We start from the raw sequence: 115,343 nt of genomic DNA, 5'->3' as shown, positions 1-115,343 counted from the left end.
GACGCGACGAAGAGCAGGCCGCCGCCGGTGAGGCGGAACCGGCCGGTGTCGCGGTGCCGGATCGAGATGTCGCCGTCGGCGGTCCAGCTGACGAGCGGGTGCAGGCCCGCGAGACCCTCGGCCCACCCGTACGCGGCGACGCGGCCGGCCCGCTGCACGACGTCGCGCTCCAGCACCGCCCGCAGCCGCGGCCAGTCCGGCTCGACCAGCACGTTCCAGGCGGCCTGGAGGGCGTCCGCGAGCCGGTCGACGACGTCGTCACCGTCCAGGATCCGCCGGGCGTACGCCGGGGGAGCGCCATGACCGCGCAGGTTGCGCTCGAGCTCCGCCCGGGCCCGGTCCAGCGGCGTCGCGCGGATCCCGGCCAGCTCGTCGGCGAACGAGCGCCGCGGCCCGGACGGCGGCGGGTGCAGGAAGTCGGCGTTGTCGTCCCTGCGGAACAGGCTGATCAGCGCGCCGACGGCGGGCTCGGCGCGGCGCAGGTCGGCCAGCCGCGGGCGCATCCGCCGGACCCAGTCGCCCAGCACCCCGGTCGGGCTGTGCCCGGTGAGGGTGCGGACGGCGCCCTCGGCCTCGAACAGCGGCGAGATGGCGTACCGGCAGGCGGCCACGTCCGCGGGCGAGACCTGGATCAGCATGTTTCGCTCACCAGCGAAACTTTAGACGCGGACGGGCGCGGCGGCCATGGTGGACGCGTGACCGCCGAACCCCGCGCCACCTACCGCGAAGTCCTCGCCGTCGCCGAGTTCCGGGTGCTGCTCGGCACGTTCGCGCTGCTGCTGATCAGCGAGAGCGTCAAGATGCTCGCCCTGTCCGTGCTCGTCTACGTCGGCACCGGCTCGGCGCTGCTGGCCGCGCTCGCCTACGCGGCAGGGCTCCTGCCGCAGGCGCTCGGCGGCGCCCTGCTGCTCTCGCTGGCCGACCGCTGGCGGCCGCGGCGGCTGCTGGTGTCGTACGACCTGCTGCGCCTGGCCGTCACCGCGGTGCTCGCGCTGACCGTCCTGCCCCCGGCGGGCGCGATGCTGCTGGTCTTTCTCACCGGCGGGCTGGCGCCGGTGGCGCAGGCGGCCCGGACCGCGCTGCTCGCCGACGTGCTGACCGGCGACGCGTACGTGCTGGGCCGCTCGCTGTTCACCGTGACCTCCGGCGCGATGCAGGTGGTCGGCGCGGCGGTCGGCGGGCTGCTGCTGGTGACCGCCGGGCCGGCGGGCGCGCTGTGGCTGTCCGCGGCGGCCTGTGGCGTCTCCGCGATCGTGGTCCGCTTCGGGATGGCGGGCCGGCCCGCCCGGTCGGCCGCGGAGGCGGGCGCGGTCCGGCAGACCTGGCGGGTCAACGGCCGGCTGCTGCGGGACGCGCCGATGCGCCGGCTGCTGCTGGCGCAGTGGCTGCCCGGCGCGCTGATGGTCGGCGCCGAGGGCGTGGTGGTGCCCTACACCGCGCAGTCCGGCCGGCCGGGCGCCGCCGGGGTGCTGCTGGCGGCGGCCGCGTTCGGCATGCTGGCCGGGCAGCTTCTGGTGGCCCGCCTGGCGGCGCCCGCGCTGCGGGAGCGACTGACCCCGTGGCTGGCGCTGCTGCTCGGCGTGCCGCTGGCGGCGTTCCTGTTGCGGCCCGGCCCGGTCGCGGCGGCGGTGATCCTGGCGCTGGCGGCGGCGGGCTTCTCATACCACCTCGGCCTCGCCCGGCGTTTTCTCGAGGCGGCGCCGGAACGGTGGCGGGGGCAGACGTTCGGGCTCGCGAGCACCGGCACGATGGTGCTGCAGGGCCTCGCGATGGCCGGGGCCGGCGCGCTGGCCGAGCTCGTCGCGCCGCGGGTGGTGATGGCACTGGCCGGAGTCGCCTCCGTGCTGGCGACCCTCGCGCTGTGGGGCACCCTACGACCCTCCCCGTCCATGCATGATCAGAGGCAGGCCGTCGGCGGGGGCCGGTAGCGAGGTGAAGCGCCACGGCGCCTCGTACGACGGCGGCAGCTCCCAGTCGAATCGCCGCAGCATGGCGTCCAGCGTCGTCTTGACCTTCAGCAGGCCGAACCGCATGCCGACGCACTTGTGCTGCCCGGCGCCGAACGGCGCCCACGCCAGGCGGTGTACGCGGTCCTCCGCCCGTTCGGGCGAGAAGCGTTCCGGGTCGAACCGGTGCGGCTCGGGCCAGAGCTCCGGCAGGAGCTGGTTCACCCCGGTGCAGACCGACACCAGCTGCCCGGCCGGGATGAACCGGCCCTCGATCTCGGTGTCGCGGACCGCGCGGCGCATGAGGATCGGCGACGGCGAGACCAGCCGGATGCTCTCCTTGATGATCATCTCGAGGGTGTCGAGGCGGTCCAGCCCGGCGAGGTCCGGCGCCGCGCCGGCGGCCGACTCGGCCCGGGCCCGGTCCTGCCACTCGGGGTGCTTGCCGAGGAAGTAGACGGCCGCGATGGTCGCCGCCGTGGTGGTGTCGTGCGAGGCGATGAGCGTGAAGATCATGTGGTCGACGAGCTGCCGGGTAGCCAGCCGGTCGCCGGCGACCCGGCTCATCACCGAGAGGAAGTCGGCGCCGTCGCGGGCGCGCGCCGCCGGCACCGCCCGGGTCAGCAGGCCGGTCAGCCGGCGCCGGGCCCGGCGCGCCCGGTGCCAGGCGGTGCCGGGTACCGGCAGGCGCAGCAGGGCGGTCTCCGCGCGGATGCAGGCCTCGACCGCGCGCATGACCGGCCGCCCGGCCGGGTCGTACGGCAGGCCGAGGAACGCGCGGGTGGTCATCCGGCCGGACAGCTCCCGGATCGCCGGTACCGCCTGCATCGGTCTCCCGGCGGGCCAGCGGTCCAGCCCGGCGGCGGCGTCCCGCGACATCGCCCGCAGGTAGCCGGCGAGCGCGTCGTCGCCGTACGCCTCCTGCAGCAGCCGGCGGTCGGCGAGGTGCCCGGCGCCGTCCATCGCGAGCAGGCCGCCGTCGAACCAGGGCCCGATGACGTCCGGCCAGCCGACGGCGAAGGCCTTGTCCCGGTTGGCGAGCACGGCCTGCACGGCGTCGGGCCCGGCGACCGCGACGATCCGGCGGCCGAAGACCTGCCACCACGACACCGGCCCGTGCCGGCGCAGCAGCTCGACCTGGAACGCCGGCCCGTACCGGACGGTGTGCACGCCGAGGCCGATCACCGGCAGCCCGCGATCGCCGCGGACGCCCGCCAGCCCGCTGCCGGGCGGGGGCGCCGCCAGCTCGCCCTCGCGCCGTGGCAGCCGGGCGAGCACCGCGTCGAGCCAGTGCCCGGTGCCGACCTCGACCAGCCGCGCGTTCTCCCGCCCGGCCACGTCCATCACTGCGGTCACCCGAACCGACCTCCGTCCCTGACGTGTGGTGTGCGCACGCTACGGCGCCCCGGTTACGTGCCGGCGCCGCGCGTAACCGAGCGCCGACCCGGGGTTCCTACGGTTCCGCAATGGAGCGAGCACAGGGGACGTACGAGACGAACATCGACCCGATCGCCGTCGTCGGCATCGGGTGCCGGTATCCGCGGACCATCTCCTCTCCCGGCGAGCTGTGGGACTTCGTCTCCCGCGGCGACAGCGCCGCGGCGCCCGGCTTCCCCGCCGACCGGGGCTGGGATCTGTCGTCGCTGACCAGCGCCGAGCCCGAGGCGCCCGGCTCGACCTACGTGCGCGGCGGATCGTTCGTCGAGGGCGTCGCCGACTTCGACTCGGCGTTCTTCGGCATCAGCCCGCGCGAGGCCCTCGCCATGGACCCGCAGCAGCGGATCCTGCTGCAGGTCTCCTGGGAGGCGCTGGAGCGCGCCGGCATCGATCCCACCACGCTCGCCGGCACCCGGGCCGGCGTCTACTTCGGCGTCGTCGCGCAGGAGTACGGCCCCCGGGTGTTCACCGGCGACCTCGAACACGCCGGGCACCTCACCACGGGCACCACCCCGAGCGTCGCGTCCGGCCGGGTGGCGTACGCCCTCGGCCTGGAGGGTCCGGCGGTCACCGTCGACACGGCCTGCTCGTCCTCGCTCGCCGCGATCCACCTGGCGATCCGCGCGCTGCGGGCCGGCGAGTGCTCGGTGGCGCTCGCCGGCGGCGCCAACGTGGTCTGCGCGCCGAGCATCTTCGTCGGCTTCGGCCACCTCGGCGCGCTCGCGCCCGACGGGCTGAGCAAGCCCTTCTCCGCGCAGGCCGACGGGTTCGGCGTGTCGGAGGGCGCCGGGGTGCTCGTCCTCGAACGGCTCTCCGCGGCCCGCCGCAACGGCCACCAGGTGCTGGCGGTGCTGCGCGGCAGCGCGATCGGGCAGGACGGCGCCTCCGACGGGCTCTCCGCGCCGAGCGAGGACGGCCAGCGGCGGGTGATCCGCGACGCGCTGGCCGACGCGGGGCTGTCGCCGGCCGACGTCGACGTCGTCGAGGCGCACGGCACCGGCACCCGGGTCGGCGACCCGATCGAGGCGCGGGCCCTGCTGGCCACCTACGGAGCGGCCCGGTCCGCCGACCGCCCACTGCTGGTCGGCTCGGTCAAGTCGAACATCGGCCACCCGCAGGCGGCCGCCGGCGTCGCCGGGGTCATCAAGATGGTGGAGGCGATCCGCCACGCCGAGGTGCCCGGCACCCGGCACCTGTCCGCGGTCACCGACGCCGTCGACTGGTCCGCCGGCACCGTGCGGGTGGTGGCCGAGCCGACGTCGTGGCCGGCGCCGGAGGAACACGAGACGCCCCGGCGCGCGGCGGTGTCCTCGTTCGGCATCAGCGGCACGAACGCGCACGTCATCGTGGAGCAGGCGCCCCCGGTCGAGCCGGAGCCGGAGCTTGAGCCCGTGGCCGGCCCGGCGGTCGTGCCCCTGGTTCTTTCCGCCCGGACGCCGACGGCGCTGCGGGCGCAGGCCGCGCACCTGCGCGAGCACCTCGACGCGCGGCCCGGGCTGCGCCTCGCCGACGTCGCGTACACGCTGGCAACCGCCCGGGCCGGCCTGCCGCACCGCGCGGTCGTCGTGGCGGGCGACCGGGCCGAGGCGCTGGACGGCCTGCGCGCGGTCGCTGAGGACGAGCCGCACGCCGCCGCCGTCACCGGTCGGGCCGGCGCGGACGGCGTCGTCCTCGTCTTCCCCGGGCAGGGCACACAGTGGACGGACATGGCGGTCGGGCTGCTCGACGCCGATCCCGTGTTCGCGGCCGAGATCAAGGCGTGCGACCGCGCCTTCGCCGAACACGTCGACTGGTCGCTGCTCGACGTGCTGCGGTCCCGGCCCGGCGCGCCGGGACTGGACCGGGTGGACGTCGTGCAGCCGGCCCTGTTCGCGGTCATGGTCTCGCTCGCGCGGTGCTGGCAGGCGCTGGGCTTCCGGCCCGCCGCGGTGATCGGGCACTCGCAGGGCGAGATCGCCGCCGCGTACGTCGCCGGCGCCCTCACCCTGGCCGACGCGGCGAAGGTCGTCACCCTGCGCAGCCGGGCCATCGTGGCCATCGCCGGCACCGGCGGGATGGCGTCGGTCGCGCTCGGCGCCGACGAGGTCGCCGCCCGGCTGAGCCGGTGGGAGGGCCGGCTCGGCATCGCCACGATCAACGGGCCCCGCGCCGTGGTGGTCTCCGGCGACGGCGCCGCGATCGACGAGTTCGTGCGGGACTGCGCGGACGACGACGTCCGGGTACGCCGGATCGCGGTCGACTACGCCTCGCACTCCGCGCACGTCGAACGGCTCGACGACGAGCTGCACCGCCTGCTCGCCGGCATCCGGCCGACGGGCACCGACGTCGAGTTCGTCTCCACCGTGACCGGCGAGGCGATCGAGGGCACCGAGCTCGACGCCGGCTACTGGTACCGCAACCTGCGCCGGACGGTGGACTTCGAGGCGGCGGTCAAGGCCGCGTACGGGCGGGGGCATCGGCTCTTCGTCGAGGTCAGCCCGCACCCCGTGCTGGGCGGGGGCATCGAGGACTCGCTGGCGGCGGCCGGCGACGACCCGGCCGTGGTCACCGGCACCCTGCGCCGCGACGACGGCGGCCCGCGCCGGCTGCTGACCTCGGTCGCCGAGGCGCACGTGGCGGGCCCGCCGATGGCGCTGGGCGGCTACCTGCGCGAGGCGCGGCCAAGGCTGGTCGAGCTGCCGACGTACGCGTTCGAGGGCCGAAGGTTCTGGATGGCGCCGGAGCCGGACGGGCCGCGGCGGCCCGGCCCGCGGTCGGTCGAGCACCCGCTGCTCGACGCCGTCCACGACCACCCCGAGCACGAGGAGCTGCAGTTCTCCGGCCGGCTGTCCCTGGAGACACACCCCTGGCTGGCCGACCACGCGGTCGACGGGGCGGTGCTGCTGCCCGGCGCCGCCATGGTCGAGCTCGGCCTGTTCGCCGGCCGGCAGGTCGGCTGCCCCGCCGTCACCGAGCTCGTCCTGCACGAGCCGTTGGTGATCACCGAGCGCGGCGCCGTCCTCGTCCAGGTGGTGGTGTCGGGCTCGGCGGAGGAACGCGCGGTGCGGATCTACTCCCGCGCCGAGTCGGACCGGCCGCTCGACGGGCAGCCCGCCTGGACCCGGCACGCCGAGGGCACCCTCGGCGCGGCGCCCGCGGAGGCAGCCGCCGCGGCGCCGCAGTGGCCGCCGGCCGGCGCCGAGCCGGTCGACGTCTCGGACGGCTACGACCGGCTCGCGGCGGACGGCTACGCCTACGGGCCCGCCTTCCGCGGGCTGCGCGCGGTCTGGCGCCGCGGCGCCGACGTCTACGCCGAGGTCGCGCTGCCGGACGGCGTCGACGGCGACGCCTTCGACCTGCACCCGGCGCTGCTGGACGCCGCGCTACACGCGCTCGGGTACGCCGAGCCGGACGAGCCCGGCGGCACCGCCGGGCAGGTGCGGCTGCCGTTCGCCTGGGAGGGCGTGCGCCTGGACGCCGCCCGCGCCACCGTCCTGCGCGGGCACATCGCCGCGACCGGCCCCGGCACCTTCCGGCTCGACCTCACCGACGCCGACGGGGAGCCGGTCTGCGCCGTCTCGTCGCTGACCCTGCGCCCGATCACCCGGGAGCGGCTGCGCGCCGCCGCGGGCACCGGCGCCGACGGCATGCTGTTCGGTCTCGACTGGACCCCGGTCGCCGCGCCGGCGGCGGGCACCGGCCCGGACTGGCGCGAGTGGCCGGAGGTGTCCGAGTCGGGCGCCGCCGGCGTGGTGGTGCTGCGCTGCGCCGACCGCGTCGCGGCCGTCTGCGGCTCGCCCGGCTGCGACCTGCCGCTGCGGGCGCGCCAAATCGTCGACGACGCCCTGCACGCCGCGCAGCGGGTGCTGACCGACCCGCGCTTCGACGGCGCCACGCTGGTCGTGCTCACCCGGCGCGCGGTCTCCACCGGCGCCGGCGAGGACGTCGAGAACCTGTGCCAGGCGCCGGTCTGGGGGCTGCTGCGCAGCGCGCAGACCGAGAACCCCGGCCGGATCGTCCTGGTCGACGTCGACGACTGGGCGAACTGGCCGGACGTGGTGCCCGCCGCCGTCTCGGCCGGCGAGGCCCAGCTGGCGTTCCGCCGCGGCGCCGCGCTGACCCCCCGCGTCGTGCGCCGCGACGCCGCGGCCGTCGCCGGCACCGACCCGCTGCCGGACGGCGACTGGCGCCTGCGCACCCTCGGCGGCGGCACCCTCGACGCGGCCAACCTGGCGGTCACGCCCTGGCCCGAGGCGGGTCGGCCCCTAGCGCCCGGCGAGGTACGGGTCGCGGTCCGCGCCGTCGGCCTCAACTTCCGCGACGTCATGATCGGATTCGGCCTCTACCCGGACCCGGACGTCGACCTCGGCAACGAGTGCGCCGGCGTGGTCGAGGAGGTCGCGGACGACGTACGGGCGCTGCGGCCGGGCGACCGGGTGATGGGCATGTGCTACGGGATCGGCCCGCGGGTGGCCCGGGACCACCGGTTCTTCGCCCCGGTGCCGGCCGGATGGTCGTTCGCGCAGGCGGCGGCCACCCCGGCGGTGTTCCTGACCGCGTACCACGCGCTGCGGGTGATGGCCGGGCTCTCCGGCGGGCAGCGGGTGCTGGTGCACGCCGGCACCGGCGGGGTCGGCCTGGCCGCGATCCAGCTCGCCCGGCACCTCGGCGCCGAGGTCTTCGCCACCGCCCATCCCGCCAAGCAGGGCCTGCTGCGCGAGCTGGGCCTCGACGCCGACCACGTGGCGAGCTCGCGCACCGCCGACTTCCGGGACGCGTTCCTGCGCGCGACGGACGGCGCCGGCGTCGACGTCGTGCTCAACTCGCTCGCGGGCGAGCTGGTCGACGCGTCGCTGGACCTGCTGCCGCGCGGCGGCCACTTCATCGAGCTGGGCAAGACCGACCCGCGCGATCCACAGGAGATCGCCGGGCGGCACCCCGGCGTGCGCTACGAGCACTTCGACCTCACCCGGGTCGGCCCGGCCGAGACCGCCGGCCTGCTCGCCGAGCTGTGCGCCCTGTTCGACAGCGGCGACCTGCGGCCGCTGCCCGTCTCGGTACGCGACCTGCGGCAGGCGCCGGAGGCGCTGGGCGTCCTGAGCCGGGCCCGGCACACCGGCAAGCTCGCGCTCACCGTGCCGGCCCCGCCGGACCCGGACGGCACCTGGCTCCTAACCGGCGGCACCGGCGTGCTCGGCGCCATGCTCGCCCGCCACCTGGTCGCCGAGCGCGGCGTGCGGCACCTGCTGCTGCTCAGCCGGGGCGGGCCGGGCGCCGACGGCGCCGCCGAGCTCGGCGACGACCTGCGCGCGGCGGGCGCCGAGGTGCGGATCGTGGCCTGCGACGCGGCCGACCCGGCGCAGCTCGCCGCGGCCCTGGCGCGGGTGCCGCGCGAGCACCCGCTCACCGCGGTCGTGCACGCCGCCGGGGTACTGGACGACGGCCTGTTCGCGACGATGACGCCGGCGCACGTCGACCGGGTGCTGCGGCCCAAGCTCGACGCGGCCTGGGCCCTGCACCGGGCGACCCGCCACCTCGACCTGTCGGCGTTCGTGCTGTTCTCCTCCGCGGCCGGGATCCTCGGCACCGGCGGCCAGGCCAACTACGCCGCCGCCAACACCTTCCTCGACGCGCTGGCCGAACACCGCCGCCAGCGCGGGCTCGCCGCCGTCTCGCTGGCGTGGGGCCTGTGGGAGACCGAGACCGGCATGACCGGCCACCTCGGCGAGCAGGACCGGGCCCGGCTGCGCCGCACCGGCTTCTCGCCCCTGTCGCAGGCCGACGGGCTGATGCTGTTCGACGCCGCGCTGCGCGGCGGCGAATCGACGCTGATCCCGGCCCGGTTGGACCTCTCCGGCGGCGCGGCCGGGCGGCCGGCGATCCTCGGCGGGTCCGCCCGCCCGGGGCTGCGCGCCGCGAGCCGGGGGAGTGGCGGATCGCCGGCCGCGCCGGGCGGCGACGACCTGGCCGCCATGCCGGTGGCCGAGCGCCGCGCCGCGCTGCTCGCGCTGGTCCGCGGGGTGGCCGCCACGGTGCTGGGGCACGACGACGCCGACGCGATCGACCCCGCGACGGGCTTCAAGGACCTGGGCTTCGACTCGCTCGGTGCGGTGGAATTCCGCAACCGGGTGAGGAAGGCGACCGGGCTGTCGCTGTCCAGCACCGCCGTCTTCGACCACGCGACCCCGGCCGCGCTGACCGACCACCTCGTCGGCGTCGCCGGTCCCACCGACGAGCCGGAGCCGGCAGCAGGGCCGGACCCGGAGCCGGCGGTACCGCTGAGCCGGTACCAGCGGGACATCGTCACCACCGGACTGACCTATCCCGACCTGCCGCTCTCCCAGCCCAGCGGCTACGTGCGGCTGCGCGGCGCGCCCGACGTCGACCAACTGCGGGAGTCCGTCCGGCACGCCGCGATGCGGCACGACGCGATGCGGCTGCGCATCGACGTCGACGGCGACGAGATGCGCCAGCGGGTGCTGCCCGCGTACCCGGAGGTCGAGGTCGTGTCGTTCCTCGGCGAGCCCGACCCGCGGGCGGCCTGCCAGGAATGGATCGGCCGGGCCACCGGCGAGGCCGTCGCGCTGGACGGGCCGCTGGTGCGGACCACGATCCTGATCGACGACGCCGGCTCGCTGATCCTGTACTGCCGCATCCACCACGCCGTCGCCGACGCGTGGGGGATCAACCTGATGCTCCGCGAGGTCTGCGGGCACTACCGGACCGGCGAGGCGGCCGGTACGCCCGCGCCGAGCTGCCTCGACGTGGCCGCCGAGGACCACCGGTACCGGGCCTCGCCACAGTGGCGACAGGACCGGGACGCGCTCGTCGAGGCGGTCGGTGACTTGACGCCGGCGCTGTTCAGGCGCGCCGCGGCGGTCCGCGACCACCGCCGGCACCGGCGGTCGGCGCACCTGCCGGCCCGGGTCGCCGACCGGGCCCGGGACACCGGGCGGTCGGTCTTCGCGGTCACCGCCGCCGCGCTCGCCGCCTACCTGCGCCGGGTGCACCGCGACGGCGACATCGTCCTGGGCGTTCCGCTGCTGAACCGCCGGACGCCGGAGGAGCTGGCGACGATGTCGGACGTCACCAACATCCTTCCGCTGCACGTGCGCGTCGACGAGCGGGGCACCCTGCTGGATCTCGCCGACCGGATCCGGGCGGACGTCTGGGACCTCACCGCCCGGCAGCGCTTCGCGCTGGGCGACCTGCTCGCCGCCCTGCGCGAAGCGGGCCGGCGGGCGCCGGGCCTGTTCGACGTCACCTACTCACACATCTCCGTGCCCGACGACGGGTTCGACGACGCCGAGCTGACCGTGCTGGCCTCCGGCTACGCGCTGGACGCGGTCAACATCGTGGTCCGCGAGCACGAGGCCGACGGATCGCTGGACGTCGACGTCTTCTACGCCGACGACGTCTTCGACGAGGACTTCTCCATCGAGGCGGCGCTGCGGCAGGTCCTGCGGCTGCTGGACAAGGGACTGCGGGGGACTCCGCTGGGCGAGCTGGACCTGCTGGGCGACGCCGAGACGGACCGCATAGCCGGCTTCGAGCGCCCGCACCACGCGACGCTGGACGAGACCGTGACCCTGGACCGATTGGTGTCCGAGCAGGCCGCCCGGGTGCCGGACCGGAACGCCGTCGTCGGCACGGAGGTCACCCTGACCTACGCCCAGTTCGCCGAGCGCGTCGCCCGCCTCGCCGGCCACCTGCGCGGCCTCGGCCTGCGCCCCGAGGAGTGCGTGCCGGTGATCATGGATCGGTCCCCGGAGTTCGTGATCGCGGTGCACGCCGTGCAGGCCGCCGGCGGCGCCTACGTCCCGGTCGACCCGCGGCACCCGCGGCAGCGCGTGCGCACCATGCTGACCGGCTGCGGTGCCCGGCTGGCCGTCGGCGGCGCCGGCCTGGAGAGCCTGCTGGACGAGCTGGGCATCAGGGCGGTGCAGGCTGACCCCCCGCCGGGCGCCGATTCGGAAGCCCCAGCGATCCGACCGGGCGATCTGGCCTACGTCATCTACACCTCCGGCTCGACCGGCACGCCGAAGGGCGTGATGATCGAGCACCGGTCGGTCGTCAACCGGCTCGGCTGGATGCAGCGCCGCTACCCGCTCGGCGCGGACGACGTGGTGCTGCACAAGACCCCGGCGACGTTCGACGTCTCGGTGTGGGAGCTCATGTGGTGGGCGCACACCGGCGCGTCCGTCGCGGTCGCGCCGCAGGGCGCGGAGCGCGACCCGCGCGAGCTCACCGCCGCGATCGAACGCCACGCCGTCACGGTCGTCCACTTCGTGCCGTCGATGCTCGGCCCGTTCCTCGACCACTTCGCGGACGACCCCGAGGCCGCCGGCCGGGTGCGCACGCTGCGCCGGGTCTTCTGCAGCGGCGAGGCGCTCACCCCGGCGCTGGCCCGCCGGTTCCGCGAGACCCTCGCCGAGGTGGACCTCGTCAACCTGTACGGCCCGACCGAGGCCACCGTCGACGTCTCGTCCTACGACGTCCCGCGCACCGGCGAGATCACCCGGGTGCCGATCGGCACGCCGATCGACAACCTGGCGCTGATGGTGCTGGACTCCGCCGGCCGGCGCTGCCCGGTCGGCGTGCCCGGCGAGCTGAACATCGCCGGCGCCGGCGTCGGCCGCGGCTACCTGGGCGAGCCGGCCCGCACCGCGGAGGCGTTCGTCGCCGACGACTCGATACCGGAGCGGCGCCGCTACCGCACCGGCGACCTGGCCCGCTGGCTCGCCGACGGCACCGTCGAGTACCTGGGCCGGCTCGACGACCAGGTGAAGATCCGCGGCAACCGGGTCGCCCTCGGCGAGGTCGAGCACGCGCTGGCCGGCTGCCCGGGCGTCGCCTCGGCGGCGGTCGTCGACGCTGAAGGAAGCTCCGGCACCCGGCTGGTCGCCTACGTCGTCGGCGAGGCGGACCGGTCGTCGCTCGCCACCGACCTCGCCGAGCGGCTGCCGTCGTACATGATCCCGGCGGACTTCGTCCGGCTGGACCGGCTGCCGCTGACCCGCAGCGGAAAGCTGGACCGCCGGGCGCTGCCGGCGCCCGAACACGACGGCGGCCGGGAGCCGGGCACCGACGCGGAGCGCGAGCTGGCCGCGGTCTGGCGCGACGTGCTCGGCTCGGACGGCTTCGGCGTGCACGACGACTTCTTCACCGTCGGCGGCGACTCGATCCTGGCGCTGCGGATGCGTACCGAGGCGGAGCGGCGCGGCCTGCCCTTCGACCTGGACCGCTTCTACGCCCGGCCGACCATCGCCGGGCTGGCCCGCCTGGCCGAGGACGCCGGCGGCCGGTCGGCGGTGCCGGCGGTGGCCGCGCCGTTCGAGCTGGTGCCGCTGATCGACCGGGCCGGCCTCGGTGCCGCCGAGGACGCGTTCCCGGCGACCCAGCTGCAGCTCGGCATGCTGTTCCACAGCCTGCAACGGGCCGACTCGCCGCTGTACAAGGACGTCTTCCGGTACCGGCTCCGGATGCCCTGGGATCCGGCCGCGTTCCGCCGTGCGCACGACCGGCTGGTGCGCCGCCAGCCCGCGCTGCGGTCCACCTTCGACCTCACCGGCGCGTCCACCCCGCTGCAGATCGTCCTGCCCGAGGTGCCGGACACCTTGCGGATCGACGGCGAGGGCGACGTGGCGGCGTACCTGAGGGAGAAGAGCCGGGCCGCGTACCCGCTGACGGGCGAGGCGCTGCACGGCATGCGGGTGTTCGTCCGCGAGGACGGCGTCGACCTGGTCGTCCACTTCCACCACGCGATCCTCGACGGCTGGAGCGTGGCCACCCTGATCAGCGAACTCCTGCGGGACTACCTGGCCGGGCTCGGCGCCGAGCTGCCGGAGGCCGAGCCGCTGCCGGACGCGACGCTGCTGCTCGCCGAGCACGTCCGGGCGGAGCGCGCGTCCCGCGAGGACCGCGCGGCGCGCGAGTTCTGGGCGCGGGAGGTGGACGGCGTCCGGCCGACGACGATCGAACCGGCCCGGGCGCACACCGGGGACGACGGCGCGGCGGGCCAGGCGACGCTGCCGCTGCCGCGGTGGCTGGACCGGTGCGTCCGGCAGGCCGCCCGCCGGCGCGGCGTGCCGGTGAAGTCGCTGCTGCTGGCGGCGCACTGCCTCACGCTGCGGGCGATGTCCGGATCGGACGACGTCGTCACCGGCTGCGTCACACACGCCCGCCCCGAGCGCGCCGGCTCCGAGCGCTGCGCCGGGCTGTTCCTCAACACCGTTCCGGTACGGCTCGACGCGCAAGAGCGCACCTGGGGCGAGGCGGCCGATCGGGTCGCCGCCTGGGAGCGCGAGTCGTTCCCGCACCGCCGGTACCCGGTCAGCGCCCTGGTCGCCGAGCACGGCGGCCCGGTCTTCGAGACCGCGTTCAACTTCGTCGACTACCACGTCTTCGACGAGGTGATCGGCCGGGTGGAGCTGGCCGACGTCGAGGTGCGCGAGGAGACCAACTTCGCGCTGCTGACCACGGCGCTGGTCGACCCGCGCGACGGCGGGATCTCGCTGCGGATCAGCGCGGACGAGGCCGGGCCGACCGCCGGGCAGTGCGCGCGGTTCGGCTGGAACCTGGTCCGGATCCTCGCCGAGCTGGTCCGGCGGCCGGACGACGAGATCGACCTGGGCGTGCTGCGCGACCGCGACGTCGCGGAGCTGGCCGCCGAGGTGGCCGCCCGGCATCCGGCGCGGGACGCGGTCGTGCACGACGCGCAGCGGTGGGACTACCGCCGGCTGTCCGCCGCCGCGGACAACGTGGCGCAGCGGCTGCTGGGCCGGGGCATGCCGCCGGGCTCCCGGGTCGCGGTCCGGATGCGGCGGTCGCCCGAGCTGGTGGCGGTGGTGCTCGGCGTGCTGCGGGCCGGCGCCGCCGTGGTCCCGCTCGACCCCACCTACCCGAGCGCCCGGATCCGCTCGATGGTCGAGATCGCGGAGCCGTACCTGGTGGTCACCGACCCGGACGCGGGCGAGCTGCTCGCCGAGCCCGACCCGGAGCAGGCGGTCCCGCTGCCCCGGATCGGCGCCGAGGACATCGCCTACGTGCTGTTCACGTCCGGATCCACCGGCGAGCCGAAGGGCGTCGCCATGCCGCACCGGGCGCTGACGAACCTGATCGAGTGGCAGCACCGCCGCCCGACCGGCGGCGCCGGCCGGCACACGCTGCAGTTCGCGCCGCTCAGCTTCGACGTGGCCTTCCAGGAGATCTTCTCCACCCTGTGCGCCGCCGGCACGCTGCACGTCATCGACGCCGACGTGCACGCGGACCTGGGCGCGGTGCTCCGGGCCGTCGACGAGCGGGGGATCAACCGGATCTTCCTGCCGTACGTCGCCCTGCAGGCGATGGCCGAGGTGGCCGCCGCGACCGGCACCTACCCGGCCTCGCTGCGCGCGATCGTCTCCTCCGGCGAGCAGCTGCGGATCACCCCCGAGATCCGCGCGCTCTGCGCCGCGCATCCCGGCACGGTGCTGGAGAACCAGTACGGGCCGACCGAGACCCACGTGGTGCTGGCGCAGCAGCTGCCCGCGGACCCGGCGGACCACCCGCCGCTGCCGCCGGTCGGCCACCCGATCCTGCGGACCGCCGTCGAGCTGCTCGACCAGGAGCTGGAGCCGGTGCTGCCGGGCGTGCCCGGCGAGATCTACGTCAGCGGGGCCTGCGTCGCGCGTGGCTACCACGGCCGGCCGGCGCTGACCGCCGAGCGGTTCGTCGCCGGGCCGGACGGCTCGGTGCGCTACCGCACCGGCGACATCGGCGTCGCCCTGCCCGGCGGCGAGATCGTCTGCCTCGGGCGGGCCGACGGCCAGGTCAAGGTGCGCGGCTTCCGGGTCGAGTGCGCCGAGATCGAGCTGGCCGTCCTCGCGCTGGCCGCCGAGGGCATCGAGCAGGTGGCGGTGGTGCCGCGCGAGCTGGGCGGTGCCGACGCGGTCCTGCACGCGTTCCTGGCCGGCGACCCCGACAAGATCGAGATCGATACGGTACGCCGTGAGCTCGGCGAGGTGCTCCCGCCGCACCTGGTGCCCGCGCGCTTCCGCTGGGTCGAGGCGATGCCGCTGACCCCGAGCGGAAAACGCGACGACGCCGCGCTGCGGGCGCTCGGCTCCACACCCGACGACGCGCCGGAGCCGACCGGCGACGACCTGCAGGACGAGATCGCCGCGCTGCTGGCGGAGTTCGCCGGCGTCGACGACCTGGCCGCCGGCACCAGCTTCTTCGACGCCGGGGGCACCTCGATCGGCGCCACCCGGGTCTCGATGACCATCGCCCGGCGGTGGGGCGTCGAGCTGCCGCTGCAGACGTTCCTCGCGGCGCCGACCGCCCGGCAGCTCGCCGGCCTGGTCCGCTCGCACGACGGCCGCCGCGGCTTCGATCCGGTCGTCACCCTGCGCGAGCCCGCCGACCCGGACCGGCCGCCGCTGTTCCTGGTACACCCGATCGGCGGCAACGTGCTGTGCTACCGCGAACTGGCCGCGCGCCTGCCCGGCGACCGGGCCGTGTACGGCCTGCAAGCGGCGGGCGCGGAGCCGGGCACCGAGCCGCTGGAGTCGATGGAGGCCCTCGCAGGCTCGTACCTTGCGGCGATACGACGGGTATGCCCGAGCGGGCCGTTGCACCTCGCCGGCTGGTCGTTCGGCGGCTACGTCGCCGTGGAGATGGCCCGGCGGCTCGACGACGCCGACGTCGCCTCGCTCACGCTGCTCGACACCGTCGCGCTCGACGACGGCCACCGGCCCGTCCTGGACGAAAGCCGGCTCATCTCGCTGTTCTTCCGCGAGCTGCTCTGGTCCTCGGGCGCCTCCGACGACAGTCTCGACCTGGCCGCGACCGAGCCCGGCGAGCTGTTCGACGCGGTCTTCCGCCGGACCGTCGAGCTCGGCATCCTGCCGGCGGACGGCTCGCCGCGGCTGCTGCGCCGGCTGTACCGGGTCTTCCGGGCGAACTACCAGGCGACGGTGGACTACCGCGTCACCGCGGTGCACCCGGGCCTGGTCGTCCTGCAGGCGTCCGACCCGCTTCCGCCCGGACTGGCCGCCGCGCACCGCACGGCGGGCGGCATGTTCGACGGCCCCGCCAACGGCTGGGAACAACGGGCCGGTCATCCGGTCGAGACCGTGCGGGTACCCGGCAACCACCTGTCGATGATGGACCCGCCGCAGGCCGCCGCCGTGGCCGCCGAGCTCGGCGGCGCGCTCGCCCGCGCCGAGGCCGGGCGCCGCGCCGGGCTGGGGGTGGCGTCATGACCGCACCCGCCGAGGAGGTCCGCCGCCCGCTGGGCGCGATGGAGCGCTGGTACTGGATCTGCGATCAGATCTCGCCGCTCAACGTCGTCGCCCGGGTGCGGCTGGCCGGCCGGTGCCCCCGCGCGGACCTGGCGCGGGCGGCGGCCGGGCTGGCCCTGGAGCACCCGCTGCTGCGGGTCGCCATCGCCGCCGAGCCCGACGGCACCCGGCCGCGCTTCGTCGCCGCGCCCGGCGGCATCCCGGTCCGGTCCGTGCGGTCCGGGCAGTACTGCGCCGGCCGCTGGGAACGCGAGGTCGGCGACGTCGAGCTGGTGACCTCGGTCGACTGGCGCACCGGCCCGCTGGCTCGGATCGTCGAGGTCGCGCACGACGACGGGCACGACCTGATCCTCACCGTGTCGCACGTGATCGCCGACGGCACCACCGCCCTGGAACTGCTGCGGCGGCTGGTGGAGCTCGCCGCGGATCCCGCCGCGGCGCCGCGGCCGCGCGGCGCGCTGCCGCCGGTCGAGGCGCTCCTGCCCGGCCGCGTCAACGGGGTGCCGCGCCCGGTACGGATCCTCGCCGCGCTGCTCGCCGACCGGATCGCCAGGGCACAGGCCCGGCCGCGCCGGCTCGCGCCGGCGGTGGCGGTCGCGCCCGCGCGGCGGCGCACCCGGCTGATCCGGCGGGAGCTGTCCGCCGACCGGGTGGCCGAGCTGGCCGCCAGGTGCCGCCTAGAGGGCGTGACGGTGCACAGCGCGATGTCCGCGGCGATGGCGATCGCGGTGGCCGCCCTGTGCCCGCCGAACCCGCGCAGCGTGTGCGTCGGCGCCCCGGTGGACTTCCGCACCGAGCTGACGCACCCGGTCGGGCGCCGCGACGCCGGCGCCTACGTGGCGACCGTGCCGTCGTACGTCCGGGTGGGGCACCCCGGCGGCGGCCTGTGGGCCGCGGCCCGTAGCGCACACCGGGACCTGCGCCGGCGCCGCCGCCTGCGGGAACACCTCGCGCTGGTCTCGCTGCTGCGGCTGATGTCGCCGCGGTCGGCCGCCGCGAGCGCGCGTGCGGTCGGCTTCGTCGACCGGGCCGGCCCCGGCAACGTCTGCCTGTCGAACCTGGGCCGCCTCGACTTCCCCGACCGGATCGGCCCCTGGCGGCTCTCCGGCGCCCAGTTCATCGCGGGCGTCTCGATCAGCGGGTACCTGGTCGCGGCCGTGAACACCAGCCACGGCGCCCTGCACTGGAACTTCACCCACATCGACGGCGCGGTGCCCGGCGCCGCCGCCGAGCAGATCGCGGACCGGGCGGTCTCGGTCCTGCTGTCGGGCCTGACGAGAGGTTGATCATGATTAACGACCGAGGCGCGATCGTCGTCACCGGAGCGTCCTCCGGGCTGGGCGCGGCGACCGCGCTCCACCTGGCCGAGGCCGGCTTCACCGTGTACGCCGGCGTGCGCTCCGCGGACGGCGCGGACCGGGTCGCCGCCCTGAGCCCGTCCATCCGCCCGCTGACCCTCGACGTCACGTCGGCCGGCTCGGTGCGCGCGGCCGGCGACCTGGTCCGCGAACAGACCGCCGGCGCCGGCCTGCACGGCCTGGTGAACAACGCCGGGATCTGCGTGTCGGCGCCGCTGGAGTGCGTGCCGCTCGACGATCTGCGCGCCGAGCTGGAGGTGAACCTGATCGGCGCGGTCGCGGTGACGCAGGAGTTCCTGCCGCTGCTGCGCTCGCGACCGGCCACCGCGCCGACGGCGGCGCCGGCCGGCCGGATCGTCAACATCAGCTCGGGCATCGGCCGGGTCGCCGCGCCGTTCCTCGGCGCGTACGCCGCCTCGCAGTTCGCCAAGGAGGGCGTGTCGGACGCGCTGCGCCGGGAGCTGCCGCCGGGCTCGGTCAGCGTCTCGGTCGTCGAACCGGGCGCGATCATGACGCCGATCTGGTCCAAGATGTCGGCGGCCGCGCGGCGGGTGCTCGACGACAGCGCCGAGGAGGTCGCCGCCGAATACCGCGCCGGGTTCGAGGACTTCGTCGCCCGCAACGAGGAACGGGCGCGGCGCAGCCGGACCCGGCCCGTCGCCGTGGCGCGCGCCATCGGGCACGCGATGACCGCCCGGCGGCCCCGGACCCGCTACCGGGTCGGCGCCGACTCGTGGACGGCCGCCCTCGCGGCCCGCCTGCTGCCGGACCGGGTCCTCGACTCGATGATCCGCCGGCAGCTCGCCGGCGGCGCCGCCCCGGCGCGCCGCCGGGACAGCGAGGTGGCCCGGTGAGGGCCGTGGTGGCCGGCGCCGGGGTCGGCGGCCTGACCACCGCGATCGCGCTGCGCCGGCGGGGCATCGACGTCGAGCTGCTGGAGGCCGCGCCGGCGAGCCGGACGTCCGGCGGCGGGCTCGGCCTGGCCAGCAACGCCACCAAGGTGCTGCGGGCGCTCGGCATCGACCTGCCGGCACTCGGCGTCGGGCGGGTCTGCGGGCGGTTCGACCTGCGCACCACGGCCGGCCGGCCGCTCCGGGCGATACCGATCCGCTCGATCGCCGAGGAGCTGGGCTCCCCGGTGGTCAACGTGCGCCGCCGCGACCTGGTGTCCGTGCTGCGCGACGCGCTGGCCGGCACGCCGGTCCGGCACGGCGCCGAGGTCGTCCGGTACGACCGGGACGGCGCGGGGGTCGCGGTCACCTGCGCGGACGGCCGCGTCGTCGCCGCCGACGTGCTGATCGGCGCGGACGGCATCGGATCGACGGTACGGGCGCAGCTGACCGGCCCGGAGCCGGTCAACGACTACGGGTACGTCTGCTGGATCGCGACCACCGGTTTCGAGCACCCCCGCCTGCCGCCCGGCGGCGCCGCGCACTACTGGGGCAAAGGGCAGCGCTTCGGCCTGATCGACATCGGCGGCGGCGACGCGTACTGGTGGGGCACCAGGAACGTCGCGGCGCGCGACACCCGCCCGCGGGCCGGCCTGCGCGGCGAGGTGCTGCGGGCCTTCGACGGCTGGGCGCCCGAGGTGCTCGAGGCCGTGGCGGGCACCGCCGAGGAGGACATCGTCGCCGTGCCGGCGCAGGACCGGACGTTCCTCGACTCCTGGGGCGACGGGCCGGTGACCCTGGTCGGCGACGCCGCCCATCCGATGCTGACCAGCCTGAGCCAGGGGGCCGGATCGGCGATCGAGGACGCGCACACCCTGGCGCACCACCTCGCCGAGGCCGGCGACCCGGCGGCCGGGCTGCGCGGCTACGAGCGCGCCCGCCGGGACCGCACCCGGTGGCTGGTCTCGGCCTCGCGGCGGCTGAGCCGCATCGAGCAGCTCGCCAACCCGGCCGTCGCCGGCCTGCGCGACCTCCTGCTGAGACACCTGCCGATGTCCGTCGTCCGGCGCCAGAACCTGGCGCCGATGAGATTCGACCCACCCGAGTGACCGAGGAGGCCACCGATGACCAGCACCGTGACCAGGCAAGCCGAAAACCGCGAGCAGGCGACCGGGCAGCTGCCCGTCGTGTGGGACATGCGCACCGGGGTGCGTGCCTGGCGTACGCCGAGCAAGCCGCCGCCGGGCGCCAACGATCCCACCAACTTCCCGACCAAGGAGCACCCGCGCCCGGTGCTGCTGCTGCACGCGTTCATGTCCAACCAGTCGTTCAACTTCCAGGCCGGCGCGCCGTTCCTGCGCAACCACGGGTTCTGCGTGTTCACCATGAACTGGGGCAAGCCGAAGTGGGCGGGGCGCTTCGAGGTGCCGTTCCAGGGCAACGCCGACCTCGCCGGCAGCGCCCGGCAGCTGCAGGCCGAGGTCGAGCGGATCAAGAAGGTGACCGGCGTCGACAAGATCGACCTGGTCGGCCACTCCGGCGGCGGGGGACTGCTGATGCAGTACTACCTCAACGTCCTGGAGGGATACCACCACATCGACAAGGCGGTCTCGATCGCGCCGTCCAACCACGGCGTCTCGGTGAGCACCATGACGTACGTGCAGCGCAACGCCTTCCCGCGCTCCTACCACCTGCTGGCCCGCAAGCTCTTCCCGCTGGCCGACCAGGGCGCCGTCGACTCCGAGATGATCGAGAAGATCTACGGGCAGGGCGACACCCGGCCGGGACCGCAGTACACGGTGATCATGACCGAGCACGATCAGATCGTCACGCCGTACACCAAGGCCTTCCTGGACGGTCCGAACGTCACCAACATCCTGCTGCAGGACGGCTGCCCGGAGGACCTCTGCGAGCACGCCGGCATCATCTACAACGAGCGCGCCTGGCTGCACGCCCTCAACGCCCTGGACCCGGCGAACGCCAAGCCGGTGCCCCGCTTCCGGGTCGACCCGTACTTCCCGGGCTGGAAGTGAGCGCCATGAGCGCCCGTACCTCGGCCCGCGACCGCCTGCACACCTGGCGGCCCGACATCCGGCACGCCGAGCCGCGGCCCGGCGAGGCGCTGCCGCCCGGGCCGCGCGCACCCCGCGCGTGGCAGTCCCTGCGGGTCTGGGCCACCCGCAACACCTACTTCCCGGCGCTGCGGCGCCGCCACGGCGACACGTTCAGCGTGCACGCCGCGCCGGTCGGCCGGATCGTGGTCCTGACCGCGCCGAGCGACGTGCGCGCGGTCACCATGGGCGGCCCGGCCACCTGCCCGGTCGGCGAGGGCAACGCGCTCTTCGAGCCGCTGCTCGGCCGGCGCAGCGTGCTCGGCCTCGACGGCGCCGAGCACACCGCCGAGCGCCGGCGGATGATGCCGGCCCTGCACGGCGAGCGCCTCGCCGGCGTGGTCTCGCTGATGCGGGGCCTCGCCGAGGAGGAGGTCGCGAGCTGGCCGGTCGACCGGGACTTCCCGCTGGTCGACCGGATGCGCGACCTCACCCTCAAGGTGATCATCCGGGTCGTCCTCGGCGTCGAGGAGCGCGACCGCGCGGACCGGCTGGTCGCCGCCCTGCGCCGGGTCGTCGACATCGGCACGCTCGACCTGTTCATGTGGAAGTGGCCGTGGCTCACCCGGATCGGGCCCTGGCGCCGGGCCGTGCGCGACCTCGACCGCGCCGACGACCTGCTGTTCGCCGAGATCGCCCGGCGCCGCCGGGACCCGGACCGGCGCACGCGCCCGGACGTGCTGTCCATGCTGCTGGACGGCGAGCCGGACGACGACCTGGTGCGCTCCGAGGTGGTCACCCTGCTCACCGGCGGCCACGAGACGACGGCCGTGGCCACCGCCTGGATGTTCGAGCGGCTGCTGCGCCACCCCGCCGCCCTCGCCCGGGTCCGGGCCGGGCTGGACCGCGACGACGACGAGTTCCGGGCCGCGGTGATCAAGGAGACGCTGCGGCTGCGGCAGGTCAGCTACAACGTCGGCCGGCGGATCGCCGAGCCGGTCGAGGCCGGCGGGTACCGGCTGCCGGCCGGGACGTTCGTGTGGCCGTCGCTGGCGGCGATACACACCCACCACGGGACCTGGGGTGCCGACGCCGAGCGGTTCCGGCCGGAGCGCTGGCTGGAGCCGGACCCGCCGACACGGGCCTACCTGCCGTTCGGCGGCGGCGCGCACCGCTGCCTGGGCGCGATGTTCGCGCTCACCGAGATGGACGTCATCCTGCGCACCGTGCTTCGCGCCGTCGACCTGCGGCCGGTCGGCGCGCGGGACGAGCGCGGGGTCATGCGCAACATCATCATGGTGCCGAGCCGGGGCGCCCGGGTCCGGGTCGCCTGGCGAATGGAGTCGTCATGAGCGTCTTCGACCGGCCGGACGCGGCCTTCACCGTTCTGGTCAACGACGACGGGCGGCACTCGCTCTGGCCCGCCGGGCTGCGGGTGCCCTCGGGCTGGCGGGTCGTGCACGGCGAGGACAACCGCGAGTCCTGCCTCGCCTACGTCGAACAGCACTGGCGCGATCGGACGTAACCGCCCCTGAACCACCGGCGCCTAACGTCGCCGCAGATCACGACGCGAGTGGAGGTCGAGACCGACATGACCGAGGCGTATGAGCAGACCAGCACCCGCCGGGCACCGGCCTCGGCCGCGCAGGGGCGGCTCTGGCTGTTGAGCCAGCTCGAGGACGAGCGCAGCGCGTACAACGTCCTGCTGCCGCTGCGCTTCGTCGGCGACCTCGACGTCGCCGCGCTGCGCGGGGCGCTGTCCGGCCTCGTCGAGCGGCACGAGATCCTGCGCACCCGGTACGTGGCGCAGGACGGCGAGCCGGTGCAGGTGATCGAGCCGCCGGCCCCGGTCGAGCTCGCCGAGACCGACCTGTCCACGATGGACGAGAACGACCAGGACGACGCCCTCGACGCCGCGTTCGACGACGCCGAGACGCGCCCGTTCGACCTCGGCACCGGCCCGGTAGTGCGCGCCGCGCTGCTCCGGCTGGCCGCCGACCGGCACGTCCTGCTGCTGAGCGTGCACCACATCGCCATCGACGCCGGCTCGACGCCGGTGCTCTACCGCGACCTCGCCGCGGGCTACCGCGCGCACCTGTCCGGCACCACGGACGGCCTGCCCCCGCTCGCGTTCCAGTACGCCGATCACGCCGTACGGGAGCGGGCCGCGATGACCGGCGAGCTGACCGGCCGGCGGCTGTCGTACTGGCGTGAGCGGCTGCGCGACCTGCCGGAGCTGGACCTGCCGACGGACCGCCCGGCCGGCCGGATGCCGACCGGCGAGGGCGGCTTCGTCCGCTCGCCGGTCGAACCGGATCTGATCCGCCGGCTCGGTGAGCTCGCGGGTTCCTGCGGCGGCACCCTGTTCGACGCCGTCGTGGCCGGCACCGCCCTGCTGATGCAGCGCTACAGCGGCCAGGACGACGTGCCGCTCGGCACCGTCTGGTCGGCCCGCGACACCGAAGGCCTGGCCGACCTGATCGGCTTCTTCCCCAACACCGTCGTGCTGCGCACCGACGTGTCCGGCGAGCCGTCCTTCCGCGAGCTGCTGCGCCGGACCGTTGCCGCGAACCGCGCCGACCTGGCCAACGCCGACCTGCCGTTCGACGCGCTGGTGCAGGAGCTCGCGCCGGCCCGGACGCCGGGCCGCACCCCGTTCTTCCGGGTGTACGTGAACATCGACGAGGCCGCCGTCGTCCTGCCCGAGTTCGCCGGCCTGACCGCGGAGGCGATCCCGCCGGACTTCTCCACCGCCCGCTTCGAGCTCGGCTTCGTGCTGCGCCCGGGCGCGGCGGAGCCGGAGGTGGACAGCGTCTTCAGCACCGAGCTGTTCGACCCCGGCACCGTCGAGCGGATGCTCGCCCACCTGGTGCGGCTCTGGCAGGAGGCGCTCGCCGCGCCGGACCGGCCGGTGAGCGAGCTGACCATGCTCACCGACGCCGAGCTGACCGACGCGGTGTGGACCTGGAACGACACCGGCGCAGACACCGGCGCCGAGGTTTGCCTGCACCGGCTCTTCGAGGACCAGGTGGACGCCGGACCCGACCGCGCCGCCCTGGTCAGCGGCGACACCACCCTCAGCTACGGCGAGCTGGACCGGCGGGCGAACCGGCTGGCGCACCGGCTCCGCGACGCCGGCGTCGCCGTCGGCGACCTGGTCGGCGTCTGCCTGCACCGCGGCATCGACCAGCCGGTCGCGGTCCTGGCGGTGCTCAAGGCCGGCGGGGCGTTCGTGCCGCTCGACCCGGACTACCCGGCGGAACGGCTCGAGTTCATGTGCCGCGACGCCGGCCTGTGGGGCGTGCTCACCGAGCCGACCCTCGCCGGCCGGGTCGGCGACACGTGGACCGTCGACGTCACCGAGCCGGACCCGGACCGCTCCGACCAACGCCCCGGCGTCGACGTCGGCCCCGACGACCTGGCCTACGTCATCTACACCTCCGGATCGACCGGCACGCCCAAGGGCATCGGCCTGCGGCACGCCGGCGCGGTCAACAACTTCACCGACTTCAACACCCGGTTCGCGCTCGGCACCGGCGACGCGCTGCTCGCGGTCTCCTCGCCGAGTTTCGACATGTCGGTCTACGACCTGCTCGGCACCGTCGGCTGCGGCGGCACCGTGGTACTGCCGACCCAGGACGAGCTGCGTGACCCCGGCGCCTGGACCCGGCTGATCCGCGCGCACGGCGTGAGCGTCTGGCACTCCGCGCCGGCCCTGCTCGACCTGCTGCTCGAGCACGCCGAGCGGCACCGGATCGAGCTGCCGAGCCTGCGGCTGGCCCTGCTCGGCGGCGACTGGATCCCGGTCGCACAGCCCGACCGGCTGCGCGCCGTCGCGCCGGACGTCCGGTTCGTCGCCCTCGGCGGCGCCACCGAGGCGTCCATGGACTCGATCATCTTCGAGGTGACCGAGGTCGACGAGGGCTGGGCCAGCATCCCGTACGGGCGGCCGATGGCCAACCAGCGCGCCTACATCTTGGACCGCTTCGACAACCCGCAGCCGGCCGGCGTGCCGGGCGAGCTGAACCTGGCCGGCGCCGGGCTGGCCCGCGGCTACCTCGGCCGCCCGGAGCTGACCGCCGAGAAGTTCGTCGAGCGGACCCTGCCCGGCGGCCGGACCGAGCGGCTGTACCGCACCGGTGACCTGGCCCGCTACCGCCGCGACGGGGTGATCGAGCTGCTCGGCCGGCTGGACTTCCAGGTGAAGATCCACGGCATGCGGATCGAGGCCGGCGAGATCGAGGCCGTGCTGCGCGGGCATCCGGGCGTCGCCGACGCCGTCGTCGTGGCGCACGGCGAGCCGGGCCACGCCACCCTGGCCGGCTACGTCCGCACCACGGGCGAACCGGCCGACGGCGCGGCCCTGCGCGACTGGCTCGGCGAGCGGCTGCCCCGGCACATGGTCCCGGCGGTCATCGAGACCGTCGAGGAGTTCCCCACCACCCCCAACGGCAAGGTGGACCGCAAGGCGCTCGCCGCCCGCGACCTCGAGCGGGCCGGCGGCGGCGAGGCGCCCCGCGACGACCTGGAACGGCGGATCGCGGCGGCCTGGAGCGAGGTGCTGTCCCTGCCCGAGGTGTCCATCGACGACAGCTTCTTCCAGCTCGGCGGCGACTCGTTCGCGGCGGTACGCGCCATGGTCGCCCTCGACAACCCGGTGCCGGTGGTGGAGCTGTTCAAGTACCCGACCATCCGAGGGCTGGCGGAGCGGCTCCGCGCCGCCGGCACGGGGGAGCGCGAGCTGCTGCACGAGCTGACCCCGGCCGGCCGGGCGGCGGCGGCCACCGTCGTCTGCCTGCCGTACGGCGGCGGCAACGCGATCGCGTACCGGCCGCTGGCCGAGGCGCTGCCGGAGCGGTTCCGGCTGCTCGCGCTCAACCAGCCGGGCTACGACCCCGGCGGCGACCCGGCCGACTTCCAGCCCTTCGACCGCATCGTCGACGACGCCGCCGACGAGGTGGTGCGCCGGGTCGACGGCCCGGTCATCGTGTACGGCCACTGCGCCGGCACCTACATGGCGGCGGCCCTGGCCCGGCTCCTCGAGGAGCGCGGCGCCGACGTGCGGGGCCTCTACCTGGCCGCGGCGCTGCCGTCCGACGACCCCGACGGCGCACTCGCCGCCGAGCGCGTCACCTCCGACGAGGAGTGGGCCGGCTACCTCACCACCATCGGCGGCTTCGACGGCGCGCTGGGCTGGTCGACGGTCGAGCACATGATGACCGTCGGCCGGCACGACCACGTCGGCGCGATGACCTTCCTGCGCCGCGCGGACGCCGGCCCGCCGACGTCCGTGCGGGCGCGCACCGTCGGATTCTTCGGCGACGCCGACCCGGCGACCGAGCACTTCGCGCAGCGCTACGCCGACTGGGGGCGCCTCGTCGGCGACCTCGACCTGGCCGTGGTGCCGGGCGGCGGACATTACTTCGTCCGGGACCGGGCGGACGTCGTGGCCGCGCGAATCGATCGAGACCATCCCGCCGAGGAGGCGACAGCATGAGCATCACCGATCCGATGGGCGAACTGCTCACCACCGGCGCCAACGAGCTCGCCAGCGCCGACCCGCGGCTGCACCGGGTGCTCGTACACGAGCAGGAACGCCAGGCCGCGACCCTGTCCCTGGTCGCCTCGTGCAGCCCGGTCGACCCGTCGGTGCTGGTCAGCCAGGCGTCCGCCGCGGTCAACGTGACCGCCGAGGGCTACCCGGGCCGGCGGTACCACGCCGGCTGCGAGGTCATCGACGGCATCGAGCAGCTCGCCATCGACCGGGCCAAGGCGGCGTTCGGTGCCCGGTACGCCAACGTGCAGCCGCACTCGGCGACCACCGCCAACTACGCGGTGCTCTCCAGCCTGCTGGAGCCCGGCGACACCCTGCTCGGCATGGAGCTGGAGTCCGGCGGCCACCTGACGCACGGCAGCCCCGCCGCGTACGCCGGCCGCTACTTCACCGCGATCGGGTACGGCCTGGACGACGCCGGCCTCATCGACTACGACGAGGTGGCCGCCCTGGCCCGCGAGCACCGGCCCAAGATGATCGTCTGCGGCGCGACCGCGTACCCGCGGCTCATCGACTTCGCCCGGTTCCGGCGCATCGCCGACTCGGTCGGCGCGTACCTGCTGGCGGACATCTCGCACACCGCCGGCCTGGTCATCACCGGCCGGCACCCCAGCCCGATCGACCACGCACACCTCACCACCACCTGCACCCACAAGCAGCTGTACGGCCCGCGTGGCGGCCTGATCCTGTCCGGCCGGGACGCGGACTCGCCGGCGCCGCGCGGCAAGGGCACGCTCGCCCAGTTCGTGCAGCGCACCATCTTCCCGTACTTCCAGGGCGCGCCCGTGCTCAACGCGATCGCGGCCAAGGCCCGGGCGCTGGACATCGCCGCGGGGCCGGAGTTCGACGACACCGTCGGCCGGATCGTGGCGACCGCCCGGTCCATGGCGGACACCCTGGCCGAGCTCGGCCACGACGTGGTCTCCGGCGGCACCGACAACCACATCGTCCTGGTCGACCTGTCCCGCTGGGGCATGACCGGGCTGGTGGCGGAGCAGGCGCTCGAGGAGTGCCACATCGTGGTGAACAAGAACCGGGTGCCGCGCGACACCACCCCGGCCCTGGTCACCGCGGGCCTGCGGATCGGCACCAACAGCATCGCCCGGCGCGGCATGGGCGACGAGGCCGCGGCCGAGTGCGCCGAGCTCGTCGACCTGGTCCTGGCCTCCGTGCAGCCGCTCGGCGACCGGGAGTACCGCCTGCCCGGCGCCGTGCGTGACCTGGCCCGCGAGCGGGTGGCGCGGCTGTGCCGGGAGCACCCGCTGCCGGGCTACCCCATGGACCGCGTCGCGGTCACCGCCTGAGACTGGAGAAGCAGATGAACGGCAGGATGAGGTTCGTCGCCGTCAACGGCTCGGAGCGGGCCGACGGCAACACCAGCGAGCTGCTGGCGCACGCCGCCGACGTGCTGGACGCGCGCGGCGTCGACCTGGACGTGATCAACCTGGCGGAGTACCGGCTGACCGGCTGCGGGCCGTGCGGCGACTGCAACGCCCGCACCGAGCCCTGCGTGCTGGCCGGCGACGACCTGCCGGCGCTCGTCGACCGGATGAGCCTCGCCGACGGGGTCATCCTGGCCGCGCCGGTGCACGGCTTCGGGCTCTGCACCACCATGCAGGCGTTCATCGAACGGGCCGGCGTCGGCTACCTGCGCTTCCAGCGGCCGCTGACCAACAAGGTCGGCGGGGTCATCGTCGTCGGCCGCCGCTACAGCCACACCGAGGTCTACCACCAGCTCGTCGACAACGTGCTGCTCAACCGCATGGTCATGGTCGGCGCCGGCTTCCCGGCCATCCTGTACGGCAACCACCGCGGCGAGGCCGTCCGCGACGAGGAGGGCGTGGAGATGATGGACCGGATGCTGGTCCGGATGGCCGCCATGGCCCGGGTCCTCGCCGAGCACCGCGAGCTCACCGGCCGCGACGTGCTGGCGGCCGACCAGGACAACGAGCGCGACGACCGCTGGTTCGCCCGCCGCTACGAGACCGCGGGGCAGTCGTGACCCGGACCGCCGTCGAGTCGGCGTGGATATCCTGCGCCGGCCGGCGGCCGGCCGCGACGGTCCGCCTGTTCTGCTTCCCGTACGCCGGCGGCGGCGCGACCGCCTTCCAGCCCTGGTCGACGCGGCTGCCCGCGAACGTCGAGGTGTGGCCGGTGTGCCTACCCGGGCGCGAGCAGCGCCTCTTCGAGCCGGCGTACACCAGCCTCGACGACCTGGTCGAGCGGCTGCGGGACGCGCTGGCGGGCCCGATCGCCGGCTCGGGAGTCCCGGTCGCGTTCTTCGGGCACAGCCTGGGCGCGCTGCTCGCCTTCGAGCTGGCCCGCGCGCTGCGCGACAACGGCGACACCCAGCCGTCCACGCTGGTGCTGTCCGGCCGGGCCGCGCCGCACGTGACGCCCGCCGGGCGCGGCCTGTCGGGCCTGCCCGACGACGAGTTCGTCGCCGCGGTGCAGCGGTTCGGGGCGACCCCGGCGGCCGCGCTGGACGATCCCGAACTGCGCGAGCTGTGCCTGCCGATGCTGCGGGCCGACTTCACCATGGCCGAGACCTACACGTACCGGCCCGGCCCGGCACTGGACCTCCCGCTGACCACCTGGTCCGGCCGCCAGGACCGCGGCGCCACCCCCGACCTGGTCGAGAAGTGGGCCGGCTACACGACCGGCCCGGTCCGGCACCACACCTTCCCGGGCGGCCATTTCTTCCTGCACGCCGACGGCTCGGTCTTCGACGCCCTGCCCGAGGACCTGGTCCGGGACCGCTGAACCGCGCGCGTCCAGCCACCCGGCGCGGCGCCACGACGTATGTTGGGAGGCTGCCTGACCGCGCGGTTACCAGGAGGGCGTGCCATGGCCTATCAGGACGCTACGAGGCCGACGATGACCACCCTGCTGGACACCGACGATCTCGAGACCGCGCACCGCATGCTCTCCCTGATCTACGGCGTCCGGCGCCTGGCGCCCGCCGATGCCCGGTCGTCGCTGCGGGTCCGGCAGGACGACCTGGGTTCGTTCCAGTTGCACCACGTCACCTGGGGGATGAACGCCGAGGTCACCGGCGATTCCATGGGTTGCTACTACTTCGGACACATGATCGACGGCGCCGTCACCTACCAGGTCGGCGGCGACACCATCACCTTCAGCGCCGGCGAGACCTTCCTGTGCGCGTACCCCGACCAGCCGATCCAGGTCGGTAGCGAGGGCATGGACGGCCATTACGTGGCTCTCGACGGTGCGCTGCTCGCCCAGGTCGCCTCGACCGCGCCCAGGGTCGCGGAGCCCGTCCGCTTCACCGCACGTTATCCGGTCACCGGATCCGGCGCCGCGGCCTGGCGCGACACCTGCGCATACGTCCGCGACACGTTCGTTCCCGAGCCGGTGGCGACCTCGCCCCTGCTGCTCGGCGGTGCCGCCCGGTTCCTCGCCGCGATCGCGCTGGCCACGTTCCCCAACAACGCCCTGCGCGACCCCACCATCGAGGACCGCCGCGACGCGCACCCCCGCTCGCTGCGCCGTGCCGTCGCGTTCATCGAGGACAACGCGCACCGCGACATCGGGCCCGCCGACATCGCCGTCGCCGCCGACGTCACGATCCGCACCCTCCAGCTCGCCTTCCGCCGCCACCTCGACATCACCCCCATGGCCTACCTGCGCCGGGTCCGCCTGTCCCACGCGCATCAGGACCTGCTGGCCGCCGACCCGGTCACCGACACCGTGACCGCCGTCGCCGGACGCTGGGGCTTTCCCAGCCACAGCCGCTTCACCGCCGACTACCGCGCCGTCTACGGCACCACCCCCTCCCACACGTTGCGACGCGGGTGAACGGATGAGCTGACGGCCGCGGCTCAGGCCAGGAACTCCTCGACGAGGGCGTGGAAGGCGGCGGGGCTGTCGATCTCCACGTGGTGCCCGGCGGCCGGCAGCACCGCCACCGCCGCCGAGGGCAGGCCCGCGGTCAGGGTCCGCATCCGCGCGCCGGTCAGCAGCGCGCCGGGCACCGCCGGGTCGGCGCCGATCGCCAGGGTGTCCGCGCCGACCCGGGACAGCAGCGCACCCCAGTCCACCTCGCCCTGCTCGCCCTCGATCATGGCCCGGAACACGCCGTCGTCGGTCTCGGCCAGCGCCCGCGCGATCATCCGCCGCCACGCCTTCGTGCGGGCCGGCGTAGCCGCCAGCTCGCGCAGGATCTCGTCGACCGGGCGCCGGCGCAGCTCCCGGAACCGGGCCATGTCCGCGCGTACGGCCGGCCAGTCGCCGCTCAGCAGCACCGGCGGTTCGGCCGCCACCAGCCGCCGGATCCGGGCCGGGCCGGGCCGGGCGGCGGCCGCGTGCAGGGCGACGGCCGCGCCGAGCGAGTGGCCCAGCACGTCGACGACGGTGCCCAGCCGGGGCAGCACGGCCCGGACGTCGGCCGCGTAGTCGGCGAACCGGTACCCGCCGTGCGGGCGCTCGCTGTCGCCGTGCCCGCGCAGGTCCAGGCAGTAGACGGTGCGGCCGGCCGAGAGCCGCTCGGCGCTGGCGGCGAACGTGCGCCAGGACTCCCAGATGCCGTGCAGGACCAGCAGCGGCGGCGGACCGGGCGGGCCCGGCCAGCGGGCGGCGTGCAGGCGCACGCCCGCGCCGGGCAGGTCGAGGTGGTGCGGCTGACAAACCATTCCGGGATGCTGCGCCGCCGGGGTCCGCGGCCGGTTACGTAACCGGCGTCGAACCGCCGGTTCCTAGCGTGGCCGGATCTGAGCGCTGCGGCGTGGAGAGAGGAGCTACCGTGACGTCTTCGCTGCCCATCGGCAATGCGATACCCAGTGGATCCGGCGCCGGTGGACCCGAGAGCACGGACCGGGTCCGCCAGGCGTGGCTCAGCTATCTCGCCGGTGCGCCGGTCACGGTCGAGCTGCCGCTCGACCGCCTCCGCCCGGTCGAGCGCGAGCAGTGCGCCGCCCGGGTGCCGGTGCCGGTGCCGCCGGGCGTGCGGGCGGCGCTCGCCGACCTGGACACCGACGAGTCGACCGGCTGGCTGGCCGCGTTCACCGCGCTGCTGGTCCGCTACACCGGCGACACCGAGCTGGTGATCGGCGTGCCCGCCGGCGACGCACAGCTCGCGTCGGCCCGCCGCATCGTCGCACCGTCCGGCGTCACCTTCCGGGACCTGCTGAACCGGGTCGAGGCCGCCGAGGCGGCGGCGAACCGGCTGCCCCCGTTGCCGCTGTCCGAGGCGGGCGAGCTGACCCGGCCGGACGAACTGCCCGGCACGGTGGCCCCGTTCGCGATCGGATTCGTCCGCGACGACGATCCCGGCGTCGCGGCCGCCTGGTCCGGCGCGGACCTCACCCTGGCGGTGGACGCCGAGGGCGCGCGCCTTTATTACGACGCCGGGCTGTTCGTCAACCGCACCGCTGCCCGTCTCGCCCGGCACCTCGCGACCCTGCTGGGCGACCTGGTCGCGCACCCGGACCGGCCGGTGACCCGGGCCCGGCTGCTCGGCGACGACGAGCGGCGCCGGCTGCTCGTCGACTTCAACGACACCGCGGTGTCCTTCGCCGACGAGCGGCCGTGGGCGGCGCGCATCGCCGACCTGGCCCGGCGCCGGCCGTCCGCGCCGGCCGTCCGCGACCGCGGCAGCCGGCTCACCTTCGCCCAGCTCGACGCCGCCGCCAACCGGCTCGCGCACCAGCTCCGCGACCGCGGGCTGCCGGACGCCGGGCGGGTCGCCCTCTACCTCGACCGCAGCGCCGCCGCGGTGGTGGCCACCCTCGCCGTACACCGGGCCGGCGCCGCCGTCGTGCTGTTCGATCCCGCGCAGCCGGCGGCCCGTACCGCGATGATGGCGGCCGAGACCGGCCCGGACGCCGTGGTGACCACCGCCGCGCGGCTCGCCGACCTGCCGGACGCTCTCGCCGAGCGGGCGGTCTGCCTGGACCGTGACGCCGCGGCCGTCGACGCCCGGCCGGCGACCGCGCCGGAGGTCTCCGCGCCGCGGGCCGGCGACGTCAGCCAGATCGCGTACACCTCGGGCTCGACGCACGAGCCCAAGCCGGTGCTGCAGCGCCACTGCACCCTGGACAACCTGGCCGACTGGACCGCCCGGGCGTACGGGGTGAGCGCCGACGACCGGGCCAGCTGGATCTCCGCGCCCGGCTACGGCATCGGCATGCTCGAGTGGATGCCGTTCCTCGCCTGCGGCGCCGAGATCAACATCGCCGACGGGCGTACCGCCGCGACGGCGAACCGGCTCCGCGACTGGCTGGTGGCCCGGGGCGTCACCCACGCGCTGGTGCTCAACCACGTCGCGGAGCGCCTGGCCGGGATGTTCTGGCCGGAGCGCTCGGCGCTACGGATCCTGGTCGCGGTCGGCGAGCCGATGCGGCACTGGCCCGCGCCGTCGCTGCCGTTCGAGGTGGTCGCCTGCTACGGCGCCACCGAGGTCGGCGCCGTGACCAGCAGCTACGACCTGGTCGGCGGCGTGCGCTGCACGTCGCGGTCGGTGCCCGAGGACGAGCGGGCCGTGCGCGTGCCGACGGTCGGCCGGCCGATCGCCAACCTGCGGGTGTACCTGCTGGACCAGCACCGCAACCCGGTGCCGATCGGGGTGCCCGGCGAGCTGTACGTGGCCGGCGCCGGGCTGGCCGCCGGCTACCTGGACCGCCCGGAGCTGGCCGCCGAGGCCTTCGTGCCGAACCCGCTGCCGGAGGAGCCCGAGCCGGTGCTGTACCGCAGCGGCGACCTCGCCCGCTACCGCGCCGACGGCACGATCGAGGTCGTCGGCCGGGCGGACAGCGTGGTGCGGATCCGCGGACACCAGGTCGCGCTCCGCGACGTCGAGGCGGCCGTGGTCGCCGACGCCGCGGTCCGGGAGACCGCCGTGCTGGCGCACACCGACGACGACGGCGCGGTCCGCCTCGTCGCGTACGTGGTGCCGGCCGACGAGGCCGCCTTCTCCAGCCGGACCCTGCGGCAGAGCCTGGCCAACCAGCTGCCGTCACACCTGCTGCCCAGCGCCGTGGTCCGGCTGCCCGGCCTGCCCTGGCTGCCCAACGGCAAGCTGGACCGCCGGGCCCTGCCGGAGCCGCCGGCGCCGGTGACCGGCGTGCCGCACGTGGCGCCCCGCAACCCGGTCGAGCGGGAGCTCGCCGACCTGTGCGCCGAGGTGCTCGGGGTGGACGAGATCGGCGTAGACGACGACCTGACCGGCTCGGCCGTGCGGGACGCGCTGCGCGCCCTGGTCGCCAGCCGGTACGAGCTGGAGCTCGACGACGCACAGGTCACCTCGATCGGCGGCGTCGCGGCCCTGGTGGAGGCGGCGCGCACGGACGACGGCGAACCCTTCGGTGCGCTGCCGCCGATCGAGCACCACCCCGAGGCGCGCTTCGAGCCGTTCCCGCTCACCGACACCCAGCAGGCGTACTGGATCGGCCGTAGCGACGCGGTCGAGCTGGGCAGCGTCGGCTGCCACGGCTATTGGGAGTGGGAGAGCTCCGGCCTCGACGTGGACCGGTTCCGCGCCGCCTGGTCGCGGGTGCTGGACAGGCACGACATGCTGCGCGCGGTGATCAACGCGGACGGGACCCAGCGGATCCTGAGCGACCTGCCCGAATACGAGATCCCGCTGCTCGATCTGCGCGAGCATGACGCGGCAGAGGACGAGGCAGCGAAGGTCCGTGACCACCTGTCGCATCACGTGACGCCGGCCGACACCTGGCCGCTGTGGGACGTGCGGCTGACCCTGCTGCCCGGCGGCCGGACGAGGATCCACCTGAGCCTGGATCTGCTGATCATCGACGCCTGGAGCTACTTCCAGATCCTGGTGCCGGACCTGATCACGTTCTACGAGGACCCGCAGGCCGAGCCGGCGCCCCTCGGGCTCTCCTTCCGCGACTACGTGCTGGCCGCCGACGTGGCCCTGGAACAGTCCGAGGAGTACCGGCGGTCGCGCCGGTACTGGATGGGCCGGCTCGACGAAGGGCTGCCGAACGCGCCGGAGTTGCCCCGAGCCACCGGCGAGCTCGGCGACGTCCGGTTCACCCGCCGGGAGCACCGGCTGGAGCCGGCCGCCTGGAGCCGGCTCAAGGAGCGGGCGCAGGCCGCCGGTGCCACGCCGTCCGGCGTGGTGGTCGCCGCGTTCGCCGAGGTGCTGCGCGCGTGGAGCGGCAACGACCGGTTCACGGTGAACTTCCCGCTGTTCAACCGGCTGCCGCTGCACGAGGACGTGGACGCGCTGATCGGTGACTTCACCACCACCTCGCTGCTGGCGGTCGAGAAGGTCGACGGCACGTTCGCCGAGCGCGCCCGCGCCATTCAGGAGCGGCTCTTCGAGGACCTGGAGCACCGCCACTTCGGCGGCGTGCGGGTGATGCGCGAGCTGGCCCGCCGCGGCGGGGGCCACGGCGGCGCCGCGTTCCCGGTGGTCGTCACCAGCCTGCTGGGGCAGCCGCCGCGGCGCTTCACCACCGCGCTCGGCGAGGCGATCCACACCAGCACCCAGACGCCGCAGGTGACGCTGGACTTCCAGGTCTCCGAGGTGGACGGCGCGCTGCACTTCAGCTGGGACAGCATCGACGAGGTGTTTCCGGCCGGGATGCTCGCGGACATGTTCGACGCGTACCGCGGGCTGCTCGACGGCCTGGTGACGGACGCGGCGAGCTGGCGCAGCGAGCGCTTCCCGCTGGTGCCGCGGGCGCAGCTGCGGGTCCGCGAGGAGGTCAACCGCACCGACGCGCGGCTGCCGGAGCTGTTGCTGCACACGCCGGTCGCCGAGCACGCCGCGGCGCGGCCCGACGCGGTCGCGGTGGTCAGCGGTGACGTCCGCCTGACCTACCGGGAGCTGGACCGGCGGGTGAACCAGGTCGGCCGGCGGCTGCGCGCCGAGGGCGCGCGCCCGGACACGTTGGTGGCGATCGTGCTGGAGAAGGGCTGGGAACAGCTCGTCGCCGCGCACGGCATCCTCGCCTCCGGCGCCGCCTACCTGCCCATCGCCGCCGACGTGCCGCCCGAACGCCTGCGCTACCTGCTCGAACACGGCCAGGTCGACACCGCACTGACCAGCGCGGCGCTGGATGCCGGGCTGGAGTGGCCGGACACCGTGCGGCGGCTGCTGGTCGACGGCGACTTCGACGACGTCGACCCGGCGCCGCTGGAGCCGGCGCAGGAGGTCAGCGACCTGGCGTACGTCATCTACACCTCCGGCTCGACCGGCCGCCCGAAGGGCGTGATGGTCGATCACCGGGGCGCGGCGAACACCATCCTGGACATGAACCGGCGGCTGAGCATCGGCCCGGGCGATTCCTGCCTGGCCGTCTCCGGCCTGCACTTCGACCTATCCGTGTACGACACGTTCGGCATGATCGCCGCCGGGGGAACGGTGGTGATACCGCCGAGCACGGCCAACCCGGAGCCCGGGCGGTGGGCCGAGCTGGTCCGCGCCGAGAAGGTCACGTTCTGGAACTCGGTGCCGGCGCTGCTGGAGATGCTCGTCGCGCACGGCGAGCCCCTCGCGTCGCTGCGCGCGGTCGTGCTGGCCGGTGACTGGATCCCGGTGACCCTGCCGGACCGGCTCCGGGCGCTGGCACCCGACGTCGCGGTGATCGGCTCCGGCGGCCCGACGGAGAGCTGCGTCTGGTCGGTGGTCTATCCGATCGGCGACGTGGACCCGGCCTGGCAGAGCATCCCGTACGGGCGGCCGATGACCAACCAGCGTTACCACATCCTCGACGCCCGGCGTGAGCACCGGCCGGTGTGGGTGCCCGGTGAGATCTACATCGAGAGCCCGGTCGGGCTGGCCCGCGGCTACTGGCGCGACGAGGAGCGCACCGCCGCCCAGTTCGTCCGCAACCCGGCCACCGGTGTGCGGATGTACGCCTCCGGCGACCTGGGGCGCTACCTGCCCGACGGCACGATCGAGATCCTGGGGCGCACCGACTTCCAGGTGAAGATCCAGGGGCATCGCATCGAGCTCGGTGAGATCGAGGCGGTCCTGGCCGAGCACCCGTCGGTGGACCGGGCCGTCGCGGTGGCCACCGATCAGGCGCGCCGGTTGATCGCCTACGTGACCGGCGCCGATCCCTCCCCGGACGAGCTGACCGCGTTCCTGGCCGATCGGCTGCCGCGTTACATGATGCCGGGCTCGATCGGCGTGCTCGACGCGCTGCCGCTGACCGGCAACGGCAAGGTGGACCGGCTCGCGCTCGCCGCGCTGGCCGGTGGGCGCGACGACAGCCGCGACTACGTCGCGCCGGACGGTCCGGTGCAGGAACTGATCGCCGCGATGTGGGCCGAGCTGATCGGGCTCGACCGGGTCGGCGGGCGCGACAACTTCTTCGAGCTGGGCGGCAACTCGGTCATCGCGACCCAGCTGGTGTCCCGGGTGCGGGAGATGTTCGGCGTCGACCTGCCGCTCAAGGCGGTCTTCACCGGACCGACCGTCGCCGAGGTCGCCGAGGCGCTGGTCGCCGACCCCGACCGCGCCGCGACGGTCGACGCTGTCGCCGACTACCTCGCCGGGCTCGACGACGGCGACATCGACGCACTGACCGAGTGAGGAGCACACCATGCCGATCATCGGAATCGATCACGTCATGCTCGCCACCGGCGACCTCGACGCCGCCCGCGCCGCACTGCAGGCCCGCCTCGGCCGCCCGGTCCGGCCCGGCAGCCGCCACCCCGGCTGGGGCACGGCCAACGCCGTGCTGCGGTTCGCGGACACCTACCTGGAGCTGATCACGGTCTTCGACCGGGAGACGGCCCGGTCCCGCCCGGCCGGGCGGCGGCTGTCCGACGTGATCGAGGCCGGCGGCGGCTGGGCGGCGCCGGTGCTCGCCGTCACCGATCTCGACGGCACCTGCCGCGCCCTGCGCGAGCGGGGCATCGAGCTCGCGGCGCCGGTCGCCGGCGAGTCGGTGCGCCCGGACGGGCGCCGCCGGCGCTGGCGGATCGGCGCGCACGGCGAGGAGTTCCGCACCGGCCGGCTGCCGTCCATGATCGAGTACCTGGATCCGTGGCCGGAGGAGGAGCCGGACCCGGACGAGCTGACCCGCAACGGCATCCTGGGCCTGGCCGGCGTCGAGATCGCGGTGCCGGACCTGCCGGCCCGCACCGCCGAGTACGCCGCCCTGCTCGACACGCCGCCGCTGACCGGCGACCGCAGCGCCGCCTGGACGCTGCCCGACGGCCGCCGCCTGCGCCTGGTTACGCCCGGCCGGTGCGGCGACCCGGTCGACGTCCACCTGGGACGGTACGGACCGGGGCTGTTCCAGGTGGACCTCGCCGTCGAGGAGCCCGAGCGCTGGCGGCCCGCGCTGGCCGCCTGCGGGCCCCCGCCGGACGGCGACGACCTCGTTCTCGACCCGGCCCGCACGGCCGGTGCCCGGCTGCGCCTGGTCGACGCGGCCCGTCCGACAGCACACGCAGCAGGAGGTGCCCGATCGTGACCACTTACACCGCGCCGACCGCCAGCACGCCGAGGTCCCGGTTCCGGACCGTCGCCACCACCGTGGCCGGCAACTTCATCGAGTACTTCGACTGGCTCATCTTCGGGCTGTACGCGCCGATCCTGGCGCAGCACTTCTTCCCCGGCGGCAGCGCGCTCACCGCGGTGCTCGGGGTCTTCTCGGCGTACGCCGCCGGCATGTTCTTCCGGCCGCTCGGCGGCATCCTGGCCGGCCGGCTCGCCGACCGCCGGGGCCGGCGGGTGGCGCTGCTGCTGTCCATCTCGCTGATGGGCGGCGGCAGCCTGGTCATCGGGCTGCTCCCGGCGTACGCGAGCATCGGCGTCGCGGCGCCGGTCCTGCTGTTCCTGGCCCGCGCCGCGCAGGGCCTGTCCGCCGGCGGCGAGTGGCCGGCCGCCGTGTCGTACCTGATGGAGCTGGCGCCGCGGAGCAGGCGCTGCCTGTATGGCAGCTACTTCGCGGTCAGCTCGGCCGCCGGCGGGCTGGCGGCCGCCATGCTGGGGCTCGGCCTCGGCGCGTTCTTCGGCGCGGGCGCCATGGCGCAGTGGGCGTGGCGGGTCCCGTTCCTGGTCGGCGCGGCCCTGTCCGGTGTCCTGCTGCTGCTGCGCCGGCAGCTCGCCGAGAGCGAGCCGTTCGCCCGGGCCCGTCGCACCCGGCCCCGCGGCGGCCTGCGCCGCCTGCTGCGCGAGCACCCGCGGGCGGTCGTGGTCGCCGCGCTGTTCGTGGCCGGCCTGACGATCAACACCACCACCTGGACGACGGTGGCGCCGGCGCTGGCGCAGACCGGGCTGCACGCCGACCCGGCGGTCGTCTACGCGGCGGTCAGCGCGTCGATCGGCCTGGCGATGCTGGTCCAGATCCCGTTCGGGCTGCTCGCCGACCGGGTCGGCGTGCTGCCGATGCTCACCGTGAGCCTGCTCGGCTTCGCGGTGGCCGGCCCGATCGCGCTGGCCGCGATGAAGCCCAGCCTCGGGAGCCTGGTGCTGAGCATGGGCACCGGCCTGGTGCTGATGGCGTGCCTGACCTCGGTCATGCCCAAGCTGATGGCCGCGCTCTTCCCGGTCGAGCTGCGCGCCAGCGGCCTCGGCCTGCCGCACGGGATCGCCAACTCGCTGGCCGGCGGCCTGACCCCGTTCATCGCCACCTACCTCGCCGGGCACGGCCGCTTCGGCTGGTACCTGGGGCTGCTCGTCGTCGCGGCCGCGCTGGCGTGGGTGGCGGGCTGGATCGCGGTGCGCAGAATGTCCGATGAATCCGCCGACCCGGTCGCCGACCCGGCCCCGCGGGGCGAACCGCTGGTCGCCGTCGGCCATCGCTGATCGCACCGACCCGAAGGGGCCGCCGCGGACCGGAATGGTCCCGGCGGCCCTTTCGCGAGCCGTACCTCGCCGCGGTGAACCACCGCGATCCCGCCGCGTGCCCGGCTCGGCGGCACTCGGCCTGCCAGCAGGTTCACGGGACGGCTTTGCGCCTGAGCGCGACACGCCCGTGACATTCGGTGCTCCGGGCACTGGCGTCGGGACGCCGAACGCCCTAACCTCACCGTACTCGCGAGTAACAAATTTCGGGGCGCATTGAACTACCGGGCCGCGTTTCCCGTTGTCATGGTCAACTTCAACCGGGGAGTCAATACATGATCATCGGCGTGGCGCGCGACCCGCAACCGGGTGAACGCCGGGTGGCGGCGACACCCGCCAACGTGGCGGCGTTGGTCAAGCTCGGCTACGGCGTCGTGGTGGAATCCGGCGCCGGCGCCGGGTCGTCGTTCTCCGACGAGGCGTACGCCGACTCCGGCGCGACGATCGGCGACCCGCTGACCGCCGACATCCTCTTCGCGATCAACCCGCCGCCGCCGGAGCTGCGCGACCGGCTGCCCGCCGGCGTCACGCTGATCGGCATGCTGAACCCGCGGCTCGACCCGGACCTGGTCGAGGACCTCGCCCGCCGGCCGATCACCGCGCTGTCGATGGACGCCGTGCCGCGGATCTCCCGGGCGCAGTCGCTGGACGTGCTCTCCTCGATGGCCAACATCGCCGGCTACCGCGCGGTCGTCGAGGCGGCACACGCGTTCGGCCGCTTCTTCACCGGCCAGGTGACCGCGGCGGGCAAGGTGCCGCCGGCCAAGGTGCTGGTCGCCGGCGCGGGCGTCGCGGGCCTCGCGGCGATCGGCGCCGCCGGCAGCCTCGGCGCGATCGTGCGGGCGACCGACCCGCGCCCCGAGGTCGCCGACCAGGTCAGGTCCCTCGGCGGTGAGTACCTGTCGATCGAGTCCGCCGACGTCGAGGTCTCCTCGACCGGCTACGCCAAGCAGATGTCCGACGACTACAACGAGCGCGCCGCCCGGCTCTACGCCCAGCAGGCCACCGACGTCGACATCATCATCACCACCGCGCTCATCCCCGGCCGGCCGGCACCGACCCTGATCACCGCGGCGATGGTGGCCACCATGAAGCCGGGCAGCGTGATCGTCGACATGGCGGCCGCGAACGGCGGAAACGTCGAGGGCGCCGTCGCCGGCGAGGTGGTGACCACCGCGAACGGCGTGACCATCATCGGATACACCGACCTGCCCGGGCGCCTGCCCGCGCAGGCCTCCCAGCTGTACGGCACCAACCTGGTGAACCTGATGAAGCTGATGACGCCGAGCTCGGACGGCGAGCTCGTCCTCGACTTCGACGACGTCGTCCAGCGCTCGATCACCGTGGTCCGCGACGGCGAGCTGACCTGGCCGCCGCCCCCGGTGTCGGTGTCGGCGGCGCCCGCCGTCGCGCCGGCCGTCGTGGTGGCCAAGCCGGCCCCGAAGCCCCCGGCATCGCCGCGCCGCCGGATGGCGGTGGTCGGCGCCGTCGCGGCCGGGCTGTTCCTGCTCGCGGCGCTGTCGCCGGCCGCCATGCGCGGGCACCTCACGGTCTTCGCCCTGGCGATCGTCATCGGCTACTACGTCATCGGCCATGTGCACCACGCCCTGCACACCCCGCTGATGTCGGTGACCAACGCGATCTCCGGGATCATCGTCGTCGGCGCGCTGCTCCAGATCGGGCACGGCGACGGCCTCGTCACCGGGCTGTCCTTCGTCGCGATCCTGCTGGCCGGCATCAACGTCTTCGGTGGCTTCGCGGTGACCCGCCGCATGCTCGCCATGTTCTCCAGGAGCTGAACTGATGACCATCGAATCCGCGGCGCAGGCCGCGTACCTCGTCGCGGCGCTGCTCTTCATCCTGGCGCTGGCCGGACTGTCGAAGCACGAGACCGCCAAGGCCGGCAACACGTTCGGCATCGCCGGCATGACCGTCGCGCTGGGCGCCACCGTCGCGCTGGCGGTCGCCGGCGAGATGAGCGCGACCGGCCTGATCCTGCTCGCCGTGGCGACCCTGATCGGCGCCGCGATCGGCCTGTACCGGGCCCGCCGCGTCGAGATGACCGGAATGCCGGAGCTGATCGCCCTGCTGCACAGCTTCGTCGGCCTCGCCGCGGTCCTGGTCGGCTGGAACGGCTACCTGCACGTCGAGGGCGCGGGCGGCGCGGAGGCCGAGCTGCTGCGCGGCCAGGACATGCTGGGCATCCACAGCGCCGAGGTGGTCATCGGCGTCTTCATCGGCGCGGTCACCTTCACCGGCTCGATCGTCGCCTACCTCAAGCTCTCCGCCCGGATCCGGTCCAGCCCGCTGACCCTGCCCGGCAAGAACCTGCTCAACCTCGGCGCGCTCGCCGCGTTCGCCGTGCTGACCGCCTGGTTCGTGGTCTCACCCAACCTGTGGCTGCTGGTCGCCGCCACCCTGATCGCCCTGCTGCTCGGCTGGCACCTGGTCGCCTCCATCGGCGGCGGCGACATGCCGGTCGTGGTGTCGATGCTCAACAGCTACTCCGGCTGGGCCGCGGCGGCCGCCGGCTTCCTGCTCGAGAACGACCTGCTCATCGTCACCGGCGCGCTCGTCGGCTCGTCCGGCGCCTACCTGTCGTACATCATGTGCAAGGCGATGAACCGCTCCTTCATCTCGGTGATCGCCGGCGGCTTCGGCATCGAGGCCGGCCCCGCCGACGACAAGGACTACGGCGACCACCGCGAAATCACCCCCGAGCGGGTCGCCGAGCTGCTCACCGCGGCCGACTCGGTGATCATCACCCCCGGGTACGGCATGGCGGTCGCACAGGCGCAGCACGGCGTCGCCGAGCTCACCGCCGTGCTCCGCCAGCGAGGCGTCAACGTCCGCTTCGGCATCCACCCGGTGGCGGGCCGGCTGCCCGGCCACATGAACGTGCTGCTCGCCGAGGCCCGGGTGCCGTACGACGTGGTCCTGGAGATGGACGAGGTCAACGACGACTTCGCGGAGACGTCGGTGGTGCTGGTGATCGGCGCCAACGACACGGTCAACCCCGCGGCGACCGACGACCCCGGCAGCCCCATCGCCGGCATGCCGGTCCTCACCGTGTGGGAGGCCGAGAACGTCATCGTCTTCAAGCGCTCGATGGCCTCCGGCTACGCCGGCGTGCAGAACCCGCTGTTCTTCCGCGAGAACTGCTCGATGCTCTTCGGCGACGCCAAGGAGCGGGTGGAGAACATCCTCCGCGAGGTCAGCGCCGGCGCCCGGGTCTGACCCGGAATCCTCGGAGTGCGCGTGCCGGTCGGGATTCTCCGACCGGTACCCTGCGGTACGGCGGCCGTTCGGACTTTTCAGGTGATCGCGGGCGCCGGTACATTGACCTGATGGTCGAGTCGGCTGCCCCGGTCTGGCTTCCGTTCCGCACGATCAGCACCCTTGTGCGGTCGGACCTGAGACCTCCGGAGGGCCTGCACGTCGTACGCGATGCCGACGAATGGACCCGACAGTGGGCGGGATCGCCCTCTGGAGATCGATTCGGGCCGCCGGTGCCGGCAGTGGACTGGCAGACCGAGATGTGCGTTGTCGCGGCGCTCGGGGCGTGTTCGAACACCGGATATTCCGTCCTGATCGATGCGATCCAGGTCTTCAACCGACACATGAGGGCCATGGCGTGGGAGATCCGGCCCGGCGGCAAATGCGTGACGTTGTGTGCCATCACCTATCCGATCCATGCTGTGGCGGTACCTGCCCACGCCGGTACGGCTGAGCTGGTCAAGCGCATCGCCTACGAGGACTGTGAAGCGGCCGAGTCTTGATCGCGCTGTCTCCTGATGCCCGGATCATCCGGCGAGCTGCTGCACCGACGGTTGTCGATCCGGACGGCTCGACCGCTGACCCGCTTGCCGGGTCCGGCGATGGTGCGGCTCGATCCGCAGGCTATGCCGGACCGGGCCACTCGTCGGAGAGCAGGGCGTAGCCGACGCAGTCGAGCCACTCGCCGGATCGGTGCAGGGAATCCCGGACGGTGTAGAACTCGCGGCGCATCCCGACGCGTTCCATGAGTCGCCACGATGCCTCGTTGGCGGCGAAGCAGGTGGCTGTCACGCGGTGCAGTCCGAGATCCTCGAAGCAGAGCCGGAGCAGCTCCCGGACAGCCTCGGTGGCGTATCCGTGGCCGGCGTGCTCCGGGTGCAGCACCCAGCCCAGCTCCGCTTGCACGCCGCGGGCGCGTTCGGCGATCTCCGCCTGGGCCCAGGCGTCCTCGATCCTCAGCATGAGATCGCCGATGATCGTGCCGCTGTGCTCGATCACGAGGGTCCTGGCCAGACTCTCGGGGGTCCGGAACCAGGTTCGGTGCTCGTCCAGGGTGGCGGAGGCGCGGGTGGTCCAACGGCTCACGTCCTCGCGGCGGCGGAAACGCCAGGTGGCGTCGGCGTCGTCCGTGGTTGCCGGCCGCAACGTCAGCCGGTCGGTGTGCAGTGGCCAGGTCAGCACGGCGAGTCCGGTGCTCATGGTCATGCCCGCGACCCACGGACGGCGTACCGGTGGAGCGTGACGCCCTGGTCGAAGCGCGCCTGCTCGAGCAGGTCCAGTTCCAGCGGCTCGTCGTGGCCGTCGAACAGCGGCCGGCCGGCGCCGAGGATGACGGGGTGGGTGAAGAGCAGCAGTTCATCCAGCAGCCCGGCCCGGAGCAGCGCGGTAGCCAGCGTGGCACCCCCGACGCCGATGTCGCCCTCGGCCTGCGCGCGCAGGTCGGCGAGCGCGGGGACGGCGTCGTCGGCGGTGATGACCCGCGTGTTGTGCTCGGCGCCGGTGCGGGTTCGCGACACCAGCACCTTCGGCATCGAGGTCCAGATCTGTCCGTACTCGCGAAGGAACTCGGGCAACGAGGCGTCGTCACGCGCGCTCGGCCAGAATCCCTCCATCGTCTCGTAGATCGTGCGTCCCTGGACCATGAGCGACAGCGCTCGCGCCCGCGAGTTGAACTCGTGGTGCAGGGACTCGCCGATGCGCATCCACGATCCGCCGCCCTGCTCGTCCTCGGCGTGCTCGATCCTCAGGTCGAGGGACACGTTCATCCAGTACACGAACCGGCCTGGCATCGGCCCTCCAAGTGATAGCCACCCTAAATGGAGTGATAGTAATCTGCAATCACTTGCGAGGAGGGCTGTCGATGGGTCCCGCGCCACGCTCGGGCTGCCCGATCAATCAGGCGGTCGAGGTCCTGGGCGACCCGTGGGCGATGCTCGTGCTGCGCGACATCATGTTCGGCGACCGGCGTCACTTCCGCGGACTGCTCGCCGGCAGCGAGGAAGGCATCGCCCCGAACATCCTCAGCAGCCGCCTGCGGCGGCTCTCGGATGCGGGTCTGCTCACCCGGCAGGAAGCCCGGCGTGGGCAACGGGCGGCCTACTCGCTCACGGAGGCCGGCATCCAGACGTTGCCGATCATGGTGGCGCTCGGCTCGTGGGGCCTCGCCCACCGCGGCGGCGAACGTCGCCTGCGGGTTCGTGCCGAGTTGCTCCGCGACGGCGGCCCGGGACTACTCGCTCGCTTCATGGACGACCTGCGCCACCTGCACCTCGGCGCCCGTCGGCCGGATCCGCACGCTCCGCGCGCGGCCGACGAGCTCCGCTCGGCCTACGAGGCCGCATTGCGCGAGTGAGCGTGCCGGCAATCTCCACCCCGGCCCGGCGATGCGGCCTAGGGTTTGGAAGGGCACCCCATCAACAGCGAGCGGGCGGAAGGTGAGCCTGATGACGGCCGGACAGCGGGACACCGGGCTTCGCCGGATCGGCGAGACCATCGAGCGTTCTGGCGTTCACCTGGAGTTCGTGCCCCAGCCGAATCCTTTGGAGACGTGCTGGTACACGATCGGTCTGACCGGCCACGATCACCCTGAACTGATCTTGTTCGGGCTACCGCCGGACATTTCGCGACCCGCACTGCGTACCGTTGCCGGCGACGTCATCGCAGGCCGGCGGACGTGCGTCGCGGGACGACACGCAGACGACGTTCTCGAGGGACACCAGGTCCTGTTCGTTGCGGTGACCGAGCCGGAACGCCATCTGCCCGTTGCCGCGCAGTTCTATGCCGGCTCTGCTGCTGTAGCGGCGCTGCAGATCGTGTGGCCGGACCGGTACCAGCGTTGGCCCTGGCAGCCCGGCACGCGCGTCGACGACATGCCGGTTCTGGGCCGGCATGTCTCATCCCGCTGACGTAGCCTCACCCCAGGAGGCCCGCGCTGTACGCAGTGCGGTCTCGGCCGGCTCCCGGCTCCCGACCAGGTAGCGGCCCCATCGGGGGCACCGTCAGCCCCGGCACCCCGCCGTCCAGCATGGCCGGCTTCCCGATCACGTGTAGCGGCTACTCTGCGGCCATGGACAGCTATGACGTCCGCTTCGGACATCGGTCCACTCTGTTCGGTCTGGTCGGCGTCCTGACCTTCATGGTGCCGATCGCGCTGTCGTTGCGCGATCCCGAGGCGAACCGAACCGGCTTGATCATCGCGTCGGTCTTCGAGCTTGGTGCGATCTACCTGTTCGTCTTCTACCTGTGTCGCGCCATCCGCCGGGAACGGGCCCTGGTGATCGACGACAACGGCGTGTTCCTCGGCCGTGACAGCGAACGCCGTCCCGCCGAACTCCGGTCGTGGACAATGATCGACGCGGTCGTCCACTTCGACGCCTGGGGCCCCGACGACGAGACCTACCGCTACATCGGCGTCGTTCACGGCAGTGAGATCGTCGCGTTCCGTCGCATCGACGGCTGGAAACTGAACAAGGACAAGGCATCCCGGGCGGTCGCGAGCTTCGGCGGTGGCCGTCCGTTCCGGTCCCTGCCGTACCGCCCGGACCCGGTGACCGCGCCGCCACTGCGAATCACCTCGTGACGACCACCTTGCCTGAGCCACGGCGGGACGGCAGGGTGCCGGGAGTGATCCCCGCAGAACTCGGCGCGTTGTCCCCGGCGGAGCAGTTACTGTGGGACGCCTTTCCGCGTGGCGCGGAGGTGGTGCTGAGCGCGGATGCTCCTCGCACGGTGCGCGCCACGGTGATCCGGTCCCTGCTCCTCGGCGCTCGTGAGGCCGAGCCGGGCCACCGCGCGGCGCTGTGCCTGCGTGGCGCCGAGGTTGCCGGCTGCCTCGACCTTTACCAGGCCGAGATCGAGCCTGCGATCGACCTCATCGGCTGCACGTTCGATGCGGTGCCGCAGCTGTCGTTCGCCCGTCTCCGCGGCGTCTCCTTCGAGGGCAGCACACTGCCGGGTCTCGACGCGTTCGCGGCCGTCGTCCAGGGCACCCTCAGCTTCGTGAAAAGCACCTTCACGGGCGCCCTCGTGGTCTACGGCCTGAACGTCAGTGGAGACCTGGACCTCGACTGGGCACGGCTGGCCGCCGACCGCCGACCGGAGGAGCTCTTCGGCGACCGGGCCGCCGCGGTGTTCGGCGATGGGGTCCAAGTGGGCCGGCATCTGTACCTGCAGGGCGCGACCGCCACCGGCAACGTTGAACTGGCCGGTATGCGCGTCCGGGGCACGGTGTACGGCCACCAAGGGCTGCGGGTGGAAGGAGAGTTGCGGCTGCGCGGTGCCGAGGTGGCTGGAGAAGTCGACCTGACCGACGCGGTCCTGCTGAACCCCGGTGGCGTGGCCCTCGGCGCATGGGGCCTGCGGGCCGGGCAGTTGTCGCTGCTGCCTGAACGCACCGACGGTGCGGTAGACCTGCGGCACGCCCGGGTCGAGGTGCTTCGTGACGACCCGGACCGCTGGCCGGCTCAGCTACAGCTGGACGGGGCCACGTACACCGCGCTGGAACCGGCCGGCGCTGTCCGGGATCGGCTGCGTTGGCTGGACCTGGATCCGGAGGGATACCGGCCGCAGCCGTACGAGCACCTTGCCAGGCACCTTCGGCAGACCGGGCACGAGGTCGACGCGCGCACCGTACTGCTGGTCAAGCAGCGACGCCGCCGACGGCAACTGTCCCCGGCCGGCGCGGCATGGGGCCTGCTGCAGGACGGGCTGGTCGGATACGGCTATCGCCCGGCATGGGCAGCGCTGTGGCTGCTCGCGCTGACCGTGCTCGGCACCACCGTATTCACCCTGTATCCGCCGGCGGGTGTGGCCGGCGGCACGGCCTTCAACCCGCTCGTCTACACCGTGGACCTGCTCATCCCGATCGTGAACCTCGGTCAGGAACGCGCGTTCGGCATCACCGGGCGGGCGCAGTGGCTGGCGTACGTCCTGACGGCGATGGGCTGGATCCTCTTCACCGCGGTGGCGGGAGCCCTGACGCGCAACTTCAACCGCCCCTAGGTCCGTGCGCCCGGCGACGGACTCGCGGCAAAGTGGTAACGGTGTTCTTGCGCGCCGATCCGACGCAGGTCAACGCTCCTCGCCGGTCGCCGAGGACGTGTCCTGGACCGGCCAGGGTCGCCGACGCGGGCCTCGAGCCGGGCCATCGCGGACAGAAGGTGAGCGCGATTGCCGGCCGATTTCATCCACGCCGGCAAGGTTTCAATCATGGACATCGAGCAGCCCCCGTGCGGACCACGCTCGCGCAGTTCAGCCGCCGCATACTGGGCCAGCAGGGCGAGATGTTCGCGGTTGTACACCCACAACCGGTGTCCGCGAACCGTCGCGGTAAGCCACAACGGCTGCTGGAAGAACGGGTCGACGGCCGTACCCCACCATGACGAACCGCTCCGTGGTGACCACGTCCCCGTGCGCCCGCACTCACGGCACACCAGCCGTCGCGGCCGAGTCGTCGACGGCTGGTCGTCGCCCGGATCCGCGATCACGCGGGCGTGGGCCGAGCATCGCGGACACACCACGTCGATGGGGTGCGCAGCCAGGGTGTACAGCGAATAGGCCGACGTCGGATCGCGGAACCGAACCGCCTGGGCACCCATGTGAGGGACGCTACCCCGCGCGCCCCTCGCAGACGCGACCTTTTCCGGGCGCCTGTCTATCGAAGCTGGTCCGAGGTTCGGCGCTGGGAAGAGCGGCTCAGCAGATCCAGCAGTAGAGGGAGCCGCCGGTCTTCGCCGCCCTCGACGACAGGGCGGCCAGCTCGCCGAGGATCTCCTCCGCCAGCTCCTCGTCGATGGTCTCGCCCTCCTCGGCCCGCAGCGCGATCCAGCGCCCGGCGGCCGCGGCGAGTGCGTGCGCGTCCGCGCCGGCAAGTGCGCCGGTGAGCGCGGGCGGGACGAGCAGCACCAGCGGCTCGTCGTCGCCGCTCACCACGTCCGCTCCGCCGGAGTCGATGAGCTCCTCGAGGTCGCGGCCCGTCAGGACGCTCTCCCACTCCTCGAGCGTCGAGATGACGTCGAAGTTGCCGTACACGGCCGGCTCGAGGTCGGCGCCGGGCCCGTCGACCGCGAGGGCCGCCGCCGCGGCGTCGTCGGGGGCGACGAAGAACTTGATGATTGAGCTCACGCGGACATGATGTCGCGACGGCGGACAAGCCGGTGGCCGGGGGCGGATCCGCCCCCGGCCACCGGCCTTCGACAAGACCTTCGGTCAGGTCCGGTTGCGGCGGCCGACCAGTTCCGAGTCGGTCACCCTGCCGTTGCGGGACTCCTCGTTCACCTCCGTACCGACCTCCGGGGTGCTCGGCGCCGGCGGTGCGGCGGGCGCCTCGGCCCGTACGCCGCGCAGCAGCAGCATCGAGGCCACCGAGCCGACCGCCAGCGCGATCGCCGCGATCATGAAGGCGAACGTGTATCCGCTGGTGACGGCGGCCGCATCCGCGGCGCCGGCCGCCTGCTCGTTCTGCTGGTAGCTGAGCGCCAGGGCCACGAACACGGTCAGGCCGAGCGCGCCGCCCAGCTGCAGCACCGTGGTGACGATGCCGGAGCCCAGGCCGGCGTCGGCCTCGGAGACGTCGTGCACCGCGGCGTTCTGCATGGCCGGGTTGGTCATGCCGAAGCCGAGCGCGGTCACGATCATCGCCGGCAGCAGCTCGGTCAGGTACGAGCCGTCGACGCTGAGCCGGGTGAACAGGGCCACGCCGACGGCCGAGACCGCCAGGCCGGACGCGAGCGCGATCCGCGGGCCGTACCTGGTCATGAGCTGGGTCGACAGGAACAGGCCGGGCATGAACGCCACGCAGAACGGCAGCCAGGCCAGGCCGCTCATCAGCGGCGAGTAGCCCAGGACGTTCTGGCCGTAGAGCACGACCATGAAGAACACCGCGGCCGAGCTGGCGGCGATGAACACCGTCGCGACGTTGGCGGTGGCGCGGACGCGGTTGGCGAAGAAGCGCAGCGGCACCAGCGGCTGGGCGACCCGGGACTCGACGATCACGAACGCGATCAGGGCCACCGCGCCGATGCCGAGCGGCACCAGCACCTGGGCCGAGTCGAGCGGGTTGCGCGCCGCGGCCAGGATGGCGTTCAGGATCGCGATCAGACCGCCGGTGACGAGCACCGCGCCGGGCAGGTCGAGGCGCCGCCGGCCGGTGGCCGGGGCCTTGTTCTCGTCGGCGTACTTCGGCAGCATCAGCATCGGGATGAGCGCCAGCGGGATGTTGATCAGGAAGACCCAGCGCCAGCTGACCAGGTCGGTCAGCACGCCGGAGAGCAGCACGCCGGCCGCGGAGCCCAGGCCGGCCAGGCCGCCCCAGATGCCGAACGCCTTGGCCCGCTCTTTCGGGTCGGTGAACAGCAGCGCCACCATCGACATGGCGGCGGGTGCCGCGAGCGCCTCGGCGACGCCCTGCAGCGAACGGCCGGCGAGCAGCACTCCGCCGTTCTGCGCCAGCCCGGCGGTGATCGAGGCGACGGCGAACAGCCCGGCGCCGAGGCAGAACACCCGGCGGCGGCCGTACATGTCGGCGAGGCGGCCGCCGACCAGCAGCAGGCCGCCGGCGGTGATCAGGTAGGCGCTGACCACCCAGGTCAGGGTCGCGTCCGCCAGACCGAGGTCCTTCTGGATCGACGGCAGTGCGACGTTGACGATGGTCGCGTCGAGGAAAATGATGAACTGCACGAGCGCGAGCAGACCGAGTGCTCGCCAACGCCGAGGATCGGCCCTTTCGGTTACCTTTTGGGGCTTCGTGGTAGCCATTCCTGCCCCTCCTTCCGGGGTTTGTGAGCCAGGGATTCCGATGTGGTTTCGGCTTTTCCAATCTCCCTTTCAGTCAATCCGCACCGGCGTCACGGGTCCAACAACGGTGCGACCCGTTTGACAACGGATGGTTGTCGGCCAAAATGGCGTGATGGACGACGTCGACCTCGACCTGGCCCTGGTGCGGGCGTTCGTGGTGACGGCCGAGGAGCTGCATTTCGGCCGGGCCAGCCAGCGGCTCGGCGTCTCGCAGCAGGCCCTGTCCAAGCGCATCGCCCGGCTGGAGGAGACGCTCGACGCGTCGCTCTTCGAGCGCTCCACGCGTACCACCGGGCTCACCGAGTCCGGCCGGCGCTTCCTCGGGCCCGCCGGTGAGCTGCTCGCGGCCGGCGACGCCGCCGTGGCCAGCGTGCGACGGCAGGGCACGCCGCTGCGGATCGATGTGCTGCACGACCGGTTGGGTCCGGTGCACCTCATCACCACCCTGACCGAAGGCAATCCGGGTCTGCGTCTCGAGCTCAGTGCCCGGCGGGGTCTGAACCTGGCACTGCCGGCGCTGCGGCGCTCCGAAATCGACGCCGTATTCGGCCGGGTGTCGCAATTGGTACCCGCGACCGGGCTGGACCACACCTTGGTGCGGCTCGAACCTCTGGTGGCGATCGTCGCCGCGGATCATCCGCTGGCCCGGCACGACGCGGTGAGCCCGGCCGCGCTGCGCGATTTCGGCGTCTGGGTGCCCAATCCCGGCAGCGCCGTGGAGTGGGCCGGGTTCGTGCAGCGTTTCGCCGACGAATTCGGCATTCCGCTCACCTTCGAACAGGTGGACAACGTCAGCGCCGACCAGGTGCTGCGCCGGGGCAGGGCGCGCGGCCAGGTGTTCCTGTCCGCCGCCGACGTGGCCAACCCCGAGGCCGCCGACCTGCGGGCGGTGGCGCTTGCCGAGCCCCGGCCGGTGTATCCGTGGTCGCTGCTGTGGCGCGGCAGCGACCGGCGGCGGCTGCTGCACGACTTCATCGCGCTGCTCGACGACCTCGGCACCCTGGAGGGCTGGCGCGCCTACCCCCTGTCGGAGTGCTGGCTGCCCGAAGAGGACCGTGCCGCGCTCAGTTAGACCGCGTCGCTCTCCCGTAGCCGCGCCCAGCACGTCATCACGTTGGTCACCGCGAAGTAGAGGCCGAGAGCCGGGAGCAGGGCGAAGGGAATTTCGGTCTGGTGCGTCACCGGCATGGCGAGGACAAGAGCGATGAACGTCAGGAACCACAAGGACTGCGCCCAGCCGGGTGTGTTGCGCAGTATCCAGGGGAACATCTTCAGATCGCCGAAGAAGCCGTCGCGTCGGGCGACGAAGTAGTAGCAGAAGAGGGACAGCGGGACGCCCAGCACCAGACTCACGGGGACGGGGACTCCGGTCAGCCAGCCGATCACCAACTCGAACGGTGCGCAGAGGGCCAGGACCACTCCCGTACGGATTCCCCAGCGGGCTCTGCGCCGCATCGGCATGGCGCCAAGGGTAAGTCCCCTGGTCAAAGGCGCCTATCGCGACCACCCCCGCGAACGCCGCGGCGCCGGGGCGCTGTCGTGGCTCAGCAGGCGGGCCTTGGCCGCCATCCGCCGGCGGGTCGCCCCGGGCGGCCGCACCGCCGAACGGCGCTCGTCCGGCCGCCCGGCGAGCTGCTCCAGCACGTGCCGGAGGTCCTCGATCAGGGACTCGGCGGTGGCGTCGTCGAACAGCTCCGCGTTGTACTCCAGCCGCCCGGTCAGCGCGTCGGGTCCATGCTCGACGGTCAGCTCCAGGTCGAGCCGCACGGTCCCGTTGGGGCACCCGTCGATCCGCATCGTGGTGTCCGGGCCGAGCTCGGCCCGGTCGCTGCCCGGCGGCAGGTTGCCGAGGTTGAACAGGACGTCGAAGAGTGGGTTGCGGCTGGCGTCGCGGTCCGGCTGCATCGCCTCGGCCAGCTTGCCGAACGGCACGTCCTGCCCGGACACCGCCGCCAGCATCGCCTCGTTCGCCCGTACGGCGACCTCGGCCAGGGTCGGGTCGCCGGCGAGGTCGACCCGCAGCGGCAGCGTGTTGGAGCAGGGCCCGACGACGCCGTCGAGCTCCGGTCGCCCGCGCCCGGCCAGCGGCACGCCGATCACGCCGGCGTCGCCGCCCGCGTGCGCGGCCAGGGTGAGCGCGTACGCGCCGAGCAGCACCCCGAACGGGGTGACGCCGGCGGACTCGGCGGCGGCGGTCACGGCCCGCGCGGCCGGGGCGCCCAGGTCGAAGCGGCGCATGCCGCCGCGGAAGGTCTGCCGGTCCGGCCGGGGCCGGTCGGTGGGCAGCTCCCGCGGCGCCGGCCCGGCGAGCCGGTCGCGCCAGCCGGAGACCAGGTCCCGCAGCAGGTCGCCGTCGACCCGCGCCCGCTGCCAGCTCGCGACGTCCAGGTACTGCAGCCGCACGGGCGGCAGGTCCGCCGGCCGGCCGGCGCGCCGGGCGCGGTACGCCGCGGCCAGCTCGGTGCCGATGATCCCGAACGACCAGCCGTCGACCAGCGTGTGGTGCGCGATCCAGGCCAGCACGTGCCGGTCGTCGCGGACCCGCAGCAGCGCGAGCCGCAGCGGCGGTCCGGCGGACAGGTCGAAGACGGTCCGGGACAGCTCCGCGACGAGTTCCGCGGCCGCCGCGTCCGGATCGTCGGCCGCGCTCACGTCGGTCGGCGGCACCTCCGGCACCAGGTCGGTCACCTCCTGGCCCAGCCGGCCGTCGGACACCACCAGCCGGGTGCGCAGCACGTCGTGGCGCCCGGCGACGTCGGCGACCGCGCCGCGCAGCGCGTCCGCGTCGAGCGGGCCGTCCAGCCGGAGGGCGAACGAGACGTTGTAGGCCGGCACGCCGTCGGCGAGCCGGCTGACGAACCAGAGCTGCTCCTGCACGAACGAGGCCGGGCCCCGACCGTCCGGGCACGAGCCGGGTGCCAGCCGTGGCTCGTCGGCGACGGCGGTGCCGGTCGCGGCGGTGCGGGCCTTGGCCAGGAATCGGCCGCGTTCTTCGGCGGACATCGAGGCCAGCCGGGCCGTCAGGGTCTTCACGTCAACCTCCTCGCGGCGGGATGGGCCACCGTAGGCCGGCGCGGTTACGCCGCGGTCCCGGGTCGTGGACGTAACCGGCGGTCAACCGGCGCCGCTTACGGTCGCGAGCGTTCGGTGGCACTGACGACACCCGGGAGCGACGACGATGACGACGACCGCGGCCAACAGCCTCTGGCTGGAGGAGTACCTGCCCTTCTTCGACCGTTACCAGACCGCCGAGCTGACCGCCGAGGACTGGAGCCAGTGGCGGCGCGGCCGGCTGCGTACCACGCTCCGGCACGTGCGGGACCGCTCGCCGTTCTACGGCCGGCACCTGGCGGGGATCGACGTGGACTCGATCACGCCGGACACCCTCGACCGGCTGCCCTTCACCACCAAGGACGACCTGCGCCGGGAGATGTTCGACGCGCTCAGCGGCGGCCCGGCGCAGGCGCTGATGTACTACGAGACGACCGGGACGACCGGCGCCTCGACGCCGTGCCCGCGCGACGCCAAGGACGTGAAGACCAGCAACATCCACGTCGAGTGGGCCTGGCGGCGGATGTTCGAGCACTACTTCGGCGCGCGCCGCCCGGTGGTCGGGCTGATGGGCCCGTCGGAGCTGTACGCGTTCGGCGACACGTTCGGCGACGTCGCGCAGCGGCTGGACGCCTGCCACGTCAAGATCTGGCCCGAGTCGCCGCGGGTCGGCTTCCGCAAGGCGCTGCGGCTGCTGCGTGAGCTGGAGGTCGAGGTCGTCGTCGCGGCGCCGGCCCTGTGCCTGAACCTGGCCAAGGCGGCGCTGCAGAACGGCCTCGACCCGGCGCGGGACTTCTCCGTCAAGCTGTTCTGCACGCTGGGGGAGATCTGCACCCCGGCGTTCGGCGAGAACGTCAGGTCCATCTGGGGCGCCGACGTGCGCCCGGCCCTGTACGGCTCGCAGGAGGCGCTGTCCATCGGCACCGGCTGCACCCACGACCGGCTGCACATCTCGCAGCCGAACTACCTGGTGGAGGTCCTCGACCCGGACACCTCGGCGAGCCTCGGCGGCTACGGCACAGGCGAGCTGTGCCTGACCATGCTGATCGACGGGATCAAGCCGCTGATCCGCTACCGCACCGGCGACCTGGTCATCGTCTCGCCCAACGCGTGCGGCTGCGGCGGCCCCGGCGACGTGGTCGAGGTGCTGGGCCGGGTCGCCGACCGGGTGCGCATCGGGGCGAACGGCTACCGGCCGGCGCAGATCGAGTCGAGCGTGCTCGGCGGGCTGACCGGCTGCCTCGGCTACCAGGTCGTCATCGACGCCGACGCGGACGGCGGTGACCGGCTGACCGTCCACCTCGACCTGCGCACCCCGGACGGCGAGGAGGCCGCCCGGCTGGGCGCCGAGACCGCCGCCCGGCTGAGCGAGCACTTCGGGGTGCCGGCCCGGGTCGACGTCACCACCGAGCTCGACCCGATCACCAACACCGGGGCGTTCGTGAGCTGGAAGGCCGCCCGGATCCGGGACAACCGGGTGACCGGCGATGCCGACGCCGAGGCCGCCCGGGCGGTCGCCACCGCGCACCGGGTCACCACCTGACCACCGAGGAGCGACCGATGACCATCACATCCCCGCGGCCGTCCGCCGCGATCCGGGTGACCACCGAGCGGCACGTGGTGCCGGCCGGCGACCCGCTCGCCGTCTACCTGGCCCTGCGCGAACGGTACGGCCCCGATCAGGTTTACCTGCTCGAGTCGCCGGCGGGGCCGGCCGACGACTGCCGGCACGCCTACGTCGGCTTCGGCGAGCTGCTGTCGGTCTCGGTCGAGGGCGGGGACGTCACGGTCGAGGGGATACCGGCCCTGCGTGACGCGGCCCGCGAGCGGACAGCCCGTGCCGAGGGCCTCGAGGAGATCCTCCGGGCGGTGCATCAGCTCGTCGACGGGCCGCGGGAGACCGACCGGTTCTCCTTCGGCTTCCTGGCCTTTCTCGGGTACGACGCGGCGCGGCACTTCGAGCGGCTGCCGTACCTGATCGAGTCCGGTGACCCGCTGCCCGACGCCTGCCTGGTTCTGCACCGCGGGCTGGTCCGCTTCGACCTGCGCGGCGGCGGTACCGAGCTGCTGCTGCACCGCGGCGACGGCTGGCCCGACGACCCCGCGGACGAGCTGAGGACGCTGCTCGCCGGCACGGCCGGCCGCGGCGTACCGGCGCCCCGGGCGCTGCCGCCGCCGCGCGCGGTGAGCGACGACATCGACCGGCCCGACTACCACGACACCGTCGACCGCTGCCTCGAACACATCGCGGCCGGCGACATCTACCAGGTGCAGATCGGTCACCAGGTCACCATCGACACCGCCGCCGACCCGGTCGAGGTGTACCGCCGGCTGCGCGAGCGCAATCCCTCGCCGTACATGTCGATGGCCCCGCTGGTCGGCCGGACGCTGATCAGTGCCAGCCCGGAGCTCTTCGTGCGGGTCGAGGGCGGCACGGCCACGATGCGGCCGATCGCCGGCACCGCGCCGCGCGCGGCCGGCGGCGCGGGCGACGAGGAGATCGGGGAGCGGCTGCGCTCGGACCCGAAGGAGATCGCCGAGCACATCATGCTGGTCGACCTCTGCCGCAACGACATCGGCCGGATCTGCGAGCCGGACACGCTGCGGGTCACCGACACGATGTCGGTCGAGGCGTACTCGCACGTGCTGCACCTGGTGTCCTCGGTGGAGGGTGCGGTCCGCGCGGGGCTGGACAGCTACGCCGTGCTGGCCGCGCTGTTCCCGGCGGGGACGATGACCGGGGCGCCGAAGATCCGGGCGATGGAGATCATCGAGTCGATGGAGCAGAGCCGCCGCGGCCTGTACGCGGGCGCGTTCGGCGTCATCGGGCTCGGCGGCTACGTCGACCTCGCCCTGTGCATCCGCAGCCTGGTGCACGACGGCGGCCGTTACACCGCGCGGGCCTCGGCCGGCGTGGTCGCCGACTCCCGGGCCGACCGGGAGTGGCGCGAGACCCTGGCCAAGCTCAGCGCCACCTACTGGGCGGTCACCGGAGAGGAACTGCTGTGAAGAAGGTCCTGCTGGTCGACGCGTTCGACAGCTTCGTGCACATCATCCGCCAGTACCTGCTGAGCATCGGCGTGGACACCGAGGTGGTCCGCTCGGATGAGCTCGGCGTCGCCGACGTCCCGGCCACCGGCGCCGACGCGATCCTGCTCGGCCCGGGACCCGGGCACCCGGACACCTCCGGCCACGTCGAGCTGGTCCGGGCGTACGCCGACCGGCTGCCGATCCTCGGGGTCTGCCTCGGGCACCAGGCCATCGGGCGCGCGTTCGGCGCCCAGGTGGCCCGCGCGTCGCACCTGATGCACGGCAAGACCAGCGAGGTGAGCCACGACGGGCACGGCGTCTTCGCCGGCGTGCCCGACGGCTTCCGGGTCACCCGGTACCACTCCCTGATCGTCGACGGCGACAGCCTCGCCGGCACCGGCCTGCGGTGCAGCGCCGTCGCCGCCGACGACGGCTACGTGATGGCGCTGCGCCACGAGACCCTGCCGGTCGAGTCGGTGCAGTTCCATCCCGAGAGCGTCCGCACCGAGCACGGGATGCGGCTGCTCAGCAACTTCGTGAGCGGCGTGCCGGCCGCGGCCTGAGCCGGGCCGGCCGTCACTGATCGGCCAGCCGCAGCACGCCGTTGTCGCGGCGCGCCCGGTGGCCGGTCCACAGCATCGTCCCGCCGCCGGCCCGGTCGAACGGGTCGGGGCGCAGCCACCGGGCGGCGCGGGTCGGCCCGTCGCCGAACCCGCCGCCCAGCCAGGCTGCGGCCAGGTACAGCTCGCCCTCCGGCACCGGGTGCAGCTCGTCGTCGAGCACGTACCACCGGCCGCGGTGCGGGTCCGCGTCGCCCGCGCCCGGCGGCGCGGCCACGGCGTGACCGTCGAACCGGACCGGGTCGCCGTGCAGCAGCTGCCCCCAGATGACCAGCTCGTCGCAGTCCGGGCCGGGCACCGCGCACTCCGGCGGCCCGCCCGCGGGCAGCGGCCCGCCCGCGGCGCGCGTCGCGGCCGCGGCCACGACCAGGCGGCCGTGGTCGAAGACCAGGCCGCCGCCGGGCGCCGGGCCCGGCACCACGTACGCCGGGTCGCCGGGCAGCACCGCCCGGGCCGGTGCCCGGCCGCCCGCCCGGTCGCGCCGCCGCCAGACCAGCACCGGCAGCCCGTGGCGCCGGGCCGGGCCGGCCAGCTCCGGCTCCGCGATGATCAGCCGCAGGCCCGGCCGGGCCTGCGGCGAGTCGTCCCGCATCGGCAGGTACGCCGCGCCGGCCTTGAGCACCGCCAGCCGCGCGACCACGGCGTCGGCGCCGGGGCGCAGCCGCAGCCCGACCAGCTCACCGCGGCGCACGCCGTGCTCCGCGACGGTACGGGCCAGCGCGTCGGCGCGCAGTTCTAGGCCGCCGTAGGTGAGCGGGCGCCCGGCGCCCAGCACCGCGGGACGGTGCGGCGCGAACCCGGCGACCAGGCCGAGCCGCCCGGTGACCGTCCGGCCGCCGGCGCCCGGGTGGCCGCCGGGCGGCGCCGCCGGTCGCGGCCCGTGCTGGCGGGTCAGCTCGGTGATCTGCGCCAGGCAGCGCAGCCGGCTGCCGACGAAGTAGGTGTCGGTCCAGCCGGGCGGGATCCGGCGGGTGAACGGCCACAGGCCGTAGCGGCGTTCCGCGTTGACGACGATCCGCAGGTACTGCGGTGCTGCCGGTGCCATCGGCGTACCTCCTCCCGATCGCGTCCGCGCAAGGTAACGACGGCGGGTTCGGCCCGGGTTACCCGGCACCGGCGCACCGTAACCCGTGCCTAACCACCCGTCCGTAGCGTCCGCCGGGACTACATCGGTGTACCCGAAAGGAGACGGCTGTGTCCGACACCGCTGCTTGGGAACGACACCTGCAGGACCTGCCCCGGCTGGTCGGCCTGCCCGTCGACCGGCGCGAGGCGGGGCCGGACGGCGGGCCGGAGGCTCGCGAGATACCCGGGGGCCCGTACTCCGCCGCCGAGCTCGTCGCCGGCCTGGCCGCGCTGCTGCACCGCTACAGCGGCGAGTCGCCGCTGCTGGTCGGCGTGGACGACGAGGCGGCGCCGGGACGGCTGACCGTGCCGCGGCTGGCCGTCGACGCCGCCCGGCCGTTCGCCGAGCTGCGCGACGCGGTGCCGGACCTGACCGACGCCGCCGGGCAGCTCGGCGCCGTGACGCCGGAGCGGCTGCGGGAGCTGCACGGCCTCGACGCCGGCCCGCAGCGGCCGTGCCACGCCGCCGTGGTCACCGGCGGGCGTACCGACCTCGGCACCGTCGCCGCCGAGCTGACCGCCGTCGCGGACCGCGACGGACGCTGGTCCCTGGTCGCCGACGCCACCATCCCGGGCGCCGACGTCGAGCGGATCGCCGGTCACCTCGCCCGGCTGCTGGCCGCCGGCGCCGCGCCCGGCGCGCCGTCGCTGGCCCGGCTGTCCCTGCTCGACGGCGAGGAGGAGGCCCGCATCCTGCACGGCTGGAACGACACCGCCCGCGACGTGCCGGACGAGCAGTTCCCGGCGGCCATCGCCCGGATCGCGGCCGAGGCGCCCGACCGGGTCGCCGTCGTGTCCGGCTCCCGGTCCCTGACCTACGGGCGGCTCGACCAGGACGCCAACCGGCTGGCGCAGCACCTCGCCGGCCTCGGCGTCGGCCGCGGCGACCGGGTCGGCGTGTTCTTCGAGCGCAGCCCGGAGAGCCTGCTGTCGCAGCTCGCCGTGTTCCGGCTGGCGGCGACCGCGGTGCTGCTCGACCCGGAGTACCCGGGGGAGCGGCTGGAGTTCATGATCGAGGACTCGGCCGCGGCCGCGGTGCTGACCCGCGAGGGCCTGTCCGGGCGGCTCGGCACCCCGCCGTGCCCGGTCGTCGCCGTCGACGGCGACGCCTGGCGCGACGCGCCGGCCGTCGACCCCGGCGCCGAGGTGTACGACGAGGAGGTCTGCCACGTCGCGTACACGTCGGGCTCGACCGGAAAGCCCAAGGCGGTGCAGCTGCGGCACGGCCCGCTGCGCAACACCGCCTACGTCCTGCGGGAGCAGTGCGGCCTGACCGCCGGGGTCCGGGGCACCTGGCTGTGCTCGCCCGGCTTCGGCCTGGTGCAGGTGGACTGCTTCCCGATCCTGCTGGCCGGCGGCACCGTGCACATTCCCGAGCCGTCGGTCGCCGCCTCGCCCGAGCAGCTGCGCGACTGGCTCGTCGAGCAGAAGATCAGCCAGTCCCTGGTGCTGACCGCGATGGCCGAGCGGCTCTGGACGCTGCCGTGGCCGGACGGCACCGAGCTGCGCTGCATGCGGATCGCCGGCGAGCGGGTGCGCACCTGGCCCGGCCCGCGGCTGCCGTTCCACGTCCTCAACGTGTACGGCTCGGCCGAGGCGACCGTCGTGGCCACCTGCGACCTCACCGAGCTGGGCGCCGGCGCCGGCGGGCGGATGCCGCCGATCGGCCGGCCGGTGGCCAACGTGCGCACCTACGTGCTGGACGCCAACCGCCAGCCGGTGCCGCCGGGCGTGCTCGGCGAGCTGTACATCTCCGGCGCGAGCCTGTCCCGCGGCTACCTCAACCGGCCGGACGCGAACGACGAGAAGTTCCTGGCCAACGACGTGCCCGGCGACCCGTACCCGGTGCTGTACCGCAGCGGCGACGTCGCCCGGTACTGGTCGGACGGCACTGTCGAGATCATCGGCCGGACCGACAACGAGGTGAAGATCCGCGGTTACCGGGTGCACCTGGGCGAGGTGGAGGGCGCGCTCGCCGAGCAGCCCGGCGTGCGGCAGTGCGCCGTGCTGGCCCGCGAGGACGTGCCCGGCGAGCGGCGGCTGGTGGCCTACCTCGAGCCGGACCCCGCCGCGCCGCCGCGGGTCGCCGCCGTGCAGGCCGCCCTGCGCGAGCGGCTGCCCGGATACATGGTGCCGTCCGCGTTCGTGGTCGGCGACCTGCGGACCACGCCGAACGGAAAGATCGACCGGGCCGCGCTGCCGCCGCCGCCGCGGACCCGCCCCGACCTGTTCACCGAGTACCGCGCGCCGGCCACCGACGCCGAGCGCGACGTCGCCCGGATCTGGGCCGACACCCTCGAACTGGACGAGGTCGGCGTCGACGACGACTTCTTCGAGCTCGGCGGCGACTCGCTGCGGGTGATGCGGATGCTCGCCGGCCTGCGCACCGAGCTCGGTGTCAACCTGCGGATGTCCCAACTGGTCCGCACGCCGACGGTCGCGGCGCTGGTCGGCCTGCTGCCCGGCGCCGCGCCGGCCGCGCGGCCGGAGCCGCGGCACGACCCGCAGGCCCGGTACGAGCCGTTCGCGGTGACCGCCGGCCCGGGTGTCCGGTACGCCGAGTGGCACCAGGAGTGGCTCGACCCGGATCGGCTGGTGCAGGCGTGGCAGCGGCTGGTCGCGCAGCAGGACGCCCTGCGGCTGACCTTCGACGACGCCGGCGGCCAGCGGGTCGTGCCCGAGCCGGACGCGCCGCCCGGCGAGCCGTCCGTGCTCGACCTGAGCGACCTCGACGACGCGGCCGTCGCCGAGCGCCTCGACGCGATCCGCGCCGAGCTGCTGGCCACCCGCTTCGACGGCGCCGGCCCGCCGTACCGGCTGCGGCTCACCCTGCTGCCGGACGAGGTGCTGGCCGTGCACCTGGCGATGGACGCGCGCGCCGGCGACGACCGCGGCCTCGACGAGGTGCTGCCGCGCCTGCTCGCCGACCGCTACGAGGACCTGGACGCACCGGCGCCGGAGCTGACCGTGCGGGACGTGCTGACCGCGGCCGGCCGGGCGCCCGCCACGGCGCCGCCGGCCGGCGACCCGCCGCCGACCGCCGATCACCACGACCGGCTCGACGCCCGGGTGTGGCCGGCCCTGCTGGAGGCCGCCGGTACGCGCGACGTCGATCCGCTGTGGCTGGTCACGGTGCTCGCCGCCGACGCCTGCGGATCGGGTACCCGGGTCCTGGTTCCCCTCGGCGAGGTGCCCGACGCCGCGCACGACGTGCTCGGCGCGCTCGACGAGGACCGGCTGGTCGCGGTTCCGGAGGCCGGCGGCTCGAGCCCGGCCGACCGCGCCGCCGAGCTGCGTGACGCGGCCGCCCGCGGTGACACCCCGGGCGACGGCGGCCCGGTGCTCGCGGTCCGCGTCGTGAGCGAGCACGACCCGGAGCGGGAGGGCTGGGACGCGCCGGTGTTCCGGGCCAACGCCCTGCCCGGCGTCGCCCTCGACCTGACCCTGCGCCCGGGCGGCGACGCCCCGCGCCTGACCTGGACCTATCAGCCCGGGGTCCTGAGCCGCGAGCGCGTCGCCGGCATCGACGCCGCGTTCTGTGCCGGGCTCGGAGCCGACGCCCGCGCCGGTGTGTGAGTAACGCCGTACATCACCGTGCCGACCGGTGCGGACCACCCGAGATCAGCGAGGTGAACACCCGATGACCGTGCTAGTCGTATTGACGGACAGCTCAACTCGGACCGAGCAGCAGCAGGCCGCCGCCCTGACCCAGCGCGCCTGCGGCGAGGTGCGGGTGCACTCGCCGAGCCTGCTCTCGACCACCGGCGATATGGCCGTCGTCGACCGGGCGGTCGGCCACCTGCCGCAGGTACGGCACGTCGCGCGGGTGCAGGGCGACTACCCGCGGGCCTCGGTGCAGTCCCGGATGGGCCGGCCGAGCACCGTGGCGCTGGGCCAGGCCGCGTTCGGCCCGGGCCAGTTCACGGTCGTCGCCGGGCCCTGCTCGGTGGAGAACCACGACCAGCTGATGGAGGTGGGCCGCGCCGTCAAGGACGCCGGCGGGCACGCCCTGCGCGGCGGCGCGTTCAAGCCGCGCAGCTCGCCGTACGCCTTCCAGGGCCTCGGCCGCCGCGGCCTGGACCTGCTCGCGGAGGCCCGCCGGGAGACCGGCCTGCCGGTCGTCACCGAGGTGCTCGACGTGCGCGACCTGCCCGCGATGCTGCCCTGCGTCGACATGGTCCAGGTCGGCGCCCGCAACATGCAGAACTTCGCCCTGCTGCGCGAGCTCGGCACGCTGCGGATCCCGGTCCTGCTCAAGCGCGGGCTGGCGGCCAGCATCGACGAGACGCTGATGGCAGCCGAGTACATCCTGGACGGTGGGAACACCGACGTGGTGCTCTGCGAGCGCGGCATCCGCACCTTCGAGACCGGGTACCGGTTCACCCTCGACATCGGCGCGGTGCCGGTGTTCAAGGAGCGCAGCCACCTGCCGATCATCGTCGACCCGAGCCATGCGGCGGGCGAGACCGCGCGGGTCATCCCGCTCGCGCTCGCGGCCGCGGCGTGCGGCGCCGACGGGATCATCGTGGAGACGCACTGCGACCCCGCCGCCGCGCTGTGCGACGGCAAGCAGGCGCTGCCGACCAGCCGGCTGCCCGAGCTGATCGACGGCGTGGTGAACGTCGCGCGGGCCGCCGGGCGTACCGCCGGGCCGACGATGTCCGAGCGCAACGACCGGCACCGGGAGCTGGTGCTGACCGGCGACCCGGCCGGAACGGTCGCCTCGGCCCGCGTGCGCTGGCGCTGACCGCGACGGCGGTCAGCGCAGCCGGTCGTCCTCGGACAGCAGCTTCGCGCCGACCGCCTTGCGGATCGCGTCGACCCGCGACACGGCCTGGAGCTTGGCGTACACGTTGGTCAGGTGCCGCTTCACGGTGCTCTCGGTGATGCCGAGCCGGGCCGCTACCTGCCCGTTGCTGAAGGCCTTGGCGACCAGGCGCAGCACCTCGAGCTCGCGGGCGGTCAGCGGCGCCTGGGCCGGCTCCATCCGCTCGCGGGAGCCGTCCAGCCGGTCCATGGTGTCGCGGGACACCGAGAGCAGCACGTTGTCACGGCCGCGGTTGACCGAGTGCACGGCCGCGATCAGCTCCTCGCCGGCGATGGTCTTGACCAGGAACGCGTTGGCGCCGCGCTCCAGCAGGTCGTGCACGATCGCGGGGTTCTCGTGCATGGTCACGACGATCACGCGGGTCCTCGACCGGCTGCGGGCCAGCCGGTCGATCACCGCCGCCGCGCCCGGGCCCGGCATCTCCACGTCGAGCAGCAGCACGTCCGGCCGCAGGTCGGCGACCAGGGCCAGCGCGTCGCCGGAATTGCCGGCCTCGCCCACCACCGAGCAGTCGGGATCGGTCTCCAGCAGCTCGCGCAGGCCCTCGCGGAACAGCGTGTGGTCGTCGGCGAGCACCACCCGGACCGTCCGCCGGGCGCCGCCCGGCCGGTCCATCACGGTCCGCTGCCCGGCAGCGACACGTGCACCCGGACCGTGGTGCCGCCGCTCGGATTGTCCGAGATGGACATCGTGCCGCCGATCAGCTCGACGCGCTCGCGCATCGACAGCATGCCGCCGCGGTGGAAGACCTCGGGCCGGCGGTCGAAGCCCCGGCCGTGGTCGGCGACGTCCGCGACGACGGCCGACTCGCTGACCGACAGCGCCACCGCCAGCCGGTCGGTGCCCGAGTGCAGCAGCGCGTTGCGCACCGCCTCCTGGAGCACGACGTAGACCTCCTCGGCGATCACCCCCGGCAGGCCCGAGCTGTCGCCCCGCGCGGTGTACTCGACCACGACGCCGGGCGGCACGTTGGCGTCGAGATAGCCGCGCAGGGCCTGGTCCAGGCCCTGCGGCCCGACCGACAGGCGCAGCTCGTCGGAGAGTCCGCGGGTGATCGCGATGGCGTCGCGCAGCGACTGGTCGACCCGGCTCAGCTGGCCGGCGGCGCGCTCGCTGTCACCCTCCAGGGCCCGCTCCTGGTAGATCCGGTGCAGGTCGAAGTGCTGGAGCCCGACGCCGATCGCGTGCGCGACCCGGTCGTGCAGGTCCCGGGCGATGCGGCGGCGCTCCTCGAGGTGTGAGGTGTACACCTGCTCCAGCAGAAAGCCCACGTAGGACAGCGAGCCGACGGTCACCCGGACCATGATCGCGCGGTGCAGCGTGATCGCGACGTCCCCCTCGGCGCTGGGCGAGGCCACGGCCGGGCCGGTGAAGTGCGCCAGCAGCGGCGGCAGCGCGGCCTCGAACAGCGCGGTCGCCGCCCGCAGGGAGTGCAGCGGGTGCACGCCGTGCTCGGCGCGGTCGGTGCCGACGTCCAGGGAGACGGCCAACGATTTCGCCCCGACATCGGCGGTGCCGCTGTTTCGATAACGGGCTACATCTTCGATCACCGCTTCGGCCTGGAGCAGCGCCTGGCTTAACGCATGCGAATCGGCGTGAATGGGATTTTCGGTGGCTTCCAGCCGGGCCTCATAGGCGGCCAGGATTTCGGCACGGAGAGCAGGTGGAACGCCATGCTCCGATGCGTCGACCCTCGCCCCGGCCTCGACCACAACACCTCTCAGCGTGCCCCCCGTAAGGCGAGCGCTAATCCGACCCCTGACTGGTAGTTTCCGTCAGCACTCAAGCCGATGCAAACCTGAGAAGTACCGAAATGTGGGCGATGTACTGGGTCGCCATGAAAATTCGGTAGGGCCAGCGACGGCGGAAAGCGTCGTCCCGCCCGGCCGGCGCGCACACCACCCACGCCAGGACCACGGCGCCGAGCAGGACCAGCCAGGAGGCCAGGCGCACGGTCGGCGGCGAGTCGGCGGCCAGCACCACGAAGCCGCCCGCGACGGCCCCCGCGACCAGCGCCATCACCCGGCGGGCGCGCCGCTCACCGAGCAGGATCGGCAGCGTACGGCGCCCGGCCAGGCGATCGCCCGGCACGTCCGACAGGTCCTTGGTCACGCCGCCGACCGCCATCCACAACGCCATCATCAGCGGAAACACCAGGAGGTGTCGCTCCGGCCGCCCGCCCGCGGACACGACGCCGGCCGCGTAGGTCAGCAGGCCGGCCAGCACGACGGCCACCACGGCCTGCACGGTCACCCGCTTCAACGGCGCCGGACCCATCGAGTACGCCCAGCCGAGCAGCAGCTGCCCGGAGCCGAGCAGAGCCAGCAGCGGCGAGACCGCCGCGGCGAGCGCCATCCCGGCGACGGCCAGGCCGCCGGCGATCCACCACGCCGTGGCCGGGCTCAGGTCTCCCCGGGCGATCGGGCGGGTGGAGCCGTTGGCGCGGTCCTCCACAATGTCGCCGATTCCGTTGACCAGATATATCGCCCAGGTCAGCAGGAACCAGGCCGCGGCGCCGGCGAGGATGGCCGGTCCCGGCGCGGCGCCGCTGAGCAGGGCCAGCGCGGCCGCGGTCGCGAAGCGCAGCACGAAGATCACCTGAACCTGCGGCCGGGCCTCGCGCAGCGAAAGCCACAACGCCCGGCCGACGCCCCGGAAAGCCGCCGCTGGTTCCTCCGGCATGATGCATTCCCTTCGTCGTAGCGGCGCCTGCTCCGAAAGTCGTAGTCGCAGTGCTACCTGCGTCCGCAGGAGTACCCACTTCGGGGCGCGCTACTTGTCCACGCGAAATCGGGCTTCCTACCGTGAGCGGCAAGACCTCCGTCGCATCCGAAACAGTCTTGACGAATACGGAAGGACGGCCGATGAACGGCAACACCACCGCCCTCATGGTTGTACGAAGCCTCGGTGATTTCTCGGTGACGATTGCCGGCACGCCAGTGGAATCCTGGCGTGCCGGAAAGGCCCGTAATCTCTTTCAATTCCTTTTGTTCAACCGGGGTCAGGTGGTGCCCCGGGACCGCCTCTACGAGGTGCTGTGGCCGGACGGCGACGGCGACCGTTCCACCTCGCTCAAGGTCGCGGCGCACGCCCTGCGCCGGATCCTCGGCAGCGACGACGTCAGCATCTCCTACCAGGACGTCGGCTACCTGCTGCGCTGCGACGGCGTCTGGGTCGACATCGAGCAGTTCGAGGCGGCCATCGAGGCGGCCCGCGCGGCCGAGCGCGACGGCGATCCCGGCGGCGCCCTCGCCGCGCACCACCGGGCTATCACCCTCTACCGGGGCGACTTCCTGGACGGCGAGGCCGCGCAGTGGGCCGACGAGCAGCGCCAGTGGGCCCGCTCGATGGTCCTCGGCTCGCTCAACCACCTGCGCGCCGACGCGATGCGCCGCAGCGACCCCGGCGCCGTGATCACCTGGTGCCGCCGGATCCTCTCGATCGACCCGTTCCTCGAGGAGGCGTACCAGAACCTCTTCGTGGTGCACGGCATGCTCGGCGAGCTGGGTCAGGTGCGCAACTGGCACGACCTCTGCGCGCAGCGGCTGCGGGACGGGCTCGATGTCGCGCCGTCGCACCGTACCCAGAAGATCTTCGAACTGGCGCTCTCCGGCCGGCTGCTCGGCACCGAGCCGGCGCCGGCCGAGCCGCCTTCGCTGCAGCCGGTCTCCCTCACCGCGTAACCGCCGGGGAACCGCGGCGCCGCACAGTCGGCACCACACCGACGACAGCTGGGAGGTACGGCATGAGCGAGCGCACGCGGCCGGAACGGGACGGCGGACGGCGGCAGGTCGTGCTGATCGCCGAGGAACTGGCCGCCGAGGCGCGGCACGCGCTGGCCGACGACTTCGAGGTACGCCAGGTGACCGGCACCGACCGCGCCGCGCTGCTCGCCGCGCTGCCGGACGCGGACGCGATCATCGTCCGCAGCGCGACCCGGGTCGACGCCGAGGCCCTGGACGCCGGTCGCCGGCTGTCCGTGGTCGCCCGCGCCGGCGTCGGCGTCGACAACATCGACGTCGAGGCGGCGACCGGCCGCGGCGTGCTGGTCGTCAACGCGCCGACCGCCAACGTCGTGTCCGCCGCCGAGCAGGCGGTCGCGCTGCTGCTGGCCGTGGCCCGGCACACCGTCAACGCCGGCACCGCCCTGCGCGAGGGGCGCTGGGAACGGTCCCGGTTCACCGGCGTGGAGATCGCCGGCAAGACCGTCGGCGTCATCGGGCTGGGCCGGGTCGGCGTGCTGTTCGCGCAGCGGATGGCCGCCTTCGGCGCCCGGGTGATCGCGCACGACCCGTACGCCACCGCGGAGCGCGCGGCCCGGGTCGGCGTCAGCCTGGTCCCGCTGGACCGGCTCCTGGCCGGCAGCGACTTCATCTCGCTGCACGTACCCCGGACGCCGTCGACGACGGGCCTGATCGGCGCGGCCGAGCTGGCCCGGGTGAAGCCCGGCGTGCGCATCGTCAACACCGCCCGGGGCGGCCTCATCGACGAGGACGCGCTGGCCGCCGCCATCGCCGCCGGCCGGGTGGCCGGGGCCGGCATCGACGTGTTCGCCACCGAACCGTGCACCGACTCGCCGCTGCTCGCTCTCGACGCCGTCGTCGCCACACCGCACCTGGGCGCCGCGACCGCGGAGGCGCAGGCCAAGGCCGGTGTCATGGTCGCCGAGAATGTGCGCCTCGCGCTGCGGGGCGACCCCGTCGCCGACGCCGTCAACCGCCCGACTGTCCCCTCGATGAGTCGACTGGGCTGATATGTCCGATACGCCGTGGGTTTCCTTGCCCGGTGTTTGAGGACGGCCTGAGGTTGTCTTGAGGTAGCGGCCCGATCTGGTCGGGCATGAACGCGACCTTGCAGCTCCGCCCCACCGCCGGCACCGACAACCTCGCCATCCTCTGGGAGCAGGCGACCGCCGACGTCGAGCTGACCGTGGTGGTCCCGTTCTACAACCCCGGCATGGCGCTGCGCAGCACGGTCGAGCGGCTGGTCGCCTGCCTGACCGAGGCCCGGGTCGCCTACGAGGTGATCGCGGTCTCCGACGGCTCGACCGACGGCTCGGCGCAGACCCTGGGCGGCCTGGCCGGCGTCCGGGTCATCGACATCCCGATCAACCAGGGCAAGGGCGCCGCGCTGCACCGCGGCTTCGCCGCCGCCCGCGGCGCCTGGATCGGCTTCGTCGACGCCGACGGCGACATCGACCCGCAGCACCTGGTCGAGTACCTGAACGTGGCCCGCACCGGCGGCCACGCCGTGGTCTACGCCGACAAGCGGCACGTCGCCTCGGTCAGCGGCGCCTCCGGCTTCCGCAAGCTGGTCTCGATCAGCTACTCGACGCTGGTCACCGGCCTGTTCGGCCTCGACGTCCGCGACACCCAGACCGGCTGCAAGATCGTTCGCCGGGACGTGCTGGCGACCGTGCTGCCCCGGCTGCGGGAGCGCCGCTTCGCCTTCGACCTGGAGCTGTTCGTCGCGGCCGGCGCCGCCGGCATCGACGACCTGAAGGCGCTGCCGGTCCGGCTCGAGGAGCGGGTCGCCGGCTCCACGGTCACCACCAAGAGCATCGTGCGCACCATCCGCGACACGTTCGTCATCTACAGCCGCCACCGCGACAACCACTACCGCCCCGCCGCCCCGGCCCGCCACCGCGCCTACGCGGCCTGAGGCGTCACTTCCGGGACGTGAGGTAGGCGAGCCAGTCGCCGTGGGCGGTGATGTCGGTGGCCCCCTCGACGGCGGCGGTCTCGCAGAGGAAGCCGGTGACGGAGGTGCCGTCGGTGAGTCGTACCTTGCCGAGGACCATGGGTTCCGGCAGGGCGGCGAGGAACGGTCCGAGCGCGGCCGGGGGAAGCTCCCACACCTCGCCCTCGATGCTCGCGCCGCCGGCGGCAACCCGGACGAGTCCCGGCTTCGGCGGGTGGGTGGGCAGGGCGTGCAGGCGGTACTCCGGTGCGGTGCGGACCCGGCCGGCGTACCGGGCGCCGACGGTGGTGAGCTGCGAGTTGAGCGGCTGGCTGGTCAGGTGCGCACCGACGACGAGCAGCCGTAGACCCGCGGCGGCCGGTGCCGGCACGGGTGAACCGGTCAGCAGCGCGGCGACGCCGGCGGCGACCGCGTCGGCGAAACCGCGGGCGATCACCTGGACGCCGAAGGGTCCGTCGCCGGTCTCGCCGGCGGGGACGGCGACGGCGGCGAGGTCGAAGAGGTTGCAGAAGTTGGTGTACGTGCCGACGAGCGCGTTGACGCCGACCGGATCCGCGGTGACCTCCGCGATCGTGGGGTGGATCGGGGCGGTGGGCAGCAGCAGCGCGTCCGCGTCGCCCCACTCGGCCATCGCCTCGGCACGCAGCCGTTCCAGGCGCTCGGTGTCGGCGACGAGCACGTGTGCGGGGATGTCCCGGGCCGCGGAGATGATCGCCCCGACGGTCGGGTCCACGCCGTCGGGGTGCTCGTCGATGAAGGCGCCGACGGCGGCGTAGCGTTCGGCGACGAAGCCGCCGCCGTAGAGCAGTTTCGCGGCGGCGAGGAACGGTGCGAGCCGGATCGGCCGCAGCCGCGCGCCACCGGTCTCCAGGATCTTGGCCGCCTGCTCGAAGGCGTCGCGCCACTCCTCGGACAGGCCGGTGAGCTCGCCGCGGTCCGGAACCGCGACCACCGGCTGAGGCGGAGCGGCAAGGGGCGCGTCCACCGGCCACGCCGCATCGCTCATGATCGTGATCGCTTGTTGTGCCGCGCCGAGGGTGCGGGCGAGGACGGTGACGCAGTCGAAGCTGCGGCAGGCGGGCACGACCCCCTCGGTGGGCACCAGGCCACGGGTCGGCTTGATCCCGACGATGCCTTGGAAGGCGGCCGGCACCCGCCCGGAGCCCGCGGTGTCGGTGCCGAGTGCCAGGTCCGCGATGCCCAGCGCTACGACCACGGCCGACCCGGAGCTGGACCCGCCGGAGACCCGCTGCGGATCGCGGGCGTCGCGCACCGCGCCGTACGGGCTGCGGGTCCCGACGAGCCCGGTCGCGAACTGGTCCAGGTTGGTCTTGCCGAGCACGATCGCGCCCGCGTCGACGAGCCGCTGGACCGCCGGGGCGCTGCGGGACGGACGGTAGGCGTACCCCGGGCATCCTGCCGTTGTGGCAAGCCCGGCCACGTCGATGTTGTCCTTGACCGCCAGGAGCGATCCGGACAGTGGCAGCGTTTCGCCCGCCGCCAGGCGGGTTTCCAGGGCCGCCGCCTCGGCCAGCACGTCCTGTTCGTCGCGCAGGGTGATCCACGCTTCGGGTCGCTCGCCGAGGGCGAGCCGGGCGTAGGCGTCGCGGACGCGGTCCTGCGGGGTCATGCGGTGGTCCTTCCGGCGAGTACGAGCAGTGGGCTGCCCGGCGCCACCTGGCTGCCGGGCTTGACCAGGACGACGGCGACCTCGCCGTCCTGCGGGGCGGTGACCACGCTCTCCAGCTTCATCGCCTCCAGCGCGAGCAGCGGCTGACCGGCGGTCACCCGGTCGCCGGGGCGCACGTCGATGCGCCACACGCTGGACACGAACGGCGCCTCGATCAGCACGCCGCCGTCGGGAACGGTCACCTCGCCGGCGGGCGGCGGTGCCTCGGGCTCGGGCCGCGGGTCGAACTCGCCGGCGGCGGCCCACGCCTGTCGTTCCTGTCCGAAGGCGGCGGCCTGCGTCGCCCGGAAGTCCGCGATGGAGGCGGCGTTCGCGGCGAGGAAGTCCTCGTGGTCGGCGAGCCGGAAGGTGCCGTCGTCGATGCGCAGCCGGTGCCGCCCGGCCGCGATGTCGGCGCGCAGGTCGAGCAGTTCCTCGGCGCCGACCGGGTACCAGGAGATCCGGTCGAAGTGGCGCAGCAGCCACGGGTCGCCGGGCTCGCGCCGCCACCGGTTCCACACCTGCACGGTGCGGCCGACGAACTGGTAACCGCCGGGCCCTTCCATGCCGTAGACGCACAGGTAGGCGCCGCCGATGCCGACCGCGTTCTCCGGCGTCCAGGTGCGGGCCGGGTTGTATTTCGTGGTGACGAGGCGGTGCCGCGGGTCGAGTGGGGTGGCGACCGGGGCGCCGAGGTAGACGTCGCCGAGGCCGAGGACGAGGTAGCTGGCGTCGTAGACGGTGCGGTAGACGTCGTCGACGCTGTCGAGTCCGTTGACCCGGCGGATGAACTCGATGTTCCACGGGCACCACGGGGCGTCGTCGCGGACGCCGGCCATGTAGCGGGCGATCGCCTCCCGGGTGGCCGGGTCGTCCCAGGACAGCGGCAGGTGCACCGTCCGGCTGGGCACCGCGAGTTCGCGGATGGCGGGCAGTTCGTCCTCGATCTCGCGGACCAGGCCGAGCAGCCGGCGTACGGGCAGACGGCCGGGGTCGACGTGAATCTGGAGCGACCGGATGCCGGGGGTGAGGTCGACGACGCCCGGCAGGCCCTCGGCGCGGAGCCGGTCCATCAGAGCGTGTCCGCGCATCCGTAGGCCGAGGTCGAGGGTCATCGGCCCGTACTCGACGAGCAGGTTGTCGTCGCCGGAGCGGCGGTAGGTGACCGCCGGTGCGGTGTCGGTGGGCTCGCGGCGGGCGAGAACGCCGTCGTCGCCGGTGGTCAGCGGCGTCACCGGGGCGAGTGGCCGGGTACGCAGTTTCAGCGCGGTGTCGTCGCAGACGGGTACGAACCGGACGGTGTCGCCGGGGCTGAGCTGGCCGAGTTTCCAGCGTTCGGCGGTGATCACGGTGGCCGGGCAGACGAATCCGCCGAGGCTGGGGCCGTCGGGTCCGAGCAGGATGGGCACGTCGCCGGTGAAGTCGACGGCGCCGACCGAGTACGGGGTGTCGTGGATGTTCGACGGGTGCAGCCCGGCCTCGCCGCCGTCGGTGCGCGCCCAGCGGGGTTTGGGGCCGACCAGGCGCACGCCGGTGCGGGCGGAGTTGAAGTGGACCTGCCACTCGGCGGCGTAAAAGGTGTCGATGTCCTCGCGGAGGAAGAACTCGGGGGCGGCGTGCGGTCCCTCGGTGACGGCGATCCGCCAGTCCCGCCGGATGGCCGGGCGCTGGTCGAGAGGCACCGGGCCGGCGACCGGTCCGGTGGGTTCGCGGTGGCGCAGGACGTCGCCGACGCGCAGGGTGCGCCCGCCGTGACCGCCGAACTGGCCGAGGGTGAAGGTGGCGGCGCTGCCCAGGTAGGGGGGCACGTCGAGACCGCCGGCGAACAGGATGTAGCTGCGCAGCCCGCCGTCGGTGGCCTTCCCGACGTCCAGCACGCCGCCGGCCGGGACGGGTACCGGCGTCCAGCGGGGGACGCGCACGCCGTCGACGGTGACCGGCGCGGCGGCGCCGGTGACGCAGACCGTGGCCGCCGCGGTGAAGCGCAGGGCCGGACCGTCGACGGTGCATTCCAGGCCGGGAGCGCCTTCGGGGTTGCCGAGGGCGCGGTTGCCGAGGCGGAAGGAGAGGTCGTCCATCGGTCCGGACGGCGGGACACCGACCTCCCAGAGGCCGGTACGGCCGGGCCAGTCCTGCACCGCGGTCAGCGTGCCGGGTCGTTCGACCACGATGCGCGGCTCGACGTCGTGCACGTCGGCGAGGGTGGCGGTGCAGTGCCGGGCGGCCAGCACGGCCTCGTCGGCGGCCGCGGCGCGCAGCAGGCCGAGGTTGGTCTCGATGCCGTCCACGCGGGTGGCCGCGAGGGCGGTGCGGAGCTTCGCGTACGCCGCGTCGCGGGTGGCGCCAGTGACGATGACCTTGGCGAGCATCGGGTCGTACGAGGTGGACACTTCGGTGCCGGCCTCCACCCAGCCGTCGACGCGCGCGTCGTCCGGGAACCGCACGCCGGTGATCAGGCCGGCGCTGGGGCGGTGCCCCTGGGTCGGGTCCTCGGCGTAGACGCGGGCCTCGACGGCCGTACCGGCCGCCCTGCGAGGGGTGTCGAGGACGGTGTCGTCGCCCTGGGCCAGGCGCAGCATCCACTCGACGAGGTCGACGCCCCAGGTCTCCTCGGTGACCGGGTGCTCGACCTGCAGGCGGGCGTTCACCTCGAGGAACGAGGCCTGTTCACGTTCGGCGTCGTAGACGAACTCGACAGTGCCCGCCGAGCGGTAGTTCACGGACGCGCACAGCGCCGTCGCCGAGGTGTGCAGTTGCTCGCGGACCGCATCGGGCAGACCCGGCGCGGGCGCTTCCTCGATCACCTTCTGGTTGCGGCGCTGCAGGCTGCAGTCGCGATCGCCGAGCGCGACCACGCGGCCTGCGCCGTCGCCGAAGACCTGCACCTCGACGTGGCGGGCTCGCTGCACGAAGCGTTCGAGGAAGACGCCGCCGCTGCCGAAGCTGGCCACGGCCATCCGTTCGACCCGGTCGTACGCCGCGGTCAGTTCGGCGGAACTGTGGCAGGCCTGCATGCCGATGCCGCCGCCCCCGCCGGTGGCCTTGACCATGACGGGGTAGCCGATGCGCTCCGCGGCGTCGAGGGCCTCGTCGAGGCCGGAGAGCAGGCCGGTTCCGTCGATCATCGGCACTCCGGCGGCCTGGGCCAGGCTCCGGGCGGTGTGCTTGGCGCCGAACGCGGTGAGTTGCGGCGGGGTGGGACCGACGAACGCGAGCCCGGCCTGTTCGACGGCGGTGGCGAACCCGGCGTCCTCGGAGAGGAAGCCGTAGCCGGGGTGCACGGCGCCGGCACCGGTGGACAGCGCGGCGTCGAGCACCCGGTCGACGAGCAGATAGCTGTCGCGGGCCGGGGCGGGGCCGAGGCGTACGGCCAGGTCGGCCATCCGCACGTGCGGCGCGGCCCGGTCCGGGTCGGAGAAGACCGCGACGGTCTTGAGGCCCATCCGCTCGGCGGTACGGATGATCCGGCAGGCGATCTCGCCGCGGTTGGCGACGAGCAGGGTGTCGAACATGGGAGCGGGCCTTTCTGCGCCGGCGGTCAGGAGGACGTGACGACCATGCGCACGGGCGTCGGGTCGAAGCCGTTGCACGGGTTGTTGATCTGCGGGCAGTTCGACACCAGCACCAGCACGTCCATCTCGGCGCGCAACGCGACGCGCAGGCCCGGTGCGGAGATGCCGTCGACGATGCCGAGGCTGCCGTCCGGGTCGACGGGGACGTTCATGTACCAGTTGATGTTGCTGACCAGGTCGCGTTTGCCGAGCCCCCACCTCGAGCCCTCGGTCAGGAAGTTCTCGACGCAGGCGTGCTGGTGTTTGGTGTGCTGGCCGTACCGGAGGGTGTTGGACTCGCGGCTGCAGGCGCCGCCGACGGTGTCGTGCCGGCCGACCTCGTCGGCCACCACCGTCATCAGTGGGCGGCCCTCGCAGGAGCGGAGCACGCTGCCGGTGGTGAGGAAGATGCCGCCCTGGGCGGCCACGGTGTCCGGTGCCGAGTAGCGCTCGGCGGTGTCGTCGGCGTTGTAGATCAGGCAGTCGACGGCCTGGTTGCCGTGCAGGTCGACGATGGTCAGCACCTGTCCGCGACGCACGATCGCCGACCACGGCGCGCGCGCCGCGACCCGCTGGTCGAGGACGATCGTGCCCGGCACCAGCGCGGGCGATTCGGCGGCGGAGACGGTCATGCGATCCCCCGGGCGGTGAGGTAGTCGGCGGTGTTCGCGAAGGCGCGCTCGCCTTCCGGTGAGCGGGACCAGAGCTGGTCGGTGTGCACGGTGGGCGCGCCCCTCCAGGCCCTGATCTCGACCGGGGTGCAGGTGTACGCCTCCCGCGGGTCGAGCGGGTGCGGAACGTTGGCCAGCAGCACCGTGACCGGCATCTCGGCCCGCAGTTCGACCGTCGCTCCCGGTCCGGCCGGGCCGAGCCGGGTGAACGTGCCGTCGTCGCCGACCCGTACCCCCTGGAAGAAGGAGATGCTCGGCGGCAGATCGCGGCGGGTGAGGCCGTGTTTGGCGGCGGCGAGAGCGAACAGTTCCCGGCCGGCCGGCGACGGGCCGTGCGGGCTGCCGTCGCCGTACCTCTCGGTGTTGCCGCCTCGGGTGCTCGTGCCGCAGAAGGTGTCCGAGCGGTCCCGCGCCCCGGCGGTGACCGAGGCGAGGACCCGGCCCTGGTCGGAGAGGAGCAGGTGGCCCTCCCCGACGTAGGCCTGCCACAGCACCTTCACGGTGTCGGCGACGTTGAGCCGCTCCCACGGTTCGTCGGCGTTGAACAGCAGCACCGAGACGCAGGCGTCACCGTGCAGGTCGGTCAGGCGCAGCGTGGTTCCGCGGGCGAGGCGCCTGCTCGCGTAGCCGCCGCCGGGAATGGTCTCGGCCCAGGTGAGGTTCTCGCCGAGCCGGGTGGCGGGCACGATCGGCATGCAGTCGACGACGGTTCCGCCCTGGGCGCGCGCGTGTTCGCGGGCTCCCGCGGTGGTCGCGGTGCTCACGCGGTCTCTCCCTCGAGAGCGGCGGGGACGACGGCCGGGAACGACAGCCGCGGCTGCAGGGCGTGTGCGCGGCTGCGGTAGCGCAGGTAGGCGAGGCCGCCCACGAGCAGGGCGCCGCCGACGAACAGCAGCGAGAAGTAGTGCAGGTACCAGTGGGTGCCGGCCGGGTCGTAGACCTCCTGCCGTGGCCAGCCGAGATTGAGGATCATGCCGATGCCGTAGACGACGGCCAGGACGTTGACGACGATCCCGAACCGGCCGAGCGCGAACAGCCGTCCGCCGCGTTCGGTACCCGTCGCCTCCTCGCCGTTCGGCCAGCCCTTACGGCGGCGGAGCAGCAGCGGGATCGTGACCAGGGCGTAGGCGATGTAGAGCATCACGATGCAGACGCTGGTGACGGCGGTGAACAGGGCCGCCTGGCCGATGTTGACGAGCAGGACCGCGATCGCGCCGACCCCGACGACCATCGCCGGCACCGTCGGAGTTCCCGTGCGCGCCGGCACCCTGCTCAGGGCGGCGGAGAACGGCAGGACGCCGTCGCGGGCCATCGAGAAGATCATGCGGCTGCCCGCGGTCTGGATGGCGAGGGTGCAGACCGCGACGGCGATGGCGACGTCGATCAGCAGGATCCGGCCGCCGGTCTCGCCGAGGCGGCTGGTCAGCACGTAGGGCAGGCCTTCGGTGGCGAGCCGGCCGTCGGTGAGGCTGGGCGCGGCCATCAGGGCGGCCAGTAGCATCAGGCCGCCGCCGATGCCGGCGGCGGCGAGCGCCCGCAGGATCGTGCGGGGTGCGGTGTGCCGCGGGTCGCGGGTCTCCTCGCTGAGCTCGCCGGCGCTGTCGAAGCCGACGACCACGTACGCGGCCATCAGTGCCGAGACCAGGAACGGGCCGACGTACGCGAGGCCGCTGCCGGCGCCACCGGTGTCGAAGACGACGCCGGGCCCGCGTTCGGCGTTGACCAGCAGCAGCACCACCACCGCGACCACGCCGATGATCTCCAGGGTGACGCCGGTGCTGTTCACAATGGCCATCAGGCGGACACCGAGGACGTTCACCAGGGTGGTCAGCGCGATCAGGATGGAGCCGAGGACGACGGCGTTGGTGGCGCCACTGGTCGACGTGAGTGCCGGATCGTCGCCGACGAGCTGGAACCCGGACCAGATCGACGGGAGCACCACCTGCAGCGCGATCGCGGCGGCGGCGACCGTGGCGATCTGGGCGATGATCATGACCCAGCCGGCGAACCATCCGACCGTGGCGTTGGCCAGCCGCCGCGACCACTGGTAGATGCAGCCGGACAGCGGGTAGCGGGCGGCCAGCTCGGCGAAGTTGAGCGCCACCAGGAACTGGCCGGCGAAGACCAGCGGCCAGGTCCAGAAGAAGGCCGGGCCGCCGAACGAGAAGCCGAAGGCGAAAAGCTGGAAGACCGTGGTGAGGATCGAGACGAAGGAGAACCCGGCGGCGAACGACGCGTAGCTGCCCAGACCGCGGCGCAGCTCCGGCTGGTACCCGAAACCGCGCAGGTCGGCGGCGTCGGCCTTGTCGCTCGGGGGTGGTGCCGACAGTACGGGGGTAGTTGACATGACCGCCTCCTCGGGCCGGAATACCTGTCAAGTGACAGGCTGAGGGAGGCGTTCATCGACGAGGGTTTCTGCGCCGTTAATCTTGAGTTACCGGGTGTGTCGCCGGGGTTACCACGCCGCCCGGCCGGTGGTGACCGCACCACATGCGACGATGCAGGCGTGAGCCCCTCGCCCTCGACGCCGACCGCCGGCCGGCCCCGCTCCGGCGCCCGGCGCCTCCCGGACGCCACCGCCCGCGAGGAGATCCTCGACGCCGCCGCCGAACTCTTCGTCCAGCGCGGCTATGCCGCCACGTCCACCCGGCTCATCGCCGAGACCGTCGGCATCCGCCAGGCGTCGCTCTACTACCACTTCGCCAACAAGGAACAGATCCTCGCCGAACTGCTCGAGGCCACCGTCCGCCCGACCCTCACCCACGCCGAGGAGCTCGCCGGCCAGGACCTGGACCCCGCGGCCGCCCTGCACGACCTGGTGGAGTACGACGTCGGCGTCCTGCTCGGCGCCCGCTGGAACGTCGGCATCCTCTACGCCCTGCCCGAGGTCGCCACCGAACCCTTCACCCGGTTCCGCCACGAACGCGAACAGCTGCGCCGGACCTACCGCACCCTCGCGGCCGCGGCCGCCACCGGCGGCATCGACGACCCGGACATCGTCGGCGACCTGGTCTTCGGCCTGGTGGAAAGCGTCATCGAGATGCGCCGCGAGCTGCCCACCCTCGCCCCGCCCGAGAGACTGCAGCGCGCGGTCACCGCCGCCGCCCTGCGCCTGGTCGGAGCAACCGCGAACCGGCCCTAGCCGCCGACCACCGGCGCCGGTTCGCGCAGGCGGCCGATCAGGGCGTCACCGACCCGGGCGGTCTCCCGCTTGTAGGGGGTGTCGGAGAGCACGAAGTGGCTGATGCCCAGTTCGGCGTAGCGGCGCAGGGCCGCGGCCACGTCGTCGGCCGACCCGACCAGCCACGTCGTGCCGGCCCCGCCTCCGCCGTGGCGGCCCGGCGCCGTGTACAGGCAGGTGTCCAGCACGTCGCCGCGGTCGGCCAGGTCGAGCAGCCGCTGCTGGCCGACCGCGGGTCCGCGCTGCTGGTGCGGCCACCGGCCGCTCGCCGGGCGGGTGCCCAGCTCGGCGACCTTCGCCTCGGCGTCCCGCCAGGCCTCCTCCGTGGTGTCGCGGATCAGCGTGGTGATGCGCAGCCCGAACTCCAGCGGCGGTAGGTCGCGGTCCAGTTCGGCGCTGAGGCCGCGGAGCCGGTCGATGCGCTCGGCGATGCCGTCGAGCGGCTCGCCCCAGAACAGCTGCACGTCGGCCTCGGTCGCGGCGACCTTCTCGGCGGCGGCTGACGCGCCACCGAAATACAGGCGAGGACCTTGACGGTACGGCCGGAGCGCGACCGTCGAGTCGGTGACGCTGAAGTGTTCCCCGGCGTACGTCACGTTCTGCTCGGTCCACAGCCTGCGTACGATGCGCATGAACTCCCTGGTCCGCGCGTACCGCTGGCTCTGATCGCCCTCGACGTCGCCGTAGGCGGCGAGATTGTCCTGCCCGCTGACGATGTTGATCAGCAGGCGGCCGCCGCTGAGGTGGTCGAGCGTCGCCGCGGCGCTGGCGAAGTGCGCCGGGGTCCAGTAACCGGGCCGGATCGCGGCCAGCGGCCGGAACGTCGTGGTCCGTGCCGCGATCGCGGTGGCGACGGTGAACGTGTCCGGCCGGCCCCAGCCGGTGCCGATCAGCGCCCCCGACCAGCCGTGTTCCTCGGCGGTCCGGGCCAGGTCGACGCTGTGGTCGAGGGTGCCGTACCCGCTGACGGTGTCGTCGCCGCGGTGCCCGGGCTCGACGGTGTTCGGGATGTACCACAGAAAAGTCGGCTCGCTCATGCCGCGCTCCTACGGCGTCGGGCCGGGTCGGTGAGCGCCGGCGGGTGGTAGCCCTGGTCGCGGGCGGAGAGGGTGACGCCGGGCGGCACGATCTTGTCGATCTCGTCGAGGATGTCCCGGCTGAGGCGGACCCGGGCGGCGCCGAGCTGGCCTTCGAGCTGTTCGAGGGTGCGCGGGCCGATGATCGGGGCGGTGACCGCGGGGTGTTCGAGGACGAACCCGAGCGCCAGGTGGATCAGCGACAGGCCGGACTGCTCGGCGAGCTCGGCGAGGGCCTCGACGGCGGCGACCTTGGCCGCGTTCTCGGGGGCGTCGATCTCGAAGCGGCCGGGCTGCCGGCCCGCGCGGCTGCTCGACGGCTGGGCGCCGCCGGCTCGGAACCTCCCGGTCAGCCAGCCACCGGCGAGCGGGCTCCAACCGATCACGGCGAGGCCGTACCGCTGGGCGACCGGGAGGACCTCGCGCTCGATGCCGCGGGCCAGGATCGAGTACGGCGGCTGCTCGGCGACGACCCGCTCGCGGCCGCGCCGCTCGGCGATCCACTGGCCCTCGACGATCGCCGACGGCGCGAAGGTGGACGTGCCGAGGTAACGGATCTTGCCTTGGTGCACGAGGTCGGACAGGGCGCCGAGGGTGTCGTCGAAGTCGGTGTCCTCCTCGGGCCGGTGCACCTGGTAGAGGTCGATGTGGTCGGTCTGCAGGCGGCGCAGGCTGTGCTCGACCGCGCGGACGATCCAGCGGCGGGAGTTGCCGAAGTGGTTCGGGTCGGTGCCGATCTGGCCGTGGAACTTGGTGGCCAGGAAGACCTCGTCGCGGCGGCCGAGCAGGGCCTTGCCGACGATCGTCTCGGACTCGCCCTGGCTGTAGACGTCGGCGGTGTCGATCAGGTTGATGCCGGCGTCGAGGGCGTGGTGAATGATCCGGATGCTGTCGTCGTGGTCGGGATTGCCGCGGGAACCGAACATCATGGTGCCCAGGGCGAGGGCACCGACCTTGACGCCGGTACGGCCGAACGGGCGCAGCGGAACGGTCATCGGGAAATCAGCTCCAGGTGGTTGGCGGGACGGGGGAGCCCGTAGTGTTCGCGCAGCGTGCGGCCGGTGTATTCGGTGCGGAACAGACCGCGTTCCTGCAGGATCGGCACGACCTTGGCGGCGAACGCCTCGATGCCGGACGGCAGCACCGCCGGCATGATGTTGAAGCCGTCCGCGGCCCCGTTCTCGAAGTAGTGCTGGATCGTGTCGGCGACCTGGACGGGCGTACCGGTGAACGTGCGGTGCCCGCGACCGCCGCCGAGCTTGCCGATGAGCTGGCGCACCGTCAGGTTCTCCCGCCGGCCCCAACCGACGATCAGGGTGCGCCGGCTCTTGTGGCCCTCGATCTCGTCCTCGCCGGGCAGATCCGCCGGCAGCGGCTCGTCCAGCTTGAGCCGGTCGGCGTCCACCCCCAGGACCGTGGCCAGGGTGGCGACCGCGAACTCCGGGGCGATCAGCCGCTCCAGTTCGGCGTCGAGTTCGCGGGCCTGCGCCTCGGTGTCGCCGATGACCGGCACGATGCCGGGCAGGATGACGACGTGATCGGGGTCGCGGCCGGCCGCCACGGCGCGGCGCTTCAGGTCGGCGTAGAAGGCCTGGCTCTCCCGCAGGGTCGGCTGGGCGACGAAGATCGCCTCGGCCCACTTGGCGGCGAACTCCTTGCCGTTGTCCGACGAGCCGGCCTGCACCAGCAGCGGGTATCCCTGCGGGGAGCGGGGCACGTTCAGCGGCCCGTCCACCCGGAAGTAGGTGCCGCGGTGGTCGATGCCGCGGACCCGGTCCCGCACGGCGTGCACGCCGGCCCGCTTGTCGGCGACGATCGCGTCGTCGGTCCAGCTGTCCCACAGCTTCGTGGAGACCTCGAGGAACTCGTCGGCCCGTTCGTAACGGTTCCGGTGCTGGGGCTGCTCGTCCAGGCCGAAGTTGCGGGCGGCCGCCTCCCCGGCGGTGGTGACGATGTTCCAGCCGGCCCGGCCACCGGACAGGTGGTCCAGCGAGGCGAACCGCCGGGCCAGGTTGAAGGGCTCGTTGTACGAGGTGGACGCGGTCGCGATCAAGCCGATCCGGGTGGTGGTCGCGGCCAGCGAGGCGAGCAGCAACGTCGGCTCCAGCTTGCCGGCGGGGCGGCGGCCCGGGTCGCTCCACAGCACCGGGCTGTCGGCGAGGAACACCGAGTCGAACTTCGCCTCCTCCGCGACGCGGGTCAGGTGCTGGTGGGCGGCGAGCGACAGATTCGCGTACGGGTCGGACTCCGGCAGTCGCCAGGACGCCTCGTGGTGGCCGGTGTCGTGCAGGAACAGGTTGAAATGCAGCTGCCGGCTCATTGCGCTATCAACTCCAGGCTGTCGGCGGGGCGGGGGAGGCCGTAGTGGTCGCGCAGGGTGGTGCCCTCGTAGTCGGTGCGGAACCGGCCCCGCCGCTGCAGGATCGGCACCACGTGATCGACGAAGGTGACCAGGCCGGACGGCAGCACCGCGGGCATGATGTTGAAGCCGTCCGCGGCCCCGGCGTCGAACCACTCCTCGATGGTGTCGGCGACCTGCTCCGGGGTGCCGGCGAAGGTGCGGTGGCCGCGGCCTCCGCCGAGGCGGCCGATGAGCTGCCGCACCGTCAGGTTCTCCCGGCGGGCCAGGTCGACGATCAGGGTGAAGCGGCTCTTCGCGCCCTCGATCTCGTCCTCGGTCGGCAGGTTGTCCGGCAGCGGCTCGTCCAGCGGCAGGTCGGCCGGGTCCAGGTTGAAACGTTCGGCGAGCTGCTTGCGGGCGTACTCGGGGCTGATCAGCCGTTCCAGTTCGGCGTCGAGTTCGCGGGCCCGCGCCTCGGTGTCGCCGATGACCGGCACGATCCCGGGCAGGATCTTGATGCCGTTCGGGTCGCGGCCGGCCGCGGCGGTGCGCCGCTTGAGGTCGCGGTAGAAGGCCTGTGCCTCGCCGAGGGTCTGCTGGGCGGTGAAGACCGCCTCGGCCCACTTGGCGGCGAAGCCCTTGCCGTCCTCCGACGAGCCGGCCTGCACCAGCAGCGGCCAGCCCTGCGGCGACCGCGGCACGTTGAGCGGCCCGTCCACCCGGAAGAACCGGCCCCGATAGTCGATCGCCCGTACCTTGGCGGCGTCGGAGTGGACGCCGCCCTCCTTGTCGGCGATGACGGCGTCGTCGGCCCAGCTGTCCCACAGTTTCGTGGCGACCTCCAGGAACTCGTCCGCCCGCTCGTAGCGCTCCCGGTGCGGCGGCACGTCCTCGAGGCCGAAGTTGCGGGCCGCGTCGGCGCCGGCGGTGGTGACGATGTTCCACCCGGCCCGGCCGCCCGACACGTGGTCGAGGGACGAGAACCGCCGGGCCAGGTTGTAGGGCTCGTTGTAGGAGGTGGAGGCGGTGGCGATCAGTCCGATGTGCTCGGTGACGCAGGCCAGCGCGGTCAGCAGCACGGTGGGTTCCAGCTTGCCGGTCGGCCGGCGGCCGGGGTCGCCCTGCTGCACCGGGCTGTCGGCCAGGAACAGCGAGTCCAGCCGCCCGCGTTCGGCGGTGCGGGCCAGCTCCTGGTAGTGCTTGACGCTCCAGCTCGCGTACGGGTCGCTCTCGGGCAGACGCCACGACGCCTCGTGGTGCCCGACGCCCATCAGGAACGCGTTGAGGTGCAGCCGGTTCGGGTTGCGGGTCATCGCCGGACCTCCTCGTCCACGCCCAGACCGTCCAGCAGCAGCGTGCGCAGCTTGGCGAACCCGGCGTCGGAGCGGGACCGGTGGGTGAGCTCGACGCGGACGTCGGTGCGCACCACACCGGCGTCGAGCAGGATCACCCGGTCGGCGAGCACGATGGCCTCGTCGACGTCGTGGGTGACCAGCAGCACGGCCGGCCGGTGTGCCTCGCACAGCTTGCGCAGCAGGGCGTGCATGCGGATGCGGGTCAGGGCGTCCAGGGCGCCGAACGGTTCGTCGGCGAGCAGCAGTTGCGGTTCGCGGACCAGCGAGCGCGCGAGCGCGGCTCGCTGCTGCTCACCCCCGGACAACTGGTACGGCCACGCGCGTTCCCGCCCGGCGAGTCCGACCTCCTCGAGCGCCTGCCGGCCCCGGTCGCCGGCGTCCGAGCCGCGCAGCCCGAAAATGACGTTGTCCAGGACCCGCTTCCAGGGCAGCAGCCGGGAGTCCTGGAAGACCACTGAGACCTGCTCCGGGACGGTGATCCGCCCGTGCCCGGCGACGTCGCGGTCCAGGCCCGCGAGGGCCCGCAGCAGGGTGCTCTTGCCGGTGCCGGAGCGGCCGATCAGGGCGACGAACTCGCCGGCGGCGATGTCCAGGTCGAGACCGTTGAGGACCCCGCCGTCGGAGTTGAAGCTGCGGTGCAGGTCGCGGACGCGGACCGCGAGGTCCCTGGTCAGCCGTCGAGCGTCTGTCGCCATGCCAGCGCCTTCCTTCCGGTGAGGCGCACCGCGCTGTCCGCGCAGTAGCCGAAGATCCCGTAGATGACCAGGCCGACGACGATCACGTCGGTCTGCCCGTACTGCTCGGCCAGGGTGATCATGTGGCCGACGCCGGCGACCGCGTTGTACTGCTCGACGACCACGAGGCCGAGCAGCGCCGCGGTGACGGCGAACCGCATGCCGAGCAGGAACCCGGGTAGCGCGCCGGGCAGCACCACGTGGCGGACGAACTCGCCGTGGTTGATGCCGATGGTCTCGGCCAGTTCGGCGTACCTGCCGTCGATCGAGCGCAGCCCGTTGTGGGTGTGGATGTAGATCGGCACGAGGCTGATCAGCGCGATCGTGATGATCTTCATCTCCTCGCCGATGCCGAACCAGGCGATGAACAGCGGGATCACCGCGAGCGTCGGTATCGACCGCTTGATCTGGATCGGCCCGTCGATCAGCGACTCACCGAACCGGGACAGTCCGGAGACGACCGCCAGCACCGCGCCGGTGACCACGCCGAGGGCCAGGCCGATCGCCGCGCGCTGCAGCGAGGCGAGGATGTTGCCGAGCAGGTCGTTGTTGACCCACTGGTCCTCGAAGGCGACCACCACGTCCCACGGCGCGGACAGGATCGCGGGCTTGATGACGCCGGTCGCCGACCCGGCCGACCAGAGGGCCAGCGCGAGGACCGGGCCGATCCAGAAGGCGAAGCGGATACGGCGGCCGGGGCCGAGCCGGCGGCGCACGACCCGCGCGTCGACCCGGTCGCGGACCTTCACCTCGGGGGTGTGCAGGATGGCGGTCATGCGGCATCACCGGTGACCACCTGGGAGCCGGCGGCCGCCGCCTGGACGGCTTCGAAACGGCGGTCGACGAGGGTGTTCACGTCGATCTTCTCGTGGTTCTGCTCCTTGGCGAGCAGGTCGGCGGTCTCCTGGAGGCGGGCGATGGCGGCGTCCCAGCTCGCCGGGATGCCCTTGACGCCGCTGATCTCGACGACCGCCTTCGCATCGGCCTCACTGAGCCCTTCATGGTCGGAGTAGAACGCCTTCGCGTACTCGTCGGGGTGCTCGTTGGCCCACAGCACGGCCTTGGTGCGCACGGCGACGTACGCCTTCAGCGCGGCCGCCTTCTGCGGGTCCTGCACCGCGCTGGTAAGGCAGTACAGGGTGGAGGCGTCGTCGCGGATGCCGGTGTCGATGGAGCTGGCGCCCGGGTATTTGGCCTCGTAGAGCTTGATGTTCTGGGCGCCGATCGGCGCGACGTCGACGGCCTTGCTGCCGAGCGCGGTCACGTAGGAGTCGCCGGTGCTGGTCAGCTCGACCAGGTTGACGTCCTGCTTGCTCAGCCCGGCCTTCTGCAGCACCCGCAGCACCAGGGCGCCCTGTGCCTGACCCGCGCTGTAGGCGATCTTCTTGCCCCGCAGGTCGGCCAGCGACGCGACGTTCGCGCCGGGCGCGACGCCGAGCTTGTAGATCGGGTACTTCAGCGGGTCGAGGGTGACCGACTGGAACACGATCTTCGTGGAGGTGCCGGTCCACGCGGCGAACAGCGACGGGATGTCGGCGACCGCGCTGCAGTCCAGCTTGTCGGCGCGGAACGCCTGGATGCTCTTCGGGCCGCCGCTGATGTTGGCCCACTCGACCTTCACACCGGCGTCGGCGAGCTCCTTGTCCTGGCCGGAGACTCTCACGATGGACTCGATCTGTGGGTCGCCGAGGCGCAGCACGGTGCCGCTGGGCACCTGGTCCGGCAGCGCCGCCGCCAGATCGAGTTTGGTTCCGGCCTGTTCCTCGGCGCAACCCGCGGCGAGCAGCACGGCGGCGGCGAGGACGGCTATGACCGTACGGGGGGAGGTTCGTCTCATGGGTTCGTCCTTTTCTGCGGCGTCAGAGAACGTGGAAGTTGCCGTCGTGGTAGAGCAGTGGCGCGCTGTGCTCGGCGAGACCGACCTCCTCGATCCGGCCGATGACCAGGTGCGATCCGCCGGCGGGATGGCGCAGCTCGATCGAGATCCGCAGCCAGGCGGCGGCGTCGTCCAGCACGGGCTCGCCGGTCGGCAGCCGCCGCCAGCGCGTCGGTGCGGCGAACCGGTCGATGCCGCTGGTCGCGAAGGTCCGCGCGAGCTCGGTGTGCGCGGCGCCCAGCAGATGCACGACGGCGGTGCCGGCGTCGCGCAGGTGCGGCCACGCCGACGCGGTGCCCGTGATGCTGAACGACAGCAGCGGCGGCTCGGACGACAGCGAGGCGAGCGACGTGACGGTGACGCCCGCGGCGCCGCGGCCGGCGTCGGCGGTCACCACGGCCACGCCGGCGGCGTGGCGGCGGAACACCCGACGGAACAGGGCGGCGTCGACCGAGGTCGGGCGGGAAACGGTGACGGTCATGAGGGGCTCCCAACCGGAATCGAGAGGGGCAGGGCCGATCGGGCCCGGACACGGCGGGCCTGAGGTCAGAGGTGGGTGGAGCCGTCCGGTGCGGTCACCGTGGAATTCATACTATGCAGCTAGGATTAGAGGGCAACAATGCGCCGAACTGAATTAAGTCCCGGCTGCTCAGGACGCGCGCAGTCGCACCCCGAGGTCCAGTGGCGACGCATACACCTGGTCCAGGGCGACGGCCCCGCCGGCCACCGCCAGCACGGTGCCCGGGAAGCTCGACGGGCGCACCACCCGGCCCACGTCGGCCGCGGCGGACGACCAGCCCGCCACCTCGGCCCGCAGCGTCGCCAGACACTCCGGCAGCTGGTTGGCGCCGGCCTCGGCGACCACCAGCACCTCCGGGTCGAACAGGTCCAGCAGCAGCGCCGCGGCCCGGCCCACCAGCTGGGCCCGGTTCCGCAGCAGCTCCAGCGCGCCGGCGCTGCCGCCGGCCGCCGCCCGCACCAGGGCGGAGATGACCGGCTGGTCGATCAGCCCGCCGGCCAGCGCCCGCCGGACCAGCACCCGCTCCGAGACGGCCGCCTGCAGGCAGCCGACCCGGCCGCACGAGCAGGCCTCCCGGCAGCCCTCGACGGGCAGATGCGCCACCGCTCCCGACGCCGACCGCGGTCCGTGGTGGACGGCGCCGCCGGTCGCGAACGCCACGTCGACGACGTTGCCGACGAACAGGTGCACGGCGCTCTCCCGGGCCCGGCCGGCCACCTCACCGAACAGCAGCTCGGCGCGCAGCAGTGCCCGGGAGTTGTTGTCGGCGCGCACCGGCAGGCCGGTCGCCTTCGCCAGCGCCGCGCCGATCCGCACGTCCCGCCAGCCCAGCGGCGGATGCTCGATGATCGTCCCGTTCGAGGAGTCGACCCAGCCGCCGGTCGCCAGGCCCAGCCCCAGAATCCGGCGGCGCGAGTGCCGGCGGCGGAGCGTGGCGATCCGGGCGGCGACCGCGGCGATGACGCTCGCCGGGTCGGTGCGGCCGTGCGGCTCCTGGATCTGCGCGATGATCCGCCCCCGCAGGTCCAGGAGCGACACCGTGATCCGTGGGACCGCGATGTGCACCCCGACCACGGCGGCGCCCTGTACCTGGATGTCCAGCGGCACGTGCGGGCGGCCGATCCCGGGCGGCCCGGCCGCTTCCGGCACCTCACGGATCAGCCCGCGCGCCAGCAGGGAGGAGGCGACGCCGGTCACCGACGCCGCGGACAGGCGGGTCACCCGGGCTACCGAACTGCGGGCGATCGGCCCGTGATCGAGCACCGCGCGCAGCACCGCACCGGCCGAGTCGCGCGACCGGCGCGACTCGATCAGCGGCAGGTCACCGCGCCGGGTCGTCGGCCGTTCGCCGATCGGCCCACTCACGAGCCACCGGCGCGAGAGTGGATCATCTGTCGAGCGTAACGCCCTGGCCACGCCGCTGTCGCCACACGTTACTGGACGTTTTACGGTCGGTAACACTGACAGCCGGCGCGGCTTCGGTCAGCGCCGGTTCGGTCTTCGGTCCGCCGGCGCCGCGCTGTGATTGACTTGCCCGTATGGCACTGTGTCCGCCCGCGTCAGTTCGAGTGGTCCGGTGACCGCCGGGCCGACCGCGGCCACTCGACCGAGCAACCGCAAGCAGCTCATCGTCGAGGCGGCCGGCCAGGTGTTCAGCGAGCGCGGCTACCACGCGTCGTCCATGGAGGAGATCGCCGCCGGCGTCGGCATCAGTGCCGCGGCGCTGTACCGGCACTTTCCCAACAAGTACGCCTTGTTCGCCGAGTGCGCCGACGTCATGGTGGACCGGCTCGTCGCGGCGCTCGACGAGTCGCCCGAGGCGGCTCTGAAGGACGTGCTCGCCGCGCTCACCCGGGTGACGGTCGCCCACCGCGCGTCGGGTGGCCTGTACCGGTGGGAGGCCCGCTACCTCGAGCGCGCGGACCGCCGGCTGCTTGCAGGCAAGTTCGCACACGTGGTGGGGCGGGTGTCCGAGATCGTCCGGCACGAGCATCCGCTGCCCGAGGAGCGCCTGCGTGCCGTGGCCGCCCTCGGCGCGATCGGGTCGATCACGATGCATCACAGCTCGGTCGCCCAACGCCGGATCGAGGACCTCCTGCTGGCATCCGCCATGCGGGTGGCCGCGACCGATCCGACGTCGGCCGCCGGCAGTGCGCGCCTGGTCGAACTGCCCGTACAGCCCGTGCCGCGTACCCGACGTGCCGAGATCCTGGCGGCGGCCATCCCGCTGTTCGCCCGGGACGGGTTCGCTACCGTCACCAACGGGCAGATCGCGCAGGCGGTGGGGCTCACCCCGTCCGGGATCTACCGCCACTATCCCGGCAAGGTCGATATCCTGGTGGCCGCGTGTCTGCAGGCCGCGGGGCTGCTGGCCCAGGCGGTGGAGCGGAGCGTCCATCAGGCGGCCGACCCGCGCGAGGCCGTGGTCGCGCTGGCCGCGGCGTACGTGGCCTACAGCTTCGAGCACAACGCGCTCAACAGCGTCGCCGAGGCCGAGATCCGCGGCCTGCCGGCCGACCTGAGGCGGCCCCTGATCCTTGCACAGCGTGAGCACATCGCCGTCTGGGAGCAGCAGTTGAGAATGGTCCGTCCCGAGTTGGACCCGCACCAGGCGCGCCTGCTGGTGCACGCGGGGTTCGGCGTGGTGGTCGAGGCCGGACGCGCGCTGCGATGGCAGAACGCCCCCGGCCATCGGGACGCCGTCACCGCCCTGGTCATCGGCGCCCTGACCCGCTGAGTCAGGCGCCGGGCCGGTTTCCCGTCGGGATGGTGATGGGAGTGTAGGTCGCCGAGGTGCCGTTGTTGAGGAAGAGCATCGCCAGGCCGCGTACGAGCCGGTCGAACATGGAGAACCCGTTCGGCATGACCGGCGACAGCCCCTCGCGAAACGCGACGTACGCCGGCCAGCCGACCTCGATCAGGCCGCGCGCCACGAGGTCGCGCGGAAGTCGTAGCCAGTCACCGATCGTGTCGCTGAGCACGTAGCGCGCGAATTCGTGCAGGAATCCCCGGGTGACGCCCAGGTCGATCTGGCCGGTGAGGCCGAACAGGATGTCGGCCAGATTCCTGCCCTCCGGCGTCGGGGCGAGGATAGGCGTCAACACATAGGACGACTGCCGCTTCGCGGCGGCCCAGCTCGCCGGGATGAAGTCGTCCCGCACGCCCAGCAGGTGCAGTGCGACCTGCCACATGTGCAGATAGGCGTCCTGTTCCGCGGACGACATCCGGATGCCCCAGGAGCTCAGCTTGCCGTGCACGTAGGTGCCGAGGCTGTGGAAGGTGACCAGGATGTCGCCGTTGCTGATCGGCAGGAAGTCCTGGTCGTCCGTGACCGCCCGCCACGCCGGTGACTGCGGCAGCAGGTGGCGCACCGCGGCGTGAGTCAGACGGGTCTTGTTGGAGGTGACCACGAAGTGGCCCGAGGGCTGGAAGGCGTCGGCCGCGCTCAGGTCGTAGCCGTACGTGAAGGTCTTGGCCGCCCGCGACTGCATGTCGGCGCCGCCCTCGGAGTAGTAGACGTTGCGTGCCTCCCGCGGGATCACCGTGCTCATGATCCCGCTGCCCAGGCCGTACAACAGGAACAGGTACATGCTCATGCGGTTGTTGAACCGGGCGCCGCGGTTCAGCTTGGCCTGGTCGGCCCACGACGGCAGGCCGTTGACCCGCTGGAGGTAGGCGGAGAGGTCCGCGGGCAGGCCGCCGGGAACCGGGTCGCCGTTGTTGATCCATGACTCGAACGCGGTGTTGACGGCCGGGATCTGACCGTTCTCCAGGAGTGAGGCGACGAGCGGGTCGGTGGCGTCATCCCAGACGCCCCACGGGTCGGTGACCGTGTCGGCCGCGGCGATCGAGTCCGCGGACGACCACGCCCACGCCCTGGCCGGGTCCGCCACGCCGACCAGGCCCAGCGCGGCCCCGAGGGTCAGGACGTGCCTTCTGCTGAGATTCTGCATTAGCTTGCCTACTTCCCGTTCGGCCTGACGTCACCTTGAACACCAGCTCGTGGCGGTCACAGGGGCAGGTTTCAAAGGAACGCAAGATGTGATTTCCTGTTAACATATCGAGGTACTCCACTATGCACAAGGGGTCGCCTGCAGGCGCCGAAACGCCCCCGGCCGGCCCGACGAATGCGTCGGGCCGGCCGGGGGTCGGTGGATCGGTGGATCAGTTGAGGTCGAAGCGGTCCAGGTTCATCGTCTTGACCCAGGCCGCGACGAAGTCGGCGACGAACTTCTCGCGGGCGTCGTCGCTGGCGTAGACCTCGGCCAGGGCGCGCAGCTCCGAGTTGGAGCCGAACAGCAGGTCGACCCGGCTGCCGGTCCACCGGACCTCGCCGGTGGCGAGGTCGCGGGCCTCGAAGCTGGTCGCGTCCTCCGACGTCGGCTTCCACACCGTGCCCAGGTCGAGCAGGTTGACGAAGAAGTCGTTGGTCAGCGACCCGGGGTTGTCGGTGAGGACGCCGACCGGCGACTGCTGGTAGTTCGCGCCGAGGACGCGCAGACCGCCGACCAGCACGGTCATCTCGGGCGCGCTCAGGGTGAGCAGGTTCGCCCTGTCGACCAGGAGGAACTCGGCCGGCAGCCGGTTGCCCTTGCCGAGGTAGTTGCGGAACCCGTCCGCGACCGGCTCGAGCACGGCGAAGGACTCGACGTCGGTCTGCTCCGGCGTCGCGTCGGTACGGCCCGGGGTGAACGGCACGTCGACCGTGTGGCCGGCGTTGCGGGCGGCCTGCTCGACGGCCGCGGAGCCGGCGAGCACGATCAGGTCGGCGAGCGAGATCCGCTTCCCGCCGGTCTGCGCGGCGTTGAACGACTCCCGGATGCCCTCCAGGGTGCGCAGGACGCCGGCCAGCTCGGAGGGGTCGTTGACCTCCCACCCGCTCTGCGGCTCGAGGCGCAGGCGCGCGCCGTTGGCGCCGCCGCGCTTGTCGCTGCCGCGGAACGTCGAGGCCGAGGCCCACGCGGTGGAGACCAGCTGGGCGACCGACAGGCCCGAGGCGAGGACCTGGCCCTTGAGGCCGGCCACGTCCGCGGCGTCGACCAGCTCGTGGTCGACGGCCGGCACCGGGTCCTGCCAGATCAGCCGCTCGGCCGGCACCTCGGGTCCGAGGTAGCGGTCGATCGGGCCCATGTCGCGGTGGGTCAGCTTGAACCAGGCGCGGGCGAAGGCGTCCGCGAACTCGGCCGGGTTCTCGTGGAAGCGCTTCGAGATCGGGCCGTAGACGGGGTCCAGGCGCAGCGCGAGGTCCGTCGTGAGCATCGTCGGCGCGTGGGTCTTGGCCGCGTCGTGCGCGTCGGGGACGGTGCCGGCACCGGCGCCGCCCTTCGGCTTCCACTGGTTCGCGCCGGCCGGGCTCTTGGTCAGCTCCCACTCGTACCCGAAGAGGATGTCGAAGAAGCTGTTGTCCCAGGTGGCGGGGGTGTTCGTCCAGGCGCCCTCGAGGCCGCTGGTGATCGTGTCGCCGCCCTTGCCGGTGCCGAACGCGTTGCGCCAGCCCAGGCCCTGCTCCTCGAGCGAGGCGGCCTCGGGCTCGAGGCCGACGTTGTCGGCCGGGCCGGCGCCGTGCGTCTTGCCGAACGTGTGGCCGCCGGCGATGAGCGCGACCGTCTCCTCGTCGTTCATGGCCATCCGGCCGAACGTCTCGCGGATGTCGCGGGCCGAGGCGAGCGGGTCCGGGTTGCCGTTCGGACCCTCCGGGTTGACGTAGATGAGGCCCATCTGCACCGCGGCGAGCGGGTTCTCGAGGTCCCGGTCGCCGGAGTAGCGCTCGTCGCCCAGCCAGGTGGTCTCGGGACCCCAGTAGACGTCCTGGTCCGGCTCCCAGACGTCGGGGCGGCCGCCGGCGAAGCCGAAGGTCTTGAAGCCCATCGACTCCAGGGCCACGTTGCCGGCGAGGATCATGAGGTCGGCCCAGGAGAGGTTCTGGCCGTACTTCTTCTTGACCGGCCAGAGCAGGCGGCGGGCCTTGTCCAGGTTCGCGTTGTCCGGCCAGCTGTTCAGCGGCGCGAAGCGCTGCTGGCCGGCGCCGCCGCCGCCACGGCCGTCGCTGACGCGGTAGGTGCCCGCGCTGTGCCACGCCATCCGGATCATGAACGGGCCGTAGTGGCCGTAGTCGGCCGGCCACCAGTCCTGCGAGGCCGTCAGCACCTCGGCGACGTCCCGCTTCACGGCCGGCAGGTCGAGGGTCTTGAACGCCGCGGCGTAGTCGAACTCGCCGCCGAGCGGGTTGGCCACCGCCGGGTTCTTGGCGAGGATCTTCAGGTTCAGCTGGTTCGGCCACCAGGCGCGGTTTCCGCCGCCCTCGGTCGGGTGCGCGGCGCGGCCGTGCGCGACCGGGCAGCGGGACTCGGCGCCCGCCTCCTCGTCGTGGATGATCGGCTCGTGGTCCTGGGACGGCACGGACGTGGCGCCCGCCTCCGGGTCGTGGACGATGGCGTCGTGGTTGTCGGACATGGTTTCCTCCGTGACTGGGTGAATCACAAGCTGTTTCAGGAGCAGGCGGGGCACTGGCCCCAGAAGACGACCTCCGCCTCGTCGATCGAGAAGCCGCTGTCGTCGGAAGCCTCGAGACAGGGCGCCTCGCCGACGGCGCAGTCGACGTCGGCGATGAGGCCGCAGGAGCGGCACACGATGTGGTGGTGGTTGTCGCCGACCCGGGCCTCGTACCGGGCGACGGAGCCGGCCGGCTGGATGCGCCGGACCAGCCTCGCGGCGGTCAGCGCGTGCAGCGTGTTGTAGACGGCCTGGTGGGAGACCTCGGGCAGGTCCCGCCGGACCGCCCCGATGATCGAGTCGGTGTCGGCGTGCGGGTGCGTGTGCACCGCGCTCAGCACCGCGACCCGAGGCCGGGTCACCCGCAACGCGGCCCCACGCAGCAGTTGCTGGAAGTCCACGCCCGGAAGTCTGCTCGCTATTCTGGAATCAGTCAAGATTAGGCGCGGGTGACACTCCGTGGCCGTCATCGTGATCACGACGCGGTCGCCGGCGCCCGGTCGGGCGCGGCCCGCGGGGACGGATCGGCGCCGGCCGCCGGGAGGGTGAGCACGAAGACCGACCCGTGCGGCACCGCCGGGCGGTACCGGATGTCGCCGCCGTTGGCGCCGGCCAGCTCGCGGACGATGTACAGGCCGAGCCCGGTGCCGGTCACCGTGCCGGCCGTGGAGTCCGCCCGGGCGAACCGGTCGAAGAGGCGCTCCCGGAACTCGGCGGGCACCCCGGCGCCCTCGTCGCGGACCTCGATGGTGACGGTACGCCCGGCGCGGGTCGCGATGATCGCGGTCGCGCCGCCGCCGTACTTGTCCGCGTTGCTGATCAGGTTGGTGAGGATGTGGTCGAGGTGCCCCGGCTGCACCGCGGCCTCCAGCCCCGGCGGGCAGTCGAGCCGCACGCCGGCGACGGCCGTGACGGCCAGCGCCGAGCGGATGTGCTCGGCGACGCACACCGGCTGGGGCGTCGCGGTCAGCCGGCCCGCGTCGATGCTGACCAGCGCGAGGACCTCCTGGACGATGGTGGCGAGCCGGGACGTGCTGTGGCCGATCTTGGTGATGAGGTCGCGTACCGGGGCCGGCGCCGTCTGGTCGTCCAGGGCCAGGTCGACGTAGCCGAGGATGATCGCCAGCGGGTTGCTGATCTCGTGCCCGAGCATCCCGATCAGGTCGGCCTTGAGCTGGTTGGCGTTCTCCAGCTCGCTGTTGCGCTCGGCCAGCTCGAGGGTGGCGGCGTCCCGCGCGATCTCGGCCGTCCGCCGCGCGCTGATGTCCTGGAAGATGCTGACCAGGTGTTCCGGCTGGCCGTCCGCCGCCCGGACGGCCGAGACGGTGACGTGCACGTCGAGGCGCCGGCCGTCGGCGCGCAGCAGCACCAGCTCGGCGGCGATGAGCTTCTGCCGGCCGGCGATGACCGCGCCGAGCTCGCGGCGGTGCGCCGCCCGGTCGGCCGGGTCGAACCGGTCGGTGAGCTTGGTGCCGGCCAGCTCCCGCGGCGGCACCCCGGTCATCGCGGCGAAGGCCTTGTTCGCGTCCAGGATCCGGTCGTCGGTGCCGTGGATGACCTGCCCGACGGCGGCGTGCTCGAAGTGTGAGCGCAGGCGGCGCTCGCTGTCGGCCAGGCGCTGGTTGGTCGCCGCCAGGTCGGCGGTGCGCGCGCGCACCGTGCTCTCCAGGGAGTCGTAGAGCAGCGTGTTGTCCAGCGAGACGGAGAGCTGCCCGGCGAGCAGCCGCACCGTCTCCAGGCGGTCGGTGGAGAAGACCCCGCCCTGCCCGCGGTTCTCACACACCAGCACGGCCCGCGCGGTGCTCCGGCTCAGGATCGGTACCACCAGCAGCGCGCAGGCCGCCAGGCCGGCGAGGTACGGATCGCGGGCGAAGCGGTCGTCGCGGGTCGCGTCCGCGACCAGCAGCGGTTCGCGGGTGCGCAGCACGTACCGCACTGCCGACAGCGGCATGCGGCGCTCGTCCTCGGTGACCGTGTCCGCGTCGGCCGGGGCGGCGGCCTCGGGGTCGACGATCGGCGCCGCGGCCTCCTGGTCCCGCGTCCCGGTGCCGGCCAGCGCGGAGACGTACCAGTGCGTCGTCTCCGGGCGGCGCAGCACGAGGTGCACGTCGGTCGCCCCGGTCATCGCGCACAGCAGGTCGCCGACCTGGTCCCGCAGGCCCGCCAGGGTGGTCTGCGAGCTGAGCGCCTGGGAGGCGCGCAGGATCGCCATGAGGTCGATCCGGCGGGCGTCGGCCTCACTCGCGCGCCCGCGCCCGGCGGACGCCGACGCCCGCAGGAACGCGTGCTCGGCCTCCAGCTGGGCGACCTTGCCGTCCGCGCCCCAGTCGCGGTACGCGTCGCGCGCCTCGGCGAGCAGGCCCCGGCCGGAGTGCGGGAGCCCCTGTTCGAGCTGGAACCGCCCGGCCCGCTCGGCGAGCAGGGCCCGGTGCCAGGGGCGCCCGGTCACCTCGTGCAGGCCGGCGTCGAAGTTGCGGGTCGCGTCGGCGACCTCGCCCAGCGCCCAGGCCCGCTCCGCGTCGACCAGGCGCAGCAGGTGCCGGAAGTTGCCCGGCGCGTCGGCGGCCCGCCGGGCGAGCCACTGACGCGCCTCGTCCAGCTCGGCCAGCTCGGCCGGCCCGGCGCCGTCGCCCGCGGCGCGCAGCCGCCGGGCCAGGCTCAGACAGCGCAGCACCCGGGCGAGCGCGGTCAGGTAGAGCCCCCGGATGGCCGGCCGCTCCGCCATCGCGACCGCGGAGTGCGCGTCGAGCGCCTCGGCGTCGCCGAAGATCGCCGCGGCGATGCCGCGGCTGACGTGGTACGCCACCGCCGCCAGCCGGCTGCCCGCCACGTCGGCCAGGTAGCCGGCCTCGTCGAAGTCCGGCCCTGCGAACTCGCCCGGCGCGGACGTCTCCCCGCGCAGGACGGCGAGCAGTCGCTGGTAGCCGGTGATGGTGAGCGCCGCGTACGGATTGCCGGTCCGCGCGGCGAACGCCAGGGCCGGCGGCAGCTCGTCCGCGCACGCGTCCAGCGACTCGGCGCTGTCCAGCAGGACGGACACCAGCCGCGCGGAGGTCATGCAGGCGACCTGGATGTCGCCCGCGGCCACCAGCTCGTCCCGGGCCTGGTGCGCGAGCTCGGCGACGTCCTCCAGCGGCTCGAACCAGTGCGCGGCCAGGGCGACGTACATGTACCGGGCCAGCGCCGTCTCGGCCCGGTAGCCGCGGTCCTCACCGACGGCGATGACGTACCGGGTCAGCCGGTATCCGGTGCGGTAGTCGTCGCGCTGTTCGATCGTCACGGCCGGCGCGGCGCCCAGCGTGCCGACCAGGGGCGCGCACACGCCGTGGCGGGCCCAGAGCCGGTGCGCCTGCAGCACCAGCCACGAGTACAGCAGCGGGTCGAGCAGGTAGGCGGGCCCGAGCAGCCGGTTGATCAGGCGGCCGGTGACCACGATCCGCGGGTCGTCCGTCTCGGGGGTGTCGCCGCCGGGCGGGCGCAGCGCGCCGGCCCACCGGTACAGCTCCGCGGTGGCCCGCTCGACGTCGGTCGCCAGGTCGGTGGGAACGGTGACCCCGAACCGCCGCAGCACCTCCAGCCCCAGGTCGGCGCTCTCGCGCAGCCGGGCCCGCTGCGCGAGGCTGTTGATCTGGGTGCAGGTCGCGGTCGCCAGGGTGATCGGCTCGGGGTACCGGGCGGCCAGTGCCCGGTAGACCTCGTCGGCCTCGTCGAGGCGGCCGAGGCAGTGCAGCACCGCGTGCCGGTCGGCGGCGACCGCGTCGCGGTCCGCGGCGCTGCCGTCGCCCTCCAGCAGCTTCCCGGCGACGGCGAGGAACTCCTCGGCCATCAGGTAGTTGGTCAGCTCGGCGGAGCTGCGCCCGGCGGCGCGCAGCAGGGCCGCCGCGACGCGGCGCTCCCGCGGCGTCTCGATCAGGCCGGCGACGGCGACGTACTGGTCGGCCGCCTCCAGCCGGCTCTGCCGGTGACCGGCGAGCCGACGGGCCATCGCCAGCCGGAGCCGGTCCCGCCCGGGCGCGTCCAGGCCCTGCCGGGCGGCCCGCTGGACGAGGTCGTGCCGGAACCGGATCGCGCCGGCCGTCGGCCCGGCCCGGTCGGTGGTGATCAGGCCGTCGGTGATCGCGGGCGCGAGGTGCCGGCCCAGCTCCGGCTCGCGCAGTCCGGCGCCGATGGCCAGCAGCGCCGGGCGCACGTCGGGGCCGAGGCAGGCCAGCGTGGCCAGCAGCAGCCGGGTCCGCTCCGGCTGCTGGTCCAGCCGGGCCGCGAGCAGCTGCGGCACGCGCTGGCGGGCCACGAACGCGCGTACCGCGTCCGGGTCCCAGCTCCAGCCGTCCTCGGCCAGCGCCAGCAGGCCGTCGGCCCGCAGCGCGTTGAGCAGCTCGACCGTCTCGTACGGGTTGCCGGCGCTGCCCTCGCTGATCAGGCCGGCCAGGCCGGACACCGCCTGGGGCGCCATCCGCAGGATCGCGCCGATCAGCTCGGCCAGCCCCTCTCCGGCGAGGCCGGTCAGCCGCAGCGGCGGTTCGACCGCCCCGTCGCGCTCCCAGCGGGCGAGCAGCGGCGACAGCGGATGGCCCGCGTCGATCTCCCGGTCCCGGTAGGTGCAGAGCACGAGCAGCCCCGGTATCGGCCCGGCATCCAGGATGGCGTCCAGCACCCGCAGCGAGGGTCCGTTCGCCCACTGCAGGTCGTCGAGGACGAAGACCACCGGACGGTGCGCGGCGACGGCCCGGAGCAGGGCGACGATCGCGGCGCTGATCCGTCCCGGCCCGGTCGCCGCGTTGATGGTCCCGGGCTCCGGCGCGACGCCGAGCAGCACCGCCATCTCCGGCACCACGGCGGCGATCACCGGCGCGCTGGGGCCGAGGGCCGCGCCGAGCCGCTGCCGGTGTCCGGCCACCTCCGGCTCGGGCTCGGCGAGCAGCAGCCGGATCAGCCCGCGCAGCCCGCGGGTGATCGCGCGCCGGCCGGTCACGGTGCCGAACTGGTCGTACTTTCCCGTGACGAACAGCCCGCCGCGGGCGGTGACCACGGGTCGCAGGGTCTGGATCAGCGCGGTCTTGCCGATGCCCGGCGGGCCGGTGACGAGCACGGCGGGACAGCCTCCGGTCTGCGCCCGGTCGAGCGCGCCGGCCAGGCCGCGCGCCTCCGGCTCCCGGCCGACCAGCCGGGACCCCGCGGACAGGAAGGCCGGAAAGTCCCGTACGCCCAGCCGCCACGTCCCGGCGGGTTCGGCGTCCAGCCGGGCCAGGTCGTACGCCAGGCCCTCGGCGCTCTGGTACCGCCGGTCCGGGTCCTTCTCCAGCAGCCGCATGACGATCTCGCCGAAGCGGCGCGGCAGCCGGGCGTTCTGGCCGGCCGGGAAGGTGGGCACCCGGACCAGGGTGTCGCGGATCAGCTCCAGCGGGTCGTCGCCGGCGAACGGCGCGACCCCGGTCGCCAGCGCGTACAGGGTGGCGCCCAGGCCGTAGAGGTCGGAACGGCGGTCGACCGGTAGCCGGATCCGGCCGGTCTGCTCCGGCGCCAGGTAGCCCAGCGTGCCCACGGGTTCGTCCGCGTCCGCGAGGTCGGCGTCGGTCTCCGGGCCGGTCAGCGCCAGGTCGAAGTCGATCAGGACCGGCGGGCCCGCGCCGGTCAGGATCAGGTTGGCGGGCGTGATGTCCCGGTGCACGATCCCGGCCCGGTGCACGGCGGCCACCGTGTTCGCCAGCTCCGTGGCGACCTCGATCAGCCGGGCCGACGGCAGCCCGGTGCCGGACGGCGACCGGCCGCCGTCGTCGCGCAGGGTCAGCGCCTGCCGGGCCTGGCGGTCCGCGAGCCGCGGCACCCCGGGTACGCCGGCGAGCCGCCGCAGGACCGCCCGTTCGTGCTCGAGCCGCCGCGCCGCGCCGGGGCCGATGGCGCGCTTGCACACCACGCTTCCGGAGCCGTCCGGTGCGCGCTGGCGGGATACGTATGTCCGATCGTTGTGGTAAAGGACCTCCTCATCCTCGCCCATGTTCGGGATCTTGCCACTTTTGCGAAGATCCTTCTGATTCAGCCTGTATATCGCGGCTCGCCCGCGCCGGCCGGCAGCTGCTCCAGCACGAACGGAACGATCTGCTCCAGCGGCGCCGTCGACTGGTACGCCCGGCAGAGCACCGCCGCGCCCTCCAGGCTGGCCAGCATCAGCTTGGCCAGCCGCTCCGCGTGCCCGGCGGCCGCGCCGTGCGCCACCAGCCCCTCGGTCAGCGCGGCCAGCCACGTGTCGTACGCGCTGCGGCACGCCTCGGTCAGCGCCGCCGACGCGGGCACCGAGTCCAGGGTGATGATGGTGATCGGCAGGCCCTCGGTGTAGCCGGAGGCGCGCAGCTCGCCGGCGAACTCGTCGGCCATCGCCTCCACCCAGGCGCGGGCGGTGCCGTGCGCGGCGTGCAGGGCGCGGATGCGCCGCTCGAACTCCTCGGTCCACCCGTTGACCGCCGCGACGGCCAGCTGCTCCTTGCCGCCCGGGAAGAGGAAGTAGACCGAACCGCGCGGCGCGCCGCTGTGCGCGATGATCTGCGCCAGCCCGGTGGCGTGATATCCGTGCCGGCGCAGCAGAACGCTCGCGCTGGCGATGATCCGGGCCCGGGTATCAGACTTGCGCACGGCGCTCCTTCCAGTGTCTTCGATCCTGTGCCTCCGGGGGGACGGCGGCAACAGCTCGCGCGAACACGTCATGGCTGGAGGCCGAGCAGGAAGTAGCCGGCGAACGTCAGCAGAAGGTACAGCGCGGGTGAGGTGGCGGACCATCGGGGCGCTGCCGTGCTGAAGAAGCGCCACCCGGCGAGAGCGGGCAGCGCCAAGGGTACGACGGCCACGAGCGCCCAGGCACCGTCCGGGCGCAGCGCCGGGAGCAGGAGCGCGGTCGAGACCGCCGGGGCGATCAGCGCGACGGCCGTCGTGCCCTTGAGCCCGAAGACGTCGACGTAGGTGCGTTCGCCCGGCCGCGGTTCCCGGGTGATCTTCTTCGCGAGTTCGAGATGGACGGAGGCCAGCACGACGATGCCGATCGCGATCCACGCGTCGCGGTCCGGGGCGAGGCCCGTGCCGTGCAGGTAACCGGCGTACAGGTACAGGTGCAGCAGCAGCTGCGCCGGGAAGCTCACCAGCAGGCTGAGCAGCAGGTCGTCGCCGGAGGGCCAGCGCAGCCGGAGATGGACGGCCACGACCAGCACGCCGTAGCCGAGCTGCGCGGCGAGCACCGCCATCGCCGCCGGGGTGCCCGCGTTGAGGATCAGCAGCAGCGCCGAGCCGACCGCGTACAGAACGAACAGGTCGCCCGTCCGCACGGCCCCGGCGGCCAGGGGCCGGCCGGGGTTGAACCGGCGGTCGTAGTCGAGATCCCGGATGTCGTCCAGCGCCCGCATGAGCAGCAGGTCGACCGCGAGGGTCAACGCGGCGACGGCGGTGCCGGCGTCCGGCCGCCAGTGCGCCGCACGCGGGTCGACGGCGGCGAACAGGCCGGTGACGCCGTAGGCCCAGGCGACGGCGAAGAGCAGCGAGGGCAGCGGAGGGTAGCTGCCGGCGACGAAGCGGGCCCAGCGCCGCGTCATGAGCCGGCCTTCCCGCCGCGCATGAGCACCGGCAGCGTCCACAGCCCGCGCATGAACATCCGGCTGCGCCAGTCGAGTTGTGACTCGTCCACCGCGAGCTCCATCCGGCCGACGTGCGGCAGGATCGCCGCCAGGCCCTCCTGCAACTCCACCCGGGCGTGCGCGGCGCCGAGGCACATGTGCCGGCCGTGGCCCAGCCCCAGGTGTGGATTCGGCGTGCGGTCGGGGCGGAACTCCTCGGAGTCGGCGAAGACCTCAGGATCCCGGTTCGCCGCGTCGGTGAGGGGGACGACGACCTGGCCCGCGGGAATGACCGTGCCGGCGAGCTCCACCTCCGCGACGGCGACGTGCGGCTGCCCCCCGGTGCCGGCGAACCACACCCAGCGCAGCATCTCCTCGATGAACGCGGGGATCGCCGCCGGGTCCCGGCGCAGCGACTCGGCCAATGTGGGCCTGCGGAGCAGTTGCAGCACGCACATCGCCAGGTGGGACGCGGTCGTCTCGCCGCCGGCCATCAACAGGCCGAAACCGAAGACCGCGATCTCCTGGGTGCTGAGCCGGGACTCCTCGGGCGCCGTCAGCAGGCCGGTGAGCAGGTCGTCGCCCGCCTCGCCCGCGGCAACCGCCCGCTCGCGCGCCGCCAGCTGGCCGAAGAAGTACTCGTACATGGCCTCGTGGGCGGCCGCGACCTCGTCGGCGGGGAACCGCCCCGCCGACATCATCACCGTCACGCGGGGCAGCAGCAGGTCGAGGTCGTCGACGGGTATCCCGAGCAGTTCGCAGATCACCTGGTACGGCAGGGGCGTGGTGAAGGCGCTGATCAGGTCCACCGTCGACTCGGCCGCCACGATGTCGTCCACCAGCCGCGCCGCGATGGCGGCGATGCGGGGCCGGGCCCGTTCCGCGCTGCGGTGGGTGAACCATTGCTGCACCGCGCGCCGCCGCCGGGTGTGCGTCGGCGCGTCGCTGGTGACCAGGGCGAGCGTGCTGTTGTCCCGGGCGAAGAGGGTGCCGTTGCGCCAGGCCTCCCGGCTGAACCTCGGGTCGGCCAGCACGGTCTTGACGTCGGAATACCTGGTGACCAGCAGCGCCTGCCGTCCGTTGGGCAGCTGCACGGGTACCAGCGGCTCGTCGGCGAACAGGCCGGCGTACTCCGGCGCGAGGCTGATGCCGGGGCGATCCTCGAACGGATAGTGCGGGCAGACGCCGGGCTCCGGCGCCACCTGATCGGATCGCACGCTCACCGGATCCACCCCGCCGCCGGCTCCAGCGCGCTCTCCGGCGCGGATTGCCAGTACTCGCGGAACTCGGCGCAGCGGCCGTCGCCCGCGAACCGCAGCACCAGGCAGCCCGCAGCGGTCCGTGGCGCACCGGTTGCGGGGTCGTGCAGGACGCACCACCACTCGACCGTGGCGCGGTCGGCGCACACGGCCGGCGTGCCGAACCAGATGACCGGATCCTTCTGGCGCGACAGCGTCGCCGTCCAGTGCGCGGCGATCGCCTCCGTGCCGACGTGCGGGGACCCGAACGGCCCCTGGTGGTACGCGGCGTCCTCGGTGAACAGCGCGGCGATCGCCGCGGGATCGCGGTCGCGCCAGCCGGCCTCGAGCTCGCCGATCCAGCGCTGGACGTTCATACCGTCTCCCGGTAGGCCTCGGGGGTTCCGGTGGCCCAGGCGGGCACGGCGGTGATCTCGACGACCGCGGCCGCGAGGGATACACCCACCCCGTTACTGATCATCAGGACGTGGTCGCCCGGGCCGACGTGCAGGGTCCGCACGAGGTGGGCCAGGGCGACCAGGTGGTCGCTGACCGACAGATGTCCCAGGCCGCGCCCGAGCTCGAGCATGCCCCGCGCCGGGTCGATGCCGATCGGCGCCAGGACGCTGCGGATGTATCCCTCGCCGCCGGAGAACACGTGGGTACTCCGGACGATGTCCGCGGGCGTGATGCCGGCCTCGGCGATGGTGCGCAGGGCGAGCTCGGTGCGGGCGTCGGACAGCGACCTCTTGGCCGCGGCCGCCGCCGCCGGGAACCGCCGGGTGAAGCCGGTCATCCGGGCGGCCACGTCCACCGGCCGGTCGAAGGTGAGCGCCGGCGGGAACAGCGGGCCGTCCGGGCGGTTCATCTCCTCCAGCTCGGGCAGCGACGCCGAGTTCATCGCCTTGACCCGGGCGAAGCCGTTCCGGGTGGACAGCACGACGGCGCTCGCCGCGTCGCCGATGATCGAGCCCCGGTTGGTGTTCGTGCCGGAGGAGTAGCGCCACCGGTCGAACCGCGCCACGCCGAAGTTGTCCGCGCCGGTGACCAGGGCGGCGACCCGGCCCGGGCCGGCGCTGAGGTAGCCGTGCGCGAGCTCCATGCTCGCCAGCACGCCGTTGCAGCCCTGCCGGACCTCCATCGCCGGGATGGCGCCGCCGACGGTGTGCCGCACGATGTAGTGGTGCGGCGACCAGCCGTCCGGCCCCTGATCGCCGACCGAGGCGTGCAGCAGCAGGCCGACCTCGTCCCGGTCGTGGCCCGAGCGCGCGAGGGCCTCGTTCGCCGCGACGACCGCCATCTCGGGCGCCGAGATGTCGCCCGCCACCGCCGCGCCGGTCCAGCCGCTGTTCTTCCAGTCCTCCTCGTCGTAGCGGCCCTCGGCGACCGCCCGCCCGGCCGGGAACGGCTCGGGTACATAGCTGCCCAGTCCTGCCAGGTGCAGGTTCTCCACGCGCACTGCTACTCCACGGGTGTTTCGTATTCGGCTTCGGACAGCAGGCGGACCGTTCCGGTGCCGCCGTCGATCTCCACCGGCGCGCCGTCCGGGATCAGGACGGCGGCACCGGCGACCGCGACCACGGTGGGTATGCCCAGCAGCCGGCCGGTGATCGCGGTGTGCGACACCAGGCTGCCGCGCTCGACCACCATTCCCCGGGCCACCATCATCAGCGGCAGCCAGCCGGGGTCGGTCTCCCGGGCGACGAGGATCCGGTCCGCGCAGGTCTCCGGCGGCACCGCGGGGTCGGTGAGCACCCGGGCCCGGCCGCGCACCCGGCCGCTGCTCGAGGCCAGCCCGCGCAGCACGCCGTCGCCGTCGGCGGCGGCCGCGGCAGTACCGGCGTCGCGCCACGGCACCGGCCCGACCCCGACGGGCGCCCCGGCCGGCGTGGTGAAGTACGCGGGCAGGCTCGGCCGGTCCGCCGAGGCGGCCAGTTCCGCCCGGCGGCGCGCCGCCAGGTCCCGCAGGTCCGCGTCGGGCAGGGTGCCGTCGAACGCGCCGAGCACCTCCTCGACCCGCAGGTGCGCGACGTCGCCGGCCTCGTCCAGCATCCCGGCGGCGACCAGCCGGTCGGCCAGGCGCCAGAGGACGTCGCGGGAGATCCCGTAGAGCTGGCTGCGGCAGAACCGGGTGTCCTCGCGGGCCCGGACGAAGAACCGCAGGGACGCGACGAGGGCGCCGATGACGGCCCGCCGCACCGGATTCGGGCAGGTCTCGCGCAACGTGCGCCGGGCACCGGCCGCGGCGCGCCGCTCGTCGGCCACGCTGCCGGCGACGGTCAGTCCCTGCGTGACGAACGGCCGCAGCGTGGCGATGATCATCCAGGGCTGCTGCCGGGGCGTGACCACCTCGAGCTTGAGGTCGTGCAGCGCACGGTCGCCGAAGCGGGCCAGGTGCCGGGCGAAGGCCCCGGCGGCCTCGGCGCCGTGCCGGCCGGCCGCGATGTCGTCCCAGACCTCACGCTCGGGCCGCCCCAGCACCGCCTCGCGCAGCGGTGGGCGCCCGTCGACCAGCTCCGCGAGCGCGATCGCGGAGCGGACCGCCTCCAGCGTCCGGTTGGCCCGGCCGCCGGACACGAGCTGCGGCAGCAGCGCCGCGCCGTCGCGCGTCCAGCGGGTCAGCAGCACGGTGGCGAGCGCCATGACGGCCAGCCCGAAGTAGCTGTTCACCATCGTGGTACCCCAGCGCCGTTCGGCCTCGGCCCACATCCGCCGGTACAGGACGATCAACTCGTCCGCCGAGCGGGACTCGAGCGACGCCGTGTCCGCGACGAACGCGTCCCACCAGCGCAGGAACGAGCGGGTCTCCCGCGGCTGCCGGGCCAGCAGCAGCGCGAGCCGCGGCGCGGCCCGGAGCACCCGCAGCCACGGGCGCCCGGTGCGCTCGCGGGGCATGCCGGTGCGTTCGGTGAGCCCGAGCGAGCGTTCCCACAGCGGCCGCATCAGCTCGAACCCGGGAATCCGGCCGTGCAGGGCGAACCACGCGTCCAGCCGGTAGTACACCTGGCCGTCCAGGTAGCCGATCATGCGCCTCAGGTGGTGCCGGTCGCGGCGCAGCGACTCCTCGGGCACGCCCATGCGCCGGTAGAAGTCGGTGAAACCCATCTCGTAGAAGACGCACGCCTGGCTGTAGGTCAGCGTGCTGGTCCGCCCGGGGAAGCTCTCGGTGAGGTTGTGGTTGGTCCACGGCACCTCGGCGCCCTGGTGCTCCAGCACCGCCGGCCTCGACTGCACCAGGTGGATGGTCCCGTCCGCGGTGATGGTGCCCTCGACGTCCTGCGGAGCGCCGAAGAGCTCCTGCGCCGCGACCGCCAGCGCGCACACCTCGCGCACCTCCGCGTCGCCGAGCACCGGCGCCTGCGCCCGGTCCGCGGGCACGGGCAGCGGGACCGGCCCGTCGCCGGGCCGCTCGGGGTCCAGGCCGACCATCGTCGTCTTGGCCACGGCGTCGACCTCGATCGCGCCGGTAGCGCCGTCGACGAAGAAGTGGTCGATGTCGGCCTTCTCCTGCACGATCCCCTCGCCGATGCCGTGCGCGGCGGCGATCACCCGTCGGTCGGCGCCGGTGCGCGGGTCGCGGGTGAAGGCGACGAACGACCGCGTGCCCGGCACCATGCGCTGCACGCCGACCGCGACCCGGACGGCGGCCGGGTCCAGGCCGCGCCGCACCCGGTAGAGGACCGCCTCGGGGTTGTAGGCGGAGGCCCAGCAGTCCACGATGCGGTCCGGCACGGCGTCCCGGCGCACGTACAGGAAGCTGTCGGACAGGCCGGCGAACGGGTCGTCGGCGCCGTCCTCGCCGGCGCCGTCGGCGGACGCGACCACGCAGGCCCGGACGGCGACCAGGCCGTCCTCGCCGGCGATCGCGTCCACCTCGGCCAGCACCCGCTCCGCGAGCTCGGCGGGCAGCCCGCCGGCGCGGACCCGGTCCCGGTTGGCGCCCGCCCAGGCGATCAGCTCGCCGGCGCCCGCGTCCGGCCCGGGCAGCGGCGTCGCGGCGGGCGTCAGGTCCGCGAACGCCTCGCCGGTGAGACAGAGGAAGCGGGGCACCGGCATGCCGGCGTGGCGCATCAGGTCCTGCCGGGCGAACTTGTGCCCGACCAGGGTCGGGTCGGACAGCCCCGGTCCGTCGAGTACGAGGTGCATGCTCACCACACTCCGGGCAGCAGGCGGGCGCGTCCGCCGGCGTAGTCGCGGTAGCCGGGTACGCCGAGCAGCACCTGCTCCTCGACGCCGATCCGCCAGACCACCACGGCGCACAGCGCCGCGAGCAGCAGGACGCTGAGCGGATTGAGGAAGAAGGCCACGAACCCCGCGTTGGCCAGGAGCATCCCCGTGTACGCGGGGTGCCGCACGAACCGGTACGGCCCGGTGCTGACGATCGAGTGGTCCGAGTAGCGGACCACGTGATGGGAGTAGAACCGGCCCAGCGTCCTGATGGCGACCAGCCGCAGCGCCACGGCCCCGGCGAACAGCGCGATCGGCAGGATCATCCAGGCCGACAGCCGGTCCCACCGCAGCGGCCACAGCGCGGCAGAGACGCCGACACCGGCCCGGCTCAGCGCGTACGGGAGAAGGGTGCCGTTCTCGGCGGGCGCCTCCGACGGGTGGCGCACCGTGATCCGGCTCTCGGCCAGGATCCACAGCAGATAGGCGGCGCAGAGCACGGCCGCGAGCAGGTGCGGCGGCCGGCTCGCCTGGGCGGCGTGCACGCCGATCGCGACGACGAACGCGGCGACGGTCACCGGCAGCAGGGCGCGCAGGCCCGCGACGACGAGGCGCTGGTTCACCGCTCGGTCCCGCCGTCGCCGCGGAACCGGGAGTACTCGTCCGGTCCGAGCATCTTGCTGGCGTAGCGGAGCGAGCCGAGCACCGGGCCGCTGCCGTCGGCGGCGATCAGGTCGAAGTGGAACTTGGCCTTGTCGCCCGCGATCGGCGCCCGCTGCCACCGCAGCGCGACCGGCAGCGAGCGCGGCAGGCGCATGGGCAGGTCCGCGGTCACCCCGATCCACAGCATGTGCGCGTCCAGCGGCCACCGGCCGAGCCGGTGCGGCAGCCAGGTCGAGAACTGCCGGCCCGCCTCGACGAGGTACTCGACCGCGTGCGCGCCGGGCCGGCGCCCGGCGAGTGCGTGCCCATCCGACGGCGGCAGCACGGCGGCGGTGACGTGCCCGTCGCCCTGCGCGGGCGCGCCGATCATGATGTTCTCGTCGCGGGACCGGTGCACCAGTACCGCGCTCGCCGGCGCCTGCGGGCCCGACCCGGCCGGGGACCCGGTCGCGGGCACGTCGTCCGCGGCGGAGAACTCGAACCAGCCGTCGGCGACGGTCACCGGGCCCTGGGTGACCGAGATCCGGCCGCGGTCGCCGCCGGAGACCCGCACCTCGGGGGCCGGATCGAGCTCGCAGATGTTCCGGAACGTCATCGCGGCCCGGATCCGGTCGCCGGACTCCCCGCCGGCGCCCGCGCGCACCAGGCCGACCGCGCCGCAGACCAGCAGCATGCCGGGAACGTGGTCGAGCGGGTGGTCGAAGAAGAACGGATCGTCCTGGTCGACGCGCAGGCGGGCCGTCAGTTCGGGTGGTTCGTGTTCCCGCAGCGCGGTCGCTGAGCTGCCCTGTCTCATTGCCCGGTACCTCACCTTCTCGTCCAGCGGTCGACGTACAAAACCTCTTCGAGGGGCCGCCGCCGGGCCGGCCGGAACTCGCCGCCCAGCGCGTACGCGGTCGGGATCAGCGCGCCCTGGCGCACGTTGTCCGGCAGCCCCAGCACCTCGGCCACCTCCCGCTCGTACGCGAGGTGCACGGTCGTCCAGGCGGTGCCCAGCCCCCGGGACCGGGCGGCGAGCATGTAGCTCCAGGCGGCGGGCAGCAGCGAGCCCCAGAGACTGGCCTGGCTGCCCGCGGGCAGCGCGGCGGACTCGAGCTCGAGGCACGGGATCACCAGGACGGGTACGTCGGCGATGTGCCGGGCGAGATGACCGGCGCTCGCCACCATCGCGGCGGGATATTCCTCCTGCCGCGGCAGAAAACGCTCCTGCCAGGCCCGGGTGTGCCAGCGGCCGACGGCCGCGCGCTGTGCCGGATCGGTGACCACCAGCCAGCGCCACGCCTGCGCGTTGCCGCCGGAGGGCGCCTGCAGCGCGACGCGCAGGCAGTCCTTGACGGTGTCGAGCTCCACCGGCCGGGTGAGATCCAGCCGCCGGCGCACGGCGCGTGTCGTGGTCAGCAGTTGATCCGTATCCACCGAGTCGGCCCCTCTCTCTTGGCCCGATACTAAGTGGACCGACCGTCATAGTTGATAGATTATGATCTCTCTAACTCGTCACCATTCCATTGGATGGGATCGATACCCCGCCGTCATGACCCGGTAACACTGATGCGGGTGTGCGGCTACTCACCGTGCATTGGATGGACGGCCGGTGCCGCGCGCCGGCGCGACGTGCGAGATTGTCGCGCGGCCGGCACGACGCCGGCCGCGACGGGACGGGGGAGTGGCGATGGAGGACGCGCTGATGGCCTACGGCGCGGGGCGCGCGGACGCCCTGGCCGGATGCCGGGACGCGGCGCGGGCGCAGCATCCGGAGACCGGTGCGGACTACCGGATCGGGTTCATCGACGGGCGCCTCGAGATCTTCCGTATGCTCGCCTCGGTCCGGGAGATCCTGGAAGGCAACGGCTGACGCGGGAATACCGGTATAAAAGTACGTAGCCGGAGGGGGAGGCCGTCGTGATCGAGCTCAAGTCCGCCGAGGAGATCGGCCGGATGGCGGTGGCCGGCCGGTTCGTCGGCGAGCTGCTCGCCGAGCTGGGCGCCACCGCCGCCGTCGGCATCAACCTGATGGACCTCGAGCGCCTCGCCCGCCGCCGGATCAAGGAGCGCGGGGCCGAGTCCTGCTACTGGGACTACGCCCCTTCGTTCGGCCGCGGCCCGTTCCGCAACGTGCTCTGCCTGTCGGTCAACGACGCGGTGCTGCACGGCCTGCCGCACGACTACGTGCTGCGCGACGGCGACCTGCTCAGCATCGACATGGCGGCCGGCATCGACGGGTGGGTCGCCGACTCCGCGCTCTCGGTCGTCGTCGGCACGCCCGACCCGGCCGACCTCAAGCTGATCGAGGCGACCGAGGTCGCGCTGGAGGCCGGCATCGCCGCCGCCCAGCCCGGCGGCCGCCTCGGCGACATCTCCGCCGCCATCGGCGAGGTCGCACACTCCTACGGCTACAGCGTCAACAACGAGTTCGGCGGGCACGGCATCGGCCGCACCATGCACGAGGCGCCGCACGTGCCGAACAGCGGCCGCGCCCGGCGCGGCATGCGGCTCGACCCGGGCCTCACCATCGCCGTCGAGCCCTGGTTCTGCCGCTCCACCGACGAGATCAGGTTCGACCGCGACGGCTGGACGATCCGCTCCGCCGACGGCTCCCGCACCGCGCACTCCGAACACACGGTCGCCGTCACGGCCGAGGGGCCCCAGGTGCTGACCCGCCGCCCCTGACCGTGCGGAGCAGGAAGCCGCGCAGGGTGAGCGGCCGCCCGCCGGTCTCGGCGGCGACGTCGATCCGCTCGATCACCGTCGCCGTCCAGTCCGGCCCGGCGAAGCTCGCCCGCAGGTACTCCTCGGTCACGCCCCAGCCGTGACCCGCCTCGATGGACACCGCGAGCACGAACACCGTGGCGCCCGGCGCCGCGAGGCCCGGCAGCATCGCGAGGTAGGCCTCCGCCGCGCCGTCGCCGCGGCGGTGCAGGATGTGCAGCAGGCCGGAGTCGAAGATCGAGTCGAAACGGGCCGGCGGCAGCGACAGGCGGGTCGCGTCCTGTACCTCGAAACGCACCGGCAGGTTCTCGGCGGCCGCCTTGGCGCGGGCCAGGTCGATCGCCACGCGCGAGACGTCCACCGCCGTCACGTCGTGGCCGCGGCGGGCCAGGGCGAGCGCGAGGTCGCCCGTTCCGCAGCCGATGTCGAGCACCCTTGGGCCCTTCAGGCCGTCGAGGGCGGCCGCGAGCGCGGGCTGCGGCCCGCCGATGTCCCAGGGCGGCCCGCCGGAGGCGGCCGCGGCGCGGTAGATCTGGTCGAAGTCGTCGTCCGGCGCGGTCATCACAAACCTCCTGCCGCCCTCGTACGCGACGAAATCGCCCAAAGGGCCGCCGCCATCGTCTCAGTTTCGGCGTGACAAAAGCCACCGGCGGCGTGTCCTGGATACCCGTTTTTGGGTGATGCGGGCGGTCGATGTCCCGCCCGCATCCCGACCGGTCGTCGGGTTAGTGAACGGTGTGGCTGCGGTGGCTCACGCCCGGCCTGCGACCGGCGGCTTTCGTGCCGATGCGTATGGGGCGCCTCCCGAACCTGGGACGCCGCTCTCGGCCACGGAGTCCCGCCCGTCGAGAGCGTCAACGAAGACTGACTCCTATCAGCGACTTCGATGGGCGGGAGCGAGGCTGGGCCACAGCCGGCCTCGCACGTGGGTTGAAGGACAAGGAACGTTAGTGTCCTACCGCCTTGAGAACATCCCGCGTCGACTCGCACACTTCGGCATGGCCGCGGCCATGATGGCCACCATGGGCGTCTCCGTCCGGCCGTCGGCCGCGACCGCCGGTCCCCGCACCGCCGAGACGGCGGCCGCCACGAAGCCGTCCGCCCGCGTCGCCGCCGCCGCGGCCGCGAAGGCCCGCGCCGCCAGGGCCGCAAAGCTCCGGGCCGCCAGGAATGTCCGGTTGAACGCGGCCGCTCGCGCCCGCGGACTGCGGATCGTCGCGTTCGCGAAGGCGCAGAAGGGCAAGCCGTACCGGATGGGCTCGCGCGGCCCTCGGGCGTTCGACTGCTCCGGGCTGACCAGCTACACCTACCGCAAGGCCAAGCTGAAGCTTCCCCGCACCGCCGACAGCCAGTACCACAAGGTCCGGCGGATCTCCGGCAAGTCCGTGCGCCCCGGCGACCTGGTGTTCTGGCAGCGCGGCGGCCGCGCGTACCACGTCGGCGTCTACGCCGGTAAGGGCAAGGTGTGGCACGCGCCGAAGCCCGGCGACCGGGTGAAGCTGGCGAAGATCTTCGACCGCGGCCGGGTCAAGTTCGGTCGCGTCGGCCGCTGACCGCGGCCCACAGCCGGACCGTCCGGTCGACACCGCCGGACGCCAGCCACCGCCCGTCAGGGCTGTAGGCCACCGCCCGTACGGCGCCGCGGTGCCCGGTGAGGGTGGCGGCCAGGTCCGGGCGTACCGGATCGGTGACGTCGCAGACGATGAGGTCTGTGGCGTCGCCGGCCCAGGCGAGCGACCGGCCGTCCGGGCTGAACGCCACCGCGCGGACCTGACCCGCGCCGCCGCCCGGCGTCAGCGTCGCCGTGCGGGTCACGGCGGCCGGATCGGTGACGTCCCACAGCGAGGCGCTGCCCTTGCGCCACGACCCGCCGGTGCCGCCGGCGACGCCGAAGTCCCCGTCGGCGGTGGCCAGCAGGCGTCCGTCCGGGCTGAACGCCACCGCGTTGATCGAGGGCGCGCCGGCGAAGAACGCCGTCGTCGCCCGGCTCCGGACGAACGGCGCGAGCGTGCTCATCCGTACCGGATGGGCCGGATCTGTGATTTCCCAGAGGATTCCGGTGTTCTCCGGATCGGCGGCGCCGGTGGCCAGCAGCCGCCCGCCCGGTGCGAAACCCACCGCCTTGACCGGCCCGGACCGCCGGGCCGTGGCCGCCCGCCGCGCGGGGCGCGCCGGATCGCTGACCTCCCAGAGATGCACGGTCCGGTCGCTGCCGCAGGCCAGCAGCCGGCCGTCCGGGCTGAACCCCGCCGCGTTGACCCCGGACTCCTGCCGCGCGTCGCGGAGGAGCAGGCCGGGCCGGTCGTGCACGAGGGTGGCGAGGCGAGTGGGGTGCGCCGGATCGGCGATGTTCCACAGTAGAACGATCCGGTCCCCGCCGCCTGTCGCGAGCGTTCGCCCGTCCGGGCTGAACGCGACCGCGCGCACCGCGCGGCGGTGGCCGTCGAGGACGGCGATCCGCGCCGGGTGCTCCGGGTCGGCGACGCTCCACAGTACGGCGCACCGGTCGTCGCCGCACGAGGCCAGCAGCCGGCCATCGGGGCTGAATGCCAGCCCGTTCACCGCACGGCGGTGGCCTGGGGGAGGGGACGCCATGGCCCAGTCTCCCCTATGGACGGCCGTTACAGCAGCGGTTCGATGTGGCGGCTGGGTAGTGGTCCGGGGCGGGCCATGTAGTAGCCCTGGCCGAGTTCGATGCCGAGGGAGCGGAGTTTTTCGTGTTCGGCGTGGGTTTCGATGCCTTCGGCGATGAGCATGGCGCCGGTTTCGCGGGCGAAGGTGGCCAGGGCGCGGGCGAGGGCGGTGCGGATGGGGTCGGTGTCGATGTCTCGGACGAGGGTGATGTCGAGTTTGATGATGTCGGGGCGTAGTTGCAGGACGTGGCTGAGGCTGGCGTAGCCGGCGCCGGCGTCGTCGACGGCGATGAGGATGCCGGCGGCGCGGAGTTGGTCGGTGACTTGGTTGAGGGCGTGGTAGTCGCTGACCTGGGTGTGTTCGGTGAGTTCGATGGTGATGCCGCGGTGGGCGTGTGTGAGGAGGAGGTTGGTGACGGCGGGGGTGGTGAGGGCTTCGACGGAGAGGTTGATGCTGAGCCAGGCGCCGGGTGGCATGTCGTCGAGGCGTTGGAAGGCGGTTTGGGCGGCGAGGAGTTCGAGTTCGACGCCGAGGCCGGCGGCGTTGGCGGCGGCGAAGGCGTGTACGGGGCTGGTGAAGTGTTGGTGGTCGAAGCGGGCGAGGGCTTCGTAGCCGCGGACGAGGCCGTCGTGGAGTTGGACGACGGGTTGGAACGCGAGGTGGATGGCGCGGTGGTCGAGCACGCTACGGAGGACCTGTTCGGTGGCGGAGGTCAGCGGCTCGGTGTTCATGTGGTTACTGTGCGCCGCGAACCTCAAGACCAGGTGCAGCGCCAGTCAAGTCAGGAGCAGTGCTGTGCGACCGGGGACAGCCACTGCTTCAGCGTCGGGCCGAGCACGGTCTGCACGTCCTCGCTGGTCTTGACCGCGCCGACGAAGCCGGCGTCGTCGGCCTTGGCCTGAATCTGCTCGGCGGTCCGCTCACCGTCGGCCCGCAGCCCCGGGTCGGCGCTGGCGCTGGTGGCCGCCCGGATGGCGGACGCGAACTCGGTCAGCGACCGCCGCACCTCCGCCCGGGGCGCCTTGTCGGAGGCGGCCTTCTGCCGCGCGGTCACCAGGTCGGTGAGCGCCTCGGCGACCGGGGCCAGGTTCTTGCCGTACACCTGGCCGAGGGCCTCGCACGAGGATCTGAGTGAGCCGTCGGCGGCGTTCGCCGCGGCGCTCGGCGCCGCCGGGGCGCCGCCCGGCACCGCGGGCGTCGGGCCCGTGGCCATGCCGCAGGCGGCCGCCGGGAGCAGCACGCCGCCGATTACCAATGCCTGCACGGCCCGGCGCATCGGATCCTCCTGGTGGTCTTGGGAGCGCTCCCAGCGACCTTACCAGAGACGTCCTTCTATGGAGACCGGGCCGGCGGCAACCGGCCCGGTCTCCGGCGGCGGCGGTCAGAACACCCGCGCTGCCACCTCGGCGGGCGCGCCCAGCAGGCCGTCGATCTCGTCGTCCAGCCGCACCAGGGTCAGCGAGGCGCCGGCCATGTCGAGCGACGTGCAGTACTCGTTGACGTAGCTGCGCCCGACGGTGATGCCGCGCTCCGCCAGCCGCCGGTGCGCGTGCCGGTAGAGGATGTACAGCTCGCTGATCGGCGTGCCGCCGAGCCCGTTGATCATCAGCGCGACCCGGTCGCCGGACCGGTACGGCAGGTCGCCGGCCACCGCCTCCAGCATGTCGTCGACGATCGCGTCGGCGTCCTTGATCCGGCGGCGTTCCCGGCCCGGCTCGCCGTGGATGCCGACCCCGAACTCGATCTCGTCGCCGCCGAGCTCGAACAGCGGCGAGCCCTTCGCGGGCGGCGTGCAGGCGGTCAGCGCGACGCCCATGGTCCGGGTGACGTCGTTGACCTTGCGCCCGATCCGCAGCACCTCGGCCATGTCCGCGCCCTCCTCGGAGGCGGCGCCGACGGCCTTGATGACGAAGAAGTTGCCGGCCACGCCGCGCCGCCCGACGGTGTAGGTGGAGTCCTGCACGGCCACGTCGTCGTTGATCGTCAGGATCTCCGCGGTCACGCCGTCCGCCTCGGCCATCTCCCTACCCATGTCGAACGCCATCCGGTCGCCGGTGTAGTTGTTCACCAGCAGCAGCACGCCCCGCGGCGAGGCGAGCAGCTTGGCGGTCTCGTACACGTAGTCCATCGGCGGGGCGGCGAACACGTCGCCGGGGCAGGCCGCGTCGAGCATGCCGCGGCCGACCGCCATGACGTGCGCCGGCTCGTGGCCGGAGCCCGAGCCCTGGACGATGGAGACCTTGTCCTCCCGGGGCGCGTCGGTGCGCATGATCAGGTTGTACTCCGGCACGTACCGGAGGCGGTCCGGGTTGGCCAGGGCGACGCCCTCGAGCATTTCGGCCACGTAGTTCTTGGGATCGTTGACGAACTTCTTCACGACGTAGCTCCTTGTCTCTGCCAGGTCTCACTGATCCGCTCGACGATCACCGCGACCGCGGTGGCGCCCGCGTCGACCGAGCCCCTGCTGCGCTCGCCGGTGTACGCCGCGCGTCCCCGCTTCGCGACCATCCCGCTGGTCGCCTCGGCCGCCTCCCGGGTGGTCTCGGCGGCCGCCCGCAGGGCGTCGGCCGCGCCCGCGCCGGCGGCGAACTCCCGCTCGAGCCGGTCGGCGAGCGGCACCAGGGCGTCCAGCAGCGTCTTGTCGCCGACGTCCGACTGCCCGCGCGCCTTGATCCCCTCGACGGCCGCGCGGACCATCGCGACCACCTGCGCGCCGGACAGGTCCGCGGCGGTGCCCGCGGCGGCGCCCGCGCGCAGGAAGGCGGTGCCCCAGAGCGGCCCGGACGTGCCGCCGATCCGGGACGCGAGGACCATCCCGGTGCGCTTGAGGAACGTGCCGGCGTCGCTGCGGTCGATCGCGTCCCAGCCGTCGAGCAGCTTCTCGAAACCGCGCGCCAGCGAGTAGCCGAGGTCGCCGTCGCCGACGACGGCGTCGAGGTCGCCGAAGTACTTCTCGTTCTCGATCGCGGTCTCGGCGATCGTCCGGACCACCAGTTCGGCGCCCGGCAGCGCATTTCCGCTCATCCCGCTCCTCCGTCCAGGCAGGCGCGCAGATCTTCCAGCGTCAGGTAGGCCTTCGGGCGCGCCCCGCTCCGGTTGGCCAGCACCTCGATCCGGGGCCGGCCCGGCTCGCCGAGCTCCGAGACGACCAGCGACGCCTCGCCGAAATCCTCGTGCCGGGTGTAGCCGTTGACCGTCACCAGGCAGCGGAACCCGGCGCCGGTCGCGGCGAGCAGCCCGTTGCGGGAGTCCTCGATCACCAGCGTGTCCCGGGCGTTCAGGCCCAGCCGGTCGGCCGTCAGCCGGTAGATCGCCGGATCCGGCTTCTTGGCCGGCACCACGTCGCCGGCGAACACCGGTATCCGCGCGGCCGCGTGCGGGCCGACCGCGTGCTCCAACACCGCGCGTACCGATTCCTCGGCCGACGTCGACGCGACCGCGACCGTCCATCCGGCGTCCAGCGCACCGCCGATGATCCGGGCGACGCCCGGCCGGGCCGGTATCCGGCCCTGCCCGACCAGCCGCCGGAACTCCGCCGTCTTCGCCCGGTGCCAGGTCAGCAGCAGCTCGGCCCGGTCGGCGTCGCCGACGGCCGCGGCGAACGCCGGGTCCTCGAACAGGCTCGCCATCCGCTCCTTGCCGCCGCCGATCCGCAGCTTGCCGGCGTACTCGTCCTCGCTCCACCGCGCGGGCAGCCCGAACCGCTCGAACGTCGCGTTGAACGCCGGCAGGTGGCCGTGCCGCTCGGTGTCGGCGAGCACGCCGTCGCAGTCGAACACCAGCGCGGTCACCACGCGCGCCCCGAACCGCCGAACAGCCGGATGTGCCGGCGCGCCATGTCCACCACCGCCGCCCGCTGGTGCCGGAACAGCGTCGGCGGGTCCCACCGGTCCCGCTCGGCCGCCTCCCGCAGCAGCTCGAGGCTCGACTTCAGGTACGTCTCCTTGAGCGCCGTCGAGATGTTGACCTTCGCGCAGCCCCGGGCGATCAGGTCGGTGAACTGCTCGTCGGACAGCCCGGTGCCGCCGTGCAGCGCCATCGGGACGCCGGTGGCGGAGACCAGGTCGCTGACCCGCTGCGCGTCCAGCGTCGGCGCCTGCTTGTACCGGCCGTGCGCGTTGCCGATGGCCGGCGCGAAGCAGTCGACGCCGGTCCGCTC

General features: G+C 73.7%; 85 protein-coding genes and 1 pseudogene (2 of these 86 cut by a window edge). 37 read left to right on the top strand and 49 right to left on the bottom strand.

Annotated features, from left to right (window positions below; all coding sequences use genetic code 11):
* Nucleotides 1-638, bottom strand: partial view of a helix-turn-helix domain-containing protein gene (locus ACIBSW_RS10120; protein WP_354721551.1) — the 5' portion only. The gene continues 334 nt to the left of window position 1, outside the view; the window shows 638 of its 972 coding nt (coding positions 1-638); it begins with the start codon at nt 636-638; the stop codon falls past the left edge of the window.
* 57 nt (nt 639-695) lie between these two features.
* On the opposite strand from ACIBSW_RS10120, the gene ACIBSW_RS10115 reads away from it, so the two are divergent.
* Entirely contained in the window at nt 696-1,928 is a 1,233-nt protein-coding gene (locus tag ACIBSW_RS10115; protein WP_354721552.1) for an MFS transporter, read from the top strand.
* On the opposite strand, the gene ACIBSW_RS10110 is transcribed toward ACIBSW_RS10115, so the two are convergent.
* Nucleotides 1,872-3,302: a cytochrome P450 gene (locus tag ACIBSW_RS10110; RefSeq protein ID WP_354721553.1), complete on the bottom strand. Its 1,431-nt coding sequence runs from the start codon at nt 3,300-3,302 to the stop codon at nt 1,872-1,874. The genes ACIBSW_RS10115 and ACIBSW_RS10110 overlap by 57 nt on opposite strands.
* A 110-nt stretch (nt 3,303-3,412) precedes the next feature.
* On the opposite strand from ACIBSW_RS10110, the gene ACIBSW_RS10105 reads away from it, so the two are divergent.
* The 12 genes from ACIBSW_RS10105 (at nt 3,413) to ACIBSW_RS10050 (ending at nt 30,317) form a co-directional block, all read left to right on the top strand.
* Nucleotides 3,413-16,606, top strand: a complete 13,194-nt coding sequence (locus ACIBSW_RS10105) for an amino acid adenylation domain-containing protein (protein ID WP_404799292.1) — start codon at nt 3,413-3,415, stop codon at nt 16,604-16,606.
* Nucleotides 16,603-17,931 carry a phthiocerol/phthiodiolone dimycocerosyl transferase family protein gene (locus ACIBSW_RS10100; protein WP_354726578.1) on the top strand — a complete coding sequence of 443 codons (1,329 nt, stop codon included), beginning with the start codon at nt 16,603-16,605 and terminating at the stop codon, nt 17,929-17,931. Before ACIBSW_RS10105 ends, ACIBSW_RS10100 begins: the two co-directional genes overlap by 4 nt.
* A gap of 2 nt (nt 17,932-17,933) precedes the next feature.
* Nucleotides 17,934-18,857 carry an SDR family NAD(P)-dependent oxidoreductase gene (locus ACIBSW_RS10095; protein WP_354726576.1) on the top strand — a complete coding sequence of 308 codons (924 nt, stop codon included), beginning with the start codon at nt 17,934-17,936 and terminating at the stop codon, nt 18,855-18,857.
* Nucleotides 18,854-20,002, top strand: a complete 1,149-nt coding sequence (locus ACIBSW_RS10090) for an FAD-dependent monooxygenase (RefSeq protein WP_354726574.1) — start codon at nt 18,854-18,856, stop codon at nt 20,000-20,002. Before ACIBSW_RS10095 ends, ACIBSW_RS10090 begins: the two co-directional genes overlap by 4 nt.
* A gap of 15 nt (nt 20,003-20,017) precedes the next feature.
* Nucleotides 20,018-20,926, top strand: a complete 909-nt coding sequence (locus ACIBSW_RS10085) for an alpha/beta fold hydrolase (protein ID WP_354726572.1) — start codon at nt 20,018-20,020, stop codon at nt 20,924-20,926.
* A gap of 5 nt (nt 20,927-20,931) precedes the next feature.
* Nucleotides 20,932-22,296 (top strand): cytochrome P450, encoded by a 1,365-nt coding sequence (locus ACIBSW_RS10080; protein ID WP_354726571.1) that lies wholly within the window; start codon nt 20,932-20,934, stop codon nt 22,294-22,296.
* Nucleotides 22,293-22,469, top strand: coding sequence for an MbtH family protein (locus ACIBSW_RS10075; protein ID WP_354726569.1), 177 nt, complete (start codon nt 22,293-22,295; stop codon nt 22,467-22,469). The genes ACIBSW_RS10080 and ACIBSW_RS10075 overlap by 4 nt, the downstream gene beginning before the upstream one ends.
* Nucleotides 22,470-22,535: 66 nt before the next feature.
* A complete protein-coding gene (locus tag ACIBSW_RS10070) occupies nt 22,536-26,441 on the top strand; it encodes an amino acid adenylation domain-containing protein (RefSeq protein ID WP_354726567.1) in 3,906 nt (1,301 codons plus the stop codon).
* Nucleotides 26,438-27,802: a serine hydroxymethyltransferase gene (gene glyA / locus ACIBSW_RS10065; RefSeq protein WP_354726565.1), complete on the top strand. Its 1,365-nt coding sequence runs from the start codon at nt 26,438-26,440 to the stop codon at nt 27,800-27,802. The genes ACIBSW_RS10070 and glyA overlap by 4 nt, the downstream gene beginning before the upstream one ends.
* 14 nt (nt 27,803-27,816) lie before the next feature.
* Entirely contained in the window at nt 27,817-28,500 is a 684-nt protein-coding gene (locus ACIBSW_RS10060; RefSeq protein ID WP_354726563.1) for a flavodoxin family protein, read from the top strand.
* Nucleotides 28,497-29,261, top strand: a complete 765-nt coding sequence (locus tag ACIBSW_RS10055; RefSeq protein ID WP_354726561.1) for an alpha/beta fold hydrolase — start codon at nt 28,497-28,499, stop codon at nt 29,259-29,261. The genes ACIBSW_RS10060 and ACIBSW_RS10055 overlap by 4 nt, the downstream gene beginning before the upstream one ends.
* 84 nt (nt 29,262-29,345) lie before the next feature.
* Nucleotides 29,346-30,317 carry a helix-turn-helix transcriptional regulator gene (locus ACIBSW_RS10050; RefSeq protein ID WP_354726559.1) on the top strand — a complete coding sequence of 324 codons (972 nt, stop codon included), beginning with the start codon at nt 29,346-29,348 and terminating at the stop codon, nt 30,315-30,317.
* A 23-nt stretch (nt 30,318-30,340) separates the two neighbouring features.
* Here ACIBSW_RS10050 and ACIBSW_RS10045 read toward each other — a convergent pair whose 3' ends face one another.
* The gene (locus tag ACIBSW_RS10045) at nt 30,341-31,150 is read right to left on the bottom strand and encodes an alpha/beta fold hydrolase (RefSeq protein WP_354726557.1); all 810 of its coding nucleotides are present in this window, start codon (nt 31,148-31,150) and stop codon (nt 30,341-30,343) included.
* A 110-nt stretch (nt 31,151-31,260) separates the two neighbouring features.
* Here ACIBSW_RS10045 and ACIBSW_RS10040 point away from each other — a divergent pair, with 110 nt between their 5' ends.
* The 6 genes from ACIBSW_RS10040 to ACIBSW_RS10015 all read left to right on the top strand — a co-directional run bounded on the left by ACIBSW_RS10040 (nt 31,261) and on the right by ACIBSW_RS10015 (nt 43,070).
* The gene (locus ACIBSW_RS10040) at nt 31,261-37,026 is read left to right on the top strand and encodes an amino acid adenylation domain-containing protein (protein ID WP_354726555.1); all 5,766 of its coding nucleotides are present in this window, start codon (nt 31,261-31,263) and stop codon (nt 37,024-37,026) included.
* A gap of 10 nt (nt 37,027-37,036) precedes the next feature.
* Nucleotides 37,037-37,915, top strand: coding sequence for a VOC family protein (locus ACIBSW_RS10035; RefSeq protein ID WP_354726553.1), 879 nt, complete (start codon nt 37,037-37,039; stop codon nt 37,913-37,915).
* The gene (locus ACIBSW_RS10030; RefSeq protein WP_354726551.1) at nt 37,912-39,252 is read left to right on the top strand and encodes an MFS transporter; all 1,341 of its coding nucleotides are present in this window, start codon (nt 37,912-37,914) and stop codon (nt 39,250-39,252) included. Before ACIBSW_RS10035 ends, ACIBSW_RS10030 begins: the two co-directional genes overlap by 4 nt.
* Before the next feature lie 314 nt (nt 39,253-39,566).
* Nucleotides 39,567-41,090, top strand: a complete 1,524-nt coding sequence (locus ACIBSW_RS10025) for a Re/Si-specific NAD(P)(+) transhydrogenase subunit alpha (RefSeq protein ID WP_354726549.1) — start codon at nt 39,567-39,569, stop codon at nt 41,088-41,090.
* Between the two features lie 4 nt (nt 41,091-41,094).
* Nucleotides 41,095-42,528: a Re/Si-specific NAD(P)(+) transhydrogenase subunit beta gene (gene pntB / locus ACIBSW_RS10020; protein ID WP_354726547.1), complete on the top strand. Its 1,434-nt coding sequence runs from the start codon at nt 41,095-41,097 to the stop codon at nt 42,526-42,528.
* Nucleotides 42,529-42,638: 110 nt separating this feature from the next.
* The gene (locus ACIBSW_RS10015; RefSeq protein ID WP_354726545.1) at nt 42,639-43,070 is read left to right on the top strand and encodes a hypothetical protein; all 432 of its coding nucleotides are present in this window, start codon (nt 42,639-42,641) and stop codon (nt 43,068-43,070) included.
* A gap of 121 nt (nt 43,071-43,191) precedes the next feature.
* On the opposite strand, the gene ACIBSW_RS10010 is transcribed toward ACIBSW_RS10015, so the two are convergent.
* Nucleotides 43,192-43,773 (bottom strand): GNAT family N-acetyltransferase, encoded by a 582-nt coding sequence (locus ACIBSW_RS10010; protein ID WP_354726543.1) that lies wholly within the window; start codon nt 43,771-43,773, stop codon nt 43,192-43,194.
* Nucleotides 43,770-44,357 carry a dihydrofolate reductase family protein gene (locus ACIBSW_RS10005; RefSeq protein ID WP_354726541.1) on the bottom strand — a complete coding sequence of 196 codons (588 nt, stop codon included), beginning with the start codon at nt 44,355-44,357 and terminating at the stop codon, nt 43,770-43,772. Before ACIBSW_RS10005 ends, ACIBSW_RS10010 begins: the two co-directional genes overlap by 4 nt.
* A 71-nt stretch (nt 44,358-44,428) precedes the next feature.
* Here ACIBSW_RS10005 and ACIBSW_RS10000 point away from each other — a divergent pair, with 71 nt between their 5' ends.
* The 4 genes from ACIBSW_RS10000 (at nt 44,429) to ACIBSW_RS09985 (ending at nt 47,568) form a co-directional block, all read left to right on the top strand.
* Nucleotides 44,429-44,920 (top strand): helix-turn-helix domain-containing protein, encoded by a 492-nt coding sequence (locus tag ACIBSW_RS10000; RefSeq protein ID WP_354726539.1) that lies wholly within the window; start codon nt 44,429-44,431, stop codon nt 44,918-44,920.
* A 91-nt stretch (nt 44,921-45,011) separates the two neighbouring features.
* Nucleotides 45,012-45,473: a DUF4262 domain-containing protein gene (locus tag ACIBSW_RS09995; RefSeq protein WP_354726537.1), complete on the top strand. Its 462-nt coding sequence runs from the start codon at nt 45,012-45,014 to the stop codon at nt 45,471-45,473.
* Nucleotides 45,474-45,592: 119 nt separating this feature from the next.
* Complete coding sequence (locus ACIBSW_RS09990; RefSeq protein ID WP_354726535.1) at nt 45,593-46,147, top strand: hypothetical protein; 555 nt, start codon at nt 45,593-45,595, stop codon at nt 46,145-46,147.
* A gap of 44 nt (nt 46,148-46,191) precedes the next feature.
* Nucleotides 46,192-47,568, top strand: coding sequence for a hypothetical protein (locus tag ACIBSW_RS09985; RefSeq protein WP_354726533.1), 1,377 nt, complete (start codon nt 46,192-46,194; stop codon nt 47,566-47,568).
* On the opposite strand, the gene ACIBSW_RS09980 is transcribed toward ACIBSW_RS09985, so the two are convergent.
* The 3 genes from ACIBSW_RS09980 to ACIBSW_RS09970 form a co-directional block, all read right to left on the bottom strand.
* Nucleotides 47,565-48,164, bottom strand: a complete 600-nt coding sequence (locus ACIBSW_RS09980; protein ID WP_354726531.1) for a hypothetical protein — start codon at nt 48,162-48,164, stop codon at nt 47,565-47,567. The two genes, ACIBSW_RS09985 and ACIBSW_RS09980, sit on opposite strands and share 4 nt — an antisense overlap.
* A gap of 97 nt (nt 48,165-48,261) precedes the next feature.
* A complete protein-coding gene (locus ACIBSW_RS09975) occupies nt 48,262-48,690 on the bottom strand; it encodes a hypothetical protein (protein ID WP_354726529.1) in 429 nt (142 codons plus the stop codon).
* An 84-nt stretch (nt 48,691-48,774) separates the two neighbouring features.
* Nucleotides 48,775-50,244, bottom strand: a complete 1,470-nt coding sequence (locus tag ACIBSW_RS09970; protein WP_354730389.1) for an MFS transporter — start codon at nt 50,242-50,244, stop codon at nt 48,775-48,777.
* A 229-nt stretch (nt 50,245-50,473) separates the two neighbouring features.
* Between ACIBSW_RS09970 and ACIBSW_RS09965 the strand changes: the two genes are divergently transcribed.
* Nucleotides 50,474-51,433, top strand: a complete 960-nt coding sequence (locus tag ACIBSW_RS09965) for a LysR family transcriptional regulator (RefSeq protein ID WP_354730387.1) — start codon at nt 50,474-50,476, stop codon at nt 51,431-51,433.
* Here ACIBSW_RS09965 and ACIBSW_RS09960 read toward each other — a convergent pair.
* Nucleotides 51,430-51,822: a hypothetical protein gene (locus ACIBSW_RS09960; RefSeq protein ID WP_354730385.1), complete on the bottom strand. Its 393-nt coding sequence runs from the start codon at nt 51,820-51,822 to the stop codon at nt 51,430-51,432. The genes ACIBSW_RS09965 and ACIBSW_RS09960 overlap by 4 nt on opposite strands.
* A gap of 33 nt (nt 51,823-51,855) precedes the next feature.
* A complete protein-coding gene (locus ACIBSW_RS09955) occupies nt 51,856-53,394 on the bottom strand; it encodes a condensation domain-containing protein (RefSeq protein WP_354730383.1) in 1,539 nt (512 codons plus the stop codon).
* 145 nt (nt 53,395-53,539) lie between these two features.
* On the opposite strand from ACIBSW_RS09955, the gene ACIBSW_RS09950 reads away from it, so the two are divergent.
* Genes ACIBSW_RS09950 through ACIBSW_RS09940 form a run of 3 tightly spaced genes read left to right on the top strand, consistent with a single transcriptional unit; the run spans nt 53,540 to nt 57,005 of the window.
* The gene (locus ACIBSW_RS09950) at nt 53,540-54,955 is read left to right on the top strand and encodes a phenylacetate--CoA ligase family protein (protein WP_354730381.1); all 1,416 of its coding nucleotides are present in this window, start codon (nt 53,540-53,542) and stop codon (nt 54,953-54,955) included.
* A 17-nt stretch (nt 54,956-54,972) separates the two neighbouring features.
* Complete coding sequence (locus tag ACIBSW_RS09945; RefSeq protein ID WP_354730379.1) at nt 54,973-56,421, top strand: anthranilate synthase component I family protein; 1,449 nt, start codon at nt 54,973-54,975, stop codon at nt 56,419-56,421.
* The gene (locus ACIBSW_RS09940; RefSeq protein WP_354730377.1) at nt 56,418-57,005 is read left to right on the top strand and encodes an aminodeoxychorismate/anthranilate synthase component II; all 588 of its coding nucleotides are present in this window, start codon (nt 56,418-56,420) and stop codon (nt 57,003-57,005) included. Before ACIBSW_RS09945 ends, ACIBSW_RS09940 begins: the two co-directional genes overlap by 4 nt.
* A gap of 13 nt (nt 57,006-57,018) precedes the next feature.
* On the opposite strand, the gene ACIBSW_RS09935 is transcribed toward ACIBSW_RS09940, so the two are convergent.
* Entirely contained in the window at nt 57,019-58,107 is a 1,089-nt protein-coding gene (locus ACIBSW_RS09935) for an AMP-binding protein (RefSeq protein ID WP_404799291.1), read from the bottom strand.
* Between the two features lie 149 nt (nt 58,108-58,256).
* Here ACIBSW_RS09935 and ACIBSW_RS09930 point away from each other — a divergent pair, with 149 nt between their 5' ends.
* Nucleotides 58,257-61,763, top strand: coding sequence for an amino acid adenylation domain-containing protein (locus ACIBSW_RS09930; RefSeq protein WP_354727413.1), 3,507 nt, complete (start codon nt 58,257-58,259; stop codon nt 61,761-61,763).
* A 64-nt stretch (nt 61,764-61,827) separates the two neighbouring features.
* Nucleotides 61,828-62,934 (top strand): 3-deoxy-7-phosphoheptulonate synthase, encoded by a 1,107-nt coding sequence (gene aroF / locus ACIBSW_RS09925; RefSeq protein WP_354727415.1) that lies wholly within the window; start codon nt 61,828-61,830, stop codon nt 62,932-62,934.
* A gap of 12 nt (nt 62,935-62,946) precedes the next feature.
* On the opposite strand, the gene ACIBSW_RS09920 is transcribed toward aroF, so the two are convergent.
* From ACIBSW_RS09920 to ACIBSW_RS09910, 3 genes are all read right to left on the bottom strand, one after another.
* Nucleotides 62,947-63,630, bottom strand: a complete 684-nt coding sequence (locus tag ACIBSW_RS09920) for a response regulator transcription factor (protein WP_354727457.1) — start codon at nt 63,628-63,630, stop codon at nt 62,947-62,949.
* Nucleotides 63,630-64,505 carry an ATP-binding protein gene (locus tag ACIBSW_RS09915; RefSeq protein ID WP_354727417.1) on the bottom strand — a complete coding sequence of 292 codons (876 nt, stop codon included), beginning with the start codon at nt 64,503-64,505 and terminating at the stop codon, nt 63,630-63,632. The genes ACIBSW_RS09920 and ACIBSW_RS09915 overlap by 1 nt, the downstream gene beginning before the upstream one ends.
* A 292-nt stretch (nt 64,506-64,797) precedes the next feature.
* Nucleotides 64,798-65,697 carry a UbiA family prenyltransferase gene (locus ACIBSW_RS09910; RefSeq protein WP_354727419.1) on the bottom strand — a complete coding sequence of 300 codons (900 nt, stop codon included), beginning with the start codon at nt 65,695-65,697 and terminating at the stop codon, nt 64,798-64,800.
* A 182-nt stretch (nt 65,698-65,879) separates the two neighbouring features.
* Here ACIBSW_RS09910 and ACIBSW_RS09905 point away from each other — a divergent pair, with 182 nt between their 5' ends.
* The 3 genes and pseudogenes from ACIBSW_RS09905 (at nt 65,880) to ACIBSW_RS09895 (ending at nt 68,676) form a co-directional block, all read left to right on the top strand.
* Nucleotides 65,880-66,698: a BTAD domain-containing putative transcriptional regulator gene (locus tag ACIBSW_RS09905; RefSeq protein ID WP_404799290.1), complete on the top strand. Its 819-nt coding sequence runs from the start codon at nt 65,880-65,882 to the stop codon at nt 66,696-66,698.
* Between the two features lie 62 nt (nt 66,699-66,760).
* A pseudogene (locus ACIBSW_RS09900) lies at nt 66,761-67,765 on the top strand (hydroxyacid dehydrogenase); the annotation flags it as partial.
* Between the two features lie 89 nt (nt 67,766-67,854).
* The gene (locus ACIBSW_RS09895; protein WP_354727421.1) at nt 67,855-68,676 is read left to right on the top strand and encodes a glycosyltransferase family 2 protein; all 822 of its coding nucleotides are present in this window, start codon (nt 67,855-67,857) and stop codon (nt 68,674-68,676) included.
* Nucleotides 68,677-68,680: 4 nt separating this feature from the next.
* Here ACIBSW_RS09895 and atzF read toward each other — a convergent pair whose 3' ends face one another.
* From atzF to ACIBSW_RS09870, 5 genes are read right to left on the bottom strand one after another with little or no spacing between them, the layout of a single operon-like run.
* Nucleotides 68,681-70,345: an allophanate hydrolase gene (gene atzF / locus ACIBSW_RS09890; RefSeq protein ID WP_354727423.1), complete on the bottom strand. Its 1,665-nt coding sequence runs from the start codon at nt 70,343-70,345 to the stop codon at nt 68,681-68,683.
* Nucleotides 70,342-73,896 (bottom strand): urea carboxylase, encoded by a 3,555-nt coding sequence (gene uca, locus ACIBSW_RS09885; RefSeq protein WP_354727425.1) that lies wholly within the window; start codon nt 73,894-73,896, stop codon nt 70,342-70,344. Before uca ends, atzF begins: the two co-directional genes overlap by 4 nt.
* A gap of 26 nt (nt 73,897-73,922) precedes the next feature.
* The gene (locus ACIBSW_RS09880; RefSeq protein ID WP_354727427.1) at nt 73,923-74,567 is read right to left on the bottom strand and encodes an urea amidolyase associated protein UAAP2; all 645 of its coding nucleotides are present in this window, start codon (nt 74,565-74,567) and stop codon (nt 73,923-73,925) included.
* Nucleotides 74,564-75,370, bottom strand: coding sequence for an urea amidolyase associated protein UAAP1 (locus ACIBSW_RS09875; protein WP_354727429.1), 807 nt, complete (start codon nt 75,368-75,370; stop codon nt 74,564-74,566). The genes ACIBSW_RS09880 and ACIBSW_RS09875 overlap by 4 nt, the downstream gene beginning before the upstream one ends.
* On the bottom strand, nt 75,367-76,953 hold the full coding sequence (locus ACIBSW_RS09870) for an amino acid permease (protein WP_354727431.1): 1,587 nt from the start codon (nt 76,951-76,953) through the stop codon (nt 75,367-75,369). Before ACIBSW_RS09870 ends, ACIBSW_RS09875 begins: the two co-directional genes overlap by 4 nt.
* A gap of 159 nt (nt 76,954-77,112) precedes the next feature.
* Here ACIBSW_RS09870 and ACIBSW_RS09865 point away from each other — a divergent pair, with 159 nt between their 5' ends.
* Nucleotides 77,113-77,748, top strand: coding sequence for a helix-turn-helix domain-containing protein (locus ACIBSW_RS09865; protein ID WP_354727433.1), 636 nt, complete (start codon nt 77,113-77,115; stop codon nt 77,746-77,748).
* Here ACIBSW_RS09865 and ACIBSW_RS09860 read toward each other — a convergent pair.
* From ACIBSW_RS09860 to ACIBSW_RS09820, 9 genes are all read right to left on the bottom strand, one after another.
* Nucleotides 77,745-78,824 carry an LLM class flavin-dependent oxidoreductase gene (locus ACIBSW_RS09860; RefSeq protein ID WP_354727435.1) on the bottom strand — a complete coding sequence of 360 codons (1,080 nt, stop codon included), beginning with the start codon at nt 78,822-78,824 and terminating at the stop codon, nt 77,745-77,747. The genes ACIBSW_RS09865 and ACIBSW_RS09860 overlap by 4 nt on opposite strands.
* Nucleotides 78,821-79,858, bottom strand: coding sequence for an aldo/keto reductase (locus ACIBSW_RS09855; protein ID WP_354727437.1), 1,038 nt, complete (start codon nt 79,856-79,858; stop codon nt 78,821-78,823). Before ACIBSW_RS09855 ends, ACIBSW_RS09860 begins: the two co-directional genes overlap by 4 nt.
* On the bottom strand, nt 79,855-81,183 hold the full coding sequence (locus ACIBSW_RS09850) for an LLM class flavin-dependent oxidoreductase (protein WP_354727439.1): 1,329 nt from the start codon (nt 81,181-81,183) through the stop codon (nt 79,855-79,857). Before ACIBSW_RS09850 ends, ACIBSW_RS09855 begins: the two co-directional genes overlap by 4 nt.
* Nucleotides 81,180-82,517: an LLM class flavin-dependent oxidoreductase gene (locus ACIBSW_RS09845; RefSeq protein ID WP_354727441.1), complete on the bottom strand. Its 1,338-nt coding sequence runs from the start codon at nt 82,515-82,517 to the stop codon at nt 81,180-81,182. The genes ACIBSW_RS09850 and ACIBSW_RS09845 overlap by 4 nt, the downstream gene beginning before the upstream one ends.
* On the bottom strand, nt 82,514-83,254 hold the full coding sequence (locus ACIBSW_RS09840) for an ABC transporter ATP-binding protein (RefSeq protein WP_354727443.1): 741 nt from the start codon (nt 83,252-83,254) through the stop codon (nt 82,514-82,516). The genes ACIBSW_RS09845 and ACIBSW_RS09840 overlap by 4 nt, the downstream gene beginning before the upstream one ends.
* Nucleotides 83,230-84,069 carry an ABC transporter permease gene (locus ACIBSW_RS09835; protein ID WP_354727445.1) on the bottom strand — a complete coding sequence of 280 codons (840 nt, stop codon included), beginning with the start codon at nt 84,067-84,069 and terminating at the stop codon, nt 83,230-83,232. The genes ACIBSW_RS09840 and ACIBSW_RS09835 overlap by 25 nt, the downstream gene beginning before the upstream one ends.
* Entirely contained in the window at nt 84,066-85,130 is a 1,065-nt protein-coding gene (locus ACIBSW_RS09830) for an ABC transporter substrate-binding protein (protein WP_354727447.1), read from the bottom strand. Before ACIBSW_RS09830 ends, ACIBSW_RS09835 begins: the two co-directional genes overlap by 4 nt.
* A gap of 22 nt (nt 85,131-85,152) precedes the next feature.
* Nucleotides 85,153-85,650 (bottom strand): flavin reductase family protein, encoded by a 498-nt coding sequence (locus ACIBSW_RS09825; protein WP_354727449.1) that lies wholly within the window; start codon nt 85,648-85,650, stop codon nt 85,153-85,155.
* A gap of 168 nt (nt 85,651-85,818) precedes the next feature.
* Nucleotides 85,819-87,054: an ROK family protein gene (locus ACIBSW_RS09820; RefSeq protein ID WP_354727451.1), complete on the bottom strand. Its 1,236-nt coding sequence runs from the start codon at nt 87,052-87,054 to the stop codon at nt 85,819-85,821.
* A 211-nt stretch (nt 87,055-87,265) separates the two neighbouring features.
* On the opposite strand from ACIBSW_RS09820, the gene ACIBSW_RS09815 reads away from it, so the two are divergent.
* Nucleotides 87,266-88,426: a TetR/AcrR family transcriptional regulator gene (locus ACIBSW_RS09815; RefSeq protein ID WP_354727453.1), complete on the top strand. Its 1,161-nt coding sequence runs from the start codon at nt 87,266-87,268 to the stop codon at nt 88,424-88,426.
* 1 nt (nt 88,427) lies between these two features.
* Here the strand turns inward: ACIBSW_RS09815 and ACIBSW_RS09810 are convergent, their stop codons facing one another.
* From ACIBSW_RS09810 to ACIBSW_RS09750, 13 genes are all read right to left on the bottom strand, one after another.
* Nucleotides 88,428-89,642, bottom strand: a complete 1,215-nt coding sequence (locus tag ACIBSW_RS09810; protein ID WP_354727455.1) for an oxygenase MpaB family protein — start codon at nt 89,640-89,642, stop codon at nt 88,428-88,430.
* A gap of 211 nt (nt 89,643-89,853) precedes the next feature.
* On the bottom strand, nt 89,854-92,142 hold the full coding sequence (gene katG, locus ACIBSW_RS09805; protein ID WP_404799289.1) for a catalase/peroxidase HPI: 2,289 nt from the start codon (nt 92,140-92,142) through the stop codon (nt 89,854-89,856).
* Between the two features lie 35 nt (nt 92,143-92,177).
* Nucleotides 92,178-92,582 (bottom strand): Fur family transcriptional regulator, encoded by a 405-nt coding sequence (locus ACIBSW_RS09800; RefSeq protein WP_354728967.1) that lies wholly within the window; start codon nt 92,580-92,582, stop codon nt 92,178-92,180.
* Nucleotides 92,583-92,656: 74 nt separating this feature from the next.
* Complete coding sequence (locus ACIBSW_RS09795) at nt 92,657-98,176, bottom strand: AAA family ATPase (RefSeq protein WP_354728965.1); 5,520 nt, start codon at nt 98,174-98,176, stop codon at nt 92,657-92,659.
* A 38-nt stretch (nt 98,177-98,214) separates the two neighbouring features.
* Nucleotides 98,215-98,808, bottom strand: coding sequence for a TetR/AcrR family transcriptional regulator (locus ACIBSW_RS09790; RefSeq protein WP_354728963.1), 594 nt, complete (start codon nt 98,806-98,808; stop codon nt 98,215-98,217).
* Nucleotides 98,809-98,876: 68 nt separating this feature from the next.
* Nucleotides 98,877-99,755, bottom strand: a complete 879-nt coding sequence (locus ACIBSW_RS09785) for a hypothetical protein (RefSeq protein WP_354728961.1) — start codon at nt 99,753-99,755, stop codon at nt 98,877-98,879.
* A complete protein-coding gene (locus ACIBSW_RS09780; RefSeq protein WP_354728959.1) occupies nt 99,752-100,999 on the bottom strand; it encodes a cytochrome P450 in 1,248 nt (415 codons plus the stop codon). Before ACIBSW_RS09780 ends, ACIBSW_RS09785 begins: the two co-directional genes overlap by 4 nt.
* Nucleotides 100,996-101,391 (bottom strand): nuclear transport factor 2 family protein, encoded by a 396-nt coding sequence (locus ACIBSW_RS09775; protein ID WP_354728957.1) that lies wholly within the window; start codon nt 101,389-101,391, stop codon nt 100,996-100,998. The genes ACIBSW_RS09780 and ACIBSW_RS09775 overlap by 4 nt, the downstream gene beginning before the upstream one ends.
* A complete protein-coding gene (locus ACIBSW_RS09770; protein ID WP_354728955.1) occupies nt 101,388-102,473 on the bottom strand; it encodes a ketoacyl-ACP synthase III family protein in 1,086 nt (361 codons plus the stop codon). The genes ACIBSW_RS09775 and ACIBSW_RS09770 overlap by 4 nt, the downstream gene beginning before the upstream one ends.
* 2 nt (nt 102,474-102,475) lie before the next feature.
* Nucleotides 102,476-105,160 (bottom strand): PEP/pyruvate-binding domain-containing protein, encoded by a 2,685-nt coding sequence (locus ACIBSW_RS09765; RefSeq protein ID WP_354728953.1) that lies wholly within the window; start codon nt 105,158-105,160, stop codon nt 102,476-102,478.
* A gap of 2 nt (nt 105,161-105,162) precedes the next feature.
* Nucleotides 105,163-105,804, bottom strand: coding sequence for an isoprenylcysteine carboxylmethyltransferase family protein (locus tag ACIBSW_RS09760; protein ID WP_354728951.1), 642 nt, complete (start codon nt 105,802-105,804; stop codon nt 105,163-105,165).
* On the bottom strand, nt 105,801-106,640 hold the full coding sequence (locus ACIBSW_RS09755; RefSeq protein ID WP_354728949.1) for an AfsA-related hotdog domain-containing protein: 840 nt from the start codon (nt 106,638-106,640) through the stop codon (nt 105,801-105,803). The genes ACIBSW_RS09760 and ACIBSW_RS09755 overlap by 4 nt, the downstream gene beginning before the upstream one ends.
* An 11-nt stretch (nt 106,641-106,651) precedes the next feature.
* Nucleotides 106,652-107,260, bottom strand: a complete 609-nt coding sequence (locus ACIBSW_RS09750) for a nitroreductase family protein (protein WP_354728947.1) — start codon at nt 107,258-107,260, stop codon at nt 106,652-106,654.
* Nucleotides 107,261-107,513: 253 nt separating this feature from the next.
* On the opposite strand from ACIBSW_RS09750, the gene ACIBSW_RS09745 reads away from it, so the two are divergent.
* Together ACIBSW_RS09745 and map are read left to right on the top strand one after the other, a co-directional pair.
* Nucleotides 107,514-107,696, top strand: coding sequence for a hypothetical protein (locus ACIBSW_RS09745; RefSeq protein ID WP_354728945.1), 183 nt, complete (start codon nt 107,514-107,516; stop codon nt 107,694-107,696).
* A gap of 47 nt (nt 107,697-107,743) precedes the next feature.
* Entirely contained in the window at nt 107,744-108,511 is a 768-nt protein-coding gene (gene map / locus ACIBSW_RS09740; protein WP_354728943.1) for a type I methionyl aminopeptidase, read from the top strand.
* Here map and ACIBSW_RS09735 read toward each other — a convergent pair.
* The gene (locus tag ACIBSW_RS09735) at nt 108,471-109,112 is read right to left on the bottom strand and encodes a methyltransferase domain-containing protein (protein WP_354728941.1); all 642 of its coding nucleotides are present in this window, start codon (nt 109,110-109,112) and stop codon (nt 108,471-108,473) included. The two genes, map and ACIBSW_RS09735, sit on opposite strands and share 41 nt — an antisense overlap.
* Nucleotides 109,113-109,500: 388 nt before the next feature.
* Between ACIBSW_RS09735 and ACIBSW_RS09730 the strand changes: the two genes are divergently transcribed.
* Nucleotides 109,501-110,103, top strand: coding sequence for an NlpC/P60 family protein (locus tag ACIBSW_RS09730; RefSeq protein ID WP_354728939.1), 603 nt, complete (start codon nt 109,501-109,503; stop codon nt 110,101-110,103).
* Here the strand turns inward: ACIBSW_RS09730 and ACIBSW_RS09725 are convergent.
* From ACIBSW_RS09725 to ACIBSW_RS09695, 7 genes are all read right to left on the bottom strand, one after another.
* Entirely contained in the window at nt 110,078-111,145 is a 1,068-nt protein-coding gene (locus ACIBSW_RS09725) for a WD40 repeat domain-containing protein (RefSeq protein WP_354728937.1), read from the bottom strand. The genes ACIBSW_RS09730 and ACIBSW_RS09725 overlap by 26 nt on opposite strands.
* Before the next feature lie 26 nt (nt 111,146-111,171).
* Entirely contained in the window at nt 111,172-111,915 is a 744-nt protein-coding gene (locus ACIBSW_RS09720; protein ID WP_404799288.1) for an EAL domain-containing protein, read from the bottom strand.
* A gap of 50 nt (nt 111,916-111,965) precedes the next feature.
* Nucleotides 111,966-112,460, bottom strand: a complete 495-nt coding sequence (locus tag ACIBSW_RS09715) for a hypothetical protein (RefSeq protein WP_354722719.1) — start codon at nt 112,458-112,460, stop codon at nt 111,966-111,968.
* Between the two features lie 105 nt (nt 112,461-112,565).
* Nucleotides 112,566-113,561, bottom strand: coding sequence for a dihydroxyacetone kinase subunit DhaK (dhaK, locus tag ACIBSW_RS09710; RefSeq protein WP_354722721.1), 996 nt, complete (start codon nt 113,559-113,561; stop codon nt 112,566-112,568).
* Nucleotides 113,558-114,208 (bottom strand): dihydroxyacetone kinase subunit DhaL, encoded by a 651-nt coding sequence (gene dhaL, locus ACIBSW_RS09705; protein ID WP_354722723.1) that lies wholly within the window; start codon nt 114,206-114,208, stop codon nt 113,558-113,560. The genes dhaK and dhaL overlap by 4 nt, the downstream gene beginning before the upstream one ends.
* Nucleotides 114,205-114,975, bottom strand: coding sequence for an HAD-IA family hydrolase (locus tag ACIBSW_RS09700; protein WP_354722725.1), 771 nt, complete (start codon nt 114,973-114,975; stop codon nt 114,205-114,207). The genes dhaL and ACIBSW_RS09700 overlap by 4 nt, the downstream gene beginning before the upstream one ends.
* Nucleotides 114,972-115,343: the final stretch of a class II fructose-bisphosphate aldolase gene (locus ACIBSW_RS09695; RefSeq protein ID WP_354722727.1), read on the bottom strand. 489 nt of this gene lie beyond the right edge of the window; only the last 372 of its 861 coding nucleotides appear in the window; its start codon lies off the right edge, out of view; its stop codon occupies nt 114,972-114,974. The genes ACIBSW_RS09700 and ACIBSW_RS09695 overlap by 4 nt, the downstream gene beginning before the upstream one ends.

Source organism: Actinoplanes sp. NPDC049668 (assembly GCF_044465445.1).
Lineage (GTDB): Bacteria > Actinomycetota > Actinomycetes > Mycobacteriales > Micromonosporaceae > Actinoplanes.
This window is presented reverse-complemented; position numbering and strand designations above follow the sequence as displayed.

What these genes read in the sequence shown, in the direction of transcription:
- ACIBSW_RS09835 (WP_354727445.1), bottom strand. Translation starts at nt 84,069, where the DNA reads ATGACCGCCATCCTGCACACCCCCGAGGTGAAGGTCCGCGACCGGGTC.
- glyA (WP_354726565.1), top strand. Translation starts at nt 26,438, where the DNA reads ATGAGCATCACCGATCCGATGGGCGAACTGCTCACCACCGGCGCCAAC.
- ACIBSW_RS09825 (WP_354727449.1), bottom strand. Translation starts at nt 85,650, where the DNA reads ATGACCGTCACCGTTTCCCGCCCGACCTCGGTCGACGCCGCCCTGTTC.
- ACIBSW_RS09870 (WP_354727431.1), bottom strand. Translation starts at nt 76,953, where the DNA reads ATGTCAACTACCCCCGTACTGTCGGCACCACCCCCGAGCGACAAGGCC.
- ACIBSW_RS09845 (WP_354727441.1), bottom strand. Translation starts at nt 82,517, where the DNA reads ATGACCCGCAACCCGAACCGGCTGCACCTCAACGCGTTCCTGATGGGC.
- uca (WP_354727425.1), bottom strand. Translation starts at nt 73,896, where the DNA reads ATGTTCGACACCCTGCTCGTCGCCAACCGCGGCGAGATCGCCTGCCGG.
- ACIBSW_RS10060 (WP_354726563.1), top strand. Translation starts at nt 27,817, where the DNA reads ATGAACGGCAGGATGAGGTTCGTCGCCGTCAACGGCTCGGAGCGGGCC.
- ACIBSW_RS09785 (WP_354728961.1), bottom strand. Translation starts at nt 99,755, where the DNA reads ATGACGCGGCGCTGGGCCCGCTTCGTCGCCGGCAGCTACCCTCCGCTG.
- ACIBSW_RS09860 (WP_354727435.1), bottom strand. Translation starts at nt 78,824, where the DNA reads ATGAGCGAGCCGACTTTTCTGTGGTACATCCCGAACACCGTCGAGCCC.
- ACIBSW_RS09720 (WP_404799288.1), bottom strand. Translation starts at nt 111,915, where the DNA reads ATGAACACCGAGCCGCTGACCTCCGCCACCGAACAGGTCCTCCGTAGC.
- ACIBSW_RS10070 (WP_354726567.1), top strand. Translation starts at nt 22,536, where the DNA reads ATGACCGAGGCGTATGAGCAGACCAGCACCCGCCGGGCACCGGCCTCG.
- dhaL (WP_354722723.1), bottom strand. Translation starts at nt 114,208, where the DNA reads ATGAGCGGAAATGCGCTGCCGGGCGCCGAACTGGTGGTCCGGACGATC.
- ACIBSW_RS09895 (WP_354727421.1), top strand. Translation starts at nt 67,855, where the DNA reads ATGAACGCGACCTTGCAGCTCCGCCCCACCGCCGGCACCGACAACCTC.
- ACIBSW_RS09920 (WP_354727457.1), bottom strand. Translation starts at nt 63,630, where the DNA reads ATGGACCGGCCGGGCGGCGCCCGGCGGACGGTCCGGGTGGTGCTCGCC.
- ACIBSW_RS09935 (WP_404799291.1), bottom strand. Translation starts at nt 58,107, where the DNA reads ATGGCACCGGCAGCACCGCAGTACCTGCGGATCGTCGTCAACGCGGAA.
- ACIBSW_RS09990 (WP_354726535.1), top strand. Translation starts at nt 45,593, where the DNA reads ATGGCCGGCTTCCCGATCACGTGTAGCGGCTACTCTGCGGCCATGGAC.
- ACIBSW_RS09950 (WP_354730381.1), top strand. Translation starts at nt 53,540, where the DNA reads ATGACGACGACCGCGGCCAACAGCCTCTGGCTGGAGGAGTACCTGCCC.
- aroF (WP_354727415.1), top strand. Translation starts at nt 61,828, where the DNA reads ATGACCGTGCTAGTCGTATTGACGGACAGCTCAACTCGGACCGAGCAG.
- ACIBSW_RS09850 (WP_354727439.1), bottom strand. Translation starts at nt 81,183, where the DNA reads ATGAGCCGGCAGCTGCATTTCAACCTGTTCCTGCACGACACCGGCCAC.
- ACIBSW_RS09735 (WP_354728941.1), bottom strand. Translation starts at nt 109,112, where the DNA reads ATGACCGCGCCGGACGACGACTTCGACCAGATCTACCGCGCCGCGGCC.
- ACIBSW_RS10050 (WP_354726559.1), top strand. Translation starts at nt 29,346, where the DNA reads ATGGCCTATCAGGACGCTACGAGGCCGACGATGACCACCCTGCTGGAC.
- ACIBSW_RS09840 (WP_354727443.1), bottom strand. Translation starts at nt 83,254, where the DNA reads ATGGCGACAGACGCTCGACGGCTGACCAGGGACCTCGCGGTCCGCGTC.
- ACIBSW_RS10010 (WP_354726543.1), bottom strand. Translation starts at nt 43,773, where the DNA reads ATGACCATGAGCACCGGACTCGCCGTGCTGACCTGGCCACTGCACACC.
- ACIBSW_RS10080 (WP_354726571.1), top strand. Translation starts at nt 20,932, where the DNA reads ATGAGCGCCCGTACCTCGGCCCGCGACCGCCTGCACACCTGGCGGCCC.
- ACIBSW_RS10015 (WP_354726545.1), top strand. Translation starts at nt 42,639, where the DNA reads ATGGTCGAGTCGGCTGCCCCGGTCTGGCTTCCGTTCCGCACGATCAGC.
- ACIBSW_RS09755 (WP_354728949.1), bottom strand. Translation starts at nt 106,640, where the DNA reads ATGAGACAGGGCAGCTCAGCGACCGCGCTGCGGGAACACGAACCACCC.
- ACIBSW_RS09855 (WP_354727437.1), bottom strand. Translation starts at nt 79,858, where the DNA reads ATGACCGTTCCGCTGCGCCCGTTCGGCCGTACCGGCGTCAAGGTCGGT.
- ACIBSW_RS09795 (WP_354728965.1), bottom strand. Translation starts at nt 98,176, where the DNA reads ATGGGCGAGGATGAGGAGGTCCTTTACCACAACGATCGGACATACGTA.
- ACIBSW_RS09765 (WP_354728953.1), bottom strand. Translation starts at nt 105,160, where the DNA reads ATGCACCTCGTACTCGACGGACCGGGGCTGTCCGACCCGACCCTGGTC.
- ACIBSW_RS09980 (WP_354726531.1), bottom strand. Translation starts at nt 48,164, where the DNA reads ATGGGTGCCCAGGCGGTTCGGTTCCGCGATCCGACGTCGGCCTATTCG.
- ACIBSW_RS10035 (WP_354726553.1), top strand. Translation starts at nt 37,037, where the DNA reads ATGCCGATCATCGGAATCGATCACGTCATGCTCGCCACCGGCGACCTC.
- pntB (WP_354726547.1), top strand. Translation starts at nt 41,095, where the DNA reads ATGACCATCGAATCCGCGGCGCAGGCCGCGTACCTCGTCGCGGCGCTG.
- ACIBSW_RS10105 (WP_404799292.1), top strand. Translation starts at nt 3,413, where the DNA reads ATGGAGCGAGCACAGGGGACGTACGAGACGAACATCGACCCGATCGCC.
- ACIBSW_RS09810 (WP_354727455.1), bottom strand. Translation starts at nt 89,642, where the DNA reads ATGCAGAATCTCAGCAGAAGGCACGTCCTGACCCTCGGGGCCGCGCTG.
- ACIBSW_RS09830 (WP_354727447.1), bottom strand. Translation starts at nt 85,130, where the DNA reads ATGAGACGAACCTCCCCCCGTACGGTCATAGCCGTCCTCGCCGCCGCC.
- ACIBSW_RS09960 (WP_354730385.1), bottom strand. Translation starts at nt 51,822, where the DNA reads ATGCCGATGCGGCGCAGAGCCCGCTGGGGAATCCGTACGGGAGTGGTC.
- ACIBSW_RS09775 (WP_354728957.1), bottom strand. Translation starts at nt 101,391, where the DNA reads ATGAACGTCCAGCGCTGGATCGGCGAGCTCGAGGCCGGCTGGCGCGAC.
- ACIBSW_RS10075 (WP_354726569.1), top strand. Translation starts at nt 22,293, where the DNA reads ATGAGCGTCTTCGACCGGCCGGACGCGGCCTTCACCGTTCTGGTCAAC.
- ACIBSW_RS10095 (WP_354726576.1), top strand. Translation starts at nt 17,934, where the DNA reads ATGATTAACGACCGAGGCGCGATCGTCGTCACCGGAGCGTCCTCCGGG.
- ACIBSW_RS09880 (WP_354727427.1), bottom strand. Translation starts at nt 74,567, where the DNA reads ATGACCGTCTCCGCCGCCGAATCGCCCGCGCTGGTGCCGGGCACGATC.
- ACIBSW_RS10025 (WP_354726549.1), top strand. Translation starts at nt 39,567, where the DNA reads ATGATCATCGGCGTGGCGCGCGACCCGCAACCGGGTGAACGCCGGGTG.
- ACIBSW_RS10085 (WP_354726572.1), top strand. Translation starts at nt 20,018, where the DNA reads ATGACCAGCACCGTGACCAGGCAAGCCGAAAACCGCGAGCAGGCGACC.
- ACIBSW_RS09945 (WP_354730379.1), top strand. Translation starts at nt 54,973, where the DNA reads ATGACCATCACATCCCCGCGGCCGTCCGCCGCGATCCGGGTGACCACC.
- ACIBSW_RS10045 (WP_354726557.1), bottom strand. Translation starts at nt 31,150, where the DNA reads ATGGTTTGTCAGCCGCACCACCTCGACCTGCCCGGCGCGGGCGTGCGC.
- ACIBSW_RS10100 (WP_354726578.1), top strand. Translation starts at nt 16,603, where the DNA reads ATGACCGCACCCGCCGAGGAGGTCCGCCGCCCGCTGGGCGCGATGGAG.
- ACIBSW_RS09745 (WP_354728945.1), top strand. Translation starts at nt 107,514, where the DNA reads ATGGAGGACGCGCTGATGGCCTACGGCGCGGGGCGCGCGGACGCCCTG.
- katG (WP_404799289.1), bottom strand. Translation starts at nt 92,142, where the DNA reads ATGTCCGACAACCACGACGCCATCGTCCACGACCCGGAGGCGGGCGCC.
- ACIBSW_RS10005 (WP_354726541.1), bottom strand. Translation starts at nt 44,357, where the DNA reads ATGCCAGGCCGGTTCGTGTACTGGATGAACGTGTCCCTCGACCTGAGG.
- ACIBSW_RS09905 (WP_404799290.1), top strand. Translation starts at nt 65,880, where the DNA reads ATGAACGGCAACACCACCGCCCTCATGGTTGTACGAAGCCTCGGTGAT.
- ACIBSW_RS09995 (WP_354726537.1), top strand. Translation starts at nt 45,012, where the DNA reads ATGACGGCCGGACAGCGGGACACCGGGCTTCGCCGGATCGGCGAGACC.
- ACIBSW_RS09715 (WP_354722719.1), bottom strand. Translation starts at nt 112,460, where the DNA reads ATGCGCCGGGCCGTGCAGGCATTGGTAATCGGCGGCGTGCTGCTCCCG.
- ACIBSW_RS09910 (WP_354727419.1), bottom strand. Translation starts at nt 65,697, where the DNA reads ATGCCGGAGGAACCAGCGGCGGCTTTCCGGGGCGTCGGCCGGGCGTTG.
- ACIBSW_RS09965 (WP_354730387.1), top strand. Translation starts at nt 50,474, where the DNA reads ATGGACGACGTCGACCTCGACCTGGCCCTGGTGCGGGCGTTCGTGGTG.
- ACIBSW_RS09725 (WP_354728937.1), bottom strand. Translation starts at nt 111,145, where the DNA reads ATGGCGTCCCCTCCCCCAGGCCACCGCCGTGCGGTGAACGGGCTGGCA.
- ACIBSW_RS10000 (WP_354726539.1), top strand. Translation starts at nt 44,429, where the DNA reads ATGGGTCCCGCGCCACGCTCGGGCTGCCCGATCAATCAGGCGGTCGAG.
- atzF (WP_354727423.1), bottom strand. Translation starts at nt 70,345, where the DNA reads ATGACCCCGCAGGACCGCGTCCGCGACGCCTACGCCCGGCTCGCCCTC.